Here is a 113,307-nt window from a genome sequence, read left to right on the forward strand (position 1 = left end):
ACGCCCGACGCCTCGATCACGTCGTCGCCGCCGAGGCCATTGATGGTGATGGTGTCGTTGAAGTCGAAGTTCTCGATCACGATCTGGCTTGCGAGACCGTCAATCACCAGCGCGCCATTGCTGTTGAGCGAAAGCGAGATGACGTCGTCCCCGCCCGTGCCGTTGATCACGATCTTGTCGGCCGCGCCGTCGCCGCCAGGGGTGCCGGGAACGCCGCCCAGATCGATCTTGACCTCCGTCACGTCGGTGCCGCTCATGTCGCCGACATTGATCGTGTCGGCGCCGCCGCGGGCATTGAACGCGATCGTCTCGACGCCGTGCGTGTCCATCGTGATCGAGGCGACGTCCCGCGTCAGCTCGGCACGCCCTCCATTCGCGAAGATGTTGATGGTTTCGGCGATGTTGGCGCCGTTGAACAGCAGCGTGTCGGTGCCGCCCTGGCCCTCGATCGTGTCGTTGTCGTCGCCTGGATTCCAGACGAAGGTGTCGTTGCCCGCACCCATCAGCGCGACGTCGTTTCCGTCGCCGCCATTGATCAAGTCGTCGCCCTGACTGCCACGGATGGTGTCGTTGCCAAGTCCGCCGTTGATCGTGAGTTGCAGCACGCCGGCCGCAAGCCCGCTCGCATCGATCACGTCGTCGCCGCCGAGGCCATTGAGTGTCAGTTGATCGGTTGCGTCCATGGAGGCCAGGTTGGTGGCCGCGTGGAGGCCGAAGACCGTCACGCCGCCGGCATTGCCTGCGACGCCGAATGTGTCGGCACCCTGGGTCGCATCGACCGTGACGGTGTCGATGGCGCCGTCCGGCGTTCCGGCCGAACCGCCGAGGTCGATGTTCACCCGCGTCACATCCGTCCCGGTCAGGTCGCCCACCACGACATGGTCGGCGCCGCCCAGCGCGTGGATATCGACGTGCTCGACCCCGTGCAGGTCCATCGTGATGTTGCCGACGTCGCGCGTGAGCAGGGCGTGATCGCCGTTCGCCGTTATGATGAGGTTCTCGGCGACGTTGGCACCGGAGAACTGCAGCGTGTCGACACCGGCGCCGCCTTCGATGGTGTCGCTGCCATCGCCCGGATTCCACTGGAACACGTCGCGGCCGGCGCCGAGCTGCACGAGGTCGTCGCCGCGGCCGCCGACGACGGAATCATTGCCGTCGCCGCCGATCAGCGTGTCGTTGCCGGCGCTGCCAACGATCGTATCGTTGCCGGCGCCGCCGTCGATCGTCAGGTGCACGACCCCCGCGGCAAGCGTCGCCGCCGAGATCGTGTCGTTGCCGCCGAGGCCGTCGATGACGAGCGCGTCGTTTGCGCCTTCCGCGTTGGTAATGGCGAGAGCGGCGGGCAATCCTGTGACCGAAATTGACGTGCCCGAGCCGGACACCTGGATCGTATCGGCTGCGCTCGTGCCGTCGAGCGTCACCGTATCGGCCGCGCCGTCCCCGGTCCCGGTCGATCCGAGATCGACATTGACCTGTTTGACATCGGTTCCCGCGAGATTGTTGACAACGATGTTGTCGCTGCCGCCGCGCGCATTGATCGTGATGGTCTCGATGCCGTTCAGGTCCATCGTGATGTTGCCGACATCGCGGGTCAGCAGCGTGCGTCCGTCATTTCCAGCGGAAACAACGATGTTCTCGCCGATGTTCGAACCATTGAACAGCAGGGTGTCGGCTCCGGCCTGTCCTTCGACCTTGTCGCTGCCGTCGCCCGGGTCCCACTGGAAGGTATCGTCGCCGGCGCCGAGCATGGCGGTGTCGTTGCCCTGGTTGCCGTCGATGAAATCGTTGCCGTCGCCGCCCAGCAGGTAGTCGGCACCGTTGCCGCCGAGGATCGTGTCATTGCCGGCGCCGCCGTCGATCGTCAGATTGATGAGCGCGGCGAGATTGCCGCTGGCGGTGATGACATCGTCGCCGCCATTGGCATGGACTACGAGGTTTTCTGTGGTGCCGATGTCCAGCGAGAACGGCGCGGGGTCGACGCGGTCGAAGCGCACGCGCGTGCCGTTGGCCGTGATGGCGAAGGTCTCGCTGCCGTTGCCGCCGTTCACCTCGGCGGTGTCGATGCCTTCGCCGCCTTCCATCAGGTCGCTGTCGTCGCCGGGATTCCAGATCATGCGGTCGTTGCCGGCCTCACCGAACATCTGGTCGTTGCCGTCGCCGCCGATCAGCACATCATTGCCGGCGCCGCCGAACAACAGATCGTTGCCGCCTTTGCCGAGCAGCGTGTCGTTGCCGGACTGCCCGAACAGCATGTCGCCGCCGGACCCGCCGGTCAGCGTATCGTTGCCGGCGCCACCGAACAGATTCGCCGCAGGCATCGCGCCGTTGCTCTCGTCGATCGTGATGGTGTCGTTGCCGTCTTGGCCGAAGGCCTGTATCAACTTGGTGTTGGCGACCGTCGCGGGTCCGCCTTTGATCGCGACCGCGCCGCCGTTGACAACGATCGTTCCGGCCGCATTGCGGCCCAACGCGATTGTGTTGTTCTGGCCGTTGCCAAAGGTGGTGAGAATTCCGGCGGAAAAGTTTGCTGTGACAGCCATGTGCGCTTCTCGCTCGCGTCATCGTCGGAACGGACCGTATGGCAGGATCATGACGCGTTTCGCGATGCCACCGGGGTGAACGGACGACGGCTGTAGGCCGAGATGCAAGTTCCAGCTTGGTGGAATCCTTCAGGAGGGCTTTTGTTTGTCTTGAGAACAGCTTGATTTTCCGGAGAGCCGCCGCATTACCGGCTGATGGATCTTCGCGGCCGGTAGGATGCGTCCGCCCAGCGTCAAGAACATGGTTCACAAACCGTAACCTGCCCGCCCTGCGCTGGACCAGGCGCGGTGAGCACCAAAGAAGAATTTAACGCTTGGGCCTTAAGTTGCGCTCGCCATGAGTGAGCAGGTCGTGCACAGCGAGGTTCAACCGTTTTCGGCGCGTGCGGCGCTCCCCTGGCTGGTGAGCCTTGGCGTCTATGCCACGGTGCTGATCCTCGGACAGCGGCTGCTCAATGATCCCGACAGCTATTCTCACATCGAGGTCGGGCGCTGGATCATGGCGCATGGCGCCCTGCCGGCGAGCGACCCTTTCTCCTTTTCGATGCACGGCGCGCCCTGGATCACCTTCGAATGGCTCTCGGAGATGGTCTACGCCGGAGTCTACGCGCTGTCCGGCTGGCCGGGCGTCGTCGTCGTCGCCGCCGCGGCGATAGCGCTCGCCTTTGGCCTGCTGACGTTCTTCCTGCTGCGCGAGCTCTCGCCAACCCTGACGCTGCTCATGGTGATCGCGGCCGTCATCCTGTCGGCGCCGCATATGCTGGCGCGGCCACACGTCCTCGTGCTGCCGGTGATGGTGACTTGGGCGGCTGCCCTGGTGCGCTGTATGGATCGTGGGGGGCCTCCGCCCTACTGGGCCCTGCCGCTGCTGGTCCTGTGGGCCAATCTGCACGGCAGCGTGGTGCTGGCGCTTGGGCTGATCGGCCCGGCGGTGCTCGAGGCGCTGCTGCGCGAGGGGCGAAGCGGATGGTCGCACGTGCTGTTGCGATGGCTGCCATTCGCGGCGCTCGCGCTCGCTGCGTCCTGCCTGACGCCCTACGGGCCGGAACCGCTGCTGATGCCGCTGACGACACTCGGCCTCGGCCCCGCGCTCGCCTGGATCTCGGAATGGCGGCCGCAGGATTTCAGCCGCATCGGCGGCTTCGAACTGCTGCTGCTGGCCGGCATCTTTGCGCTCTCGCGCGGCGTGACGCTGCCGCTCGTGCGGGCCCTGGTGGTGATCGGCCTGCTCCATTTCGCTTTGGCCCAGATACGCAATGCGGATCTGCTGGCCATGCTGGCGCCGCTTTACCTCGCGGCTCCGCTGGGTCGGAAGTTCGGCGGACCGACCGGCGACGATGCGGCCGGCTCGTCGCGCGGTTTGACTCTGGCCGCGTTCGCCGGGTTGATCGCGGTGAGCGCGGCGGCCCTGGCGCGTGACATCCGGCCGGCTCCGATCATCACCCCTCAGGCTGCCATCGCTCAGGCCGACCTCGCCAGGGCGGGGCCCGTGCTCAACGATTATTCCTTCGGCGGCTATTTGATCTTCGCCGGCATTCCCACCTTTATCGATGGTCGCGGCGAACTGTACGGGGGACCGTTCATCGACCGCTACAACCGCGCCGTAGCGCTGGTCGACCTCGGAGATTTTCTCAAGTTGCTCGATGAATACAAGATCGGCGCCACGCTGCTCGCACCGCGGACGCCGGCGGTCGCGATGCTCGACCGGCTGCCCCAGTGGCAGCGCGTCTACAGCGACGATGTGGCGGTCGTGCACAAGCGGCGAGATGCGCCGCAGAGATAAGTCAAGCGGTTCCGAAGGCCGCGTATTGGCCTCCGAGCGACACGCCACTCAGGGCACCTTCCAGGCGCCGCGCCGGTTTGGTGTCCCAGGGGAGCAGCAGGAAATGGCGCGAGCCGATCTCGCGTAGACCGTCCGCAGCCATCAACTTTCGGGTCGTGCCGGCGCTGAGCAAGACAGCGTCCCGGTCGAACTCGCAGCGCGCAACGGCAAGGCGTGTCAGCGGGTTGTACGGATTGTGCTCGATCACGCAGACGAGCCCGCCGGGGCGCGTCACTCGCCGCATCTCGGCGATGAACTGCGCCCATTCGGCCGGTACGACATGGTGCATCACGCAGACGGCCGTGACCAGATCGAAGCTGGTGTCGTCGAAAGGAAAGCTGCGGCCGTCGAATTCACGGTAGTCGACCCCGCGGTTGTCGGCGCGAGCCTGCGCCAGGCTGGCCGAAGACACGTCGATACCGCTCAAGCGGCCGACCATGCCGTGCAGCAGGGGATGAAGGCTGCCGACGCCGCAGCCGACGTCCAGCATTTCGGGCCGCTCTGCGTCGAGCCGCTCCGCGATCAGATCGCGCAGGAGATCGGCCTTGGCGCGCATGAAGAAATGATGCGGCAAGCCCGAAAAGTCGATCGATGATTGGACCACGTCACGGTAGTTGTCGTGATAGCCGTCGAAGAGCTCGGTCATGCGCCGGGTCACTCGTTGACGGCGTGGATCGCGGGTGCCGCGGCCGGCGCCTCGCTGCGATCGAAGCCGGCGCGCGTCTGCACCACGTAGAGCGGGCGGCGTTTCACCTCGGCATGGATGCGGCCGACATAAAGCCCCACGATGCCCGTCATCAGCATGTTGATTCCGCACAGCAGGGACACGACGACGATCGTCGAGGACCAGCCGGTCACGAGATGACTATCCTTGCTGAGCCACAACAGGATCACCCAGCCGCCGTAGAGGAGTGCGAGTCCGGAGACCGTCAATCCGCACCAGATGGCAAGCCGCAAGGGCAGATCCGAAAAGCCAAGCGCGGCGTTCATCGCGAGCCGCACCATCTTGAACAGCGGGTATTTGGTTTCGCCCGCCGCGCGCTCGAGACGATGGAAGGTGACCTCGGCCTGCCGGAAGCCGAGCCAGGCGATCATGCCGCGGACGAAGCGGTCCTGCTCCGGCATCTGCCGAAGTGCGTCGAGCACCTTGCGGTCGATCAGGCGGAAGTCGCCGACATCGGCGGGGATGCCGACAGAGGACATCCTGCCGAGAAGCCGGTAGAAGAGATGTGCGGTCGCACGCTTGAATCGGCTTTCGCCGTCGCGCGACAGGCGGCGGGCGTGGACGATGTCGTTGCCTTCCTTCCATTTTGCGATCAATTGCTCGATCACTTCGGGAGGATCCTGCAAATCGGCATCCATGACGATGATCGCTTCACCTTGCGCGGCGTCCATGCCGGCGGTGATGGCGACCTGATGACCGAAATTTCGCGACAAGCCGATATAGCGGAAGCGCGGGTCGCGCGTGGCGAGCGCCCGTAGCACGATAGAGCTGGAATCGCTGCTGCCGTCGTCGACAAAGATCGCTTCTGCGGGCCCGTCGAGCCGGGACAAGACCAGGTCGAGCCGGCGCAGCAGGATCGGCAGCACGGCTTCCTCGTTGAACACGGGGATGACGAGGCTGTAGCGGATCGATTTGAAACTGGCCGCCATGCGAGAGGGTCCAACTCGGTTGCAGGGGCGGAAGCCTAATCCGTGGGTGGTTAAGGTGGCCTTGCCGCAACTGTTAAGGATCTAGGGCTCCCGGGCGATGCGGACGCCCGCGGGCGGCTGGGGGGCCGGCGGGAGCCGGTGGTGATGTCCCGTTAACCACACCGTGCAGCGGCGGCGTCGCGCTACGACCTGCGGCGGATCTTGTAGAGGACAAATCGTTCCGAAGCGTCCAGCTCGTCCAGCAGATCCGGCAGCGGGTTGGGGGCGTGCGGTCCAAGCAAATAGAGATAGTCGAAATCCTGGTACCAGGTCCGGACGAACGGCGGAGCGTCCGCCGGCGGCCGGCCTGTCGCAATTGCCGCTAGCAGGCCTGACGGCACCGGCCCTCCGTAGGGAATGGCAAGACGGCGCACGGCCTCGCGTGCCCGCACCGGCTGCTTGCCCGCTTCCGTGAATAAATTGGGCACGAAGGCGTTGGCATAGTGCACGGCCAGCGTCGGCGCATAGAACATTGGATAGGACGTGAGGTCGGCGAAGGGCGGGTCTCCAACGTCGCCCGTGCTGCCGACGAGGACGCGTGAGCCGCGATCGATCTTGTGGAACGACGCGACGATAGCAGCATAGTCGGCGCGGTAAGGTAGCCACACCGCGAGGACCACGGCGAGATTGATCAGGGTAATTCCGCTGATCACAGCGAGCGCAGCCATTCCCCAGGCACGGCTGGGCAGCGACAGCGAGCAGAAGGCCGGCAGGATCAGGGCCGCGGCGGGAATCACGCGGAGGTCCACAAACGAGGTTCCGAACAGCTTCGAGGGAATGACCAGGTACAAGACCGCAAAGCCGATCGCGAGCCAGATTCCGGCCGGCTCGAGCTTGAGAACGCCGCGTCTTGCGGCGAAAAGCAGCGAGATCATCAGCGCCAGTCCGGTCATTGCCGATACCGTCAAGCTGTAGCCGCTCATGATGCGTAGCGGCCAGATCGGCTTGAATCCGAGGAACCAGCTCGTGCCTTCGCTTCCGATCGAGCCTGCAGTCATATGCATGATCCCGAACAGGACGAGCGCCGGTATGGCCAGCGCACCAAGCCGCGCGGCCGCGGCCCGGTACGATATTCCCTGGTGGCGGATGCGCCAGAGCTCGAAAAGGCCCAGCGTCGCGCCGTAGATGCCGAGGGAGAAGAAATGCGCCGCATACAGCGCAGCGACGAAGATCGCGTTGACGGCGAAGCGCGCTGGCCATGGGCCTTCTGCCAGCATCAGATAGACGGCGATGCCGCAGAGGGCGAGGCCCAGTCCGAACTCGAAATTGATGAAGCCCCAGCTGAACGGCAGACAGTAGAGGAAAGCGAGCGCCGCAAAGCCGGCGAGATGAACACGTCCCTTGCGGGCCCATTCGAGCAGAAGCGCGCCCCCTACGATCAACAATTGGCTGAGGAGCAGGAACAGCCGTGTGGCGCTCTCGACGCTCATCAGCCGCGCCATCCGCGGGACCAGCAGGTCCATTCCAAGGTTGGGATAGAACGCCCAGGCCACCTCGTAATGCGGATTGGCGTTGGGAGTGCCGCTCTGGCTCAAAATGTACATGCGGGCGAGGTGATTGGGATAATCGACCATCGCGGGAATAGGGGTCAGCAGCACCGGAAGAAACGAGACGGCGGCGAGCATTGCAAGAACGGTGATCGTTACCGATCGGTCCGAGCCAAGACGAGCCCGGATCGTCAAGGTCGGCCTGTCGGAAGAAGCCATGTGATCGGGCCGCCGGAGTTCGAGCCTACGTTCTGCAAAGGTGCAATTGCACGACACAACGCCATAACGCGAACATCGTAAAGATCAAACGTCACGCGGCAGTAGGGTGCCGTTGCCGTCGGCACAGCACTAATGAAAAGGAAATTCCGCCGTGTTCGTGTTGTTGCGTTAACGCAGGCTCAATTTTGCCTCGCTAGCGTGGCGACAGGGCCGTGGTGACCAGGCCGGCGATCGGATGCCCCCATGCCAGACAGGCTGAGTCTGCCAGATATCCACCTTGTCCAATTGGAGCGTGCCGATCGTGTCGTCTGGATCGCGATCGGGGCCTCGGCCGGCGCTGTGTTGATCGCGTCGACGCTTGGGCCGTTTCAGATGGAATGGCTTTCATTCTGGAAACCCGCCCTCGTTGCCGGCCTGCTCGTATTGATGAGCTGGTTCTATGCGACCATCAGAAGGGACGCGGCTCTCGCCGACGCGCTGGTCAGCGCCGCCCAGGTCGTCGCATTTGCGGCGGTGGGAGCTCCGCTGTCATACGTCGCGGCAAGCGCGGCATTTCCGCTATGGGACAGCGAGTTCGCCGTACTGGACCAGCGGCTTGGCTTTGACTGGATGGCGTGGCTTGCGGCGATGAATGCTGCGCCGCTTCTGCATAGGATCCTGGCGGGTGCGTATGCGAGCTTTGCCGTGCAAACGACGGCCGTCGTCCTCGTATTGGCCGCGGCGGGCCATGCCCTGCGATTGCGCATCTTCATGCTGAGCTTCGTTCTGACGACGCTTCTGACCATCGGCGTTTCCGCTTTTATGCCGGCGCAGGGTGTTTGGGGGCATCTGCATCTGACGGCAGTCGATTCTCCCGCCATCGTGCCGATGACGCGAGATCTGCCGCTTCCCGTATTCTTTGGGTTGCGGGACGGGACCTTCCGCCATCTGGTCGCGGAAGGCGCCGAAGGGATCATCAGCTTTCCGAGCTTGCACGCCGCGCTTGGACTTCTCTTCCTGTTGGCGCTTTGGCCGGTCAGATATGTGGGTTGGATCGCCGTGCTGCTCAATGTTGCGATGATTGCGGCCACGCCGGTGGACGGAAGCCATTACTTTTCCGATGTGGCCGCGGGTCTGGCGATCGCACTCCTGAGCTGGGTCACGATGCAACGTGCCCTCACCGCGAGCGGACGAATGGAAACGGCTCGCGCGTTGTATTCGCGCGCGTTTTAGCCCCTTTCCGACAAGGGCGACATTCCGCGTCGCTCTACTCATTCTCCTGCAGCGCGCGCCGCAGCCTGCGGATGATGACGCCGCGGGCGCGGTCGTCGGCGGCGGCTGCGACCTTGTCGCTGATGTCGAGCATCAGCTCCGACATTTCGTTGTGCCAGTCGAGATGCGTGACGGCCTCGGGCGCCAGCCGGCGGCGATGGTCGACGTCGAGCACGCGCGGCTCGGGCGCCTCGAGCTCGTAGATGTCGTCGAGCACCGGCTGATAGATCTTTGCGGCCGGGACAATGCGTTCGCCCAGCCGTTCGGCAAGCCCGGCGATTGCATCCTGCTCGCCGTGGGTGAGGAACAGGCCACGGGCGATCGGGCGGCGCGCCGCGATCCAGCCGGCGATGCCGGCGGCGTCGGCATGTCCGGAATATTCGTCGATCATCCGGATGCGCGCAGCGACCCTGATCTCGTCGCCCTGGATCCGCACGGCCTGGGCGCCGTCCTGGAGGAAGCGGCCGAGCGTGCCGTGCGCCTGGAAGCCGGAGAGGAGCACAGTCGCGCGCTCGTTCCACAGCCAGCGCTTGAGGTGATGGCGGATGCGGCCCGCGTCGCACATTCCGCTGGCGGCGATGATGATGTGAAAGCCGGTCAGGCGCATGATCGCCTTGCTCTCGGCAACCGTCTCGGTGAATTTGAGATGCGGCGAGTTGAGCAGGCGGTCGACGTCGACGCCGGGATCGAGGCTCGCGGCATGCTCGCGGAAGACTTCGGTGGCATGGATCGCCAGCGGGGAATCCAGAAAGATCGGCGCTGCCGGAACTTCGCCGCGCTCCATCAGGTGGACGATGTCGACGATCAGCTCCTGGGTCCGCTCGACCGCGAAGGCGGGGATGAGCAGGGCGCCCTTGGCCGCGGCGGCATCGCGGATCTCGCTTGCGAGATGCTGCCGGCGCTGCTCGGGCGTCGTGACGGGGCGCACGCGGTCGCCATAGGTGGATTCGCAGATAACGTAGTCGAGGTCCACCGGCGCCTCGGGATCGGGCTGGAGCAGTTTAGCTTCCGGCCCGACGTCGCCCGAGAGCAGGACACGCAACGGGCGTTCCCGGCCATCCTGGCCGAATTCCAGCTCGATCGAGGCGGAGCCGAGCAGGTGGCCGGCGTTCCAGTAGCGCGCGCGAACGCCGGGGATCACGTCGGTCCAGCGCTCATAGTCGACCGGGCGGAACGATTGCAGCGACGCGGTTGCGTCGGCCTGCGTGTAGATCGGTACGACCTCCTTCCGCCGGCGCGCCGCGTTGCGCCGGTTGAGCTGTGTGACTTCGGACTCCTGGATGCTGCCGGCGTCCGGCAGCATCCAGGAGCAGAGGTCGATGGTGCCGCGCGTCGCCAGGATCGGTCCGTCAAAACCCTCGCGCACGAGTTTCGGCAGCAGCCCGCTGTGGTCGATATGGGCGTGCGTGAGCAGCACCGCCTGGATGTCGGCGGGGCGGAAGGGAAAGGCGCCGTAATTGAGTGCCTTGAGCGTCTTCTGTCCCTGGAACAGGCCGCAGTCGACCAGGAAGCGCCCGGTCGCGGTCTGGAACAGGTAGCTCGAGCCGGTCACGGTGCGGGCGGCGCCGCAGAATCGAACAATCACGCTCATGTCGTTGTCTCCGGCGGAAGTATCGTGTTGAGCTCGCGCTTGAGAGCCGCGGCCAGAATTTCGTCGAGCGCGATCGCGTTGGTCGGATGTGGCACGCTGTCGCTCGAGCGAATGGAGCGGATGCCTGCGTCGGCGAATGCGGCGCTCATCGCGGGTGGAAACAGCGCGTGCGTCACGATCGAATCGACGGCGCTTGCGCCCATCGCTCGCAGTGTTTTCGCCGCGATCATCAGCGTCGTCCCGGAGGAGACGATGTCGTCGACCATCAACGCCGGCCGTCCCGCGAGCAGGGCGGCGTCGGCAAAATCGATCTCAACGGAGCGATCGCCGCGCCGGAGCTTTCGCGCGACCGTGTGCTGCAAGTCCAGCCGTCCCGCGAGGTCTCTCACCCAGGGCTCGGATTCGGCGTCGGGGCCGATCACGACGGTCGTGGGATCGATGCCGGCCGCGACAAGCGCGTTCGCAATCGCGGGCATCGCGGACAGGTTCTCGGCCTCGATGCCGGGAAACACGGCGGCGATGTCGGGGGTGCGGTGCAGGTGCGCATCCACGGTGACGACGCGGTCGACGATCGTCGCAAGCAGAGTGCCCATGGCGCGCTGGCTGATGGCCTCGCCCGCATGAAACGCAATGTCCTGCCGCATGTAGCACAGATAGGGCGCGACCAGGACCAGCCGCTTTGCGCCGCCGCGACGCAGCGCCTCTGCGGCGAACAGCAGGGCGATCAGCTTGTCGTTGGGTTGATCGAGCGCGGCATAGAGGATGGTGGTGTCGGCTGCGGGCGCGACCGTGACGCGCAGCTCGCCGTCCGGGAAGCGGTGCAGGGTCATCTCGTCGCAGGCAAGCCCAAGCCGCGCCGCGAGACGCTTCGCCGCCTCGGTGCCGAACGGCAGGGTCTGGAACGCGATCATGCTCACGACGCCGTCTTGCCCGGGAGCGCGTCGTGACCATCGACGGCGTAGCCGTTCCCTGCTGCTGCGGCGGAGGCTGCGAGATCATGCTCCGGCTGATCGAAGGCGTAGACGCGGTAGAGCGGCTCGCCCTGCTCGACGTGGTCGCCGATCTTCTTGAACAGGCGGATGCCGGCGCCCTTGTCGAGCGGCGCGCCGGCGGTGCGGGCGAGCCGGTTCAACCGCAGACAGTCGATCGCGGACACCGTGCCGTCATGCGCCGCCTTGACGTCGAAGCTGAGCGATCCCAGGTCGGTGCTGCATGTCGACGGGCCCTGGGCGTCGATGATCTTCTGCATCTGCTTCAGCGCCGCGCCGCTGTCGAGCAATTCGCGCGCCCGTGCGTAGCCGGCGCCGCCGCGCAGCTTCGGATCGTATTCCAAGAGATGGGCGGCGAGCCGCAGTGATTTCTCGCGCAGGTCGCGCGGGGCATCCTTATCGTTACCGAGCACCGCCATCACGTCGTTGGCCTCGAGCACCGGCCCGATGCCGTTGCCGATCGGCTGGCGGCCGTCGGTCGTGATCACTTCGACCGTGCGGCCGAACCGGTCGCCGACGAATTCGAACAGCTTTCGCAGCCGCATCGCCTCAACGGCGCCGGTGACCTTCGCGGTCGGCCCGACCGGAATGTCGATCAGCAGATGCGTCGAGCCCGCCGCGATCTTCTTGGACATGATGGAGGCGACCATCTGCTCGCGGGTATCGAGGCTCAGCGGTCGCTCGACCGAGATCAGGACGTCGTCGGCCGGCGACAGGTTCACGTGGCCGCCCCAGATCAGGCAGCCGTTACAGGACGAGACGATCGCCTTCATCTCCTCGACACCGACATTCACCCGCGCCAGAACCTCCATCGTGTCGGCGGTGCCGGCGGGCGAGGTGATGGCGCGCGAGGAGGTCTTGGGGATCGGCAGGCCGTGCGCGGCGACGATCGGCACCACCACCATCGAGGTGCGATTGCCGGGAATGCCGCCGATGCAGTGCTTGTCGACGACCACAGGGTCCGGCCACACCAGTTGGGTGCCGGCCTGGGCCATCGCCCCGGTGAGGGCCAGGAGCTCGTCGCTGGTGATGAAGCTCGCCGAACCGATCAGGAAGGCGGCGATCTCCATGTCGGAGTAGCGATAATGCGCGAGGTCGTTGATGATCGCGCCGATCTCCGCCTGGCTCAAGGTTCGCCCGCGGATCTTCGCACGCACCGCTTCAAGGCTCTCCGGTGGCGTGGCGGGCGTCACCGCGACCAGCGTGCCGACCGGTTCGGCGAAACGGCGGAATGCGGGCTCGGAGAGGCCGATCTCGTCCTGGGCGGCCAAAGTGTCGTCGTCAGTGATCAGCAGCGTCGCCAGCAGCACCTTGCCGTTGAGACGGAGCTCGACGCGGCTGAAGCCGCGAAAGATCTCTGCGCGCAGCGCCTTCGATTGCCTGGAGATGACGACGACGTTCTCGCGGCCGGTATCGAGGCGAACGCGGCGGATCTTCAGTTGGGAGTGGGGGAGGTCTGGGTGCATGGACGGGCCGGCAGAGAGGAAGCTCAGCCTCCATGCTTAGCCGTCGCCGCCCTGGTGCTGTTGACCCAGATCATGGTCTGTCACGCCGGCAGGCCTTGCGTGCCGGCACGGTCTCGCCGATATCAGAAGGTGACTTCGGGCCGGGGCATGCGGCCTACTTCGTGGCCGCGTCGATCGAGTTGAACTTGTTGTTCAGGAGCGCGCTGCCCGTGTTGTTCACGACCGTGACGATCACGAGCGCGATGCCGGCGGCAATCAGGCAATACTCGATAGCGGTGGCTGCACTTTCATCGGCAAGAAAGGACTTGAGCAATGCCATCGTCAACTCCCGTTCATCCGTCCAACGTAGGCTGGCGCCGTTTTCGGAATGGTAAATTGATTCACTAAATTTCGCAGGGCGCGCGTCAAAGTGCTGGCGGGGCGGTCCCGACCTCAGGCCTTATATGCTGGCATTCATTGACTTAAGGTTTCGTCACCCAACTCGGGTGGATTTGACGGCGTCGTTGCTTTCAGGACTTGATCGCGCGTCCGGGGGTGGCCTTGCCAGGGCGTCTCAGCGCCGCTGCGAGGCGTCCGACCAGATAGCTCATGACGCGCGGCTGTGACCGCGCCGCGCTGTCTGCAAGGCGCTTGTCCTCGCTCGTGTCGTTCACGAGGCCGATGTAGTTCTTTCTGGCGTCCTGCTGCTGCACCGCGTGCAAACCCTGGTTCAATCGACCGCGCGACCTTGTGGTGCGCAATGGGAATCGAGGGTTAATTTTGTCTTCCGTAGGATTACTTGGTGCCTCGCGGGCGGGCGCCGAAGGCGATTGCGCCGCTTAACCGATTGTTGAGGCTATGTCTCGGCCACGCGAGGGAGGGCGAATGCTGCAAGGCGCCGCCGCGTCAGGTGGGGCTTACTTGCGACTGACGTCCGCGTTCAGCGCCCGCAACATCGCGATGCGGGCGAACATCGTCCAGCCGCCGCCCGTCTCGGCCGCGTGGATCAGGGTCTCGATCGCGGTCTGCCAGTGGCTCGCGTGCTGCGCGTCCTCGGGCAGCTGCATGATGTGATCGGCCGCCTGTTGCAGCGTCCGCAGCTTGCGCCCGTTGCGCAGCGAGATCGGATCGTCGAACGCCGCCGACCAGGGCATGTCAGGCCGGCCGACGGGCGAGGGGAGACATCACGGCGCGATCGTAAGCTGCGTGCCGCTAACCGGCCTTCTTCGCCCGCGCCGGCGCGCGCACCGGCTTGTCGGCCTTCTTCGAGGCTTCCTTGGGGGCCGTTTTCGCCGCAGCTTCCTTGCCGCCCTTGCCGGCGATCGGCAGCAGCATCTCGCGCTGGCCTTCGACGCGCTTCTTCGGCTTCTTGCCCTTGACGGTCTCCTTGACGACCTTCGCGATCGGAGCTGCGTCCTTCTCGCTCGCGAGGCTCTTCTTCAGAGCGTCCATCAGGTTGATGACGTTGCCGCCCGTCTTCGGCGCCGCCTTGGCCGCGATCGGGGCGCCCGAGCGCTTCTTGTTGATGAGATCAATCAGCGCGGCCTCGTAGTGGTCCTCGAACAGCTCGGGCTCGAACGCTCCGGACTTCTTCTCGACGATGTGTTTTGCAAGGTCGAGCATGTCCTTCGTCAGCTTCACGTCCTGGATGTCGTCGAAATATTCCTTCTCGCTGCGGACCTCGTAGGGGTAGCGCAGCAGCGTGCCCATCAGGCCGCTCTCGAGCGGCTCCAGTGCGATGATGTGCTCGCGGTTGGTCAGCACCACGCGGCCGATCGCGACCTTGTCCATGCTGCGGATGGTCTCGCGGATCACCGCAAAGGCGTCGTGGCCGACCTTGCCGTCCGGCACGAGATAATAGGGGCGGATCAGATAGCGGTTGTCGATGTCGGCCTTCGGCACGAATTCGTCGATCTCGATCGTGTGCGTCGAGTCGAGCGCGATCTCGTCGAGCTCGTCCTTGGTGACCTCGATATAGGTGTCGGTGTCGACCTTGTAGCCCTTGACGATGTCCTCGGAGGTCACCTCGTCACCGGTCTCGGCGTCGACCTTGAGGTACTTGATCCGGTGGCCGGTCTTGCGGTTGATCTGGTTGAAGGAGACCTTCTCGGTATCCGAAGTGGCCGGATAGAGCGCGACCGGGCAGGTCACGAGCGACAAACGCAAAAAACCCTTCCAATTGGCGCGGGGGGCCATGGGCTACTCCAAACGCAACGGGGACAGACTTATGAGGATACCATCGGGGAACACCGAATCAAACACGGCGCGGTGCGGAATCTTGCAACTGCGTTAACCAGCCGCCCCGCGTCCGGTTGCTGCCCGAGCCCGCGGCAAAAGCCGGAACATCGTATCGGATCGGGCGTTGCCTCAGGACACAGGGCCGTGAGGCGGTCGCGGTCATCAGAGGCGACACGCAGAGATTGAGGGCATCATGGCAACCACGCGAGACCAGCATCAGATCGTCGAAACTGCAACCGAGGCGCGCCAGGGCGAACCCGGGCCGTCGGTGGCCGCGCTGCTCGCCATCTCGACCGGGCTCGCGATCCTGATCCTCGCCGTCATCTGGTTCGTATTCTTCCGGACCTGACGGCCGGATCCGAACGTCCCGGGCCTTCCGACTCGCCGCGTAACGCGGCACATTGCGCCCGCCATGCCGCCGGCTCGCCCGGCAGCCTGGCGGGCGCAGTCGCGTCGGCGCGTGACAGGGCGTATATGACCAAAAAGTAACGCGGGCGGTTCCCCGCGTTCATATTCAGTTCACGCCGGAATTGCTCATCTGAGGCTGTTGTTCATGCGGCCTATCTTTGGAGAGAAGCGTGCGCCTGCTCGTTGTTGAGGACGACCCCGATCTCAATCGCCAGCTCACCAAGGCGCTGACGGACGCCGGCTATGTCGTCGACCGCGCCTTCGACGGGGAGGAGGGGCACTATCTCGGCGACAACGAGCCGTACGATGCCGTCGTGCTCGACATCGGCCTGCCGAAGAAGGACGGCATCTCGGTGCTGGAGGCCTGGCGCCGCAACGGCCGCACCATGCCGGTCCTGATCCTCACCGCGCGCGACCGCTGGAGCGACAAGGTCCAGGGCTTCGATGCCGGCGCCGACGACTATGTCGCAAAGCCGTTCCATCTCGAGGAGGTGCTGGCGCGCATCCGCGCGCTGCTGCGCCGCTCCACCGGACATGCCCAGAGCGAACTCAGCTGCGGCCCGGTCACGCTCGACACCAGGACCGGCCGGGTCAGCGTCTCCGGCAATCCCGTCAAGATGACCTCGCACGAATATCGGCTTCTGGCCTATCTGATGCACCATTCCGGACGCGTGGTCTCCCGCACCGAGCTGGTCGAGCATCTCTACGACCAGGACTTCGACCGCGACTCCAACACCATCGAGGTCTTCGTCGGCCGTATTCGCAAGAAGCTCGACGTCGACATCATCCAGACCGTCCGCGGCCTCGGCTATCTCCTGACCCCGCCGCCCGCTCCGGGCGCCTGAGGCGTAGCGGGCTTGACGGGAGGCCGAACTGGGGGCCTTGGTCCGGTTATGACGTCCGACGCCCTGCCATCCTGCGCCTCCCGGGATCGTTCCGATGCCCGCTAGCTCGCTTGCGAACCGCCTGTTCCTGTCGGCGACGGCGTGGCTCGTGGTGATCCTGGCCATCACGGGCGTGGTGCTGTCGTCGGTCTACAAGAACGCGACCGAGCGCGCCTTCGACCGCCGGCTCAATCTTTATCTCCGCACGCTGATCGCGGAGGTAGCGACCCCGGACGAGCCCCCGGACCGCCAGTTCCAGTCGCTCGGCGAGCCGCTGTTCGAGCTGCCGCTGTCCGGCTGGTATTGGCAGATCACGCGCACCGACACCGAAAAGCCGGAGGTGCGCTCCTCGCGCTCGCTCTGGGACAAGAAGCTGCCGAAGCTGGAGGAGCACGGTGCCGAACTCACCGCCGCCGGCATCCGGCTCGGCTATGTCGATGGTCCCGAGGGGCAGAACCTGCGGATGGTGGAACGGCCGGTCGATCTCGGCGCCGACGGCAAATATCTGGTCAGCGTCGCCGGCGACGACAGCGAGATTTTCGACGAGACGCGCAGCTTCGACTATTACCTCGGCGGCACCTTCACCGCGCTCGGCATCGTGCTGCTCCTGACCACGGTGTTCCAGGTCCGCTTCGGCCTCGCGCCGCTCAAGCGCATCTCGGAGTCGATCGCCGACATTCGCTCCGGGCGGGCAGAGCGGCTCGAGGGCGAATTCCCGGTCGAGATCGCGCCGCTCGCGCGCGAGACAAACGCGCTGATCGATGCCAATCGCGAGATCGTCGAGCGCGCGCGCACCCATGTCGGCAATCTCGCCCATGCGATCAAGACGCCGCTTTCGGTCATCGTCAACGAAGCCGGCGTCCACGCTGCCGATCCGTTCGCGGCCAAGGTGATGGAGCAGGCGGACGTGATGCGCGACCAGGTCGCCCATCACCTGGAGCGGGCGCGCATCGCCGCGCGCGTCTCGGTCGTCGCGACCGTGACGGAGGTGGCACCCGCCATCGAGGCGCTGCGGCGGACGATGGAGAAGATCCACCGCGACCGCGGCATCATGGTCGAGGCCAAGGCCGATCCGTCGGCAAAATTCCGGGGCGAGCGCCAGGATCTGGAGGAGATGGTCGGCAATCTCGTCGACAATGCCTGCAAATGGGCGGCCTCCCGGGTCTTCATCGAGGTGCTGGTGGAAGTGCCGCATAAGGCCGGCACCGGTCCGCGCCTGAGGATCATTGTCGACGACGACGGCCGCGGCCTGTCGGAGGCGGAGCGCACCCAGGTCTCCCGGCGAGGCCAGCGGCTCGACGAGTCCAAGCCCGGCTCGGGGCTCGGGCTTTCCATCGTGGTCGACCTTGCCGCGCTCTATGGCGGCAGCCTCTCCCTCGGCGCCGCGCCGATCGGCGGCTTGCGGGCCGAGTTGGTCCTCCCCGGAATATAATCCTTTGTTTCAACAGGATTTTTTGGTTCCGGGACGGCCGATCCGCAAGCAAACGGGAGGATTCGGGCCAACGTCCTCAACGGCTTCTTAAGGCGCAGCCTTCTATGATCGCGCTCGGACGCATCCCATGTCCGCCACTTTACCGTGCATTACCTGGGCGCATGAGCCAGACATCGATCGAGCGGCTGAGGGAATATCTCGCGCAGCTCCCGCCGCAGTCGCAGGCGCTGCTGATGCGGGAGTTCGAGCGCGCGCTCGAGCGCGGCCAGGACACGGCTGTGGCGACCCTCGTGCTCGAGCAGCTGCGCAGGATCGTCCGCAAGACGGAGGCCGACGAAACTCCACCCCCGCGGACGGACGACCTGTCGCGGCTCCTGTTCCAGGTGCTGGAACCGTTCCTCGTCGAGGCGGGCGCCCCGATCCGGGTCGGACAGATCCGCCGCTCCTCTCTGCATCCGATCTGGCAATGGCTCGGCCGTGACGGTGCTCCAGACAAGGTGAACGAATTCGAGACGGCGCTGGCGCGCATGCCGGCCGCTGACAGCGCGGGGCAGGTCGAAGCGCTCGCCCAGAAGCTCCAGGCGGTGGCTGCGGACGCCATCTTCCAATTGACGGGGCCGGGCGGCGGCGACAAGTCGCGCGCGCTGGCCCGCGTCGGGCCGCCCAACGTGATCGAGGACCTCTATTCGGTCGGAGCGGTACTCCAGGTCCGAGAGGCCATCGCCACCCTGAACGAGAAGCTGCCGCGCTTCCTGCGCGCCTTCGGCGATTCCCAGATCGCCTCGGTGACGTCAGCGCTCAACATCCCCGTCCTCCAGACGCCGCAGATGCTGCCCTTCGCGCTGTCGATCGTCGTGCAGCGCATGACCGCGCCGTGGCAGATCATCCGCCTCGCCATCAAGATTGCCGCATCCGACGACGAGATCCGCGTGGCGGCAACGCCCTATGGCGTCGCCGTCACGATCGCCCTGCACGATTTGTCCTGCGTCGCCGCGATCCTGCGCATGGACATCAAGCGCGGCCAGTTCGACAACGTCGCCGACAATCTCAAGGCGCTGCACGACGGTGTGCGCGGCCTGCGCACCGAGCTCGACCTGCGCAACGATTCCGCCTGGGGTAAGCAACTGACCTCGATCCGGGCCGATATCTCCAATGCGCTGCAATCCGAGATCGACAGCGTTCCCGGCCGCGTTCGCCGGATCCTGCGCCAGCGCCCCGAGAAGGACATTCCGCCGGGCGCGCGGATCGACAGCACCGAGGTGGAGGAAACCGCGGCGCTGATCGATTTCGTCGCGACCTGCCGCAACTACGCCAGCGAGCTCGCGATCAACGAGGTGACGCTGCGCACCTATTCCGACCTGCAGCAATACGTCGAGCGCTCGACCGAGCAGCTGGTGCAGTCGCTGCGCGCCGCCGATCTCAAGGTCCGCACCTATCGGCAACAGCAGGTGCAGGCTGCGATTCGCTTCTGCCAGGTGCTGTTCGGCGATGACTACGCCTCGCTGATGAGCCGCGCCGCGGAGAACGCACTCACGGGCGAGCGCAAATCGTCGCGCGCAAGCTGATTCAAGCGCATATTTTTGTGATCACAATTTGTGGTTGACGCTGTCGGTGACGGGCCCTACGGTCCCGGTGCAAGTCCGGGGAATTTCTATTTGTGGGCGCATGAAACCCGTTATCAGCTCCATCGAAATCGAGAACCGCGTCATTGTTGCCAAATATCAAAGACTGATGGTCGGCGCGAAGGTGGTGCTGGTCGAGAAGGCAAGCGGTCGGCAACTGCCTGAGACGGTCACGAGGGTTGCATCTCCGGTTCCGGTCGGAGCGTTGCGCATCAGATTGCCTGACGCCATCGAGCCGGGAACATACTTCCTGAAGGCCCTCAACGGTCACGGCGAGGACGCGGCTCGAAGTGTGGACTTCGAGATCGGCTAAGCCGTTGGATTTTCGCCGTTTCGGGGCTGTGGCCGGTCGCGCCGAATTGACAATTGTCAATTGCCGCATCGTCCGGCCGTGGTGTAAAGCCACCTATGGGCGCGGGTGGCGCGCTGCCGGAAGCTTGCCAGATGACGTTATGGTTCGTGTTCGCGCTGATGACGGTCGCGGCGATTTTCGCCGTGCTCTGGCCGCTCGGCCGCAGCGGGCGCGCGCAAAATCAGGGCAGCGAGGTCGTCGTCTACAAGGACCAGTTGACCGAGATCGAGCGAGACCTTGCCTCGGGACTGATCGCTGCGCCTGAAGCCGAGGCTGCGCGTGTCGAGATCAGCCGCAGGCTGCTCGCTGCCGCCGGCAGCGAGCCTGTGTCGGAGCCCAAATCGAGCCTCAAATGGCGCCGCGCGGCAGCGGTGCTGGCGCTTGTCGGTCTGCCGCTCGTTGCGATCGGCGTCTACGTGCCGCTCGGCTCACCCCGGCTTCAGGACTTTCCGCTGGCGCAGCGGGAGCGCGGGTCCGGCTCCGGCATGGCGGGATCTCTGGAGAACCTCGTCGTGCAGGTCGAGCAACATCTGGAAAAGAATCCGACCGACGGACGCGGCTGGAACGTGCTCGCGCCGGTGCTGGAGCGGCTCGGCCGCTTCGACGATGCGGTGCGGGCCTATCGCAACTCGATTACCTACAATGGTGAGAGCCCGGAGCGCAGATCCGATCTCGGCGAAGCAATCTCGGCCGCTGCGGGCGGCGTGGTGACCGCCGAGGCCAAGACCGAGTTCGAACGGGCGCATGCCCTGAACGCGGACGATCCCAAGGCGAACTACTTCCTCGGTCTCGCCGCCGAGCAGGACGGCCGCAAGGACGATGCCGCCACCATCTGGCGCGCGCTGCTGGCCAAGGCTCCGGCGGACGCGCCGTGGCGGCCCCTGGTGCAGTCCTCGCTGGCGCGGGTCGGCGGCGGCACGATGCCGGCACTGTCCGATGAGACGATCGCCGCATCGAAGGACATGAGCGAGGGCGATCGCGGCGCCATGGTCCGCGGCATGGTCGAGCGACTGGCGACGCGCTTGAAGCAGAACAGCGACGACGTCGAGGGTTGGCTGCGCCTCGTGCGTGCCTATCTCGTGATGGGCGATCGCGACAAGGCGGTCGGCGCGTCGAGCGATGCCCGTCAAGCGGTCGCCAAGGATACCGAACGGCTCCGCCAGCTCAATGAAGGCCTCAAAACTCTCGGGCTCGACGGATGACGATGTCAGGACGAGACGAGAGAACGGATACGCCATGACCCGCAAGCAGCGACGCATGACCATCATCGGCGGCTCACTCGCCGTGCTCGCGCTCGCCGCCGCGCTGGTGCTCAACGCGCTGCGCGACTCCATCGTGTTCTTCTCGACCCCGACCATGGTCGCCGAAAAGCACGTTCAGGCCGGCAAGCGGTTTCGCCTCGGCGGCCTGGTGCAGCCGGGCTCGCTCCAGCGTGGCGACAATCTCGCGGTAAGCTTCGAGGTCGCCGACGGCAACGCCAAGCTGCCGGTCGCCTACAAGGGCATCCTGCCCGACCTGTTCCGCGAAGGGCAGGGCGTTGTCGCCGAAGGCGCGCTCGATGCTAACGGCGTGTTCAAGGCCGACACGGTGCTTGCCAAGCACGACGAGACCTACATGCCCAAGGACGTCGCAGATGCCCTGAAGAAGCAGGGGCACTGGAAGGACGATTACGGCGGCAAGGCTTCTGATGGCGTCAAGCCTGCGGCCACGACAGCGCAGGGCAACCCGCAAGGAGCGGTGCGGTGATCGCGGAATCCGGGCATTACGCGCTGGTGCTGGCGCTCGGGCTGGCACTGATCCAATCCATCGTGCCGTTGATCGGCGCGCGGCTGCGCGACGATGCGCTGATGAGCATGGCGCGCTCCACCGCGCTGGCGCAGCTGCTGTTCGTCGGCGCCTCGTTCGTGGCGCTGGTGATGCTGCATGTGAATTCGGATTTCTCCGTCGCCAACGTCTACGAGAATTCGCATTCGATGAAGCCGCTGCTCTACAAGATCACCGGCGTTTGGGGAAACCATGAAGGCTCGATGCTGCTGTGGGTGTCGATCCTGGCGCTGTTCGGCGGATTGGTCGCGGCGTTCGGCAACAATCTTCCGCTGTCGCTGCGCGCGCATGTGCTCGCGGTGCAGGCCTGGATCGCCAGTGCCTTCTATCTCTTCATCCTGGTGACCTCGAACCCGTTCCTGCGTATCGCCAACCCGCCGATCGAGGGACGCGATCTCAATCCCGTGCTGCAGGACATCGGTCTCGCCGTGCATCCGCCGATGCTCTATCTCGGCTATGTCGGATTCTCGATCTCGTTCTCCTTTGCCATCGCGGCGCTGATGGAGGGGCGGATCGACGCCGCCTGGGCGCGATGGGTGCGGCCGTGGACGCTGGTTGCCTGGATATTCCTGACGCTCGGCATCGCGATGGGCTCCTACTGGGCCTATTACGAGCTCGGCTGGGGCGGCTGGTGGTTCTGGGATCCGGTCGAGAACGCCTCGCTGATGCCGTGGCTTGCCGGGACGGCGCTGCTCCATTCGGCGCTGGTGATGGAGAAGCGCAACGCGCTGAAGGTCTGGACCATCCTGCTGTCGATCCTGACCTTCTCGCTGTCGCTGCTCGGCACCTTCCTGGTGCGCTCCGGCGTCATCACCTCCGTGCATGCCTTTGCCACCGATCCGACCCGCGGCGTGTTCATTCTGCTGATCCTCTGCCTGTTCATCGGCGGCAGCCTGTCGCTGTTCGCAGGCCGCGCGACATCGTTGAAGCAGGGCGGCCTGTTCGCGCCGATCTCGCGTGAGGGCGCGCTGGTGCTGAACAATCTGCTGCTGACCGTCGCTTGCGCGGTCGTGCTGTTCGGCACGCTCTATCCGCTGGCGATGGAGATGCTCGCCGACTTCAAGATGTCGGTCGGCGCGCCGTTCTACAACCTCACCTTCGCACCGCTGTTTGCCCTGTTGCTGGTCGCCGTGCCGTTCGGGCCGATGCTGGCGTGGAAGCGCGGCGATCTGCTCGGCGTCACCCAGCGACTGCTCGCGGCCGGCGTTGCCGGGCTCGTTGTAGTCGCGATCGTCTGGGCCTGGACGCGTGGCGGCAGCGCGCTCGCACCGCTCGCGATCGGACTTGGCGTCTTCGTCATCGCCGGCGCCGTCACCGATCTGGTCGAGCGGACGGGCCTGGTTCGTCTGCCGCTCGCAACAGCGCTGCAGCGGGCGCGCGGCCTGCCACGCTCGGCCTGGGGCGCGGCATTGGCGCATGCCGGCCTCGGCGTCGCGCTGATCGGGATCGTCTGCGAGACCACCTGGAACAGCGAATATATCGCGACGATGAAGCAGAGCGACATCGCCCATGTCGCTGGCTACGACGTGAAGCTCGACGGGTTGTTTCAGCGTCAGGGCCCGAACTACCGCGAGATGATCGCCGAGTTCAACGTCAGCCGCGACGGTGAGACACTGAGCGTCATGACGCCGTCCAAGCGCAGCTTCACCACCCGCGGCTCCTCCACCACGGAGGCCGCGCTGCTGACCCGCGGGGCGAGCCAGCTCTACATCTCGCTGGGCGATGCCAATGCCGAGGGCGCGATTGCCGTGCGGGTCTATCACAAGCCGCTGGTGCTGCTGATCTGGTGGGGTCCGGTGCTGATGGCCTTCGGCGGCGTGCTGTCGCTGTCCGATCGCCGCCTGCGGGTCGGCGCGCCAAAACCGGCGCGGGCCAAGCAGCGCCTGCAGCCGGCGGAGTGATCCGATGCGCCGGATGATGGCCGCGTTCGTCGCGCTTGCGCTGCTGGCTTCGCCCGCGGTGCATGCCGTGCAGCCCGACGAGATCATGTCGGATCCGGCGAAGGAGACGCGCGCGCGCGACCTGTCGCGCGAGCTGCGTTGCATGGTCTGCCAGAACCAGTCGATCGACGATTCCGATGCGCCGCTGGCGCGCGACCTGCGGCTCCTGGTGCGCGAGCGCATCGCGGCCGGCGACAGCAACTCGCAGGTGCTCGACTTCCTGGTCGCGCGCTATGGCGAGTTCGTGCTGCTCAAGCCGCGCTTCGAGCGGCAGACCTTGCTGCTGTGGCTGCTCGGCCCCCTGCTGCTGACCGGCGGTGGCCTGGCGCTGTGGCTGCAAATCCGGCGTCGCTCGCGGAGCGGTGCAGACCTACCTGCGCCGCCGCTCACGCCCGATGAAGAGGCGAGACTCGCGGCATTGATGTCGGACGAGGCCAAATCGTCCTAGCGACGTGAAATCCTCCCGGCTACGTATTGATACGTAATCTGCCGGCCGCCGCCGGGTGTTTCATGCTATGTTGACCTTTGTCTGGAAGCTTGTCCCGAGATTTGATTCCAGACTCTGAGTTCCCCAATGTTCGCGAACAGCAATCTGACGATCCGCTTCCTGGTCGGCGCCGTCGTCGCTGCATTATTGTTCCTGCTGGGCATCGGCGGCGGCACCGGATTCGTCGCGGTGCTCTATCTCAACAACGAGATCACCAGCCTGTCGTCGGACTTTGCTGCGCTGAGCGGGCCCGCACGCGATCACGCGATGCAGATCTACCAGCAGGCACAGGCCGCATTCTCCTACTTCCTAATCGCCTGCGGTGTGATTGCGGTCGTCGCCTGCGCGATCTGCCTCACGACCTGGTTTGCAGTGCGCAACGGCATCCTCAGTCCGTTGGCGGCGATCGTGCATGCCATGCGCGAGGTCGCCGACCAGAAGTTCGAAACCCCCGTGCCGGGGCTCGGCGGCACCAACGAAATCGGCCTGCTCGCCGGCGCGCTGGAGGTCTTCAAGACCAACGGGCTCGAACGGCGCCGCCTCACCGAGCAGCAATTGCGTGAAGCGCAGCACCAGGCCGAGCGGTCGAAATTCCTGGACGCCCGGATCAAGCGCTTCAACGATCTCGTTGCCAGCGTCGTCGATAGCGTGGCCTCGTCGGCCGTGCATCTGAAGAGCAATGCCGAGACGCTGTCGCGGACGGCCAACGACACCAGCACCAAGGCCAATGCGGTGGCGAGCGGAGCGAGCCAGGCCAGCGCCAGCGTGCAGACGGTCGCGGGCTCCGCCGAGGAGATGACGAATTCGATCGGCACGATCAGCCGACGCGTCACCGATGCGACCCAGCGCGCCGAGGGCGCGGCGGCGCAAGCCGAGAAGAGCCGCGACACCATCCACACGCTGTCGGACGCCGCCGACAAGATCGGCGAGGTCGTGCAGCTCGTGCAGGCGATCGCATCGCAGACCAACCTTTTGGCGCTCAACGCCACCATCGAGGCGGCGCGGGCGGGGGAGGCCGGCAAGGGGTTTGCCGTCGTCGCCTCCGAGGTGAAGAGCCTCGCGCACCAGACCAGCAAGGCGACGGAGGAGATCACCTCCCATGTCGCCAGCATCCAGGGCATCACCGCGGAGACGCGCGGGGCGATCGACGGCATCTCGAAGACGCTGTCGGAGATCTCGTCGATCATGTCCGGCATCGAGGTCGACACTGCCCAGCAGCGCAACGCCACCCAGGATATCTCGCGCAGCGTCCAGGACGCCGCGCGCGGCACGCTCGACGTGTCCAACCACATCGCCCAGATCACCTCGACCTCCGCCGAGACCGGTCGCATGGCGGCCGAGGCCCGGGATTCCGCTGTCGATCTGTCGCAGCAGGCCGAGACCCTGAAGCGTGAAGTCGACGAGTTCATCGCCAGCGTCAGGGCAAGCTGAGGTCGCCTAAAACCTTGCCGGGGAGGCGGTCACCGGAACTCGAATAAGTTCCTGTAAGACCACAACTTTCGATCTGCGCTAAACTGCCGCATCAACGCCGCCCCTTCATTACGAAAGTTTAACCCCGCCGCCAGCGCACGGTAAGGCGCGAGCCCCCATCTTCAGGTCCGTAAGGTGCTGCCATCCCGCACCAAATGGATTTCAAGGCCCTGGAGAGCTCTGCATGACCGAACGTCCCGACCTTTCGAACCTTCCGTCCTACCGGCAGCCGCGCCGGTCGGTCTTCTCCGCGCGCAAGATCGCGCTGATGGCCTCGGTCGTCGCCGGCTTCGGCGCAGCCGTCTACGGCTTCAGCCCGTCGGTGTCGCCGGCCGACCTGTTCTCGAGCCCGGCGCATGCGCAGGTCAACAACGAGGTCCGGAAGGTTGAACGCCCGGTCGGCTTCGCCGACATCGTCGAGCGCGTGAAGCCGTCGGTGATCTCTGTGAAGGTCAACATCAAGGAAAAGACCGCGAGCAACGATGACGGCGACGATTCCTCCTCGCCGTTCCAGCCGGGCTCGCCGATGGAGCGCTTCTTCCGGCGCTTCGGCGGTCCGGATGGCATCCCGGGCATGAAGGGCGGCCGTGGCCGCGTCGTGCAGGGCCAGGGTTCCGGCTTCTTCATCTCGGCTGACGGCTTTGCCGTGACCAACAACCACGTGGTCGACGGCGCCGACAAGGTCGAGGTCACCACCGACGACGGCAAGACCTATACCGCCAAGGTGATCGGCACCGACCAGCGCACCGACCTTGCCCTGATCAAGGTCGAGGGCGGCTCGAACTTCCCGTTCGCAAAGCTTGCCGACGGCAAGCCGCGGATCGGCGACTGGGTGCTCGCAGTCGGCAATCCCTTCGGTCTCGGCGGCACCGTGACCGCGGGCATCGTCTCGGCCAGCGGCCGCGACATCGGCAACGGTCCCTATGACGATTTCATCCAGATCGACGCGCCCGTGAACAAGGGCAATTCCGGCGGTCCGGCCTTCAACACCGACGGCGAGGTGATGGGCGTCAACACCGCGATCTACTCGCCCTCCGGCGGCAGTGTCGGCATCGCGTTCTCGATCCCGGCCAACACCGTGAAGACGGTTGTTGCCCAGCTCAAGGACAAGGGTTCGGTCAGCCGCGGCTGGATCGGCGTGCAGATTCAGCCGGTGACGTCGGATATCGCCGACAGCCTCGGCATGAAGAAGGCCGAAGGGGCGCTGGTGGCGGAGCCGCAGGCGAACGGTCCGGCGGCGAAGGCCGGCATCGAGTCCGGCGACGTGATCACCTCGGTCAACGGCGAATCCGTCAAGGACGCCCGCGAGCTCGCCCGCACCATCGGCGGCATGGCGCCCGGTGCGATCGTGAAGCTCAACGTGCTGCACAAGGGCCAGGACAAGGTCGTGAACCTCACCCTCGGCCAGCTGCCGAACACGGTCGAGGCCAAGGCCGATACCGATAACGACAGCGGCAAGGGCGCGACCAAGGGCACCGACGTGCCCAAGCTCGGCATGACCGTTGCGCCCGCGAACTCCGTGGCCGGCGCCGGTAAGGAAGGCGTCGTGGTTACCGAAGTCGATCCGAAGAGCGCCGCGGCCGAACGCGGGTTCAAGGAAGGCGACGTGATTCTCGAAGTCGGCGGCAAGAGCGTGAGCACCGCCGGCGATGTCCGCGAGGCCATCAACACGGCGCGGACCGACAACAAGAACAGCGTCCTGATGCGCGTGAAGAGCGGCGGCCAGTCGCGCTTCGTCGCGATTCCCCTCGCCAAGGGGTAAGCGTCAGGAGGCTACGCAATGAAGGGTGTCGCCGGCATCAGTCGCCCCAGCCGCCGGCGCCCTTCGGGGGAGCAGCGTAACATTCGCTTCCCCAATCTACCTTCCGGTGGAATTACGCCCCCCTCCGTCGGAAGGCCTAGGGCGGTGAGGTCCCCCCAGCTTCACCGCCCGCCTTTTTCTCGACCCGAGACTCTCCCACTCGGCTTGCATGCGATTGCCGCTCGCGCCATGTTTAGAGAAGGTGACCTCCTTGACCGCCGCCGAACGCACGATGCGCCTCCTCATCATTGAAGACGACCGCGAATCCGCCGACTACCTCGTGAAGGCGTTTCGCGAAGTCGGACACATTGCCGACCACGCCCCCGACGGCGAGGAAGGCCTCGCCATGGCCGAGAACGGGGACTACGACGTGCTGGTGGTCGACCGCATGCTGCCCAAGCGCGACGGCTTGTCGTTGATCGGCGCGCTGCGCGACAAGGGCAACACCGCGCCGGTGCTGATTCTCTCCGCGCTCGGGCAGGTCGACGACCGCATCAAGGGCCTGCGCGCCGGCGGCGACGACTATCTGCCCAAGCCCTATTCCTTCGCCGAGCTCCTGGCGCGGGTCGAGGTGCTGTCGCGCCGCCGCGGCGGCCCGGCGGAGGACACGCTCTATCGTGTCGGCGATCTCGAGCTCGACCGGCTCTCCCATCGCGTCGCCCGCGGCAAGGACGAATTGACGCTTCAGCCGCGCGAATTCCGCCTGCTCGAATACCTCATGAAGCACGCCGGCCAGGTGGTGACGCGCACCATGCTGTTGGAGAACGTCTGGGACTATCATTTCGATCCGCAGACCAACGTGATCGACGTGCACATTTCGCGGCTGCGCTCCAAGATCGACAAGGGTTTTGAGCGGCCGCTGCTGCACACGATCCGCGGCGCCGGGTATATGATCCGTGACGGCATTCGGTAAACTGATCCGCACCACGGCATTCCGGCTGACGCTGGTCTACCTGTTTCTGTTCGCGATTTTCGCAGCCTCGCTGCTCGCCTATTTCGCCTGGAATACGCGGCGGCTCATCACCGAGGAAATCACGCAGACGGTGAATGCCGAGACCTCGGAGATCAACGAGATCTACGGCCGCCGCGGCCTCGTCGGCCTCGTGCGCGCGATCGAGTATCGGGCGCTGCGGCCGGGTGCCAATCTTTACCTCGTGACGACGCCGACGGGGCAGGCGGTGGCCGGCAATGTCGGCTCGCTGGCGCCGGGCGTGATGGCAACGCGCGGCTGGACCGAGACGGCCTATCGGCGGATCGAGGACGCCGACGAGCGCGATCACCGCGCGCTCGTGCGCGTCACCGAGCTCGAAAACGGCTTCCGGCTGCTGATCGGCCGCGACCTCGCCGAGCGGCGTCGTCTGTTCGGCATCGTCGCCAAGGCCGCGCAATGGTCAGTCCTGATCGTGGTCGTGCTCGGGCTCGGCGGCGGCGTCTTCGTCGCGCGCAGAGTGCTCAGGCGCATCGACGCGATGAGCGGCACGGCGCACCGCATCATGACCGGCGATCTCAGCGAGCGCCTGCCGGTGGGGCGCAGCGGCGACGAGCTCGACCGCCTCGCCGAAAACCTCAATGCCATGCTGGAGCGCATCGAGGCGCTGATGGCGGGGCTGAAGGAGGTCTCCGACAATATCGCCCACGATCTCAAGACGCCGCTGACACGCTTGCGCAACCGCGCCGAGGAGGCGTTGGCGAAATCGGGCTGCGAGGCCGACTACCGCGCCGCGCTGGAGCGGACCATCGAGGAATCCGACGGGCTGATCCGCACCTTCAACGCGCTGCTGATGATCGCGCGCGCCGAGTCCGGCCAGGCGCGCGGCAACATGGACGATTTCGACGCCGCCGATGTCGCGGGCGGCATCCACGAGCTCTACGAGCCGCTCGCCGAAGACGACGGCATGACCCTGAAGGTCAAGGCCGATCCGACGCCGGTTCACGGCAACCGTGAGCTGATCAGCCAGGCGCTCGCCAATCTGGTCGAGAATGCCATCAAATACGGCAAGCCGGTCACGCAGGCCGGCGGAACCGTGGTCAGCATGGACTCTGGGCAGATCATGATCGAGGCGAAGCGCGAGGGCGACCAGGTGCTGCTGAGCGTCACCGATCGCGGCCCCGGTATTCCGGAAGCCGACCGCAAACATGCTGTCGAACGATTCGTCCGGCTTGAAGCTAGCCGCACGCTGCCGGGCTCCGGCCTCGGCCTCAGCCTTGCCTCCGCAGTTGCGACGCTCCATGGCGGAGAATTGCGGCTGGGCGATGCCCATCCCGGCCTCGTCGCCACGCTGGTGCTGCCGGCGCGCGCGGGCGCGGGCGACAGGGTTGCTCCTCCAATACCGGATGTGCCACAGAAGGTGGCATGAACCACTCCGCGCCGGGAAACGCGGACAAGCATGGTGAGAGCCTGGCCGCACGCTTCGCGGAGGCTCCCCATATTGCCGCTTCCACAACCGACGAACGACGTTTTGAAAGCTGGCTGGCCGAGCTCGAGCCGGCACAATCGGCTCGTCTCGAAGCGCTGCTGGTTCAGCCCTTCGGCCGGAATATCCTCGCCGGCATCGCGGAATTCTCGCCCTATCTGTTCGATCTGGTGCGCGCCGATCCGCTGCGCCTGATCCGGCTGCTCGAATGCGATCCGGATACTCATCTCGCCGCACTGATCGCGGAGGCGAGGGGCGCGGTGCTCGCGGCACCTGACGAGGCCGAGGTGATGCGGCTGCTTCGCCGCATGAAGGCGGAGGCGGCGCTCCTGACCGCGTTGTGCGACATCGGCGGGGTCTGGCCGGTGATGCGGGTGACGGCGGCGCTGACCGATGTCGCGGTCTCCTCCGTGCAGGCGGCGCTCCAGTACCTGCTGCGGCAGGAAGCCGCACGAGGAAAGCTTTTCCCGCCTAATCCCGAGGCACCGGAAGAGGGCTGTGGCCTGATCGTGCTCGCGATGGGCAAGATGGGGGCGGGCGAGCTGAACTATTCCAGCGACATCGACCTCATCGTGTTCTTCGACCCTGACGCCACGACGCTGGCGCCGGATATCGAGCCGCAGCCGTTTTTCGTCCGCGTGACGCAAGGCATGGCACGCATTCTCCAGCAGCGCACCTATGACGGCTATGTCTTCCGCGTCGATCTGCGCCTGCGCCCCGATCCGTCCTCGACGCAGGTGGCGATCTCACGGGACGCCGCGCTGCATTACTACGAGCGGGAAGGGCGCACCTGGGAACGCGCCGCGATGATCAAGGCGCGCGCCTGTGCCGGCGATGCCAGGGCAGGCGAGGCGCTGCTCGCCGAGATCGCCCCCTTCGTCTGGCGCAAGCATCTCGACTTCGCCGCGCTTGCCGACGTCCACGACATGAAGCGGCAGATGCAGACCTATCGCGGCCAGAGTGAGGTCGCGGTCGAAGGGCACAACGTCAAGGTCGGCCGCGGCGGCATCCGCGAGATCGAGTTTTTCGCGCAGACCCAGCAGTTGATCGCCGGCGGCCGCCATCCGGAATTGCGGGTGCGGCCGACGCTCGCCGCGCTCGATGTGCTCGCCAGCAGCAACTGGATCACCCTTGCGGCGCGTGACGAACTCGCCAGGGCGTACGAATTCCTGCGCCGGGTCGAGCATCGCCTCCAGATGGTCGCCGACGAGCAGACCCATGCGCTGCCCGACGACAGGGAAGCGGTCGAGCGCTTTGCCCGGTTCTTCGGCTATCCGGATCGCGAGGCCTTTGCGCGCGACCTGCTGCGGCAGCTCGAGATCGTGCAGGGGCACTACGAGAAGCTGTTCGAGGGCGATGACCCGACCGGCACGGCAAAGCTGCCGGCGCTCGACTACAGTGCAGGTCCCGACGATCCGCGCCTGTTCCAGCACCTGACGACGCTCGGCTTCAAGAAGCCTGCCGCCGTGGCGCAGACCGTGCGCGACTGGATCACGGGCGACTATCGCGTGTTCCGCAACGAGGCGACGCGAAGCGCCTTCATCGAATTCGTGCCGGCCCTGATCGACGGCCTCGCCCTCGCCGAGGAGCCGGACCGCGCCGTCGTGGCGTTCGATCAATTCCTTGGGGCGCTCCAGCGTGGCGGCCGGCTGATCACGCTGCTTGGCCAGAACCGCGATCTCGTCGCGCTCGTGGCGCTGGTGCTGGGCGCGGCGCCGCGGCTCGGCGAGATGCTGGCGCGGCAGCCGCAGCTCATGGATGGGTTGATCGATCCGCGCTTCTTCGGCGCGATGCCGGACAGGCGGGAATTGTCCGGGCGGCTCGCCGCCACCGTGCAGGATGCGGCCTCATATGAGGAATTCCTCGATCGCCTGCGCCTGTTCGGGCAGGAGAGCCTGTTCCTGATCGGCACGCGCATCCTCTCCGGAACGGTCTCGGCGCAGCAGGCGAGCACGGCCTTTGCCGACGTCGCCGAAGGCGTCGTCCACACAGTGCATGACCTCGTTGCCGATCGCTTTGCCGCCCAGCACGGCCGGATCAAGGGGCAGGAGACGGCGATCATCGCGATGGGCCGGCTCGGCAGCCGCGAAATGACCGCGTCGTCCGATCTCGACCTGATCCTGCTGTACGATTTCGACAGCGAGAATCCGGACTCGGACGGGCCGAAATCGCTTCAGGGCGCGCATTATTTCGCGCGCTTCACCCAGCGCCTGATCAGCGCCTTCACGACGCGCACCAATTACGGCGTGCTCTATGAGATCGACATGCGGCTGCGCCCGTCGGGGCGGGCCGGCCCGGTGGCCTCGAGCCTTGCCTCCTTCGCGGATTATCAGGCCAACGAGGCCTGGACCTGGGAGCACATGGCACTGACGCGTGCCCGCGTGGTGTCGGCATCGGCTGAATTCGGCGAGCGGATCGCGGGCGTCATCCGCGATGTCCTGACCCGCCGCCGCGATCCTGCCACCATCGCCAACGACGTCGCCGACATGCGGCGCGCGATCGCGCAGGAGAAGGGCGAGACCGACTATTGGGATCTCAAATATGCCGCCGGCGGCATGATCGACATCGATTTCATCGCGCAATATCTCCAGCTCGTGCATGCCCATCACAAGCCGGATATTCTCGACGTCAGCACGCTTCAGGTGCTGGACAATGCGGCGAGGCTCGGCGTGCTGCCGCAGTCGGAGGCCGAGATCCTGCGTGCCGCAGCGCGGCTCTATCACGACCTGACGCAGATCCTGCGGCTCTGCGTCAGCGACCGCTTCAAGCCGGAAACCGCCGGCACCGATCTCCAACGCGTGATGGCGCGTGCCGGCGACGCGCCGGATTTCTCGTCGCTGGAGGCGCGTGTGAAGGAGACGCAGAGCGAGGTGCGGCGCGTGTTCAGGGCGTTGCTGGAAGGGACGTCGCCGGCTTCAGCGAGGTGAGGGCCTCGCGGACATTGGGCTCCAGGCCCGTGCCGCCGGCGTCGAGATGGGCGAAGATCGCGCGCTTCATCCGGGGATCCCAGAACTTCTTGATATGCTCGGCGATTCCCGGCACGGCCTTGTCGTGGCCCTGGCTCTGGAAGAACCTGCCGATCTGGTTGGCCATGTAGATCAGGCGGTCAGGCGACATCGGCAACCTCCGTAGCATGGCAGGCGACGATGCGGCCGCCATGCGTAAACACTTCGAACCCGTCTTGCCGGGCAATGGCGATCAGCGTGATGCCGGCGGCTTCCGCGGTGCGGACCGCGAGCGCGGTCGGCGCGGAGACCGCGACCATCAGCGGGGCGCCGATCGCGGCGGTTTTCTGCACCATCTCGACCGAGACGCGGCTCGTCAGCAGCACCATGCCGCCGCGCGCATCCGTCCGGCTGCGCGCCAGCGCACCGGCAAGCTTGTCAAGCGCGTTGTGGCGGCCGACATCCTCGCGCAGCGCGACGATGTTGCCGGCAGGAGACCAGAACGCGGCGGCGTGAACGGCGCGGGTCTGCATGTTGATCGATTGCAGCGGCGCGATGGCCTGCATCGCCGTCATGATCTGCTCGGGCGTGAAGGTCTGCCCCGGCGGCACGACGGCCGCAGGCCGCACGGCTTCGGCAATGGACTCGATGCCGCAGATGCCGCAGCCGGTCGGGCCGGCGATATGACGCCGCCGTTCGCTGATGCGCGCGGCTTGGTCCGGCGCAAGCCACATGCGCAGCTCGATGCCGTCGTCGAGGCGGACTATTTCGAGCGACCGGATGTCGTCGACCGATCTGACGATGCCTTCGCTGAGGCTGAAGCCGACTGCGAAGTCCTCGAGGTTTTGCGGCGTCCCCATCATGACGGCATAGGTGCCGCCATTGTAGGTCAGCGCCAGCGGCGTCTCCTCGGGGATCAGCCGCGTGCCCTCGGACGCAACGCTGTGGCGCCAGATCTCGCGGTCGATGGCCTGGACCGGCACGTGCATGCGCTTACTCCGCAGCCTCGGCGGGCGCGATGCGGCGGGAGTGCCGCGCCTGCGCGTCATAGGACTTCTGCCAGTCGGACGGGCCGTTCGACGGCGAGATCTGCACCGCCGTGACCTTGTATTCGGGACAGTTGGTCGCCCAGTCCGAATAGTCCGTCGTGATGACGTTGGCCTGTGTGTCCGGGTGGTGGAAGGTGGTGTAGACGACGCCCGGCGCGACGCGATCGGTGATCTCCGCGCGCAGCGTGGTCTCGCCGGCGCGGCTCGTCAACCGCACCCAGTCGCCGTCGCGCACCCCGCGCTGCTCGGCGTCGTGTGGGTGGATCTCCAGCCGGTCCTCGGCATGCCAGACCACGTTCTCGGTCCGCCTTGTCTGCGCGCCGACATTGTACTGGCTGAGGATGCGCCCCGTGGTGAGCAGCAGCGGGAAACGTGGGCCGGTCCGCTCGTCGGTCGCGACATATTCGGTGACGATGAACTTGCCCTTGCCGCGGACGAAGCCGTCGATATGCATCACCGGCGTGCCCTCGGGCGCCTTCTCGTTGCACGGCCACTGCACCGAGCCGAGCTCGTCGAGCTTGGCATAGGAGACGCCGGTGAAGGTCGGCGTCAGCGCCGCGATCTCGTCCATGATCTCGGACGGGTGGCTGTAGTTCATCTCGAAGCCCATGGCCTTGGCAAGGCCGATGGTGACTTCCCAGTCGGCCATGCCGTTCTTCGGCGTCATCACCTTGCGCACGCGCTGGATGCGGCGTTCAGCGTTGGTAAAGGTGCCGTCCTTCTCGAGGAAGCTCGAGCCGGGCAGGAAGACGTGGGCGTAGTTCGCGGTCTCGTTCAGGAACAGGTCGTGGACGATCACGCATTCCATCGCCGACAGCGCCGCCACCACATGCGAGGTGTTGGGGTCGGACTGGAGGATGTCCTCGCCCTGCACATAGATGCCCATGAAAGTGCCCTCGATCGCGGCATCGAACATGTTGGGAATACGCAGGCCCGGCTCCGGATTGAGCTTGACGTTCCAGAGCGCCTCGAACTGGTCGCGCACGGCATCGCCCGAGATGTGGCGGTAGCCGGGCAGCTCGTGCGGGAACGAGCCCATGTCGCAGGAACCCTGCACGTTGTTCTGGCCGCGCAACGGGTTCACGCCGACGCCGGGACGGCCGATATTGCCGGTCGCCATCGCGAGGTTGGCGATCGCGATCACCGTGGTCGAACCCTGGCTGTGCTCGGTGACGCCGAGACCGTAATAGATCGCGCCGTTGCCGCCGGTGGCGTAGATGCGGGCCGCTTCGCGCAGCGCCTTGGGGTCCACGCCGGTGAGGATCGCCGTTGCTTCCGGGCTGTTGTTCGGCTGGGCGACGAAGGCGGCCCATTCCTCGAACTCGGTCCAGTCGCAGCGCTCGCGCACGAAGGCTTCGTTGACGAGGCCCTCGGTGACGATGACATGCGCCAGCGCGGTGACGACCGCGACGTTGGTGCCGGGCATCAGCGGCAGATGCAGCGCCTTCACATGCGGCGATTCCACCATCTCGGTGCGGCGCGGATCGATCACGATCAGCTTGGCACCCTGGCGCAGGCGCTTCTTCAGGCGCGAGGCGAAGACGGGGTGTGCGGAGGCCGGATTGGCGCCGATGACGACGGCGACGTCGGTGTTCTCCACGGAGTCGAAGTCCTGGGTGCCGGCCGACGTGCCGAAGGTCTGCGACAGGCCATAGCCGGTCGGCGAGTGGCAGACGCGGGCGCAGGTATCGACATTGTTGTTGCCGAAACCGGCCCGGATCAGCTTCTGCACCAGATAGGTCTCTTCGTTGGTGCAGCGGGACGAGGTGATGCCGCCGATGGCGTCGCGGCCGTACTTGTTCTGGATGCCGCGCATCCTGGTGGCGGCGAAGGAGAACGCCTCATCCCAGGACACTTCGCGCCAGGGATCCTCGATCCGTTCGCGGATCATCGGCTTGAGGATGCGTTCCTTGTGGCTGGTGTAGCCCCAGGCGAAGCGTCCCTTGACGCAGGAATGGCCGCGATTGGCCTTGCCGTCCTTGTACGGCACCATGCGCACGACTTCCTCGCCGCGCATCTCCGCCTTGAAGGCGCAGCCGACGCCGCAATAGGCGCAGGTTGTGACGACCGAATGCTCGGGCTGGCCGATCTCGATGACGGATTTTTCGGTCAACGTCGCGGTCGGGCAGGCCTGCACGCAGGCGCCGCAGGAGACGCATTCGGAGCCGAGGAAGCTCTCGCTCATGCCGGGCGAGACGCGGCTGTCGAAGCCGCGGCCCGAGATCGTCAGCGCGAAGGTGCCTTGCACCTCCTCGCAGGCGCGGACGCAGCGCGAGCAGACGATGCACTTGGAGGGATCGTAGGTGAAGTAGGGGTTGGACTCGTCCTTCGGCATCCAGGCGGCGTTGACCTCACCGTTGGATTTCGCGAAGACATGGTTCTCGCCCTCGTAGCCGTAGCGCACGTCGCGCAGGCCCACGGCGCCGGCCATGTCCTGCAACTCGCAATCGCCGTTGGCGCCGCAGGTGAGGCAGTCGAGCGGGTGATCGGAGATATAGAGCTCCATCACGCCCTTGCGCAGCTTCTTCAGCCGGTCGGTCTGGGTGTGCACGACGAGGCCCGGCATCACAGGCGTGGTGCAGGAGGCCGGCGTGCCGGCGCGGCCTTCGATCTCGACGAGGCAGAGGCGGCAGGAGCCGAATGCATCGACCATGTCGGTCGCGCAGAGTTTCGGGATCTGGTGGCCGGCTTCCATCGCCGCGCGCATGATCGAGGTGCCCTCGGGCACCGAGATCTCCTTGCCGTCGATGGTCAGCGTCACCATCGTTCCCGATTTGGCGCGCGGCGTGCCGAAGTCGATTTCTTCGATCAGAGACATTGTCGTTCTCCTATTCCGCGGCCTGAAGCGTGATCGGCGCCGGGACGAAGTCCTCCCGGAAGTGCTTCAATGCGCTGAGCACAGGATAGGGCGTGAAGCCGCCGAGCGCGCAGAGCGAGCCGAATTTCATGGTGTTGCAGAGGTCTTCGACGAGCGCGAGGTTTTCGCCGACGCGCTCGCCGTTGATGATCTTCTCGATGGTCTCGACGCCGCGGGTCGAGCCGATCCGGCAGGGCGTGCACTTGCCGCAGGATTCGACGGCGCAGAATTCCATCGCGAAGCGCGCCTGCCTGCGCATGTCGACGCTGTCGTCGAACACGACGATGCCGCCATGGCCGATCAGCCCGTCGCGCGCAGCAAAGGCCTCGTAGTCGAACGGCGTGTCGAACAGCGCGCGGGGGAAGTAAGCGCCAAGGGGCCCGCCGACCTGCACCGCGCGGACCGGGCGGCCCGTGACCGTGCCGCCGCCGATGTCGTCGACAAGCTCGCCCAGCGTCACGCCGAACGCGGTCTCGTACAGGCCGCCATGGCGGATATTGCCGGCGAGCTGGATCGGCATCGTGCCGCGCGAGCGGCCCATGCCGAAATCGGCATAGGCCTTGGCGCCTTCGGCGAGGATGAAGGGGATCGCCGCGAACGACAGCACGTTGTTGATCACGGTCGGCTTGCCGAACAGGCCGTGATGGGCCGGCAGGGGCGGCTTGGCGCGCACGATGCCGCGGCGGCCTTCGAGGCTCTCCAGCAGCGATGTTTCCTCGCCGCAGACATAGGCGCCGGCGCCGACGCGGACTTCGAGGTCGAAGCTGTAGGTCGAGCCGCCGATCTTGTCGCCGAGATAACCGCCGCGCTTCGCAGCCTGGATGGCGGCCTTCATCGCCTCGACCGCGTGCGGATATTCGCTGCGAATGTAGATGTAGCCCTTGGTCGCGCCGACGGTGATGCCGGCGGTGGTCATGCCCTCGATCACCAGGAAGGGATCGCCTTCCATGATCATGCGGTCGGCGAAGGTACCGCTGTCGCCTTCGTCGGCGTTGCAGACGATGAACTTGCGGTCGGCCTTGGCCTGGGCAACCGTCTTCCATTTGATGCCGGTCGGAAAGCCCGCGCCGCCGCGGCCGCGCAGGCCCGATGCGGTGACCTCGGTGAGGATGGCCTCCGAGCCGAGCGACAGCGCGCGCTCCAGGCCCTTGTAGCCACCGTGGGCGCGGTAGTCCTCGAGCGAGCGCGGATCGATCACGCCGCAGCGGGCGAAGGTGAGGCGGGTCTGGCGCTTCAGCCAGGGAATCTCGTCGGTCGCCCCTAACCGCAGCAGATGCGGCGTATTGCTGGCGAGCGCGTCGAGCAGGGAGGGTACATCGGTCTCGGTGACCGGGCCGAACGCGATCCGGCCCTGCGGCGTCGCGACCTCGACCAGCGGCTCCAGCCAGTACATGCCCCGCGAGCCGGTCCTGATGATTTCGATGGCGACGCCGCGCTTGGCCGCAGCCTGTTCCAGCGCCAGCGCAACCTCGTCGGCGCCGACGGCCAACGCACCCGCGTCGCGTGAGACGAAGAGACGCATGCTCATCGCTGTGCCTCCGCAACCAGCGCATCGAGACGCTTCTCGTCGAGCCGGCCGACGAGGCGACCGTCGAGCATCGCGGACGGTGCGGTCGCGCAGAGCCCGAGGCAGTAGATCGGCTCCAGCGTGACGCGATCATCGGCCGTCGTGTTGCCAAGCGACACGCCGAGCCGGGCCTCCGCACGCGCGGCCAGCGCATCGCCGCCCGCAGCCTGGCAGGCCTCGGCGCGGCAAAGCTTCAGCACGTGGCGGCCGGCCGGCTTGTGGCGGAAGTCATGGTAGAAGGTGAACACGCCATGCACTTCGGCGCGCGACAGATTGAGCGCTTGTGCCACCATGGGAATGGCGGCCTCCGGCACGTAGCCGAACGCCTCCTGGAGCGCATGCAGGATGACCAGCGTCGCGCCCTCCTGCCTTGCATGTTCGGCGATGATCTCGGCGCCGCGCGTCTCGTCCCAAGGCTCGTAACAAGGCTCGTAAGTCGCTGTCATTCTTTGTTCTCAACCTGAGCGTTCCTGCCTCGCAAACTATTTGGAATCATTCGAAGATCAATAAAGCTGTCTCATGCTGCGATTGCGAATTCAGATCGATTGGCGGATGCAATCGATCGATACGGAAGTGGAATTAATCGCATTTCGCTTGCCGGTTTTTCCGTGTTGGCAAGGACCTGCCGTGCTAGCTTGCATGCCACGACAGAATTCGAGGGGACGTCCGGTTGATCGACAAGCTTGAACTGCTGCTGGCGCTGGCGAAGGAACGGCATTTCGGACGCGCGGCGGAAGCCTGCGGGGTCACCCAGCCGACGATGTCGACCGGGCTCAAGCAGCTCGAGGAGATCCTCGGCGTGATGCTGGTCCAGCGCGGGTCCCGCTTCCAGGGCTTTACGCCCGAGGGCGAGCGGGCGCTGGACTGGGCGCGGCGGATCGTGGGTGATGCCCGCGCGATGCGCCAGGAGATCAACTCGCTGAAGGACAAGCTCTCCGGTGAGATCCGCATCGCGGCGATCCCGACCGTGCTCGGCATGGTTGCCGCGCTGACGACGCCGTTCCGCGCCAGGCATCCCGAGGTGCGCTTCCGCATCCAGTCCACAACGTCATCGGAGGTGCTCGGGCTGCTCGAAAATCTCGAGGTGGACGCGGGGCTGACCTATATCGAGAACGAGCCGATCGGCAAGGTGCGCACCATTCCGCTCTACAACGAGAGCTATCGCCTCCTCACCGCGCCTGATGCGATGTTCGGTGATCGCGAGACGGTGACCTGGACCGAGGTCGGGCAGGTGCCGCTGTGCCTGCTCACGCCCGACATGCAGAACCGCCGCATCATCGACCGCGCGCTGCGCTCGGTCGGCGCGGAGGCGACGCCGACGCTGACCTCGAACTCGCTGCTCGTGCTGTTCACGCACGTGAAGACGGGACGCTGGGCGAGCGTGATGCCGGCCAAGCTCGCCGAGACGCTTGGCCTGTCCGATACCGTGCGTTCGATCCCGATCGTCGACCCCGAGGTCAATTACAGCATCGGCATGGTGATCCCGCAGCGCGATCCGATGACGCCGCTGATCGCGGCGCTGGTCAATGTCGCGCGCGAGGTCGCGCCGACGCTGCAATTGTAGCTTCAGGCCGCGGCGGATATCCCTGACGCCGCCTTGACGGCGTCGCGCGGCAGCGTCACGCGGACGACGGTGCCGACATCGATCTTCGAGCGTAGCCGCATCGAGCCGCCGTGGAGCTGCGCCAGCGAGCGTGCGATGGCGAGGCCCAGCCCCGAGCCGTGATAGGTCTTCGTGAGCTGGCTCTCGACCTGCTCGAACGGGCGTCCGAGCCGCGCCAGGGAGTGCGGGGCGATCCCGATGCCGGTGTCGGCGATCATCAGCACGATCCTGTCGTCGAGCTGCCGGCTGCGCACCACGATGCGTCCGCCGTCGGGCGTGAACTTCACCGCGTTCGAGAGCAGGTTGACGATGATCTGCTTGGTGGCGCGGCGGTCGGCGACGACGGAGATCGATTTCTCGATATCGGCATCGAGCGTCAGGTGCTTGTCCTGCGCGCGGCCGGAGACGACGCGCAGGGATTCCGCGAGCGTCCGCGCGAGGTCGAGCTCCTCCATGTCGAGCTTCATGCGGCCGGCCTCGATCTTGGACATGTCGAGGATGTCGTTGATGACTTCGAGAAGGTAGTGGCCGCTGGTCAGGATGTCCTGGCAATATTCCTGGTACTTCTCGCTGCCGAGCTCGCCGAACAGGCCCGAGCCCATGATCTCGGAGAAGCCGATGATGGCGTTGAGCGGCGTGCGCAGCTCGTGGCTCATATTGGCGAGGAATTTCGACTTGGTCTGGTTGGCTTCCTCGGCGCGGGTCTTCTCGCGCTGATACTTCTCGGCGAGGTCGGCGAGCTCGTTGGTCTGGCGTTCGAGCGCGGCCTGCGAGCGCTTGAGGTCGATGACGGTGGCGCGCAGGCGCAGATCGTTGTCGACCAGCTTCTGCTCGTGCTCCTTGATGCGGGTGATGTCGGTGCCGACCGAGACGTAGCCGCCGTCCTTGGTGCGGCGCTCGCTGATGTGCAGCCAGCTACCGTCGTCGAGCTGCGCCTCGAAGGTGCGCGCGCCCGGGCCTTGGGCAGCTGTCTCGTTGTGGCGGGTGCGCACCTCCGGCATGCGGCCGACCTCGAGCACGGTTTCGTAGGAGGTGCCGGGAATGACGGCGCTGTCGGGCAGCTTGTGCAGGCGCTGGAAGTGCGAGTTGCAGAGCACGAGGCGGTCGCTCGCGTCCCACAGCACGAAGGCCTCCGGAATGGTCTCGATGGCGTCGCGCAGGCGCAGATCGGCTTCCACCGTGCGCTCGGCGAGGCTCTTCTGCTCGGTGATGTCGACGGCGATTCCGATCAGGTGAACGCTGGAGTCGGTCGCACCGCTCGTCTTTTCGCAGCGGACGCGGAGCCAGATCCAGTGGCCGTCGACATGCTGCATGCGGAAGGTCTGGTCGATGTGGTCGATCTTCTCGGAGATGAGCTGGTCGGCGATCTCGAACAGGTCGATGTCGTCGGACTTCACCAGCGCGTTGACCTCGCCGAAGGTGAGGAGCTCGTTGCGGCCGTCGAGGCCCAGCATCGAGAACATCGACTGCGACCAGAAGATCCGGCCGCGCGACAGGTCCCAGTCCCAGAGACCGCAGCGGCCGCGGTTGAGCGCGGTGTCGATGCGGCCGCGCACCGCGTCGTTGATGAGATCGCCCTCGCGGGCGCGGGTCGACTGCCAGTGGAAGGCGAAACCGAGGATCAGGACGACGAAGCCGGTGGTGGCCGACAGCGTCACCGAGAGCGCGGCGTCCGAACCCCAGATCGGCTCGTTGCGCTCCTGGATCACGGTGACGAAGCCGGGCAGCGACTTGATCTGCCGCGAGATCGCCATCGCGGCGTTGCCGTTCGGCAGCGTCATGTCGGAGATGTTGCCGTCGCGCGGCGGCGCCGCGAGCAACTGCGCCGTGGTGATGGAATCGAGCAGGCGGTCGTTGCCCGAGCGATCGCTGTCGACGGGAATGCGGGCGAGGATGCGGCGGTCGACGCCGGCCGAGGTGACGATGACATGGCGGCCCGTGGCCGTGCCCCAGGACGGGATCAGGTCGGGCAGCAGCGTCGGCATGTTCTCGATGTTCTTCAGCCGTTCCTGCCGCGAGGTGGTGAGGCGGTCGATGCGCTCGGCGAGCAAATCGGCGAGTGCCGAGATGTCATGGCGGATCACCAGCCGCTTCTGGCGCGTCTGGTCGACGACCTGCACGAACGCGCCGAGGCAGATCGTGATCAGGAACGCGATGATGAGCGTCGGCACGGCGCGACGCAGCGCCGGCTCCGCGATCAGCAGCCGGTGATAGGCAGGTTTCGCGATCGATTGCGCCAATCCTTTGATCGAATCGGATTGGACGCACGCGTTCGCGGCGTCTGCACGCGACATGCCTTCGGCCCCCTGGAAAACTTGCTTGCAACTTGAGTTCGGAAGCAGCCCCACATCGCTTCCGAATCACACCGATTTGAATCCAGTTTTGCCGGGCTGTCGAGAGTCAACGAATCGTTAACGCGAATTTATTCTTATCCAATGAGCAGTTTGCGCGTCGCGTGCCCGCAAACTCACGTGCGTGACGAGTCCGAAACGAGAACGTGTGACTCCTCGCACATTCTGCGTCACGTGCGCGGCGGCTCGGCGTGGCTGATCACGCGCTTCACGCTCGGGAACGCGCGGCGCAACGCGCGCTCGATCGCGTCGACATGCTCGTGCACCTTGATCACGCTCATCGACGGCGTGGCGCGGCAGTGGAAGTTGACGATCTCGCCGGCGTCGGTGTTGCGGACGCGCACATTGTGGATGTCGTGGATCTCGCTGCCGGCGGCATATTCGGTGAGTGCGGCGGCGATGGTCTGCACCCGTTCCGGCGCGGCATCGACACCGAACGGCAGTTCCGGTTCCAGAGGCTCGATATGGACGTCGACCTCGACGTCGGCGCCGAACTCCTCCTGGATGTTCCGCTCCAGCGTGTTGGCGACGTCGTGGGCGGCGTCGAGCCGCATGCCGGCGTCGACCTCGAGGTCGATGCTGACGATCAGCTTGGCGCCGAGGTCGTGCACCGTGACGTGGTGGACGGCGAGGCTCGAATTGCGGGCGATCACCATGATGCGGTCGCGTACGGTCTCGTTGTCGCGGGCGACGGGGACCGGGGTGAAGGTGAGGTCGGCATCGCCGAATGCCTTGTCGACGGCGGCCTGCACCTTGCGCTTGATCTCCTCGACGCGGTCGATCGGATAGGTCCGCGGCACCTTTGCGATGGTGTCGATGAAGGTGGTCGCGCCGACCATGCGCACCCGCAGCCGCTCGACGCCGATCACGCCGGGGACGCTGCGGATCGCGGCCGTGGCCTTCTCCTGTGCGCCCTCCGGCGCGCGGTCGACCAGCGTCTGCACGGTCGAGCCGGCCATGCGCAGGCCGAGCGCCGCGATCATCACCGCGACCGCCGCGGCCGCCGCCGCGTCGCCCCACCAGAAGCCGAGAGCGGCGAGGATCAGGCCCACGATCACGGCGAAGGAGCCCATGACGTCGGAGGCGAAGTGCAGCGCGTCGGCGGCGAGCGCCTGGCTGCGCGTCTCCCGCGCGGCGCGGTGCAGGGCGCGGGCGCGCCACAGGTTGACGACGATGTCGATCACCAGCACCACGAACGGTATGGCCGAAATGGTCGGCGGCGGGGTTCCCTCGCGCAGCCGGCTGTAGGCCTCGACCAGGATGCCGCCGGCGAGCACGTAGAGCAGGGCGGTGACGCCGAGCGCGGAGATGCTCTCCAGCTTGCCGTGGCCGTAATGGTGCTCGTCGTCGGCCGGCTTGTCGGACACCCGCACCACCGCCCAGGTGATGATGGTTGCGACCAGGTCGACCGAGGAGTGCAGGGCTTCCGAGATCAGCGCGAGCGAGCCGATCGCCACGCCGACCACGAACTTCGCCGCCGCCATGCCGCCGCTGGCGAAGATCGAGATGGCCGCGACCGAGGTCTTGTTGTGCTGGGAGGTCATGGCGGGGGATTTAGCAGCCCGGCGCGGGACATCAAGCGATGATCCACAGGCGTAGTCGCTAGTGAGTTGCAGGAGCGGTCACGATGTCATTCCGGGTCGCCCGAAGGGCGAACCCGGAATCTCGAGATTCCGGGTTCGGCTCTTCGAGCCGCCCCGGAATGACGGCCACCCTCACACCGTCACGACAATCTTCCCCAGATGCTTGTTCGCTTCCATGTGCTCGAACGCCTTGTCGATGTCGGCGAATGCAAACACCCTGTCGATCGGCAGTTGCAGCTTCCGCGACTCCACCGCACCCCAGATGTCCTTGCGGACCTCCTCGAAGATCTCGCGGACTTCCTCGATGGTGCGGGTGCGGAAGGTGACGCCGACATAGTCGATGCGGCGCGCGGCGTGCAGGTCGAAGTTGAAATCGGCATGGGTGCCGCCGAGCCGGCCGACGTTGACGATACGGCCCTTGATCCTGGTGGCGGCGAGGTTCTGGTTGGCGACCTTGCCGGAGACCTGGTCGACGATGAGATCGACGCCTTCGCCGTTCGTTGCCTTCAGCACCTCCTCGACCCATTTGGGATCGGAGGAGTCGACGGCGAGGTCAGCGCCGTACTCCGTCAGCCGGCCGCGCCGATAGGCGTCGGTCGACGAGCCGATCACCAGCTTGGCGCCCTTGAGCTTGGCGATCTGCATCGCCATCAGGCCGACGCCGGAGCTGGCGCCCTGGATCAGCACGCTCTGGCCCGCCTGCACGCCGCCGACGGTGACGACCGCGTTGTGCATGGTCGCGAGCGCGACGGGCAGGGTGGCGGCCTCCTCGAAATTCATGTTCGAGGGCGCGCGGAACAGCCGGCCGTGATCGGCCAGCGTGTACTCGGCAAACGCCGCGCCGCCCGAGCCCATGATACGGTCGCCGACCTTCACGCCCTTGGCATCCGGTCCGAGCTCGGCGACCTCGCCGGCCCATTCCATGCCGAGCACGGTTCCGACCCCGCCCGCTGCGCCATGGGCGTGGCCCTTGCGCATGCCGGTGTCGGCACGGTTCAAGCCACAGGCACGGACGCGGACGAGCACCTGTGTGCCCTTAGGTTTTGGTTGAGCGACGTCGGAAATCCTAGCGCCCTCAGGGCCGTAGACGTAAGCCTTCATGCATTACCTCGGAGCTCAATTGAGTTTGTAGGTGAAGAGCGGTGCCGTTCTTCGCCTCTCCCCGCTTGCGGGGAGAGGCCGACGCGCGGAACGCGCGGCGGGTGAGGGGAGTCTCCGCGAGTCCAATTGTCACCGTCAGCGCGGAGACTCTCCCTCACCCCAACCCTCTCCCCGCAAGCGGGGCGAGGGAGCATACCTTCGGCGTGGCGGGCGTCGTGTTCAAATCACTTCAGCGAATTATTCCGCCGCTTCGCGTTGCGGCTGAACGATCATTTCCTCCAGCCGGCTTCTGATGATGGCTTGCGCTTCGGACACGATGCGGGAGACGAGCTCGGCGCAGCTCGGGATGTCGTGGATCAAGCCCTGGACCTGGCCGGCCGACCAGATGCCTTCGTCGGAGTTGCCGGTGGCATAGACCATCTTGCCGCGGGCGCCGGCGACGAGCTCGCGGATGTCCTCGAACTTGGCGCCTTCCTTCTCCATGGCGACGACCTTGGTCGAGACCGCGTTCCTGGCGACGCGGGAGGTGTTGCGCATGGTGCGGAAGATCAGCTCGGTCTCACGCTCGTCATTGGCGACGATCTTCTCCTTGATGGACTGGTGGATCGGGCTCTCCTTGGTGGCCATGAAGCGGGTGCCCATGTTGATGCCCTCGGCGCCGAGCGCCAGCGCCGCGACGAGGCCGCGCGCGTCGGCGAAGCCGCCGGAGGCGATCATCGGGATCTTGACCTTGTTGGCGGCGGCCGGGATCAGGATCAGGCCGGGCGTGTCGTCCTCGCCGGGATGGCCGGCGCATTCGAACCCGTCGATCGAGATGGCGTCGACGCCCATGCGCTCGGCCGAGAGCGCGTGGCGGACGCTGGTGCATTTGTGCACGACCTTGACGCCGTGCTTCCTGAACTCGTCGACATGCTCCTGCGGCTTGTTGCCGGCGGTCTCGACCACCGTGATGCCGCTCTCGATGATGGCGGCGCGGTATTCGGCGTAGGGCGGCGGCTTGATCGCGGGCAGGATGGTGAGGTTGACGCCGAACGGCTTGTCGGTGAGGTCGCGGCAGCGCGCGATCTCCTTGGTCAGATCCTCAGGCGTCGGCTGGGTCAGCGCCGTGATGAAGCCGAGCGCGCCGGCATTCGCAACGGCGGCGACCAGCTCGGCGCGCCCGACCCATTGCATGCCGCCCTGGACGATCGGGTGCTCGACGCCGACAAGCCTGGTGAACCGTGTCTGCAACATGATGCGTTTCCCCCGCCTGCGTGGCAGGCCCTGTTATCGATTGATGGCGGCAGGATGCCGCCGAGGTCGGCAAAAGTCTATTGCGCCGGCGTGCGGTGAGGGCGGGGCGATCATGCGGGAGGTGGGGAGATTCCGTGGGACGGATAATTGGGGGCTGCAGTATTCGTCCCGTCATGACGGTCATAAAATCAAGCTCGCGGCCGCAACTCGCTCCCATACCGCAAGGCACACCTTCGCCTTCTCGCGGCATGGTCCGCCCGAGCTCTGCTTCATCGCATTGCCCTCATCGGAACAAGGGCGCAGGGAAGGCCGGGCGCGGCTGGCACCCGCAAGTCCGTGCGCTACAAAAGATGCACACGGGGTGGACCACAGGTCTCGCCGGACGCCCGGCCTTCCCTGCGCGATGGGTTACGGCTTACTTCGTGCTCTCCCCGGGGAGCGATGCACTATTGCCCCCGTCGCCTTGCGGATGGCTGATGCACGCGGTCCGGTCGGGCCGCGCATATCACCACAAGACTTGACGCACAGACCCCGGGCGTCAGGACCACACGACTTCGCCGTCCGCGCACGTCCTCGCTGGGACTTCGAGAGCTGGCGTGTGCTCGCACCCGAAGCCATGCGAAGACGCTGTCGGCGCCGTGTCGTTCGTGCGAGCGCTCCTTGCTCACGGTTTCCCGCCCTGCAATGCTGCCCGCGCCCGACGCCGTCGCGTCCATCGCTGCCCGGCCCGCGGTTCGTGACGATCGCGATCCGCCCCTTGTCTCGGGCCAGGGTGTTTCGTGTGTACGACAAATCCGAATTTCGGTAAAGTGGAATATATCTGCGGCGGCGGATTGACAGGCGAGGCGGGAGATTTGTGCGGGGTGTCTTGCCCGACGGGCGAGGTGCCGCTCCACCCTACGCTGTCATGCCCCGGCTTGACCGGGGCATCCAGTACGCCGCGGCGTCTCCGTGTTACCGCGCCGCCTCTGGAATACTGGATTGCCCGCCTTCTGTTCAGCCCGGGCACATAGCTTACACCTGTTCGGGGAGATGGTTGACACTTTTGGGGTTACGTAGATCGATCGTTTCGATCTGGTGAGCGGCAAAGAATATTCCAAACTTTCCCTCAGCACTGAGCTGACGAATGGCGAGTTTCTCACCACGGAAGGCTTGCGGGACTTTCCAGAGCCGTCCCTTGAAGCTGACATAGGCCTTCGTGGTGGAGACGGAACGGACGATCTCGCCCTCGTCGTACTCCACCGTTGGAAGGCGATCCGGCATGAGGCGCTGGCTTGGTCGATAACGGCTTGCGGGCACATCGAAGCCCAATGCCTCGTGCGGCCGATCTAGATTGTAGACGGCTCGCCATTGGTCGAATGCCCGCTGGACATCGGCAAGGTCCCGGTAGCGCTTGAAGGCGAGAACCTCGGCCTTCAGGCTGCGATGGAACCGTTCGTTCTTGCCTCGGCTCTGGGGATGATAGGGCCGGCTGTGGATCGTGCGGACGCCGAGCTTGAGAAGCCACACCGTCAGCGTGGTCCAGGGGTCTTCAAGGGTGAAGCCCCAGGGGCCGCCATTGTCGACGAACATCGCATCCGGCAGTCCGTAGCGATGGAACGTCGCCTCAAGATGTCCTCGTACCGTCGAGCCTCGTTCGTTGTCACAGGCTGCCAGGCATAAGGAAAAGCGCGAGTGATCGTCTAGCGTCGTCAGTGGATGACAAGACACGCCGTTCTCCAGCGCACTGTGCCCCTTGAAGTCCATTTGCCAAAGCTGGTTGGGCGCATCCTTCTCAAAGCGAGTATAGGGCTGTCCAGGCGTGCCCGCGGGCTCCTTCACACGATCGTAACGGCGTAAAATTTCGTGCACGGTCGATATCGCGGGAGTGGCTTGCCGATTGCGCTTCAGGCGATGCGCGAGCTTGCGCGCACCCCAGGCCGGGTGCGCATCTCGCAGCTCGACAATCTGCTGCTCGGTCGCAGCAGCTGTACGCTCCGGACTGTGATGAGGTCGTCGCGACCGGTCTGCCAACGTCGCATCGCCCGCTTCGTACCGCTGGATCCACTTGTAGCCGGTCTGGGCGCTGATGCCGAACTGCCGGCACAGCTTCCGCCGGTTCACTCCCTCCTGCTTGGCAAGCATCACAAACTCTCGCCGTTGATCCATGACAGACACCTCGCGCCACGGCATCGCTCGCCCCCTTGTTTGACGAATCGAGCCGATTTTGACGTGTCAACCATGTCCCCGAACACCCGTCAGTCATGTCTCCGGGCTAAACACTTCGCGGGCAATGACAGCGAGGGGGTGATAACGGGACCCGAATGTTCGCGAGATGTCGTAGCCCGCAAGGGCTTTGAGGCTTCGGCTACTCCGCCGACAGCCGCACCATCTGCCGGCCGCCGTTCATTTCCTTGAGGCTGTTGACGAAGTTCTCCGGGCGCTGCCAGCGGTAGGGGACCTTCAAGCCCATGAACTCGGCGATGTCGCCGATGAAGCCTGTGCAGTTGGTGGTCTCGGCGTTCCAGACCGGCGAGCTCGACTGCAATTTCTTGATGTAGGCGAACACGCGCTTGGCGTCGGCTTCGTTCAGATAGACGCGATAGCTCGCGGTCAGATATTCCGGATCGAGATCGCCGTAGCTAGCGCCGGTCTCTGACGGCACCCAGGTGAGGTGACCGAGCACGTAAGCAAGGGTGTCGCCGGCGGGCGTCAGGCCCGCGACCTCGACGACGCGCTCGCTGGTCTTGCCGTACCAGACGAAGGCGTGGCCCCAGCTCGCCGCCGTCCGGGCGCGGAAGTCGACGTAGTAGGGGCCTTTCTCCGCACGCGCGACGGGCCGCCGCGACTGCGGCGCCGGTCGCGATGCGGTGTCGGTCGTCGCAAGCGCATTGGCGTCGGCCATGCGCTTGTTCGCTTCGTGGGCCGAGGCCGAGGGCGTCGTGCACGCGATCATCGCCGCGAGCGCGAACCCCGCAAGGATGCAGGATCCCGATCGATCAGGTTTGTTCGTCACGCTGTGCCCCCTCGACTGTCGGCCGCTTACGCAGATGCTGCGCGTATGTCGCCGTGCGTCAGTAGCGCGCCGCGACCGGGCCGGGCGCCTTGCCGATCGGGGCCTTGCCAACCGGGCTCTTGCCAATCGGCATCTTGCCGATCGGCGCCTGCTCCGCCGGATAGACAGGCACGGGCTGCCGGCGCGGCAAATCGGCAGCGTTCGCAGCCGTCACCAGAGCAAGCGTCGCACCCAGAACAAATACAATCTTCTTCACAGTCATACCCCTGAAGGTTTGGTCCAAACACGGCAGTGCCGTGCCCCCAGACACGCCTCACAGAAGGGCGGCCGAATGCGTCCAAGTTGCGGCGCGCGCGGGACATGTTGGCGGCATATGTCGGGCGCGCGGAGATGTGATGTGTCTGGATGTTTCGGCAGCGTCCACGGCCGCGAGCGTTTCCTCACCCGATCCGGTTCAGGCTGTTCCTGATCGTCGAGAAGATGCCGCCGATGTCCTTGCGCAAGGCATCGAGCGCATTGAAATTGTCGAAAATGCGGGCGAGGCGGTCTTCGACGTCGCGCTTGCTTTTCGCCAGCGCGTCAACGCGCGAGGCGAGGGGCACGCCGCCGTTCGCCTCGATCTCGCCGACGGTTTTGGCGAGGAGGTCGCGGGTGGTTCCGACTTCCGCGATCAGCGCCTCGATGCCGAACACCGGAGCCTTCAGCGGCACGAGGTCGGCCTGCGATTTCGACAAGTCCGTCTTGAAGGCGTTCAACGTCGCCAGCGTCTCCTGCAACGCGCCGAGGCGTTGGCGCGACTGGAGGACGAAATCGTTCAGCGCGTTCTGGCGGTCGGCGAGGGTCTTGCCGTCGGGATCGGTCTCGATCTCCGCAAGCGAGCGTTCGAGCTGGGCCTGGCGCTGGCCGAGCTCCTCGAAGTCGAGGCGGATGGCCTTGAGGATGTTGAAGCTGTCGTCGATGCGGGCGAGGCGCTGCTCGATCTCGATCCTGTTCTTCGACAGCGTCTCGACGCGGGTGCCGAGCGGCGCTTCGCCGCCGGTCTCGAGCTCGTCGATGCTCTTGGCGAGGCGGTCGTGGCTGAGGCCGAGCTCGCTGATCAGCGCGTTGATACCGGCGTCCGTCGATCGCAGCGGCATGAGCTCGGCGTGGGATTTCGCCAGATCTTCCTTGTACTGGTTCAGGGTCGCGAACGTGTCCTGGACCGTGTTCACCCGCGCGAGCAGCGCCGAGATGTCGTGCGCGATGTCCTTGAGCCGGTCGGCGAGGTTGTTCTTGCGGTCGTCGGTCTCGATGTCGTGGAGCGACCGTTCGAGCTGGTTCTGGCGGTCGCGGATCTCGGTGAAAATCGGCTCGACCGCGCGGCGCTGCTCGGCGACCTTGCCGACCATCTCGCGCAGGCCTTGCTGGCGGCGGCGGATCTCGGCGAGCTGGTCGTGCATGTCGGTGGATTCGTTGCGGCCCTGCTGGAGCAGGGCGCGCTGCTCGGTCTCGCCCAGCTTGTCGTGAAGGGTGGAGACGGCCTCCCTCGGGTCGCTCTCGATCAGGTGCTGGACGGTGGCGTCGAGGTGGTTTTGCAGGGCGTGGGCGACGACGACGTCTTCGCGGGTCTTCTTCAGGCGGTCGCGCAGCTTGCCCAGTCGCCGATCCTGGCGCGAGAGCCGAAAGGCGGTTGCGCAGATCAGCGCCAGCGACACGGCCAGCAGCGCGCCGGTCGCGATGCGCTGCGGCATGGGAAGGCCCGCAAACAAGGCGGGCAGATGGGTGACGTCGTAACCGAACGCCTGCTGGGCGAAGATCGCGATGGCAGCGAGCAGGACGAACCAGGCAACCAGGAAAAACAGCCACATCGTGACTTCCTCACGCCGGCACACATTTTCGCCATGATTGCTATTGGAGAGCGGAACCGAGATCAAGGGGCGCGCGGGGGAGCGGTATGTATCCGGCCGCGCGATCCACGACTGATTGCATCAGCTGAACGGTGGAGAGCGGCATGAGGTGCCGAGTTTTCCCGAGGGGGCTGCGGCCCTTCGCTGTCATTTCGGGGCGCGACGAAGTCGCGAGCCCGGAATCCATCGGGCCGGCAGAGACTGCGGATAAATGGATTCCGGGCTCGGCGCCTTGCGCCGCCCCGGAATGACGACGGGAGCTAGTCATCTGGAACGCAAGTTCGTCACATTAGTTGATAGCTCGAATCTCTACAGAGGAGAGAGCTCGTGGCGAATGCAGGTGAGCGAGGCCGGCCGATCGCGCCGCTGGTTCTTAGCCCGCAGGAGCGGGCGTACTTGGAGAGGCAGGTTCGTCGTCATCGCGTTGCCCGATCGCTATCTGAGCGCTGCCGCGCGATCCTGCGGTGTGCGGATGGCTTGCCAAGCAAGTCGGTAGCTGCCGAACTCGGCCTCCACGAACACACGGTTGGCAAGTGGCGCCGCCGATTTTTGAAGGACCGCTGTGATGGCCTGCTTGACGAAGCCCGCCCTGGCCGTCCTCGAACCATCAACGACGATCAGGTTGCTGAGGTAATCGAGCGGACATTGCGTACGACGCCGCGCGACGCGACGCACTGGTCGATCCGCTCGATGGCCGCCGAAACTGGCTTTTCTCACACCACGATCCGCCGAATGTGGACGGCGTTCGGCTTGCAGCCGCACCGCAGCCAGACATTCAAGCTGTCGAGCGATCCCCTATTCGTCGATAAGGTGCGCGATATTGTCGGGCTTTACCTGTCCCCACCGAACCGAGCCCTTGTCCTCAGCATCGACGAGAAGAGCCAGATCCAGGCCCTGGATCGCGAGCAGCCGGTCCTGCCGATGATGCCGGGCGTGCCGGAACGTCGCACCCACAGCTATGTGCGGCATGGTACGACCACGCTGTTTGCCGCGCTCGATGTCGCTTCCGGCTTTGTCATTGGCAAATGCTACAAGCGCCATCGGGCGGTCGAGTTCTTGAAGTTCCTCAAAGAGATCGACGCTCAAATCCCTGAGGGGCTCGCTGTCCATATCATCATGGACAACTACGCCACCCACAAGACACCCAAGATCAAAGCGTGGCTCGCTCGCCGGCCGCACTATCATGTCCACTTCACGCCGACTTCCGCGTCATGGATCAATCAGATCGAGCGCTGGTTCGCTGAGCTCACCAGAAAGCAAATCCAGCGAGGTGTTCACACCTCCGTCAGGCAACTCGAGGCCGACATCCGTACCTTCATCGAACTGCACAACAATAACCCGAAGCCCTTCAAATGGACCAAGTCCGCAGACCAGATCTTGGCTTCCGTCAAACGCTTCTGCCACAAAGCCCAGCAGACTTTATGTGGCGAACTTTAGATTCACGTGACTAGAGCCGAAACTCGTTGGTGAGCTCGCCGATCCCGTCGATCGCGACGGTGACCGTATTCTCCGGCTCCTTCATCACGCCGACGCCGACCGAGGTGCCGACCGCGATGAGGTCGCCGGGCAGCAGGGTCATGTCGTGGGAGATCCTGCTCACCAGCTCCTGCGCGCTGAAGATCATGTCCGAGATCGGGTAGTTCTGCCGCTCCGCGCCGTTGAGGATGGTGCGGACCACGAGCTTGGCCGGATCGAGGCCGGTCGCGATGACGGGGCCGAACGGGCCGTAATCGTCGATGCCCTTGGCGCGCGCCCATTGCGGGAAGGTGGGATCGCTGGTCAGGATGTCGTTGGCGGTGATGTCGTTGACGCAGGTGTAGCCGAAGATGAGGCTGTCGGCCTCGCCAGGCGAGACGCGGGCGCAGGTCTTGCCGATGACGATGCCGAGCTCGCCCTCATAGGTGGTCTTGCCGTCGTAATAAGAGGGGCGGCGGATCACCGCGCCGGGGGCCGCGATGCTGGTCGTGGCCTTCAGCAGGTAGAGCGGCTCCGGCGGCTCGGGCTGGTTCAGCTTGGCCGCGAGCGCGTGAAAGTTGTTCCAGAGCGCGACGATCTTGCTGGGCGCGCAGGGTGCGAGCAGCTCGACCTCCGACAGCGCCAGCGTCCTGCCGGTAGCTGCATGGCGGCCGAACATCTCGCCCTCGTGCACGCTGATGCCGGATGAGGTCAGCGTGCCGAAACCGGTCGCTCCATTATTCCGGAAGCGCAGCCATTTCCTGATCCCGCCGGTCATCACGCCACCGCCAGCGCGCGGGGATCGGTGGGCGCGGAGACACCGTCATAGAGACCGGCGATGCGGGCGCGCTGGGTCACCATCGCCAGCACCGAGTCCAGTGCGGGCGTGGAAATGCCGGTGAGACGGCCCATCTCCTGCACCACGGTGACGAGCGGGTCGATCTCCATGGGACGGCCGCGCTCGAGATCCTGCAGCATCGAGGTCTTGTGCGCGCCGACCTTGCGGGCGCCCTCGATACGGCGCTCGACATCGACGCGAAATTTGACGCCGAACGTCTCGGCGATGCCTTGCGTCTCCACCATGATCGCGCGCGACAGCGCGCGTGTGGCCGGATCGGTGCAGATCACGTCGAGCGTCGCGTGCGTGAGCGCGCTGATCGGGTTGAAGCAGACATTGCCCCAGAGTTTCAGCCAGATCTCGTCGCGGATGCGGTCGAGCACCGGCGCCTTCAGCCCGGCTGCGACGAAGAGATCGGCGAGACGCTGCACGTCGCCAGTGATCTCGCCGGAGGGCTCGCCGAGCGGGAAATTGTTGCCGTAGACGTGGCGGATCACGCCGGGCGCCTCGATCTCGGTGGCGGGATAGACGATGCAGCCGATGGCGCGCTCGGCGCCGATCTCGCGCCATTGCCGCCCGCCGGGGTCGATGCTCTCCAGCGTCGAATTCTCGTATTTGCCGCCGTGCTTGTAGAAGTACCAATAGGGGATGCCGTTGACCGCGGTGACGATGCGGGTGTGCGGGCCCAAGAGCGGCTGCATCTTCTCGATCACGCCGGTGATCGAATGCGCCTTGAGCGTGATGATGATGTAGTCCTGCACGCCGAGCTCGGCGGGATCGTCGGTGCAGCGCGGATGCACGGTGTGCGTCTCGTCGCCCGCGAGAAGCGTCAGGCCGCGCTCGCGCATCGCGGCGAGATGCGCGCCGCGTGCGACCAGGCTGACGTCGGCGCCGGCGCGCGCCAGCTGAACCCCGAGATATCCGCCGATTGCGCCGGCGCCGTAGATGCAGATCTTCATGAAATCCTCGCGGGTGACCGGATTTTGGGACGAAGGATCCGGTCCGGCGCGGAGGGATCCGAGCCGGGGCCGGTAGTCGCAGGGGAAGGGTCGTGGCGCTTTAAGCTGCTGCTTGCGGCGTGCCGTTGATCGCCTCGTCAACGGCAGCGGCGATGTCGCGCATGCTGATGACGGAGATGAGGCTGTAATCGTCGATCACGGGCAGGTGGCGGATGTGATGACGGTTCATCAGATGCCGCACGTGCTCGATCGTATCGCTCGAGGTGCAGGAGACGAGCTGCTGCACCGACACGAGCTGCGAGACCTTGACGTTGATGGCATTGGCGCCGTGCTCGGCGACGGCGCGCACCACGTCGCGCTCGGTGAACATGCCGACCGCGGTGTTGCCCTCGGAGCGGACCACGTCCTTCACCACGAGGGCGCTGATGTTGTTGGCGCGCATCAGCTTGGCGGCGATACCCACCGTTTCGTTCATTCGCACCGTGACAACGCGCGGCGTCTTCTTGCGCAGAATGTCTCCGACCAGCATTGCAACCTCCCTAGGTGAATGACGAGGTAAGTGTGGTATACATAATGCCAATCGTCAAGCGCTGGATTTGGCGGATCCGAAAAATCTTGCGACAGCATTATTGACGTTTGCGGTGCCTCCGGCCTCGGCCAAAAACCTTGGCCAAAAAGAAAGGGGCGCATTCTGCGCCCCTTTTTCAACCGTGCAAAGTGTGTGGCTTGTCACGCCGTCTCGGTCTTGGCGTCGCCCGTTGCAGGGCTTGCGCTCTCGGCTTCCTTGCCGAGGATGAAGGAGCGGCGCAGCGGCTTGATCACGAACAGCGCCGTCAGCGCCGCCGTCGCGTTCAAGGCGACCGCGACCACGAACACGGCCTTCCAGCCGTACGTTGCCGAGATCACGCTTGCGAGCGGAACGAGCAGGGAGGCGGTGCCCTTCGCGGTGTAGAGCATGCCGTTGTTGGTGGTCGCGAACTTCGAGCCGAAAGTGTCGCCGCAGGTCGCGGGGAACAGCGAGTAGATCTCGCCGAACACGCCGAAGTAAATGGCGGTCGCGAGCACGAACACGATCGGAACGTGGCCGTAGGCTGACAGCGTCAGCAGCATCACCGCGGCGGTGCCGAAGGCGATGAACATGGTGTGCTCGCGGCCGATCGTGTCGGAGACCCAGCCGAAGAACGGACGTCCGAACCCGTCGAAGATGCGGTCGAGCGAGATCGCGAAGGTCAGCGCCGCCATCTGGAAGCCGGCGAGCGTCACCGGCGTGTCGGCGATCTTGAAGTCGTGTGCGATCGGGCCGATCTGCGCCGCGGTCATCAGGCCGCCGGAAGCGACCATGACGAAGACGAGGTACATCACCCAGAAAATAGGGGTGCGCAGCACTTGCGGCGGGGTGAAGTCGATCTTGGTCTGCGGCAGGTTGAGCTGCTTCTTCTTCGGCGGGATCGAGATCCGCGGCGGCTGGATGAAGAAGGCGAGCACGAAGACGATCAGGCCCTGGCCGATGCCGAAGGTGAAGAACGCGCTCTGATAGCCGCTTGCGGCGATCATGGTCGCGATCGGCACGATGGTGAGCGCGGCGCCCGCGCCGAAGCCGGCGGCCGTCGCGCCGGCGGCGAGGCCGCGGCGGTCGGGAAACCATTTCAGCGCGTTGCCGACGCAGGTGCCGTAGACGGCGCCCGCGCCCATGCCGCCGACGATCGCGGCCGCATAGAGCAGGGTGAGCGAGTCGGCGTAGGAGTTGAGCACCCAGGACAGCGCGATCATCACGCCGCCGAACATGATGACGATGCGGGGGCCGTACTTGTCGACGAACCAAGCCTCGACCGGCACCAGCCAGGTTTCGGTGACGACGAAGATGGTGAAAGCGAGCTGGATCGCGGCGCGTCCCCAATGGTGGGCCGCATCGATCGGATCGACGAACAGCGTCCAGCCATATTGCAGGTTGGCGATCATCGCCATGCAGACGATGCCCATGGCAAGCTGGAACCAACGGAAACCTGTGCGAAGAGGCGCGGCCGTGACGGCGCCGTCCGTGCTGGAAATCATCAAGAACCTCCCAACGCGCTTGTCTGGTCGACACCGGTTGCCAAGATGACCTGATGTCGCAAATATTGTGGCTTATCGTCGCAAGCGCGGCGGCGAGCTTGGTATACCATATCCCAGAATGCAAGCCCAATCTTGGCTCGCCCGTTACAAAATCGGCAGTTCCGTTCGGACACGGGTTCCGAATCCTCAAAACGAAAACGCCCGGCCATGAGGCCGGGCGTCCCGTCGGAATGAAGTGTGGTGAAGCGCGTCAGACCGTGGACTTCGCTACCACGACCTTGCGCCAGGGCTTGAGCACCGCGATCGCCAGCGCCGAAGCCATGATGTTGGCGCCGGCTGCGATGATGAACACGCTGTCCCAGGTCCCCGACGACTGCTGCATGTAATTGGCGATCGGAACCAGCAGCGCGGCCGTGCCCTTTGCGGTGTAGAGCAGGCCCGCATTGGTGGTCGCGAACTTGGCGCCGAACGTGTCGGTGCAGGTCGAGGGGAACAGCGAGTAGATCTCACCCCAGGCGAAGAACACGAAGCCCGAGAGCAGCACGAACCAGATGGGATCGTGGCCCCAGAGGTAGAGCATCCAGATGCCAACACCTTCCATGCCGAAGGCAATGAACATCGTGTTCTCGCGGCCGATCATGTCGGAGATCCAGCCGAAGAACGGACGCGTCAGGCCGTTGAGCACGCGGTCGATCGTGGCTGCGAAGGTCACCGCGGTCATCGTCACCGCCATCAGCGTCACCGGAACGCTGTCGACCTTCCAGTCAACCGCGATGGGCTTCAGGTTGGCCGTCACCATCAGGCCGCCGGCGCCGACGATCACGAACATGAAGTACATCAGCCAGAAGATCGGCTGACGCAGCACCTCGGTCGGCTGGTAGTTGCGACGCGTCTGCACCAGCGCGGCGTTCGCCACCACGACCGGCACCTGGCCAGGCTTCGGCGCCAGCAGGAAGAAGGCGAGGATGCAGATGATGAGGCCTTGCCCGAGGCCGAAATACAGGAAGGTGGTCTGGAAGCCGCTGTCCTTGATCATGGCCTGGATCGGCGCGACGGTCAGCGCGGAGCCCGCACCGAAGCCGGCCGCCGTGATGCCCGCGGCAAGACCGCGCTTGTCCGGGAACCACTTCAGCGCGTTGCCGACGCAGGTGCCATAGACGCCGCCGGCGCCGATGCCCGCGATGATCATGCCGAGATAGTAGCCGTTGAGCGTGGTGGCCTGTGCGTTGATCGCCCAGCCCATGGCGCAGAGCACGCCGCCGACCAGCACGACGATGCGCGGACCGTATTTGTCGACGAACCAGCCTTCGACCGGCACCAGCCAGGTCTCGAACAGCACGAAGAGAGTAAAGGCCCATTGGATCGACGCGCGATCCCAGCCGAACTTTTTCTGGATGTCGGGGACGAAGAACGTCCAGCCATATTGATAGTTGGCGATCATCACCATCGCCGCTACACCGATCGCCAATTGCGCCCAGCGATACGTGTCGCTAACGCGCGCGGTTGTAGGGGCCGTTGCCTGCACCATGTCCGTCATAAAGCCTCCCGTGGCGCCTCTAATTTTTCTGCGAGCGCTGGAGAGGCATTCTTGTATTCATTATGCCAAGGTTCAAGCGCTGGTCCGGTCACCGTGCGCAAATGCCGCAGGACCCTTCTCCGGCCGCGGCAGTGACTCAGGACAGCACAAGTAGAAATGGCCCCGTCCTGCGGGGCCATTCATCAAAAGTAGCATGTCGGCACCTGTGAAACCGGCGTGCGGCTCCCGCGGCGCAGGAAGCGCGCGCTTACAGGCCGAAACGCGGCAGGTCGCCGTTGTGATTCGAGATCTCGGCGCTGGCCATCAGGAAGCGGTCGACCGCGGCCATGAAACGCGCGAACAGGGTGGAGGAGGGGGCGAGGGCGACGGAAGCGGTCTTGGACATCGGAATTCCTTTCTTGAGACGGTCAGTAGCGCTGTCTCATTTCGAAAGGGAATTTATGTATACCAGATGCCAATGTCCATGCATGCCATTGCATAGCAGCATGCATCATCCCGCATTGCAGCATAATGCTCCGTTAAAGGGGCCGTACCGGGCCTAAAATTGCTGGAAGGGCGGTCGAAACGAGCTGCCGGCTCCGAAATGCCCAGTTTGCCGCCGCAACTGGCACAAACGGTCGTCCCACGGGCACGAATTCCGGCTGGGGCAAGCCGCGGGCCGGGTCTTGGCACGGCAAGTCAAAGCCGCTAGTGGTCTGCCCCCTTCCAATCATCTGTCAGAGTGGTTCATGTCGAGCGCCTCGCCCGCCGTCTCGATCGGCATCGATTTTGGGACCAGCAATACGGTCGTCGCCCTCGCGGCGGACGCCCGCCGGGTCGAGGCCATCCGCTTCGATCACGGCGGACAGCGCCACAGCGTCTATGTGTCGGCCCTGTGCTTCTGGGAGGACCGGCCGGGAGCCGGCGCCCAGGCCGAGGGCGGCCCGTGGGCGATCGAGCAGTTTCTCGAAGGACGCCACGTCTACCGCTTCCTCCAGTCGTTCAAGACCTTCGCCGCGAGCAGCAGCTTCAACACCACCCAGGTGTTCCGGCAGCGCTACAAGTTCGAGGATATTCTGGCGGCGTTCCTGCGCACGCTGGCGCGCCATGGCGGCGACCGGTTCGGCTTCGAGACGTCAACGATCACGGTCGGCCGTCCCGTGCGCTTCGCCGGCGGCAATCCCGACGAGGCGCTGGCGATGCAGCGCTACCGGGCCGCGTTCGAGCGCCTGGGCGCCGGCCACGCGCGCTATGTCTACGAGCCCGTGGGCGCCGCGTTCTCCTTCGCCCGCCGCCTGGAGCGCGATGCCACCGTATTGGTCGCGGATTTCGGCGGCGGTACCAGCGACTTCTCCGTGATGCGCTTCTCGCGCAAAGGCGGCGCCTTGCGCGCCGAGCCGCTCGGTCATGCCGGCATCGGCATTGCGGGCGACACGTTCGATTACCGCATCGTCGATCACGTCGTCTCGCCGCGGCTGGGCAAAGGCTCCAGCTTCCGCTCGTTCGACAAGGTGCTCCCGGTCCCCAGCGGTCACTACACCAACCTCGCGCGCTGGCATCAGCTCGCGATGATGAAGAGCAACGGCGATCTGCGCGAGCTCCGCGAGCTTGCGCGCAGCGCGCTGAAGCCGGAGCTGCTCGAGGATTTCATCACCATCGTCGATCTCGACCTCGGCTTTTCGCTGTACCGCGCGGTGTCGAACGCCAAGGTCGCGCTGTCGGCGCAGGATCAGGTGGACTTCCGCTTCAAGGGCGGCGGGGTCGACATTGGCTCGACCATCACCCGGAAGAACTTTGAATCCTGGATTGCCGACGATATCGCCAGGCTGGGGGCGACCGTCGACAAGGTGCTGGGCGAAGCCCGCATCACCGCGCGCGAGGTGGAGAAGGTGTTTCTGACCGGCGGCACATCGTTCGTCCCCGCCGTCCGAAAGCTGTTCGCCGACCGGTTCGGCAACGAGCGGCTGATGTCGGGCGACCAGTTCGAGTCGATCGCCTACGGCCTCGCGCTGATCGGCCACAGTCCAGATCCCGATCGCTGGACCGCAGACGGTGGGCTGGCGCCGAAGGCGGGCGGGTAGGGCACCCTCTCGGCCTTCATGGTTCGAGTCGCGCCGTGAGGCGGCGCTCCTCACCATGAGGGACCAAGACTTCGCCGCGAAGCACGACCTCATCCTGAGGAGCCCGCCAAAGCGGGCGTCTCGAAGGATCGGCCGCAAGGAAGCTCCCCACCCAGTCATTGCTATTGCTTGATGTCGGGCTCGACGAGCTTCGCGAGATTCCGTAGCGATTCCTGCCAGCCGAGATAGCAGGCTTCGGGTGGGATGAGGTCCGGAATGCCGGCCTGCGTGATGTCCACCTCGGTGCCGACCGAGACTTTCTTCAGCAGCACGGTCACCTGAATTTCGCCGGGCAGATTGGGGTCGTCGAACTTGTCAGTGTAGCGCAGACGTTCGCCGGGGACGAGCTCGAGATATTCGCCGCCGAAGGCGTGGCTGTTGCCCGTCGTGAAGTTCCGAAACGACATCTTGAACGTGCCCCCGACCTTCGGCTCGAAATGATGCACGGTGCAGGTGAAGCCGTTCGGCGGAAGCCATTTTGCCAGCGCATCGGCCTCGAGGAAGGCGCGATAGACTTTCTCGGGGCTGGTCGTGAGAACGCGGTGCAGGCGGACAGTGCTGGGCATGTTCATTCATCCTCTTGCATTGGCGGGCGCGACATCAACGTCTGTTGCCCGTTCATGATACGAGGACGAGCAAGACGTCGTCGACCCGACAGGACATCCCGATTTTTTTGAGGGGGGCTGGCCGTATGTTCCACACTGCGGCGATATCCTGCGGCGTTGCCGCAATTCTGCCCACGCATCTCCACTGACGTTCCGGCGGGATTCGACCGGGCGGCTTTTCATAGCGGCGAATTGACCAGCTCTATCCCGCGAAACCCCGATATCGCTGCGTTACGTCGGCGCCCTCAGGCCCGGAGAGCTGAGCCACGCGTCGATCTGGATGGCCGTCTCGTCCTGCCGCACCCTTCGCAGCAGCATCTCGCGGCGCCGGCCGGGAGGGAGTAAGCGGGCCTCGTCGCGCAGACGGCCGACCTCATTGACGAGCCGCTGTTTCAGAGTTTGACTTTGTTTGAAGCGACGCCGTTCCATGACAATGCTCCCCTTGTTCGGATGGGGGCGGGAGCGCAACTGGCGTTCTCATCACCGGTAGAAGCCACGGGCCGGGCGGTGATGAGGAAGCATACCCACAAATCCGTGGCGTGTATGTCTACTAAGACACGTTGTTCGCCCGGAAGTGTCGCGAGCTTCAACCGTTCCGCCGGAGCCGGCGCGCAATTAAATCCGGTCCAAGCCTTGTAACTGACCGTGATGGGGTATAGCCTGTCGCCATTCGTTCAGCCGCTGTGCCTTGTTGAATGCGCCCGCGGGCTCCTTTTTCCAGAGACATCGACGAATTGAATCGATTCTGCGTGAGCGTCACGCGGGTTACGCGCATGCGCGCTTTGGAGAAGAACAATGCCGACAGGTACAGTGAAGTGGTTTAACGGCCAGAAGGGCTTTGGATTCATTCAGCCCGACGACGGCGGCAACGACGTGTTCGTTCACGTCAGCGCGGTCGAGCGGGCTGGTCTTTCGGGTCTCGCCGAGGGCCAGAAGGTCAACTTCGAGGCCAAGACCGACAAGATGCGGGGCAAGGTCAGCGCTGAGAATCTCTCGCTGGCCTAAGCTCTCCAGTGCCGTTTCACGGATATACTGAAACGGCCATGCGACCCGCTCGATCCCTGGATTGAGCGGGTTTTGTCCGTTGCCAAACAGGGTGGAAGATGAGCGCCAGGAAATCGGCAGAACCTTCGCCCGCAGGCATCGCGCGTTCCAACCGCCAACGCCTGGCGGCTGAAGAGGGCGCGCGCGCGATGGCGGAAGCCGAACGGCAGTCCGCCGAACTCCGCAAGAACATGGCGCGGCTACGCGAGTTGCGGGAGGCCAAGGAAGCGGCCGACGCGGATATTCGCGCGTCGTTGCCGGCGCCTGTGCCGAAGAAGCGCGCGCGGAAATCGCCGCGCTAGAGCGTTTTCGAGCGAAGTGGATACCGGTTCGCGGCAGGAAAACGCGTCAAAACAAGAATCTAGAGCCCCGTTCCGATTCCATCGGAACGGGAAAGGCTCTAGTCGGGCTCGATAGCGCCGACGATCATTTCCGAGAGGGCCGGTCACATGCCAAAGAGTGCGGATCGTGCCTAGGATCAAGCCGGATGGCGGCGGCACAATCACCTTTTTCCTCGCGCTTGGCGCGGGTCGTCAGATGTGCCGGCTTGCCACCACGTTTCAGACGCAGAAACAGGCCTTCAGCTATCTTCAGAAGTACCGGACCGAGTTCGAGCGTATCGCGCGGATACGGCTGGCGTCCGGCGAACTTGAAGACGGGATCGTCGTGCTCTCGATGCTATAGGCCAAGCGCGCGCCGAACGTGACGCGCCCCTTCAGCCGCTCCCTATTCGGAGCGGTCACTCGGCTTGGTCTCGCGGGCCAATCGCTCCGCCTTCAGACGCTCACGGTTCTCGTTGAGGGCGTGCTGGTCCTTCGCATAGTCGCTCATCGGCTTGTGCGTGTTGGCGGGCTTGAACGCCTTGTTGGCTTCACGCTTGGCGCGATCAGAGGATTGATGTCTCAACATATCGACCTCGTTTGATCAACGGGCGTGGTCCCGGCAAGTGCTGGACGCGACGCCTCCCGCTCGCAAGCTGAGATGGGTCGACTTGTCACCCTCGGACGAGGAGGACAATTCTTCAGCGTTGGGCAGGTATTCTGCGAGGCGCTTGGTCACTCGCTGTGGAGGCGGCTCGCTCGCATTTTCGGGAGCGCGCCGGCAAAAGAATAACGGCCGGCGGCCGCATTTGTTCCCCCGGACCCATCCTCAATTCGGTGTCGGCTGGTTCATCGCAGCAAGCGTACCGATTGCGGGATGCAGTCCGTCTTGCCGCCAACAAAAAGGCCGCCGAAACCGGCGGCCTTTCGTGTCTCTGGTCGAACCGCTTACTCGGCGGCCTGCTTCTGCGGCGGGGCGAGCGCGCCGGACTTGTGGATGTCGGCGACCTGGTGGTCCGAGAAGCCGAGCACGGAGCGCAGGATCTCGTCGGTGTGCTCGCCGAGCAGCGGGGAGCGCTGCACGTCGCTGGGGCTATCCGACAGCTTGATCGGGTTGCCGACCGAGATGTACTTGCCGCGGGTGGGGTGGTCGACCTCGACCACGGTGCCGGTCGCGCGCAGCGACTGGTCCTCGGCGATCTCCTTCATCGACAGGATCGGGCCGCAGGGGATGTCGTCCTTGTTGAGGATCTCCATCGCCTCGAACTTGGTCTTGGTCATCGTCCACTGCTCGATGCGGGCGAAGATCTCGTTCAGCCGCGGCAGGCGGGCCGCCGGCTTGGCGTAGTTCGGGTCGGTCTTCCAGGTCGGCTCGCCGATCACGTCGCAGATCTTCTCCCAGACCGGCGCCTGGGTGATGAAGTAGATGTAGGCGTTGGGATCGGTCTCCCAGCCCTTGCACTTCAGGATGCGGCCGGGCTGGCCGCCGCCGGAGTCGTTGCCGGCGCGCGGCACGGCATCGCCGAACGGAATGCCTTCGCCGAACTGGCTGTATTCCCTAAGCGGGCCGTGGGCGAGGCGCTGCTGGTCGCGCAGCTTGACGCGGGCGAGGTTGAGCACGCCGTCCTGCATCGCGGCGGTGACGCGCTGGCCCTTGCCCGAATGCGTGCGCTGATAGAGCGCGGTGACGATGCCGAGCGCCAGATGCAGGCCGGTGCCGGAATCGCCGATCTGCGCGCCGGTCACGAGCGGCAGGCCGTCGCGGAAGCCGGTGGTGGAGGCGGCGCCGCCGGTGCACTGCGCGACGTTCTCATAGACCTTGCAGTCCTCGTACGGTCCGGGACCGAAGCCCTTGATCGAGGCGACGATCATCTTCGGATTGATCTGCTGGATCTTCTCCCAGGGGAAGCCCATGCGGTCGAGCACGCCGGGGCCGAAGTTTTCGACCAGCACGTCGCACTTCTTGATCAGCTCGGTGAGGACTTCCTTGCCCTTGGGGTTCTTGGTGTCGAGCGTGATCGAACGCTTGTTGTGGTTCAGCATGGTGAAATACAGGCTGTCCACGTTCGGGATGTCCTGCAACTGGCCGCGGGTGATGTCACCCACGCCCGGGCGTTCAACCTTGATCACGTCGGCGCCGAACCAGGCGAGCAGCTGCGTGCAGGTCGGTCCGGACTGGACGTGGGTGAAGTCGAGAATGCGAACGCCCGTGAGCGCTTTGGTCATCGTATTGCTCCGTATACTCTGTCTGCCCCTGCACCCGCAGGGAGTAATGGGTTGAAGGGGAGGACTTACTTCTTCTTCTGCAGGACGCTCTGCGGATTGAGGTTGCCGATGCGGCCGCTCTCCGAGCCTGCGGCCGGATCGATCACCGCGTTGATGAGCGTCGGCTTGCGTGAAGCCATCGCCTCGTTGACGGCGCGCTTGAGCTCGTCGGGCGAGGTGGCATTCACGCCGACGCCGCCGAAGGCTTCCATCATCTTGTCGTAGCGCGCGCCCTTGACGAACACGGTCGTCGCGGGATCCGCGTTGACGCTGTTGACGTCGGTGCCGCGATAGATGCCGTCATTGTTGAAGATGACGACGCAGATCGGAAGGTTGTAGCGGCAGATGGTCTCGACCTCCATGCCGGAGAAGCCGAATGCGCTGTCGCCTTCCACCGCGAGCACGGGGTGGCCGGTCTCCAGCGCGGCCGCAATCGCCTGGCCCATGCCGATGCCCATCACGCCCCAGGTGCCGACGTCGAGACGCTTGCGCGGCTTGTACATGTCGATGACGCCGCGGGCGAGGTCGAGCGTGTTGGCGCCCTCGTTGACCAGGATCGCCTCGGGGTGATCCTTGATGACGTTCTTCAGCACGCCGAGCGCGCCGTGATAGTCCATCGGCGACTTGTTGTTCATGAGCTTCGGCGCCATCTTGGCGACGTTCTCTTCGCGCTTGGATGAAATCGCCTTGGTCCAGTCGGCGGGCGGGGCGGTCCAGCCCGAAGCCATCGCCTGATTGAAGGCGGAGACGACCGAGCCGATGTCGCCGACGACGGGCGCGACGATCTCGACGTTGGAGTCCATTTCCCGCGGCTCGATGTCGACCTGGATGAACTTCTTGGGCGCTTCGCCCCAGCTCTTGCCCTTGCCGTGCGAGAGCAGCCAGTTCAGCCGCGCGCCGATCAGCATGACGACGTCGGATTCCTTCAGCACCGTCGAGCGAGCCGCGCCGGCGCACTGCGGATGCGTGTCGGGAAGGAGGCCCTTGGCCATGCTCATCGGCAGGAACGGTACGCCGCTCTTCTCGACGAAGCTCTTGATCTCCTCATCGGCCTGCGCGTAGGCCGCGCCCTTGCCGAGGATGATGAGCGGACGCTTTGCGCTCTTGAGCACGTCGAGCGCGCGCTTGACCGACGCGGGCGAGGGGATCTGCGCGGGTGCTGCGTCGATCACCTTGACCAGCGACTTCTGGCCGGCCTCGGCGTTCATCACCTGGCCGAACAGCTTTGCCGGCAGGTCGAGATAGACGCCGCCCGGACGGCCCGAGACCGCGGCGCGGATGGCGCGGGCAAAGCCGATGCCGATGTCCTGGGCGTGCAGCACGCGATAGGCCGCCTTGCACAGCGGCTTCGCAATCGCGAGCTGGTCCATTTCCTCGTAGTCGCCCTGCTGGAGGTCGACGATCTCGCGCTCCGAGGAGCCCGAGACCAGGATCATCGGGTAGCAGTTGGTGGTCGCGTGCGCGAGCGCGGTGAGACCGTTGAGGAAGCCGGGCGCGGAGACCGTGAGGCAGACGCCGGGCTTCTTGGTGAGGTAGCCGGCAATGCCCGCGGCATAGCCGGCGTTCTGCTCGTGGCGGAAGGAGATCACGCGAATGCCTGCGGCCTGCGCCATGCGGCCCAAGTCCGTGATCGGGATGCCCGGCACATTATAGATGGTGTTGATGCCGTTCAGCTTGAGCGCGTCGATGACGAGATGGAAGCCATCCGTCAATTCCTGCTCGGTGCCCGGTGCCTCGGACTTGGTCGCGGTGTTCAGCATGGGCCTTGTCTCCCTGGTCTCAATACTGGGGCGAATGTTTCGCCCTTCTGGTGAACGTTGCTAGGTAAAGAGTTCCTGACCGTGCGCTTCGACGTAAGCGGCAAGGCCAAGGGTGTGGTCGCGGGCGCGCTTCTCGGCGAGCTCGGTGTCGCGCGCTTCCAGTGCTTCGATCATGCCGAGATGCTCGGGCAGCGAGGTCGCGGTGCGGTCCTTGCGTCCGATGGTCAGCTGCCGGTAGCCGCGCACGTGCAGCAGCAGGTCGTTGGTGAGATCGACCAGCACGGGGGATTCCGACAGCGAGATCAGCGCCTGGTGGAAGGCGATGTTGGCGCGCGAATATTCCTCGACGTGATCCTCGGGCAGGCGGTCCTTGCCGAAGTCCTTGAAGAAGTCGCGCAGCGCCGTGATGTCCTTCTTGCGCGCGGTGGTGGTGATGAGGCGGGCCGCCATGCTCTCCAGCGCCGCCCAGGCGCGGATCATGTCGACGATCTCGCTCTTGGTCCGGCGCACCACCATGATGCCGCGGCGCGGAACCGTCTTCACGAATCCGTCCTGCTCGAGCATCGCGATCGCTTCGCGGATCGGTGTGCGGCTGACACCCAGGCGCTCGGACAGCGCGCGCTCGTCGAGCATCACCGGCTCGGGCGTCGAGTAGATGTCCATCTTGAGGATGGCTTCCTTCAAGGCGTCATACGCCTTGTTCTTGAAGCTGCTCTCCGGGGCAATACGAACGATTGCGATATCTGCCTCGGCCATGTTCGGCAACGCCTTGGTTGGTTTCCGCAGTGACACGACGAATCTCCTCCAGTGGGAGTCGTCTTTTACAGGATTATTAACGGGAAAGTTTTTGGCATACCACATGCCAGAATGTCAAGCTGCCTATTTTTTGCGGCGTTCCAGGGGGCGCCGCAGCTTGACAAATTGGCTTCTGGCATACCAAATGCCATCGCCAGCCATTTTTGATCCAAGCGGGCGGAGTATGCCACTCCGTTCCGCCGCATGGAACAGAGCGCGGCGAATGGCAAGCATCACGGGCAGCCGCAATACGCGCGCTTTGCAAAGAACGAACCAGGTCAAGGGAGAAGCCACATGTCCAATTCCAAAGATGCCGTCCGCAAGGTGCTCGACCAGGTCAAGGCGGACAACCGCACGAGCCTGACGGCGCCGGAAGGCAAGCTGGTCTGCGACGCCTACGGCATTCCGGTGCCGAAGGAGGGCGTGGCAAGGTCGGCGGGCGAGGCCGGCAAGATGGCTGCCTCGATGGGCTTCCCGGTCGTGATGAAGATCGTCTCGCCGGACATTCTCCACAAGACCGAAGCCGGCGGCGTCATCGTCGGCCTCAAGACGGCGGAGGATGCCGAGAAGGCCTACGAGACCATTCTCGGCAACGCCAAGAAGTACAAGGCCGATGCCAAGATCGAGGGCGTCCAGGTGCAGCAGATGCTAGCCGGCGGCACCGAGGTCATCGTCGGCTCGATCACCGACGGCTCGTTCGGCAAGCTGGTAGCCTTCGGCCTCGGCGGCGTGCTGGTCGAAGTGCTGAAGGACATCACCTTCCGCCTCGCGCCCGCGACCAAGGAAGACGCGCTCTCGATGCTCGACGGCATCCAGGCCCATGAGATCCTGAAGGGCGTGCGCGGCGGCGAGCCCGTGAACCGCACGGCGCTTGCCGACGTCATCGTCAAGGTCTCGCAGCTCGTCACCGATTTCCCGGAAATCGTCGAGCTCGACCTCAATCCGGTGTTCGCGACGGCGAAGAGCGCGATTGCGGCCGACGTGCGCATCGTCGTCGACTTCGCCTATGTGCCCAAGCCGAAGCCGCGCCCGACCGAAGAGATCGTAGCTGCCATGAGCCGCATCATGCAGCCGAAGGCGGTCGCCGTGGTCGGCGCCTCCGCCGAGGACGGCAAGATCGGCAACTCCGTGATGAAAAACCTCATCAACGGCGGCTACAAGGGCGACATCTATCCGATCCATCCCAAGGCCACCGAGATCCTCGGCTACAAGGCCTACAAGAGCGTCAAGGACGTGCCGGGTGTGATCGACACGGCGGTGTTCGCGATTCCCGCGAAGTTCGTGGCTGCTGCGCTGACCGAATGCGGCGAGAAGAAAATTCCGGGTGCGGTGCTGATCCCCTCGGGCTTCGCCGAGGCCGGCGCGCCGGAGTTGCAGGCCGAGATCGTCGAGGTCGGCAAGAAGTACGACATCCGCCTGATGGGGCCGAACATCTACGGCTTCTACTATACGCCCGCCAATCTCTGCGCGACCTTCTGCACCGCCTACGACGTCAAGGGCCACGCGGCGCTGTCGTCGCAGTCGGGCGGCATCGGCATGGCCATCATCGGCTTCTCGCGTTCGGCCAAGATGGGCGTTTCGGCGATCGTCGGCCTCGGCAACAAGTCCGACATCGACGAGGACGATCTGCTCGCCTTCTTCGAGCAGGATCCCAACACCAACCTGATCGCGCAGCACTGCGAGGACCTCAAGGACGGCCGCGCCTTCGCGGAAGCCGCCAAGCGCGTCTCCAAGAAGAAGCCGGTCGTCGTGCTCAAGGCCGGCCGCACCTCGGCCGGCGCCAAGGCGGCGTCCTCGCACACCGGCGCGCTCGCCGGTAACGACAAGATCTACGAGGACGTCCTGGCGCAGTCCGGCGTGATCCGCGCCCGCAGCTTGCGCCAGCTGCTCGAATTCGCCCGCGGCGTGCCGGTGCTGCCGACGCCGAAGGGCGAGAACGTGCTGATCATCACCGGTGCGGGCGGCTCGGGCGTGCTGCTGTCGGACTCCTGCGTCGACAACGGCCTGTCGCTGATGTCGATGCCGCCGGATCTGGATGCGGCCTTCCGCAAGTTCATCCCGCCGTTTGGAGCCGCCGGAAATCCTGTGGATATCACCGGTGGCGAGCCGCCGATCACCTACGTCAACACGGTGAAGCTCGGCCTGTCGGACGAGCGCATCCATTCGCTGATCCTCGGCTACTGGCACACCATCGTCACCCCGCCGATGGTGTTCGCCCGCAACATGGTCGAGGTGAAGAAGGAGATGGAGGCCAAGGGCTTCGTGAAGCCGATTGTGGCCTCGCTCGCCGGCGACGTCGAGGTCGAGGAAGCCGCCGAATATCTCTACCAGAACGGCATCCCGGCCTACGCCTATTCGACCGAACTGCCGGTCGAGGTCCTGGGTGCCAAGTACAAGTGGGCGCGCGGGGCAGGGCTGCTCTGAGCGTTATCTCTGACGTCATCCCGGGGCGACGCGAAGCGTCGAACTATGGTGCGCACTTGCGCACCTGAGGATCTCGAGATTCCGGGTCTGGTACGCCAGGCCCGCGCTGCGCGCAGTCCCGGCGCACCATCCCGGAATGACGGATGCACAAGCGGCAGGTCGCGATGAGCAAGAACGTGATCCGGCGCAAATCGCTCGAGCCCAGGTCGCCTTCGGAGGCCGACCATGACGCACGCGACGGCGGCGTGCAGTCCGTCGACCGCGCGCTGTCGATCCTCGAGACGCTGGCCGAAGACGACGAGGGCTATCGCCTCAGCGATCTCGCCGTGCGCACCGGCCTGTCGGCCTCCACCGTCCACCGCCTGCTGGCAACGCTCGAAAGCCGCCGCTTCGTGCAGTTCGACCGCGCCGAATCCAAATGGCATGTCGGGGTGCGCGGCTTCACGGTGGGCGCGAGCTTTGCCCGGCGGCGTAATTTCTCCACGCAGGCGATTCCCTATTTGCGCAAGCTGCGCGATCTCACCCGCGAGACCGCCAATCTCGCCGTCGTCGACGACGAGTTCATCATCGTGCTGACCCGCATGGAGAGCCGCGAGATCATGCGCTCGCTGACCCAGGTCGGCGGCCGCGTCGCCATGGTGACGTCGGGCGTCGGCAAGGCGGTGCTCGCAACCTATTCCGACGAGGACGTCGGCGCCGTCATCCGCCATCACGGCATGCCACGCCTGACCGAGAAATCGATCGTGCGGCCGAGCGACCTGTTCAAGGAGCTCGCGACGATCCGCAAGCAGGGCTTTGCGATCGATGACGAAGAGGCCTGCATGGGCCTGCGCTGTATTGCCGCAGTCGTCTACAACGACTGCGCCGAGCCGCTGGCGGCGATCTCCGTCTCCGGCATGACCAGCCGTCTGACCGACGACAGGCTGCCGGAAATCGGGCGAATTGTGCGCGATGTCGCCGGTGAGCTGACGGTCGCGCTCGGCGGGGTGATGCCGAACTCCCGCTGAAGGAACACCGGCGCCGTCGCTGGACAGCATCGGCCGTTTTGGCTGATATGCGACCAAACGACACAATGCGGCAGCTGATCAGCAACGTCCGCACGAGCCTGGAGAATGCCCTCATGTTTCGATTTCCCGCGCGCCTTGTCGGCGCAGCCGTTGCGCTGACCCTGGCGGCAGCCACGCCGAGCCTTGCCCAGCAGCTCGAGCTCAAGCTGATGGCGCCGGCGGCACCGGGCGGGGGCTGGGACCAGACCGCGCGCTCGATGCAGCAGGCGCTTGTCGCCGCGGGCGTCGCGCGCAGCGTGCAGGTCACCAACGTTCCCGGCGCCGGCGGCAGCGTCGGCATCGCGCAGTTCGTCAACGGCGCCAAGGGCGACGGCAACCAGCTGATGGTCAACGGCTTCGTCATGGTCGGCGCGCTCGCCATGAACAAGTCGCCGGTGACGCTCGAGCAGGTGACGCCGATCGCGCGCCTCACCGAGGAAATCCAGGTGATCGTGGTGCCCGCGAATTCGCCGATCAAGACGGCGCAGGATCTCGCCGCTGCGGTGAAGGCCGATATCGCCAAGGTGACCTTCGCCGGCGGCTCGGCCGGCGGCGTCGACCATGTCATGGCGGCACTGTTCGCCGGCGCCGATGCGAAGAAGATCAACTACATCCCGTTCTCCGGCGGCGGCGAGTCTCTGGCGGCGATCCTCGGCGGCAAGGTCACCGCGGGCATTTCGGGGATGAGCGAATATGAAGGGCAGATCAAATCCGGCAAGCTGCGCGCAATCGGCGTGACCTCGGAGAAGCGCATCGCGGGCAGCGACATCCCGACCTTCAAGGAGCAGGGCATCGACCTCGTGATCGCCAACTGGCGCTCGGTGGTCGCGCCTCCCGGCATCACCGCGGAGCAGCGCAAGACCTTGAGCGATGCGGTCGAGAAGATGGTGAAGTCGGACGCCTGGAAGGACATCCTCAAGCAAAAGGGCTGGGAGGACGCCTATCTCGGCGGCGACGCTTTCGCCGACTTCCTGAAGAAGGAAACGGTGCGCGTCACCGACGTGCTGAGGTCGGTCGGCCTGGTCAAGTCATGACCTCAGGCGATCCCGCCCAGCCGCCGCGGCGCGTCGATCGCGCCGGCATCGTCATCGCTGCACTGCTCGCAGGTCTTGCCGCGGTGCTGGTCTGGGACGCGCGCGGCCTGCAATCCACCACGATGTACGGGATGGGGCCGGAGGCGATGCCGGTGGTGATCGCCACCGGCCTCGCGCTGCTCGCGATCGGCAATCTCGTCGACGCGCTGCGCGGCAACCTGCCGGCGCGCGAGAGCGCCGATCCCGTGCCTGTGGTCTTGATCCTCGCCGGCCTTGCGCTGCTGATCGCCATCATCGGCTTCGGCGGTGGCTTCATCCTGGCGACGTCGGCGCTGTTCGTCACGACGTCGGCGGCGTTCGGACGCCGTGCCGTCCTTGTCGATTCCGTCATCGCGCTCGTGATGTCGACCCTCATCTATCTCGCGTTCGACCGGCTGTTGACGCTGAGCCTTCCCGCCGGCCCCCTGGAGCGACTGCTGTGATGGACACCTTCGCCGCGCTGGCGCACGGCATGGCGGTCGCCGTCCAGCCGATGAATCTGCTCTATGCGCTGATCGGCGTATTCCTGGGCACCGCCGTCGGCGTGCTGCCCGGCATCGGCCCGGCATTGACGGTCGCGCTGCTCTTGCCGGTGACGTACAAGCTCGATCCCGGCGGCTCGCTGATCATGTTTGCCGGCATCTATTATGGCGGCATGTATGGCGGCTCGACCACCGCGATCCTGATCAACACGCCCGGCGAGAGCGCCTCGATGGCGACCGCGCTCGAGGGCAACAAGATGGCCAAGGCCGGCCGCGGCGGGCCGGCGCTCGCGACCTCCGCGATCGGCTCCTTTGTCGCCGGCACCATCGCCACCATCGGGCTCGCCTTTCTCGCGCCGTGGCTGGTCGATTTCGCCGTGCGCTTCGGCCCCGAGGACTATTTCGCGCTGATGTGCGTCGCCTTCGTCACGGTGTCGGCGACCTTCGGCGATTCCCCGATCCGCGGCCTCACCAGCCTGTTCATCGGCCTGACGCTGGGCCTCGTCGGCATCGACAAGCTGACCGGTCAGGCCCGGCTCGCGTTCGGCGTCCCCGAGCTGCTCGACGGCGTCGAGGTGACGACGCTTGCGGTCGGTTTGTTCGCGGTGGGCGAGGCGCTCTACGTCGCATCGCGTCGTCACCACACCGAGGAGAAGCTCGAGCCGGTGCGCGGCTCGCTGTGGATGACGAAGGAAGACTGGAAGCGGTCGTGGAAGCCGTGGCTGCGCGGCACCATGTTCGGCTTCCCGATCGGTGCGCTGCCGGCGGGCGGCGCGGAGATCCCGACCTTCCTGTCCTATTCGACCGAGAAACGGCTGACGAAGCACCCGGAAGAATTCGGCAAGGGCGCGATCGAAGGCGTCGCAGGACCGGAGGCCGCCAACAACGCCTCGGCCGCCGGAACGCTGGTGCCACTCCTGACGCTGGGTTTGCCGACCTCGGCGACGGCCGCGATGATGCTGGCGGGCTTCCAGCAATACGGCCTCAATCCGGGGCCGCTGCTGTTCGCCGAGCGGCCGGACCTCGTGTGGGGCCTGATCGCGAGCCTCTTCATCGCCAATTGCATGCTGCTGGTGCTCAACCTGCCGCTGGTCGGGCTGTGGGTGCGGCTGCTCGCGATCCCGCAGCCGTGGCTCTATGCCGGCATCCTCGTGTTCGCGACCATGGGCACCATCGCGGCCAAGCCGTCGGTGGTCGAATTGTCGATGCTGGCGGGCTTCGGCGTGCTGGGCTTCCTGATGCGCCGGTTCGACTTTCCGATCGCGCCCGTCGTCGTCGGCCTGATCCTCGGCCCGATCGCCGAGAGCCAGTTGCGCAGAGCGCTTGCGATCAGCCTCGGCGATCCCATGACGCTGCTCCAGAGTCCGATCTCGGCGACGCTGCTCGTCATCGCGCTGGTTGCGCTGCTGGCCCCGTTCGTGCTGAAGGGGATGGGGCGCTTCAAGGCGAATGAGGACTAGCCGTCCCGGCGCGCGCGTCCTTGAATGCTGCGCCCAGCTCGTTGAGGAAACGCCATGCCGTCGGAACTCCGCTCGCCCCGTCTCGCCGTCCTGATCGATGCCGACAACGCCTCCGCAAAGATCGCGGATGGCCTGTTCGAGGAGATTGCCAAGATCGGCGAGGCCAGCGTTCGCCGCATCTATGGCGACTTCTCCAGCTCGCGGTCCAAGGGGTGGGCTGATATTCTGTCGAAGCACGCCATCATCCCGCAGCAGCAATTCGCCTATACGACGGGAAAGAACGCGTCCGACATCACCCTGGTCATCGACGCCATGGACCTGCTCCACAGCGGCCGGTTCGACGGCTTCTGCCTGGTGTCATCCGACAGCGACTTTACCCGTCTGGCCGCCCGCATCCGGGAACAGGGCGTCGACGTCTTCGGGTTCGGCGAGCAGAAGACGCCGGAAAGCTTCAGGCAGGCCTGCCGAAGGTTCGTCTACACCGAGAACCTGCTTGCCGCCCCGACGACCAACCAGGACGCCGCCGCAAGATCGACGTCGCTTCAGCCGCTTGATGCAGCGACCCCCATCATCAAGAAGGTCATCACCCAGATGGAGAGCGAGGACGGCTGGGTCGCGCTCGGGGAAGTCGGGCGGCAGCTCGCCAATCTGGCGTCCGATTTCGATCCGAGGACGTTCGGGTTCCGCAAGCTGAGCGACCTCGTGCGCAAGACGAACTCGTTCGAGATCGACGAGTCAAAGGGCCGCTCGATGCGGATTCGAGTCAAGCCCGCTGCCGCAGCGCCGCCGAGAAGGCGGAACCCGCGCAGGCCTGCAAGGGCGGCGACGGGCGGCTCGGCGCCTAAGGCGTAAGCAGGGCCTGCCGTTATATTTGCGCTTGCCCGCTATGGCGCGGGGCGTAACCATCGGTGGGCCGTAACGCCACGCGAGGGTCCCGATGACCAGACTTACCCGCTTCGCCGTCGCACCGCTGCATTCGATGACCCGGCGGCTGGCCGATGTCGCCTCCGCGCGCGTCGCGCCGGATCTCGTGGTCACCGGGGGCCGGGTGCTTTCGACCTATTCGGAGCGCATCCACGCGAACCGCGAGGTCTGGATCACCGGCGGCCGTGTCGCCGCGGTCAAGCCGGCTGGAACGGCCAAGAAGGCGTGGAGCGGCGTTGCCCTCTACGACGCGGCCGGCGGCATCATCGCGCCGGGGCTGGTCGATCCGCATATCCACATCGAATCCTCGATGGTGACGGCCTGTGCCTATGCCGAGGCAGCACTCCTCAACGGCACCACCACGATCTTCTGCGACAGCCACGAGATCGGCAACGTCATGGACGTCGCCGGCGTCGAGGCGATGCTGGAGGACGCGCGCGAGGCGCCGCTGTCGATCTTTTTGACGGTGCCGTCGACCGTCCCGGCCACGTCGGCGGAGCTTGAGACCGCGGGTGGCGACCTCACGCCGGACAAGATCGCCGGCCTGTTCGACCGTTGGCCCGAGGCGGTGGCGCTCGGCGAGAAGATGGATTTCGTGCCCGTCACGATGGGCGACGAGCGCAGCCACGCCATCCTCGCCGCCGCCTTGAAGCGCGGCCGGCCGGTGTCCGGTCACGTCTATGGCCGCGAGTTCGTCGCGGCCTATGCGGCGAGCGGCGTCACCGACACCCATGAGGCGATCGACCGCGACATCGCCGACGATCTGCTCGACGCCGGCGTCTGGGTGTTCCTGCGCGGTGGCCCGCCGACCACGCCCTGGCACTCGCTGCCGCAGGCGATCCGGACGATCACCGAGCTCGGGGCCTCGCACAAGCGCACCGCCGTGTGCACCGACGACCGCGACGCCGACGATCTCCTGCTGTTCGGCCTCGACTGGGTGGTGCGCGAGGCGGTGAAGGCGGGCATGTCGCCCGAACAGGCCTGGTCGATGGGCTCGCTGCACGGCGCCACCCGCTTCGGCATGGAGGGCGATATCGGCGGGCTCGGTGGCGGCCGCCGCGCCGATCTCGTGCTGATGGACGATCAGCTCAAGCCGCAATGCACCTGGTATGGCGGCGAGCTTGTGGTCGAGCACGGCAAGATCACGCCTCGGCTCGATCAGGCGCTGTCGCAGCGCTATCAATATCCGAAGGCGGCCTATGCGACCGTGAAGCTCCCGGAGAAGGTCAAGCTGACGCCGGAGCTGCCGGCGAAAGCCTGCACCGTCAACGCCATCAAGACCGCGCTGCCGGGCATCACCTTGATCCACGAGAAAGTCGCAATCGAGCCGGCCAAGGACTGGCCGACGCTGTTCGCACGCTACGGCCTGTGCTTCGTCACCGTCGTCGAGCGCCACGGCAAATCGGCCGGCAATGTCGCCTATGGCCTGCTGAAGGATTTTGGCCTGAAGCGTGGTGCGGTCGCCTCCAGCGTCGGGCACGACAGCCACAACATCATCGTTGCCGGAACCAACGAACCCGACATGCAGGTCGCGATCGCGGCGATCAAGGAGCACCAGGGCGCTGTCTGCGTCGTCGCCGACGGCAAGGTGAGAGCGCTGGTGCCGCTGCCGATCGCGGGGCTGTTGTCCGACAAGCGTGTCACGGAGGTGGCCGAGGAGGTCAAGGTGCTGAAGAAGGAATGGGCGGAAGCCGGTTGCACCATCCCCTACATGGGCTTCAATCTGATTCCGCTATCGGTCATTCCGGAAATTCGCATCACCGACAAGGGCCTCGTGCTGGTGCCGCAGATGGAGCTGGCGCCGCTGTTCGAGTGAAGCGCTTTCACGGATATCTCGATCTAACTGATTGACACGCCCACGATTTTTCCACGGCTGCCGCATCGTGGAAAATAAAATCGATCTCGTTGAGATCGCACCTTGCGCGCCCGATGATCTCGCTCGCTGACGCAACTTGAGCGAGGTCCGATATGGCGAAGATGCGAGCTATCGATGCGGCCGTGCGAATTCTGGAGAAGGAAGGCATCTCGACTGCCTTCGGCGTTCCAGGAGCCGCGATCAATCCGCTTTACTCGGCGTTGAAGAAGCGCGGCTCGATCCGCCATATCCTGGCGCGTCATGTCGAGGGCGCCTCGCACATGGCCGAGGGCTATACGCGGGCGAAGGCCGGCAATATCGGGGTCTGCATCGGTACGTCGGGGCCGGCCGGCACCGACATGATCACCGGGCTCTATTCGGCGATCGCCGATTCGATTCCGATCCTCTGCATCACCGGGCAGGCGCCGCGGGCGCGGCTCTACAAGGAGGATTTTCAGGCGGTCGATATCGAGTCGATCGCAAAGCCCGTGACCAAATGGGCGGTCACCGTGCGCGAGCCGGCGCTGGTGCCGCGGGTGTTCAGCCAGGCGTTTCACGTCATGCGCTCAGGGCGGCCGGGGCCGGTGCTGATCGACATGCCGCTCGACGTGCAGCTCGCCGAGATCGAGTTCGACGACGAGACCTATGAGCCGCTGCCGGTTTACAAGCCGGCCGCGACCCGCAAGCAGGTCGAGAAGGCGCTGGAGATGCTCAACGCGGCCGAGCGGCCGCTGATCGTGGCGGGCGGCGGCATCATCAACGCGGACGCCTCGGACCTCCTGGTCGAATTCGCCGAGATCGCCAATGTGCCGGTCGTGCCGACGCTGATGGGGTGGGGCGCGATCCCCGACGATCACGTGCTGATGGCCGGCATGGTCGGCCTTCAGACCAGTCACCGCTACGGCAACGCCACGATGCTCGAATCGGATTTCGTGCTCGGCATCGGCAACCGCTGGGCCAACCGCCACACCGGCTCGGTCGAGACCTACACCAAGGGCCGCACCTTCGTGCATGTCGACATCGAGCCGACGCAGATCGGGCGGGTGTTCAATCCCGATCTCGGCATCGTCTCGGACGCCAAGGCCGCGCTCGAACTCTTCGTCGCCGTCGCCAGGGAGTGGCGGAGGTCAGGCAGGCTCCGCGAGCGCCAGGCGTGGCCCGCGGCCTGCCGCGATCGCAAGCGCTCGATGCTGCGCAAGAGCCATTTCGACAATGTCCCGATCAAGCCGCAGCGCGTCTATGAGGAGATGAACAAGGCATTCGGCCGCGACACCACCTATGTCACCGTGATCGGCCTGTCGCAGATCGCGGGTGCGCAGTTCCTCGGCGTCTACAAGCCGCGCAACTGGATCAATGCGGGGCAGGCGGGGCCGCTGGGCTGGACGCTGCCCGCGGCGCTCGGCGTGCGCGCGGCCTGCCCGGATCGCGACATCGTCGCGCTGTCAGGCGATTACGATTTCCAGTTCCTGATCGAGGAGCTCGCGGTCGGGGCGCAGTTCAACCTGCCCTACATCCACGTCGTCGTGAACAATTCCTATCTCGGCCTGATCCGCCAGGCCCAGCGCGGCTTCGACATGGACTACCACGTCCAGCTCTCGTTCGAGAACATCAACGCGCCCGAGCTCGGCGGCTATGGTGTCGACCATGTCGCAGTCGCCGAAGGCCTCGGCTGCAAGGCGATCCGCGTCACCGATCCCAAGGACTCGCAGGCCGCGTTTGCGACGGCGCGCGAGCTGATGGCGAAGCACCGCGTGCCCGTGGTGGTCGAGTTCATTCTCGAACGCGTCACCAACATCGCGATGGGGACGGAGATCGACAACATCGTCGAGTTCGAGGAGGTGCTGGACCTGGCTCTCGACGAGGTCGGGACCAAGCGGCCCGGCGTGCTTCAGCCGGCGGAATAGGGGACAGCATCATGCCGAAGTTTGCCGCCAACCTCACCATGCTCTTCAACGAGATGCCGTTCCTCGACCGCTTCGCCGCGGCGAAAGCGGCGGGCTTTGCCGGGGTCGAATATCTCTTCCCCTATGATTTCGACAAGGCGCAGCTCCGAGAGCAGCTCGAGGCCCACGGGCTGACGCAGGTGCTGCACAATCTACCGGCCGGCAATTGGGCCGGGGGCGAGCGCGGCATCGCGATCCTGCCAGACCGCACCGCCGAATTCCGCGACGGCGTGTTCCGCGCCATCGATTATGCCAAGGCGCTCGATTGCGACCAGCTCAACTGCCTCGTCGGCATCGCGCCTGTTGATGCCGATCCGCGCGAGCTCAACGAGACGCTGGTCGGCAATCTACGCTTTGCCGCCTCGACGCTGGCGCGGGAGAACATCAGGCTGCTGGTCGAGCCGATCAATACGCTCGACATTCCCGGCTTCCACCTCAACGGCACCGAGCAGGCGGTGCAGCTCATCTCCGAGGTGCGGTCGAACAATTTGTTCATCCAGTACGACATCTACCACATGCAGATCATGGAGGGCGATCTCGCCCGCACCATGCAGGAATATCTCCCCCAGATCGCCCACGTCCAGCTTGCCGACAATCCCGGCCGTCACGAGCCGGGCACCGGCGAGATCAACTACCCCTTCCTGTTCCGCCACCTCGACGCGATCGGCTATCGCGGCTGGATCGGCTGCGAATACAAGCCGCGCACCACGACGCTGGAAGGCCTGTCCTGGCACGCGGCGCAGACCTTCGAGACGTAGTCATAGCCACGGTCACGGTGCGCTCCCTCTCCCGCTTGCGGGAGAGGGCTGGGGTGGGGGGCCTCCGCAATGGGGCTCGTGAGATGCGTCGATAATCCCAATGCGGACAGAACCCTCACCCGGCGCTTCGCGCGCACCTCTCCCGCAAGCGGGAGAGGTGCACCGAGCCCGCGGATCGACTTAGCCTGAACAAAGAGGAATGATTTGACATGATCGACATCGGCTTTATCGGACTTGGCACCATGGGACGGCCGATGGCCGGCCATCTTCTGGCCGCGGGCCATCGCGTGCTCCTGCACGACGTTGCGCCGGTGTCGCCCGAGCTGATCGCGGCGGGCGGCATCGCCTGCAAGTCGGGCAGGGAGGTCGCGGAGGAGGCGGATGCCGTCATCATCATGGTGCCGGATACGCCGCATGTTGAGGCTGTGCTGTTCGGCAAGGACGGCGTCGCGAGCGGCATCTCCAAGGGTAAGATCGTCGTCGACATGAGCTCGATCTCGCCGCTGGCGACGAAGGAGTTTGCCAAGAAGATCGAGGCGCTGGGTGCGGACTATCTCGATGCGCCAGTATCGGGCGGGGAGGTCGGGGCGAAAGCTGCGAGCCTCACCATCATGGTCGGCGGGCCGGAGCGGGCCTTTGGCACCATGAAGCCGATCTTCGACAGGATGGGCAAGAACATCACGCATGTCGGCGCCAATGGCGACGGACAGACCACGAAGGTCGCCAATCAGATCATCGTCGCGCTGACGATCGAGGCGGTGAGCGAAGCGCTGCTGTTCGCATCGAAGGCCGGGGCGAACCCCGCGCTGGTGCGCAAGGCGCTGATGGGCGGCTTTGCCTCGTCGCGGATTCTCGAAGTGCATGGCGAGCGCATGGTAAAGCGCAATTTCGATCCCGGCTTCCGCATCGAGCTGCACCAGAAGGATCTCAATCTCGCGCTCGAAGGCGCTCGCTCGCTCGGACTGTCGCTGCCGAGCACAGCGGTGGCGCAGCAATTGTTCTCATCCTGCACCGCGCATGGCGGCAAGGGCTGGGATCATTCGGCGATGGTGCGCGCGCTGGAACTGATGGCGGGGCACGAGATCGCCGCGGCGTAAGCGTTACGCGGGAACACTCTCCAGATTTGACCTGTCTTTCGTCCCGCGGGAACCGGAACAATGGTCCGCTCCCGCGGGTTGGGAGTGCATGACAATCACTGGAGAGATAAGCGCATGAAAACCCGTCTTGCGATTTCGTTGGCTGCCGCGTCCCTGCTGGCGTCGAGTGCGGCCTTTGCTCAGTCGACGACCGAAGAGGGCGCAAGGAACGGCGCGCGTGCGGGCGGCGATATCGGTGGTCCGGTCGGAGCGATGGTCGGCGGCACCGTCGGTGCGGCCGTCGGCGCCGGCCTCGAAATCCCGAATGCGATCCTGGGCGGAATCCCGCGCGATGACTCTGTCGTGATCCACGAGCGCGTCGTGGTCGGCGAGCCGCTGCCCCCGACCGTGGTGCTGCGTCCCGTGCCGAACTACACCGAATATCGCTATGCGGTCGTGAACGACCGCCGCGTCATCGTCGAGCCGCGGACGCGCCGCGTCGTCAAGATCATCGACTGACCGGCATCGGCGTTGAGTGAAAACGGGCCCTGCGGAGCGTCACTCCGCGGGGCCTTCGCTTGTGACGGATACGCTGGGGCGTAGGCGTGTCATGACCCAATCGGCTGCGGCTGCGAGCGCAAAGCCGGCGCAGGCGGTGGCGGCATCGACCAGAAAATCCTCCAGCCGTGCATGGCGTCCCGGCGTCCAGAACTGCATCAGCTCGAGCAGGCCGATCAGGATGACCGAGACGGCCGCCGCTGCCAGGCGTCGCTTCCGATAGGCGAGGCCGAAGGCCAGCCCGACCAGGATGAAGGCGAGCGCATGCTCGCCGTCCTGGCCGAGGTCGGAATGGGGGCGCAGGCCGGGCGGACCGAGGGTTGCAAAGGCAACGGCCGCAGCGAGCAGCCAGGCAAAGGCACGAACCAAAATGGACATCCGCACCGCTTAGCACGGTTTTGCAGGGCCTGCGCGGGCTACGGATCAGATCGCCGTGTAGTTAATGACGAAACGTTAAAGTGGCTCGCGCACGCCGAGGCCCTGCATGAAACGCTCCCGGATCTGCACGGGATCGCGCCGGGTGGTGCCGACGCCCGGCTTGTCGTCGATGCGGACCGCGATCAGGCTCGGCTCGGGGGCCGACATGGCCTCCTCGACCAGGCGCTCGAAATCCTCCTCGTCGGCGGCCCAGGCGCTGTTGGCGAGCCCCGAGCCGGCGGCGATGGCGACGATATCGGCGACGTCAGCGGCCGGCGTCGGCTGCGCGCCGGTGATCTGGTAGATGCCGTTGTCCATCACGATCATGATCAGGTTCTTCGGCTTCAACGCCGCAATCGTCGAGAGTGCGCCGAGCTGCATCAGCAGCGAGCCGTCGCCTTCGAGCGCGAAGACGCGGCGCTCCGGCTGCGCCAGCGCAACGCCGAGCGCGATCGGGAAGGCGAGCCCCATGCTGCCGAGCATGTAGAAATTCTGCGGGCGGTGGCCGGCGGCCCAGAGGTCGAAATTGGTATTGCCGATGCCGCCGATCACGGCCTCCTCGTGCTTGAGCTTTGCGATCAGGCGCGAAGTCACGTCGAAGCGGTTCATCACCTTGGTGTTGCGCGTGTTCATGTTTGAACTCATTTGGCCGGCCTCACTTGTCGAAGACCTTGCCGCCGGTGAGCAGCGGGTTGAGGATCAGGGCCACCGGCGCTTGCGTGGTGATCGCTTGCTTGATCGAGCGGTCGGCGATGAATTCAAGCTCGTCGAGCCGGGTGATGGTGTGATGCTCCAGCGCCAGCGAATCCAGCACCGGGCGCATGGTGCGGCAGACCAGCGACTGGCCGTAGTTGAACTCGCCGAGCGTGCCGCGCTCGGACACGAACATGATCAGCGGGATCTGGTAGGGCACCGCGAGCGAGGCGAGCACGTTGGCGAGCGTCGCAAAGCCCGAGGTCTGCATCAGCACCGCGCCGCGCCGTCCGCCCATCCAGGCGCCCGAGACGATGCCGACGGCTTCCTCCTCGCGGGCGGTGGCGAAGGTGGTGAAGAAGGGATCGGCATGCAGGTTCTTGATCAGCGGCGTGAGCACGCGGTCGGGCACGTAAGGGATCAGGCTGATCTCGTTCCGCTTCAAGGTCTGCAGGACGATGCCGTGCCAGCTCCCGTCGCCGGACCCCTGCGTCGAGGTCTGCTGTTCCGCAATCGCCATTGCGCTCTCCCTTGGCGTATTCCTTGGGCCGCGCATGCTTCTTGGTCTTTGCCATTGCCCTGGCCGTCGCGGCGATCCGCCGAACTTGACGCAGGCCGCGGGATTGTCAACATGTCCGGGCCGGCACCGTGATCTGCGCCAGGCGGCCTGCCGTGGCCGGCACCGCCATGTCATAAGCGGCGACAATGAGAAATTGGGAGGAAGGCATGGACGGGCGCGCGCCGCGCTGACCTTGTGGGCCTCCTCGAGAGAGCCGGAAGGGTCCTGATGTCCGTCAACAACAAGCGCGTCTTCTACGTCAAATATCTGGCCAATCCGATCTATATCGACATCCTCAAGGCGCGGCCCGACGTCCGGCTCGACCGCATCGAGAACGAGAGCCCCGAAGACTTCTATGCGCCGATCCTCTCGGCCGCCCATGTCTACCAGATCGGCGCGGCCCGCGACGAGCTCGCCCCGCACTTCCATGTCGATGCCGCCTTCCTGAAACGGACGCCGAATTTGCTGCTCGTCTCCAGCAACGGCGCGGGCTTCGATCCCGTTGACGTCGAAGCCTGTACCGATGCGGGCGTGCTGGTCGTCAACCAGTCCGGCGGCAACGCCCATTCGGTCGCCGAGCATGCGCTGGCGATGATGCTGACGCTGTCCAAGCGCATCATCCAGTCCGACCGTCGCCTGCGCCGCGAGCGCGACGTCAATCGCAACGACCTCGTCGGCAACGAGGTCGAGCACAAGACCGTCGGCATCATCGGCCTCGGCAATGTCGGCCGCCGCATCGCCGCGCTGTGCAAGGGATTGCTCGGCATGAAGGTGCTGGCCTATGACCCGTATCTAACCGCCGAAGTGATGGCCGAGCGCGGCGGCGAGAAGGTCGAGCTCGACGAGCTGCTGCGCCGCGCCGACTTCGTCTCGATCTCCTGCCCGCTCAACAAGGGCAGCCGCAACATGATCAGCGTGCGTGAATTCGCGCTGATGCAGCCGCATGCCTATTTCATCACCACCGCGCGCGGCTTCATCCACGACGAGGACGCGCTGCTCCAGGCGCTGCGCGACAAGCGCATTGCGGGGGCCGGTCTCGACGTCTGGTCCAAGGAGCCGCCGCCGCCCGAGCATCCGCTGCTCCAGTTCGACAACGTGCTGGCGAGCCCGCATACCGCGGGCGTGACGACCGAGGCGCGCCAGAACATGGGCCGCATCGCCGCCGAGCAGGTGCTGGACACGCTCGACGGCAAGCGCCCGCCGCGCATCATCAATCCCGAGGTCTGGCCGCGCTACGCCGAGCGCTTCAAGCAGGCGTTCGGCGTGATGCCCGGGTAGGGACGCGCACGACGTTTGATTGCGCTCCAGTCATTGGTTACCGCGATGAAAATACAAAGTGGCGCATCTTATCGATTGCGTGAGGGAACGCGTATGACTTGTCCTGTAGATGAAAGGCCATGAGCATATTTTCGATTGCGACGTCCGGACTTTCTGCGGCGAGCCTGCGCGTGAACGTGGCCGCGAGCAACATCGCCAATATCAGCACGACCGGCCCGCTGCCAGCATCAGTTGGATCGAGCACATCGGCCGGTGCGGGCAGTTCGGGCATTGCTCCGACCTTTCCCGCGGCTTATGTGCCGCTGCGCGTCGATCAGGTCTCCCAATCGAGCGGCTCGACGCCCGGCGGTACGGTCGCGACCGTGTCGGCGGTTTCGCCGAGCTATATCGCACAGTCGGATCCGAGCGCTCCCTTCGCAAACGAGGACGGCCTGGTCGCAGCGCCGAATGTCGATCTCGCCAACGAATTCGTTGAACTGGCGACCGCGAAGTACAGCTTCATTGCCAATGCGAAGGTCATTCAAGCCTACGCCGAGACGACAGAGTCGCTGCTCGATATCAAGACGTAATGGTTGACGTCGGCCCGTGCGCCCGGTGTCGCGCGCGCCTTCCGCGAGGCTTTGGGCAAGGCGGGGCGGCTGACGGATCGAACCGGCGCCTGGACCGGTGGCGGGAACCGTTGCCGGCCTTGATCCCGGTCAAAATCTGCCTCCCCGAAACCGGGTAAATGGGATTAGAGTGCTGCCGAGGCAGCAGGAGGTCCCATGTCCACTTATGTCGTCAGGTTCATGAAGGACGTGCTCGGGGAGTACGGCCGGCAGATCGAGGTCTGCCAGGGCACGCTCGAGATCGACGCCGCCGACGAGGACGAGGCCAGGGAACGGGCGAAGGCGCGGTTTTGCAAGGACCAGGCGTTGTGTGACTGGTCGCTGCATGCCGATCGGATCCACGTCAGACCGGCCGACTTCCCCTCGTAAGGCTTACCGGCCGGGTGCCGTTGCCGGCGGCGGCGCGGTTGCGCCCGCGCCGAGCGAGCGTTGCACCATGACGGTGTCGGACCAGCGGCCGTGCCGGTAGGCGACGCCGCAGAGTAGGCCGGCGCGCGCGAAACCGAACTTTTCGTGCAGCGCCAGCGAGGGCGCGTTGTCGGCGTCGATATAGCCGATCATCTGGCGGAAGCCGGCCGCCGCACAAACATCGACCAGCTCCTGGAGCAATAGCCGTCCGACGCAGCGGCCGAGATGCGCGTGGTGGACGTAGATCGAGTGCTTGGCGGTGTAGCGATAGGCCGGGCGCTTGCGGAACAGCACCGCATAGGCGTAGCCGACCACCTCGCCGCGATAGGTCGCAACCAGATGCGGCAGGCGGGTCTGCTTCAGGTTCTTGCGCCGGTCGCGCAGATCGTCCGGCTCCGGTGCGCCGGTTCCCTCGACATCGCGCGGCACGCCGTTGCGGACATGATGGCGGTAGATCGCCAGCATCGCCTCGACATCGCTCTCGCGCGAGGGGCGGACCTGGACCGGCTCGTCATCCGCGCGGATTGCGGCTGTTTCGTTCATCGGCACCTACTCGGCAACGACGTAAGTATAGAGCCCGATACGGCCCTGGGCATCGATCTCCTTGTAGACGCCCTGGATTTCGACGTCGAAGCCCGGGAACGTGTTGAAGCAGGTCTCGAACATCTTGAGATAGTCGACCATGGGCTTGGCGCGTTCCGTCAGCCGCTCGCCGGGCACGATGGTGGCGATGCCGGGCGGGTAGACCACGAAGGGCGTGGTGGCGATGCGGCCCGCGATCGCCTCGATCGGCAGATAGTCGACGTCGTTGCGGAACAAATAGCGGGCGGCATCGCGGGGCGACATCGCGATCTCGGGCATGTGCTCGGGCATGAACTGCCGCGCCTGGAGCGCGCTGACATCGGCGGCGCGGAAGAAACGGTGCATGTCGCCGCAGAGATCGCGCAGCCGCACGCCGGCATAGCGCGCCTGCCGCCGCTGGTAGAATTCCGGGATTGCGTCCGCCAGCAACGCATTGTCGTCGTGCAGCCTCTTGAAGGCGACGAGGCCGGAGATCAGCGTGCCGGCCTTGCTCGCCTCGACGCCGGGAGTGAGCAGGAAGAGCAGGGAGTTGAGGTCGTTCTTCTCGGGTACGATGCGGTTCTCGCGCAGATATTGCGCGACGACGGGGGCGGGGATGCCGTGCTCGGCATAGGCGCCGGTGGTGCGATCGAAGCCGGGCGTGAGCAGCGTCAGCTTGTTCGGATCGGTCATGGCAAAGCCTTCCGCGAGATCGGGAAAGGCGTGCCAGTTGGTATCCGGAGAGAGTTGCCACAGCGCGGGATTGGTGGCGAGTTCGTCGGTGGACAGCGTCTCCCAGGCGACATTGTGGGCGGCGCCGGGACGGCTGACGTCGGGAATGGCGACGCGATCCGGGACGAAGGGCTCGAAGAACCAGCGCCGATCGGGGTTCTGCTCCTTCTCCTCGAACTCACGCCGCATCGCGCGGATCTTCTTGCGCAGCTCGATGCCGAGCCGGATCGTGTCGTCCCACAGCACTTCGCCGGAGAGCCCCTTCATCATCTGCGCGCCGACGTCGAGGGATGCGAACAGCGGATAGAACGGTGACGTGGAAGCGTGCTGCATGAAGCTTTCGTTGAAGCGGCGATGCTCGACGCGCCGCTTCTGGCCGCGGATGTGACGGTCCTTGATGTGGATTTGCGAGGCCTGCGAGAAGCTCGCGAGCTGCTTGTGGGTCGACTGCGTCGCGATGATGCCGGGCGCTTCCGGGGGAAGGTTCGCGAGGCCCATGGCGAAGCGGCCGGCATAGAGGGGGTGGAATTTCATGAAGCCGGCCCAGGCCTCGTCGAACAGGATGTATTCGCAGAGATGGCCGATGCGCTTCAGGATCATCTCGGCGCTGTGGATCGAGCCGTCATAGGTGCACTGCTCGACCACGGCGACGCGGAACGGCCGTTCCTTGCGCCAGGCGTCGCGATCCCTGACCAGCGGATGGCTGCGGATCGCCTCGCGCAGGGCCTTCTCATCGAGCATGTCCCAGCGCATCGGGCCGATCAGGCCCCAGGCGTTGCGGATGGTCGGGACGTAGACCGGGATGCCGCCATTGATCATCAGCGCGCCGTGATGGGCGGCCTTGTGGTTGTTGCGGTCGAACAGCACGAGGTCGCCGTCGGTGACGAGCGCGCCGAGCGCGACCTTGTTCGAGGTCGAGGTGCCGTTGAGCACGAAATAGGTCTTCTCCGCGCCGAAGATCGCTGCTGCTTCCTTCTGCGCCTTCAGCGCCGGGCCCTCATGGGTAAGGAGGTCGCCGAGGTCGAGCACGGAATTGTCGAGGTCGTCGCGGAACACGGATTCGCCGAGATGCTCGACGAACACCCGGCCGATCGGGCTGCGATTGTAGAACACGCCGCCATTGTGGCCCGGACAGGTCCAGAGCTGGTTGCCTTCCTCGGCATAGTCGACCAGCGCGCCGAAGAACGGCGTCTTCAGTGTCTCGGCATATTGCTTGAGCCGGCTGATCAGGTTCTTGGCGATGAAGGTCGGCGTCTCCTCGGAAAGGAAGACATAGCCGTCGATGAAGTCGAGCACCTCGACCGGCAAATCCTCGAACCGCTTGCGCCGGATCAGGAGGATGATCGGGAAGTCGAGGCCGCGGCGCCGCATCAAATTGATCAGCGCCGAGGTCTTGCCCTCCAGGCCCTTCTTGCCCCAATCCACCACCATGCAGCCGATCGCGGCGTCGGTCTGCACCGCGATCTCCGCGTCCTCCAGCTTGCGGGCCCGGACGACCTCGAAGCCGGAGCGCTGGATCTCCTCGATGATCTGGTTGAAGCGGACGCCTTCGAGGTCGTCGGCGTCGAACACGGGTGCGGCGAACAGGAAGTTGAAGCGCTTGAAATAGTCCATTGTCTGTCCCGAATGTACTGGAGACACAGCTCTCGGCACATTCGATGACAGTTGGATGACATGAGCTGCGGCTGGCGTTTCGCCTCTCCCCGCTTGCGGGGAGAGGCGGATTGCGCAGCAATCCGGGCGAGGGGGAGCTTCCGCGAGTCCGACTATCGCCGCCTTTGTGGGTGCAGCCCCTCACCCCAAGCCCTCTCCCGTAAGAACGGGGAGAGGGAGAAGTCCGCTACCGCTTGGCCTCGCTGAACACCACCGTCGGCACCGCGCGGTTGACGACTTCACGCAGCGCAAAGCTCGATTGCACCCGCGCGACGCGCGGCAGGCGTGACAGCTCGGTGCGGTGGATGCGCTCGAAATCCTGGATGTCGCGCGCGAGCACGATCAGGATGTAGTCGTCGGTGCCCGACATCAGGAAGCAACGCACGACGGAGGGGCATTTCACCACCTCCGCCTCGAACGCTTTCAGCGCCTCGTCGCTCTGGCTCTCCAGCGCAATGCGCACCAGCACCGTCGTGGTGAGGCCGAACTGCGCCAGGTCGAGCGCGGCCTGATAGGCCTGGATGTAGCCGTCGTCCTCCAGCGCCTTTTGCCGCCGCGCCAGCGCCGTGCTGGATAGTCCGACCTTGTTGGCAAGCTCGGTGTGGCTGGCCCGCGCGTTGGTCGTGAGTTCCGCGAGGATGGCGAGGTCTTTCCGGTCGAGGGCCAATGTTTCGTTTCCAGCGTGAAAGGGCACTTCGGCGCCGGAAACCGGCGCGGAGATCGCGAAACTAGCTGATATTTGCACGAAACCAAACTGGACCCGTCGCTACCATGGCGAGGTGAATCAAGACGTTGGAAGGAGCCCAGGATGCGTGTCGGTGTGCCCAAGGAGATCAAGGTGCAGGAATATCGCGTCGGGCTCACCCCGGGCGCGGTCCGTGAATATGTCGCGGCCGGGCATCAGGTGACGGTCGAGACAGGCGCTGGCAGCGGCATCGGTGCTTCGGACGAGGTCTATCGGCGGGCAGGGGCGGAGATCGCCGGGAGCGCCCGCGACGTCTTCGCCAGTTCCGACATGATCGTGAAGGTGAAGGAGCCGCAGAAGAGCGAATGGACCCAGCTTCGCGAAAGCCAGATCCTGTTTACTTACCTCCATCTTGCACCGGACCCCGAACAGGCCAAGGGCTTGCTCGCCTCCGGCTGTACGGCGATCGCCTATGAAACCGTCACCGACGCGGCCGGTCACCTCCCCCTGCTTGCGCCGATGAGCGAAGTCGCCGGCCGCCTCGCCATCGAGGCCGCTGGCGCCGCGCTCAAGCGGTCGGCCGGCGGTCGCGGGCTCTTGCTGGGCGGCGTGCCCGGCGTGCAGCCGGCGCGGGTCGTCGTGCTCGGCGGCGGCGTGGTGGGAACACAGGCCGCGCGCATGGCCGCGGGCCTTGGCGCGGAGGTCACGGTGATCGATCGCTCGATTCCCCGGCTGCGCGAGCTGGATGATGTCTTTCTCGGACGGGTGCGCACCCGGTTTTCAACCATCGAGGCGGTCGAGGAGGAGGTCTTTGCCGCCGACGTCGTGATCGGTGCGGTGCTGGTGCCGGGCGCGAGCGCGCCCAAACTCGTCACGCGCGCGATGCTCAAATCGATGCGGCCGGGCGCCGTGCTGGTCGACGTCGCCATCGACCAGGGCGGTTGCTTCGAGACGTCGCATGCGACCACGCACACGGACCCGACCTACGAGGTCGACGGCGTCGTGCACTACTGCGTCGCCAACATGCCGGGTGCGGTGCCTGTCACGTCGAGCCAGGCCCTGAACAATGCGACGCTGCCGTTCGGCCTGATGCTCGCGAACAAGGGTTTTGCGGCGGTGCTGGAGAACCCGCATTTGCGCAACGGCCTGAATGTCCACCGTGGCCGCATCACCAACAAGGCGGTGGCCGAAAGCCTCGGGCTGGAATTCGCTCCGGTGGAGAGCGGGCTCGCGGCGTAGAGTTTATTTTAGTCCGGCTTGCGGTGGCGGCTGCCGAGCGCGGCTTCGATCGTCTCGGGCTTCTCGATGCGTTCGATCAGCATGTCGATGCGGTCGCCGCCCCAGAACAGCTCGCCGTTGAACACCATGGTGGGCACGCCAAATACGCCGAGCGCTTCGGCCTCATCGATGATGCGGTCGTGCTCGGCGCGGGCAGAGCCCTGGACGTAGAGTTCGAATTCGCTCGCCGAGCCGCCGCGCGATGTGATGACATCGCTGATCGCGGCGAGATCGTCGATCTCCAGCTCATGGCTCCAGAATTTGCGGAACACCGTGTCGTGGTACGGACGGAAGAAGCCGTGCCGTTGGGCGAACAGCATCCCGACGCTGGAATAGAAGGCGTCGTAGATCCGCCGCGGCCCCTTCATGACGAGCCCTTGCGCATTGGCATAACGTCGCGCGTCCATATAGGCGTAGCGCACCTTGCGCCAGAAATGCGGCGTGCGCTCCTCGACCGTCCCCATGAACTCGGCGATGCGCAGTGTGTAAGGCAGCCATTCCAGCTCGACGCCATGCGTCTCCTCAAGCTCGAACAGGCGCTTGTTGGCCACGAACGCGTAGGGGCTCTTGTAGTCGGTGTAGACGCGGACAATCGGCTTGGGCATTGGCGACTTCCTTTCGAACGCGCGGCGTTGCCTGCGATACGGGAGGCTCATGCCGCATATTCCGTCATTGCGAGCGCAGCGAAGCAATCCAGACTGTCCCCGCGGAAAGATTCTGGATTGCTTCGCTGCGCTCGCAATGACGACGTGGCGAGAGTGCAGCGCCAACGCTACAGCTGGTCCGTGGCGGCAACAATTACCCCTTTGTCAGCCTGTACTGCCCAAGATCCGGATCATGCGTCATGCGCCAGTAATCCACGAAGCGCCAAGGCATGGCGGAAAACACGCGGCCGCTTGAGTTGCGATAGTAAGTCGTCATGCCCGGATGGGTCCAGATCATGCCCTCGTGCTCGGCGTCGACCTTGCGGACGTAATCGTCGAGCACGTCCGGACGGACGTCGATCGCTGCGACATCGCGCGCGATCATGTCGGCGAGGCACGCCGAGATGTAGCGGCTCTGGCACTCCGACTGGAAGATGACGCTGCCGCCATGCGCGGGACCTGAGTTCGGGCCGAGCATGCAGAAGAAGTTGGGGAAATCAGGCACGGTAAGGCCGAGGAACGCGGTCGGATTGTCGTTGCCCCAGGCCTCGCGCAAATTCTTGCCGTTGCGGCCGCTGATGTTCAGGCGCGCCGCCATCTCCGTGACCTTGAAGCCGGTCGCGACCACGATGATATCCGCGGGGCGGTGCTTGCCGTCCGCGGTGACGATGCCGCCCTGGTCGAAACGGTCGATCGCGTCGGTGACGAGCTCCACGTTCGGTCGCGTCAACGTCTTGAACCAGTTGTTGTCGAGCAGGATGCGCTTGCCGTAAGGCGGATAGGTCGGCACGCATTTTTCGATCAGGTCGGGGCGGTCCTTCAGCTCGGTGAGGATGAAGTCGGTCAGCTCCTGCCGGTGGCGGTCGTTGCCCTTGTTGACGGCGCGCTCCGGATGCGGCCAGGCCGGGTCCTTGCGCAGGAACGGCAGCAGGCCGTCGCCATAGCGCCAGAACATGTTGAAGCGATACCACTGCACATAGAACGGCAGATGCGCCAGCAGCCAGCGCGCACCCTCGCTGATCGGGTCGGAATAGCCCTTCACCGGCCGCGCCCATTGCGCGCTGCGCTGATAGACGGTGACCGAGGCAACACGGCCGGCAATTGCCGGCACCAGCTGCATCGCGGTCGCGCCGGTGCCGATCACGGCGACGTGCTTGCCGTCCAGATCGATATCGCCGGACCATAACGCCGAATGCAGGATCGTGCCCTTGAAGCTTTCTTCGCCTTTGAAGCGCGCGCGGGAGGGATCGTTGAGCTGGCCGATCGCGCTGACCAGCGCGGTGGATTCGAAGGTCTCTTCTCCGTCCTTGGTCCTGAGCGTGGAAATCCAGCGACTCTTGCCTTCGTCCCAGCGCGACGAGGTCAGCTCGGTGTTGACGCGCAGATGCTTGCGGATGCCGTATTCATCGGCGACCTTCAGGAGATAGCCGAGCAGCTCCTCGCGCTGGCAGAAGTACCGCGTCCATGCGTTGCGCGAGCCGAACGAATACGAATAGGAATGGTTCGGTGTATCGACGCCGCAGCCGGGATAGCGGTTGATCCACCAGGTGCCGCCGAGCTCGTCGTTCTTCTCGACGATGGTGTAGGGGATGTCGAGATGACCGAGCGCCACGCCGAGCGCGATGGCGCAGACGCCGGCGCCGACGATCAGAACGTGCTGCTCCGCGAGCTTGTCGTCGGAAGGACGCGTCGTCCATCGTGTCTCGCGCGGCACAAAGCCCATCTGCTCGCGCATCAGGGGCGCATATTCCGGCGCGACGTTCTCGCCGAGGCAGGCGCGCATCATCTTCAAGAGCAGCTCTTCGCCGGGGTCGGTGATGACCGGCTGCGGCGAGCCATTGGCGAAGAGGTTGACCACCGCGGCGCGGATTTCGTCCTGGACCTCCTTCGGCACGCCGGCTTCGGGATCGGGAATGAGGCGGATGTCGCGCTTGGGCAAGTACGGCGGCTCGAGCCAGCGCGCCTCGCCGGTCATGTGCACCAGCACCATCAGGAGGCAGCGGATGTCGCTTTCCGCGATCGCCGAGGCGATGTCGAGCGGGTGGTGGGGAGATGCGATGTTCATGGCGTTTCCTGATCTCCCGGTGAACTGAACAGGCCGCGCGTCATCAGCTTGCGATAGGCGGAGATGACGTGGTCGGGCACGGCGGTGACGCCGCCTTCCGAATAGGAGTAGCGGCGGCTGAGATAACCGCGCGCGCCCATCAGCATGTGGACGATCGCCTCGAATTCCTCGTCGCTGTAATCCTCGATCGCGCCCGCAAGGCGGGCGCGGCGCAGGATGCGGACATAGGCGACCGAGATGTTGTCGAGATGCTTTTGGTAGCCGATCGGGGCAAAAAATTCGGCCTCGTTGAGGATGCGCAGGAATTCCGGCACCTCGCGGATGAAGTCGAAGAAGGCGGAGAAGCGCTCGATCTCCTGCCGCGCCGCGTGCGCATTGCCGGTGCGGGCGCGGATGAACTCGACCATGTCGAGGCCGATCTTGGGCAGCAGCTGGTCGAGCAGCTCCTGGCGGTTCTCGAAATGGTTGTAGAAGGTGCCTTGCGCGACGCCGGCCTGCTCGGTGATGCGGGCGACGGAGGCTTCGGCATAACCATGCTTGCCGACGACCTTGGTCGCGGCGTCAAAGATCTTCTGCTTGGTCCAGGCGTTGCGCTCGACGCGGTTGAGCTTTGTGACCTTGGCATTCGCTTGCGTCATTCAGACGTCTCCAGCTCGGCGCGCAGCACGCGCTTGAGGATCTTTCCGCTCGGGTTGCGCGGCAGGCTGTCGCGGACGACGAGCTGCTTCGGCACCTTGAAGCTCGCCAGCCGCGCGCGGCAATGTTCGGTAAGGGCAGGGAGCTCGAGGCTCGCACCTTCCGCCAGCACGACGATGGCGACCGGCCGCTCGCCCCAGCGCGCATCGCGCAGGCCGATCACCGCGACCTCGCGCACCTCTGATAGCTCGTAGATGACGCGTTCGACCTCGGAGGAGGCGATGTTCTCGCCGCCGGAGATGATCATGTCCTTCTTGCGATCGGTCAGATACAGAAAGCCCTCGTCGTCGAGATAGCCGACGTCGCCGCTGCGGAACCAGTCGCCGAAGAAAGCCGCAGCCGTCTTCTCCGGGTCCTTCCAGTAGCCGCGGGTGATCTTCGGCCCGCGCAGGCAGATCTCGCCGTTGACGTTCGGCGGCAGCGTCCTGCCGTCCTCGTCGCGGATCTCGATCTCGACATGGGCGATGGCGCGCCCGGTCGAGCCGATCTTCTCGATCTCGCGGCCGGCCTCCATGAAGGTGTCGCCGCCCACGGTCTCGGTGAGGCCATAGGCGTCGATGTAGCGCGCATTGCGGAAATATTCCGAGAAGGCGCGGATGCGCAGCTCCGGCGTCTTCTCGCCGCCGCCGATCGCCCATGTCAGGCTGGAGACGTTGTAGCGATCGCGGGTGGGGCAGGTGAGCATCGCCGTGGTCATGACCGGCGCGAACCATGCGGCGTTGAGCTTGTCCTCCGCAATCGCTGCAAGCGCGGCCTCAGGCTCGAAATAGCGCTCGATGCGGATGAAGCCGCCATGCCAGAGCACGGCAATGCCAGGCAGGTCGAGTGCCCCGGCGTGATAGAGCGGACCGACGACGAGGAGGCGCGTCTCGGCGCTGAGACCCAGCGCGATGGTCTGGTCGGCGGACTTCCAGTAGAAATTATCGTAAGACAGCATCACGCCCTTGGGGCGGTCGGTCGTGCCCGAGGTGTACATGAGCCGCATCAGGTCGGACGGCGCCCGGACGTGCATTGGCGCAGCCGCAGCGCCGCCCGCGAGACGCGTAACGCTCTGCTGGGCGGCTTCGTCCAGCACGACGATCTTCGCGCCCGCCGCGTTCGCGGCCAATTCCTCATCGACCATCAGAAGGCGCGCGCCGGCATTGCCGGCGATGTAGCCGACCTCGTCACGGGAGAGGCGGAAGTTGATCGGCAGAAAAACCGCGCCGAGATGGCTGGTGGCGAACACCAGCTCCAGGAACGCCGCGCTGTTCTTCATCAGCACGGCCACGACATCGCCGGCGCCAATGCCCTGCGCGGCCAGCCAGCCGGCCGCTTTCCGGATGCGCGCGTCGAAGACGGCGTAGGAGATCTCCTCGCCGCGGTATTTCAGCGCGGGCCGCTCCGGCGTGCGCCGGGCATGAAAGGCGATGAAGCTCGACAGGTTGATCATTGTGCGGGTTTTGGGCCGGTTGCGGCCTCATGTCCTCCCTTGATGAATTCTGACTCGTAATTCATCTTTGGCTTGACGTCACCCCCCTACCTCTGAAATCCTTGGGAACACGGAGACGAGACGATCTCCGACAGGGATTTGGAAACGCCGACCCGACAGAGGGAGGGAAAAATGACGAGAACCCGCACGCCGGGCATCAGCCGCCGTTCAACGCTGGCGCTGATGGGCGCCGGTGCGATGAGTGTTGCAGCGCCCTGGGTGGCGCGCGCCCAGGCCAAGACCATCAAGGTCGGCATGCCGACGATTCTGTCGGGCCGCGTGGCGCAGCTCGGCACGTCCTCGCGCAACGCGGTGATGCTCGAGGTCGACAAGGTCAATGCCGCCGGCGGCCTTGCCGGGCGTCCCATCGAGATGGTGATCCGCGATTCCAAGGGCCAGCCGCAGGAAGCCGCGCGCGTCGCGCGCGAGCTCGTCAACACCGATGGCTGCGAATGGCTGATCGACGGCGAGGCCTCGTCCGGATCGTTCGCGGTGCACGAGGTGGCGCGCGATCTCGGCGTGCTCTGCGTCCACACCTGCTCGGAGGCATCCTCGCTCACCGCCGATCCGAAGCAGCACATCCCGAACGCGTTCCGCTGCGTGCGCCAGGGCATCCACGATTCCATCGTCGGCGGCAGTTATGCAGCGGCGATCTCCAAAGCCAAGGGCCTGAAGAAGTGGGCGACCTGTTCGCCGGACTATGCCTATGGCCGCGACACCACCGGCGAGTTCACGCTATACCTGAAGCGCTTCGCGCCGGACGTCGAGGTCATCAGCGAGTCCTGGCCAAAGCTGTTCCAGCCCGACTACACCGAAGTGGTGACCAAGATCCTCCAGGCCAAGCCGCAGGCGCTGTACTCCTGCCTGTGGGGCGGCGATCTCACCTCCTACATCGACCAGGCCAACATCTACGCGATGTTCAGCCAGATGGAGGTGTTCGCGGTCAACATGGCCGACTACACCGCGCTCACGGTGGTGAAGAACCTGCCCAAGGGCATCCACTCCGGCAACCGCTACATCAAGACCTTCCCGACCACGCCGGAGAATGCCGCCTGGGGCGATGCCTACAAGTCCAAGTACAACGAGTACCCGACCAACTGGTCGTGGCAGAACGCGACCGCGGTGATGTTCCTGGCCGAAGCCGCCAAGAAGGCGAACTCCACCGACGGCAAGAAGATCGCCGAGGTGCTGGCCGGCCTCACCATCAAGTGCCCGTTCGGCGCCGACGGCACCGTGACCATGCGCGGCGATGATCACACCCTCGTCGGCTACGCCATCGGCTGGGGCACCACGATCCCGCAGGAGCCTTATGTGCCCGAGGTCAAGGCCGGCGACTGGAAGACGATCTTCGAGCTCGAGGCCGAGTGGAAGAAGAGCAAGGGCTACACCTGACCGCGCGCGAGGCGGAGGCGGCCAACCGTCTCCGCCTGTTTCGTTTGATTCTCCGCGCCAGGTCCGGCGCGCTGCAATGAAAGTGCTCCCGTGGATCTCGACGCGCTTGCCGGCTGCCTCTCCAGCTCCGCCTGCCTGGTGACGCAAACCACCAGCGGCCTCATCATCGGCATGTTGCTGTTTCTGGTCGCGGTCGGGCTGACGCTGATCTTCGGTGTGCTCAAGGTCGTCAATTTCAGCCACGGCGCCTTCTATATGTTCGGCGCCTATTTTGCGATGACGGCCTATCATCTCACCGACAGCTTTGCGCTGGCGATGCTGGCGGGTGCGGGCGGCACCGCCATCCTCGGCCTGATCTTCGAGCGCGTCTTCATGAGCCGCGTCTATGGCGCCGACGTCTTGATGCAGCTCCTCGTCTGCTACGCCTTCGTGCTGATCTTCGATGATGTCGTGCGCATCATCTGGGGCCCCGAGTTCAAGTCGATGGGCATGCCTGCGGCGTTCCAGGTGATGCCGCTGTTCATCGCCGGCGGCGTGGTGCCGCCTTATTACCTGCTGCTGATCGGCGTCGCGCTTGTCGCAGCCATCGTGCTCGGCATCGGGCTGTCGCGCAGCCGCATTGGCAAGGTGATCCGCGCCGCCGCGCACAATCCCGGCATGGTGTCGGCGCTCGGTATCAACACTGGCCTGATCTATGGCGGCGTGTTCGCGCTCGGCGGCATGCTGGCGGGGCTCGCCGGTGCGCTCGCTGCTCCCGTGCGGTCGCTGACCCCCGGTATGGGATTCTCGGTGCTGATCGAATCCTTCATCGTCACCGTGATCGGCGGTATGGGCTCGATCCTGGGCGCCCTGATCGGCGCGCTGCTGATCGGCCTGATCCGCTCGTTCGGCTCGCTCGGCTTTCCCCTGTTCACGGAAGGCCTGATGTACCTGTTCATGGTGATCGTGCTGGTCTCCAAGCCCACCGGCCTGTTCGGCAAGGAGGCGGCATGACCGAGCTGGAGGCCGGACGCGCGCAGACGCTGGCGCCGGCGCGCAGCGTTGCCGTGCTTCGACGCTATCGCGACGTCCTGATTGCGCTGGTCGCCTTCGCCGTGCTGGCGAGCCTGCCGCTTTTCACCGGCAGCAAGGCGCTGCTCGACTTCGTCATCCGCTGCTCGGCTTACGGCCTGTTCGCGACCTCGCTCAACCTCCTGGTCGGCTACACCGGGCTGACCTCGTTCGGCCACGGCATGTTCTTCGGCCTTGGCGCCTACAGTTTCGGCCTGATCATGCAGAAGCTTGGCCTGCCCATTCCGGTCGCCTTCGTCGCGACGTTGGCGATCACGGCGCTCATCGCCGCCGTGATCGGCGCGATCTGCGTGCGGCTGAAGGAGATCTACTTTGCCTTCGTCACGCTGGCGTTCCAGATGCTGATCCACTCGACCATCCTGTCCTGGGCGTCCTTCACCGGTGGTGACCAGGGCCTGCGCGGCGGCATCCCGCGTCCCGCGTTCTTCGGCATCGATCTGTCGAACCACGTCCATCTCTATGTCACGAGCTGCGCGCTCCTCGTCCTTGGCCTGCTCGCGATGCGCCAGATCGCGCAATCGCCGTTCGGCTACACGCTGCGCATGATCCGCGACAACGCCGTGCGCGCGAGCTTCCTCGGCATCGACGTCTGGCGCGCAAAGCTCACCGTGTTCGTGCTGGCGGCGCTGTTCGCGGCGATGGGCGGCATGGTGATGGCGCTGTTCGTCTCCGGCGCCTATCCGGAATTCGCCTATTGGACCATTTCGGGCGAAGCCATCTTCATCAACATGCTCGGCGGCGTCTCGACCTTCCTCGGGCCGATGGTCGGCACCGTGCTGCTGCTGTTGCTCAACGACACCGTGACGCGGTTTACCGAGTACCATGGCATCGTGCTCGGCGTGGTCATCCTGTTCTTCGCGCTGGGCCTGCGCAAAGGCCTGCTCGATTTCGTCGCCGAATGGTTCGCACACCGGCGCGACGCCGGCGAGGGACGCTAGCGATGTCAGGTGTATCCATCGGGCAGTCATTCCGGGGCGCACGAAGTGCGAACCCGGAATCTCGAGATTCCGGGTCTGGTCCTGACGGACCATCCCGGAATGACGATGGCAGTCAACGGCGCGAGACAGGCGAGGGGCGCTAGCGATGCTCGAGATCCGCAACCTCGCAAAGTCCTTTGGCGGCGTGAAGGCGACCAACGACGTCACGCTCGACTTCCCCGATGGCTCGCTCACCGCCGTGATCGGCCCGAACGGCGCCGGCAAGAGCACCTTCTTCAACCTGATCACCGGCGCCTTGAGGCCGGATTCCGGCGAGGTCCTGCTCGACGGCGTCGATCTCGCCGGGCGTTCGCCGCCGGAGATCGTGCGCCACGGCATCGGCCGCGCTTTCCAGGTCGCCAGCATCTTCAAATCGCTGACGGTGCAGGAAACCATGCTTGCCGCGGTCAGCGCCGACCAGCGCACCTCCGCAGTGCTGCACAAGCGCTTTCCCTTGCCCGAGACGCGCGATCGCGCCGAGCATGTGATGGAGCTGTTAGGCCTGTCCGGCAAGCGCAACCGCACCGCGGCGACGCTGTCGCATGGCGATCAGAAGCTGCTCGACATCGCGCTGGCGCTCGTGCTCGAACCAAAGGTGCTGCTGCTGGACGAGCCGACCGCCGGCATGGGCCCGGAGGAGCGCTGGCGCATGATCGACAAGGTGCGCGAGCTCTGGGAGACACAAAAGATCACCGTCGTCTTCATCGAGCACGACATGGACATCGTGTTCAAGATCGCGCCGAAGATCGTCGTGCTTTGCTATGGCCGCATCCTCGCTACCGGCACGCCCGACGAGATCCGCAACAACAGCGCGGTGATCGAGGCCTATCTCGGCACCGAACATGCGGGAGCGGCCGCATGAGCGCAGCCATCATCGAGGTCGCCGATCTCGACGTCTATTACGGCACCAGCCAGATTCTGTTCGGCGTCGGTCTCTCGGTGCGGCAGGGTGAGACCATGGCGCTGCTCGGCCGCAATGGCGCCGGCAAGTCGACGACCATGAAGGCGATCATGGGTCTGGCGCCGCCGCGGCGGGGCAGGGTCAGCCTGCGCGGCGCGGTGATATCAGGCCGGAAGCCGCACCATATCGCCCGCGCCGGGCTCGGCTTCGTGCCGGAGGACCGCCAGATCTTCCCGGAGCACACGGTCGAGGACAATCTCGTCATCGGTCGCAAGAAGGGGCCGGAAGGCCAGGACGAGTGGCCGATCAAGCGCATCTATGAAGTCTTCCCGCTGCTGGAGCCGCTGCGCCATCGCATCGCCGGACGCCTGTCGGGCGGTGAGCAGCAGATGCTGGCGATCGCGCGCACGCTGATGGGCAATCCGGCGCTGCTGCTGCTCGATGAGCCCAGCGAAGGGCTCGCGCCGATCATCGTGCAGCGGATCGGCGAGCTTTTGCGCCAGCTCCGCCAGCTCGGCTCGACCGTGCTGATCGCCGAGCAGAACATGCATTTCTGCCTTGGCCTGGCGAGCCATGCCACGGTGATCGACAAGGGCCAGATCGTCTATGCCGCCGGAATCGACGAGCTGAAGGCCAACGAGGCGATCCGGCGGCGTTATCTGGCCCTGTAGCCTGGGCGCCGGTGTCCAAATAGGCCGGAAGAAGAAAACTATTGTCCCGGGGGTGTCCGACGGAAGGAGTTTCCCCGTCGAGGCGCAAAAACGCCAATCGCTTCCATTGCCGTTTGGGGCCGAAACGACGACATTCCGTTCAGAATTTGATGGATTGGCGCAAGCTATGGAACGCACTCGATTTGAACCCTTCGGCGAGCAGCTGGTGTCCGCGACGGACACCCAGCCCAAGTCGCGCGCCTCGAAGCTCCTGTTGCGGGCCGGTACCACGCTGTTCTGGTCGCTGGTCGCGGGCATCGTGCTGGCGCGCGCGGCCTTCTTTGAGCCGGGCATCTATGACGGCTTCAGCCGCGTCGCCTCGCTGGCCAAAAACCTGATCTTCTGAGCCGGTTTATTCCGGGTCGAGGACAGAACTTCCCTCGGCCCTGATATGTCGAAAACTTATTTCCCAATTGGATCGTGCTGCGTATAAATCTTTCTCCTCTGGGAGAGATTTGTGTCGCAGAATCAAGCATCCAGCCCGGCCGATGCCAAGCCGGCCACCGCCATAAGCCGCATTGCGGCGCTGATTCCGGGCATCCTCCTCTGCATTGCTGTCGCCGGCGTCTCCGCCCTGCTGGAGCGGGCGGAACTGGGCGTGTTCGAGCATCCCTATGTCGAGGCGCTGGTGATGGCGATCCTGCTCGGCATGGCCTTGCGCAGCTTCTGGAAGCCCGCGCCGCGCTGGCAGGCCGGCATCGCCTTCAGCGCAAAACAGCTGCTTGAAGTCGCAGTCATGCTGCTCGGAGCCTCGATCAGCTTCGCGGCCATCGCGGCCTCAGGCATCGCGCTGCTCGCCTCGATCGCCGCGGTCGTCGTCATCGCGCTCTGCGTCTCCTTCGGCCTCAGCCGGCTGCTCGGCCTGTCGACCCGGCTGTCGATCCTGATCGCCTGCGGCAACTCGATCTGCGGCAATTCGGCGATCGCGGCCGTGGCGCCGATTATCGGCGCCAACAACGACGAAATCGCGTCCTCGATCTCCTTCACGGCCATCCTCGGCGTCATGATGGTGCTCGGCCTGCCGCTGCTGATCCCGCTGCTGCAACTCTCCGCCACGCAATACGGGATTCTCGCGGGCCTCACCGTCTACGCGGTGCCGCAGGTGCTCGCGGCGACGGTGCCGGCCGGCCTCGTCTCGACGCAGATCGGCACGCTGGTGAAATTGATGCGTGTGCTGATGCTCGGACCGGTCGTCGTCGGCCTGTCCCTGGTCGCCTCGCGTTGGCAGAGCGACGCCAAGAAGACCAATGTCGGCTTCTTCCGCCTGGTCCCGTGGTTCATCCTCGGCTTCCTCGCGCTGGCGACGCTGCGCTCGCTGGAGATCGTCCCTAGCACGGTGGTCGGACCGGTGACCAAGATCACCAGCTTTTTGACGGTGGTGTCGATGGCGGCGCTGGGCCTCGGCGTCGACGTCCGCGTGCTCGCTAATGTCGGCGGACGGGTGACGGCTGCGGTGACGCTGTCGCTGATGCTGCTGCTCGGCATCAGCATCGCGCTGGTGCATTGGTTTAAGTGATCTTGCCGCGATGGCGGTGCTGACCCTCTCCCCTTGTGGGAGAGGGTGGCTCGCCGCGAAAGCGGCGAGACGGGTGAGGGGTTGTCTCCACGAGTACTTCTCTCACGGTGTCATTCGCGGATAGAACCCCTCATCCGGCGCTTCGCGCCACCTTCTCCCACAAGGGGAGAAGGGAAGTAAGAGCGCTAGCTGCGCCTAAATCACATCTGCCAGCGAATGCCCGTGCAGCTCGATGTTCAGCCCCTGCATGCCCATGTCGGTGATCTCGCCGCCCATCGCCTTCAGGCTTTCCTCGCGGATCAGCGACATCAGCCCGCGGCGCAGGCCCAAGAACTCCGACGACATCATCATCGCTTGCTGCCGCGGCCGCTCCAGCGGGATCGGAATCTCCGCCTTGATCGAGCCGGGGCGGGCGGTCATGCAGTAGACGCGGTCGGACAGGAAGATCGCCTCGTCGATGTCGTGGGTGACGAACAGCACCGAGATCTTCAGCCGCTGCCACATATTGGTGAGGATCTGCTGCATGATGACGCGGGTCTGCGCGTCGAGCGCGCCGAACGGCTCGTCCAGCAGCAGCACCTTCGGTCCCGTCGCGAGCGCGCGGACGATGCCGACGCGCTGCTTCATGCCGCCGGAGAGTTTTTCCGGATAATGCTTCTCGAAGGCCTCTAGCCCGGCAAGTCCCAGCAGCGTGCGCGCGGCGCGCTCACGCTGCGAGCGCGCCATGCCGCGCATCTTCAGGCCGAACTCGACGTTCTCCCGCACCGTCTTCCAGGGAAACAGCGAATATTGCTGGAACACCATGCCGCGCTCAGCGCTGGGGCCGTTGACGCGCTCGCCGTCGACGGTGACGATGCCTGTGGTGGGCTTGAGGAATCCCGCGACCGCGTTGAGCAGCGTGGACTTTCCGCAGCCGGTGGGACCGACGATCGAGACGAACTCGCCGGGCTTCACATCGATCTGCGTATCGGTGACGGCCTGAACCGGTCCCTCGATACTGTCATAGCTGAGCGAGAAGTTCCGGACTTCGATATGGCCCTTCGACGGGTTCGCGAGCATCTCGGTCATGTCGACCTCCACGGCATCACCAATTGTCCCGCGCCCCTGATCAGCAGGCTCGATCCGAGGCCGAGCACGCCGATCGCGATCATGCCGAGCGCGATGTCGGCATACTGGACCAGCGAATAGGCCTCCCAGGTGAAGTAGCCGATGCCGTATTGGCCCGAGATCATCTCGGCGGCGATCAGCGACACCCAGGCGACGCCCATGCCGACGGTGAGGCCGGTGAAGATGTGCGGCAGCGAGGCCGGGAAATACACCTCGCGGAAGATCGAGCGTTCGCGCGCGCCGAGACACTGCGCGGCGCGCACCAGCACCGGATCGACCAGCGACATGCCGTGCAGCGTGTTGACCAGGATCGGAAAGAACGAGCCGAGGAAGGTGATGAAGACGATGCTCTGCTCGTTGGTCGGCCACAGCATGATCGCCATCGGCACCCAGGCGATCGCCGGGATCGGCCGCAGCACCTCGGCGACCGGGAAGATGATCTCGTGGACCAGCTTGAAACGGCCCATGATCAGGCCGAGCGGCACGCCGACGATGGCCGCGAGCGAGAAGCCGATGAAGATGCGCCGGCAGCTCAGCACGATGTGCATCAGGAACTTGGGATCGTGGATCGCCTTGGTGAAGCTGGCATAGACCGCGAGCGGCGAGGGCACGTTGGTGAAGCGCACGAAGAACACGACGCGGTAGGTCGTGAGCAGGTGCCAGACCAGCAGGAACGCGATCAGCGAGGCGATGCCGATCGCGGTGGCGCGCAGACGGCCCTGGTTGAGGCGATACCAGCGCAGCGCGAGCGTGCCGAAGGAGGGCGGTGTCTTGGGCGGAGCGGTGGGCGCCGGGCCCGCCTCCGCGACTGCTGTTGCCGGCATGCTGTCCTCGGGATGTCTGAGGAGGGCGGGACTGCTCACGTCTTGCCTCCGCCGACCGCCGCCTTCACCGCATCGTCGAAGCCGAGCACCTTGCCGCCGATCTTGGCCGCATGGGCTTCGGCATCCTTCTTCAGCAGGAACGGCGCGACGTCGCCATTGCCGACCGCGAAGAAGGCCTGGTCGGCGAACAGCTTGATGCCGCGGGTGGTGTCGAAGACGTAGGCCACGTTGATCTTCTTGCCCTTGGCCTTGAAGTCGGCATAGGCGCCTAACGTGCAGGCCGCGGACGCGAACGGTAGGATGCCGGCTTCATCCACCCAGACCTCGCCGGCCTTGCGCGGATCGGTGATCGGCTTCTTGCAGAAGCTGTCTTCGCCCGTGATTTCGTAGTTCTTGGTGCTCGCAAGCTGCGCGTCATAGTCGAGCTTCATCTCGGCATAGGCCTTGCGGATGTAGCTGTCGTCGACCCATTTCTTCGGATCGAACTCCTTCATGCGGCCGAGGTTCTGCAGCACCTTGACATCGGTCGTGGCGGCATCGATCAGCGCCGGCTTGATCGTCGGGTCTGTGGTCATGTTGCCGCTGGGGCCGAGGAAGATATAGACGACCTCCTTGTTGATGCCGGTCCACTCCTGGATCTTTTCGGCGGCAAGCTTGGGATCGTCGCGTAGCCACTGGTTGGCGGCGATCAGCGCCTTGAAGTAGGCGACGACGACCTCGGGATATTTTTCCGCGAAGTCGGTACGGACCACGATGCCGTGGAAAGTCGGCAGATTGGTCTCGACGCCGTCGAAGATCTTTCGCGCGAAGCCGCGGAACGGCAGCAGCTCGGCGAAGGGGACGAAGTCGGCATGCGCGTCGATCTTCTTCTCCTGGAGATTGGTCGAGCCGACCTCCGGGCTCTGGCTGACGAGCTGGAAGAAGTCGGATGTGTAGCCGCGGTCCTGCATCGCCTTGAGCACCATGCCGTGCGCGGCGGAGCCGAACGGCACGCTGACCAGCTTGCCCTTGAGATCGGCGAGATCGTAGTAGGGCGAGTCCTTGTGGACGACGAGGCCGTTGCCGGAGCCGGACAGGCTGTAGGCGGCGATGCCGATCAGGCGGCTCTTGCTCTCCGGATTGCTCTCGAAGGTGAAGCCGTTCACGATCAGCGGATAGTCGCCCATCATGCCGATCTGCAGCTTGTTCGCCATCATCGCGTTGGTGACGGGCGGGCCGGAGGTGAAGTTCTGCCACTCCGGCTCGAACTTGATGTTGGCGTATTTGCCGTCCTTCGGCAGATATTTTTCGAGGAGATGAAGCTGGCGGATCACGACGCCGGCGGTCACCGTGTTGGTCGTGGTGTCCTGCGTTCCGATGCCGAGCGTGACGGTTTCCGCCGAAGCCGGCTGCGCGAGGATCAGCGCCAGCGACGTCACCGACATCGCGATCGAGAGCGTGGGAAGATGGCGGACCATTCTCATCCTCATTCGGTTGGATGTGCTGTGGTTGCCATGATTGGGTGAGGGCCTGGACAGGGCAAATCCGGAATGAGCGCCGCAGTCGATTAGTTGCCGGGAAAAGCTAATTGCATACTCCTTGGGCAGTCCTGCACTATAAAGCCGCTTGCCTGTGCAGCGGCCGTGGTCGCGGGCTCCCTTAATCGGACGCGTGGCCGCGCATCTCCTCCAGCACGTCGGTGCGGCACACCACGATCTGCGAGCGTTTGGTCAGGACGATTCCCTTCTCCTGCATGCGCTTCAGGCTGATCGTGACCCATTGCCGGGTGGCGCCGACCATGTGGGCGATGTCGGCATGGGTGAAGGCGGCCGCGATCACCCGGCCGTCCGCATCCTCGACGCCGTAGAGCTCGACGAGATGCAGCAAGAGATGCGCAAGGCGCTGGGTGATCGAGCGCGTTCCCAGCATCTGCGCCAGCGCGGAATAGCATTTGCCCTTGAAGGTGAGGCCTTCGATCAGGCCGATCGCAAGGTTCGGGATCTCTGCGGCAAGGGACCGCAGTTCCTTTCCGGGAAGGTGCACCACGCTGCAATTGCTGGATGCGACGCCGGACCATTGATGCACGGTGCCTTCGAACACCTCCGGCCCGCCGACGAAATTGCCGACATGCCAATAGGCCAGCGTGATCTCGCGTCCGAGCGGGGAGGTGTAGAACACGCGGATGCGGCCGCTCTCGATCAGCCAGATGCCGTCATGCTTGCCGCCCTGGCTGAACAGCGTCTGGCCGCGGTTGAGCACCTTGCGGCGACCCTGCTTCAGCACCAGCTCCCGCTCGCGCGGCGTCAGCTTGTCCATCAGCGCCGGCGGTCCGCCGATCCATTGCTGGTTCTCGGTGAGCAGCAGCGAGGAGCTTCCGGCAGGCCGGACTGCCGGGGGAACAGCCCCGCGAACCACATTGGCCGCCTGCAACATCACCTGCCTCCGGAACGTTCAAGTCGTTCTAATGAGGAGCAATGTCCGTGCCAGATTCACTCCGCTGTCATCGCCCGGCTTGACCGGGCGATCCAGTATTCCAGAGGCGTCAATGGGTTATCGAGAGGCCGCGGCGTACTGGATTCCCCGCCTTCGCGGGGAATGACAGCGGAATTTGTGGCTTGGCTAGCGTGCCTCACCAACATCGTCGTCCTGGACAAGCGAGCGAAGCGGAGCGCTGATCCAGGACCCATTACCACACGTGTGCGTTGTTGCGCGGCCATGTTGCCACAGCCCGCTTTTGCAACTTGCTCTTGGGGTAATGGGTCCTGGCTTTCGCCAGGACGACATCGATGGGTTAGCGCCCCGCCAGGCTCAGCAGATACGGCTTGGGGTAAATCCCCCGGTTGTGCCCATCCGAAAACGAGATGTTCAGCCCATAGCCGAGATCGCCGATCTCGGTGATGGCGATGCCCGGAAAGCGGTCAGGGAAGCGGCCGTCGAAGCGGGCGCGGGTGCAATGGGCGCACTTGCAGGAGAGGCGAAGCTGTTCGGCGGGCAGGCTCAACGCATCGTCCTGCGTGGTGCGGACGAGGAGCGCGGCGAGATCGGCGCTGGCTTCGTAGTCGGCCACGGTCGGTGCCACCAAAGTCATGGTCATGACGAACCTCCGACTCCTCTCTACGTCGTTGTGACGCCACTGCGATAGCAACTAATTGCCAGCGCGCGTGCGCTCGCCTGCCCTTCGCTGCCTTCTCTTCAGTCACCGCCTGCGAAATGTGAAACTAATCGACCGGAAATTTCACTTACGAATTGCCGGACTCTCCTCGCTCCGAAACCTTGGGCGTCGTCGACGGCCAAGGAGAGACCATGAGCGCATTTCAGAGGGAAACGGTTTTGTCGGTCAGGCACTGGACCGAGTCCCTGTTCAGCTTCACCGCGACACGCGATCCGGGCTTCCGCTTCCAGAACGGCCAATTCGCCATGATCGGCCTCGAGGTCGAGGGCAAGCCGCTGATGCGGGCTTACAGCATGGCGAGCGCCAACCACGAGGAGGCGCTCGAGTTCTTCTCGATCAAGGTGCAGGACGGCCCGCTGACCTCGCGCCTCCAGAAGATCAGGGAAGGCGACATCATCCTGGTCGGCCGCAAGGCGACCGGCACGCTGATCACCGGCAACCTCATTCCGGGAAAACGCCTGCTGCTGCTCTCGACCGGCACGGGACTCGCGCCGTTCGCCAGCCTGATCAAGGATCCCGATGTCTACGAGAATTACGAGACCATCGTGCTCGCCCACGGCTGCCGCCAAGTCTCCGAGCTCGCCTATGGCGAGCACCTCGTCGAAGGCCTGCGCAGCCACGAATTCTTCGGTCCCCTGATCCGCGACAAGCTGGTCTACTACCCGACCGTGACCCGCGAGCCATTCAGGAACCGCGGCCGCATCACCGATCTGATCGCCTCGAACCAGCTGTTCGACGACATCGGGCTGCCGGGCCTCGATATCGAGACCGACCGCATCATGCTGTGCGGCAGCCCGGCGATGCTGGAGGAACTCCCTGCGATGTTTTCGGCGCGCGGCTTTGTCGAGGGCAATCACAGCCAGCCCGGCCATTTCGTGATCGAAAAGGCCTTTGTCGAGCGCTGAGGCGCAAATCGCGGCCCGGCGACAACTAATTGCTATCGCCGGAACGTCGCCTGAACAAATCTGATGCAAAGGCGCCGGCTATCGGCGAACCAGGAGCAAGCGATGGCACTAGATCAGATCGTCGACGGACTTTCGGAGGTTTCCTGCGATGTGCTGGTCATCGGCGGCGGCACGGCCGGCCCGATGGCGGCGCTCAAGGCGAAGCTGAAGAATCCGAAGGCCAATGTCGTCCTGCTCGAGAAGGCGAACGTCAAGCGCTCCGGCGCGATCTCCATGGGCATGGACGGGCTCAACAACGCGGTCATCCCCGGTTACGCGACGCCCGAGCAGTACACCAAGGAAATCACCATCGCCAATGACGGCATCGTCGACCAGAAGGCGGTCTATAAATACGCGCAGAACTGCTACAAGATCATAGAAGAGCTCGACAGTTTCGGCATCCGCTTCCTGAAGAACGAGAACGGCGACTACGCCGTCAAGAAGGTGCATCACATCGGCACCTATGTGCTGCCGATGCCGAACGGCGAGACCGTGAAGAAGGCGCTGTACCGTCAGCTCCGCCGTGCCCGCATCCTGATCTCCAACCGCTACATGGCGACGCGGTTGCTCAAATCGTCTGATGGCCGCATCGCCGGCGCGATCTCCGTCAACACGCGAACGGCCGAGATGCTGGTGATCAAGGCCAAGGCGGTGATCCTGTGCATGGGCGCCGCCGGCCGCCTTGGCCTTCCGACCTCCGGCTACATGTTCGGCACCTATGAGAACGCCGCCAATTCCGGCGACGGCTACTCCATGGCCTATCACGCCGGCGCGGCGCTCGCGAACCTCGAATGCTACCAGATCAATCCGCTGATCAAGGACTATAACGGCCCGGCCTGCGCCTATGTCGCCGGTCCCTTCGGCGCCTTCACCGCCAACAACGAAGGCTCGCGTTTCATCGAATGCGACTACTGGTCCGGCCAGATGATGCTGGAGTTCTACAACGAGCTCTTGTCCGGCAAGGGGCCGGTGTTCCTCCAGCTCAAGCATCTTCACCCCGACACCATCTCGGAGATCGAATCCACGCTGCACAAGGTCGAGCGTCCCACGCGCGGCCTGTTCCAGCAGGGACGCGGCGTCGACTACCGCAGCGAATCGATCGAGATGCACATCTCCGAGATCGGCTTCTGCTCCGGCCACAGCGCCTCCGGCGTGTTCGTCGACGACAATGCCCGCACCACCGTGCCCGGCCTCTATGCCGCCGGCGACATGGCGAGCGTGCCGCACAACTACATGCTCGGCGCCTTCACCAACGGCTCGGTCGCCGGCATCGACGCGATGGAGTTCGCCGACAGCCACGACTTTGCGGAGTTCGACGCCGCCGATGTCGCGCTGGAGCGCGACCGCGTGATGGCGCCGACCAAGCGCGAGGACGGCATTCCGCCGAACCAGGTCGAATACAAGACCCGGCGCCTGGTCAACGACTATCTCCAGCCGCCGAAAGTCACGCGCAAATACGAGCTCGGCATGCGCCGCCTTGCCGAGGCGCGGCAGGACATGCAGGAACACATGATCGCGCGCAACGCGCACGAGCTGCTGCGCGCGCTCGAAGTGCAGTCGATCATGGACTGCGCCGACATGGCGGTGCACGCCTCGCTGTATCGCGAGGAGAGCCGCTGGGGTCTCTATCACTGGCGCACCGATTTCCCGGAGAAGGACAACGAGAACTGGTTCTGCCACACGCTGCTCTCCAAGCAGGACGGCAAGATGACCAGCGAGAAACGTGCCGTGGAGCCGTACGTCGTGCCGATCGCCGACGACGAGAAGGACCTCTACGACAAGCAGCGCATCCGCGCCTCCGCCTGATCCACCAGACCATAGCAACAGGAGACATAAAATGCCTCTCGCGTCCTATCAGACATCGGTTCCGGTGGTCGTCGACGACGCCAAATGCATCGCGGACAAGGGCTGCACCGTCTGCGTCGACGTCTGCCCGCTCGACGTGCTCCGCATCAGCGAGATGACCAACAAGGCCTACATGGCCTATGACGAGTGCTGGTACTGCATGCCCTGCGAAGCGGATTGCCCGACCGGCGCCGTCACCGTCAACATTCCCTATCTGTTGAGGTGATCATGTCGAGCCCGTTCGAATCCTATGACGACCTCGAAGACGCCGACGAGCGGCTTCAGGCCGCCGATCCCGCCGAGCGCCGCGTCGCCATCATCGCGCTCGGTCATTCCGGCGATCCCGCGGCCGTTGCGCATCTCGCCAACATGGTGGCCGACCCTGATGCCGGCGTGCGCCAGCAGGTCGCCATGGCGCTCGGCGAGTTCGACGGGCCGGAAGCCGCGAGCGCGTTGGTGAAATTGCTTGTCGACCCTGAAAGGATCGTGGCATCGGCTGCGGCCGACAGCATGGCCGAGTTCAAGGATCCGGCCTGTGCCGGAATCATCCTGCCGCTGGTCAAGCACGCCCACGCCTTCGTCCGCATGGGCGCGCTGCGCGCGCTGAAGGAATTGCGCTGCAAGGACACGCTGAAGCCGGCGCTGGAAGCGCTCCAGGACACGGACGCCGCCGTGCGCGTGCAGGCGATCGGCGTGATCGGCTTCCTCAAGCTGGAAGAATCCATCCCGGCGCTGACCGCGCTGATCAACGACCCTGATGCGCATGTGCGCCGCGCCGCCGTGAGTGCCCTGGCGTTCTCACAGATGAAGCCGGCCGCCGAGACGATCACACGCGCGCTGAAGGACAGCGATTGGATGGTGCGCGAGATGGCGGCCGAAACGCTAGGCCTCAACGTCAACGGCTCGCTCGCCGCAGACCAGCTCGTGGCTTCGCTTGGCGACGAATTCTGGCAGGTGCGGCTGAAGGCGATCCGCAGCCTCGGCAGGATGAAGATCGAGCGCGCGGTGCGCCCGATCGGCAATTGCATCAACCATGACCAGGCCAATTTGCGGAAGGAGGCGGCCGCCGCGCTCGGCGAGATCGCCCATCCCGACGGCGAGGCGTTCCTCGCCGTCATCGCCGACGATGCCGACCCTGATGTCCGCAAGAACGCACGCTGGGCACTCCAGCAGATCGCGGCCCGCAAAGCGCGCGCAGGCGCATAGAGGCGCGCGCAGGGGCATAGCGGCTCTTCGCTGCCGGTCTGGACTTCCCCTGCCAGACGTTTATTGGTCTTCGCCAATGGGATCGGCCTGCCGTTCGAACGCGGCCGGTCCGAAAAACAGCGAGGACGCCGGCCATGACGACACTGTCCGTTAAAGACCTTCTCCCCGAAGATGGAACGAAGGGGACGCTGGTCGGCCGCGTCTGGCTGCCGCAGGCGAACGGTCCGGCCGTGGTCGCCGTGCGCGGCGACGGTGTCTTCGACGTCACCGCCAAATTTCCGACCGTCAGCGCGCTTTGCGAAGAGGACAATCCGGCCAAGGCGCTCGCCGCGACCGGGGGTGAGCGCATCGGCGATCTCGACGCCATCGTGGCCAATACGGCCCCCGATGGACGTGACCCCAGGAAGCCGTGGCTGCTCGCGCCGGTCGATCTCCAGACCCTGAAGGCGGCCGGCGTCACCTTCGCGATCTCGATGCTGGAGCGCGTCATCGAGGAGCGCGCCAAGGGCAATCCGGCCTCGGCCGAAGCGATCCGGAAAGAGGTGACGCGGCTGATCGGCGACGATCTGTCAAAGCTCAAGCCGGGCTCCGACCAGGCGATGCACCTGAAGCAGGTGCTGATCGATCAGAACGCCTGGAGCCAGTACCTCGAGGTCGGCATCGGTCCCGATGCCGAGGTCTTCACCAAGGCACCGACCCTGTCCTCGGTCGGCACCGGCATGGACGCCGGCCTGCATCCGAAGTCCACCTGGAACAACCCCGAGCCGGAGCTCGTGCTGTTCGTCTCGAGCCGCGGCAAGATCGTCGGCGGTTCGCTCGGCAACGACGTCAATTTGCGCGACTTCGAAGGACGCTCGGCGCTCTTGCTCTCGAAAGCCAAGGACAACAACGCCTCCTGCGCGATCGGCCCGCTGCTGCGCCTGTTCGACGACACCTTCACGCTCGACGACGCGCGCAAGCTCGACATCAGCCTGAACGTGAAGGGGACCGACGGTTTCGTGCTCGACGGCCATTCCTCGATCAGCAAGATCAGCCGCGATCCGACCGACCTTGTCGAACAGACCATCGGCAAGGTCCATCAATACCCTGACGGCTTCGTGCTGTTCCTCGGCACCATGTTCGCGCCGGTCAAGGACCGCGATGCGCCGGGGCAGGGCTTCACCCACAAGCGCGACGACATCGTCACCATCGCCGCGCCCCAGCTCGGCAAGCTGGTCAACCGCATGCGCACCAGCGACGAGTGCGAGCCGTGGACCTTCGGCTTCAGTGCGCTGATGAAGAACCTCGCGCAGCGGAAGCTGATCTAGCTTCTTTTTCGCCTCTCCCTGCTTGCGGGGAGAGGCCGGAATTTGCGCGAAGCGCGAATTCCGGGTGAGGGGGAGTCTCCGCGAGTCGATTTGGTCGACCTACGCCGAGCTCCACACATCGTCATTGCGAGCGCCCTCACCCCAACCCTCTCCCCGCAAGCGGGGCGAGGGAGCGCACCTTCATCTCCTCGTTGCATCGCTGGAACAAAATCGCGCTGGGTGTGTCATAGAGCCACCCAGTCCGCCAACGCGCGGTTTCCTCCAAATAGTCAAATAATATGACTAGTCGGAACCGATCTTCCGTGAAATAGTGCCTCCCGCCGCCCGCAAAGGGCGGTCTGCAGGTGCCATGCTACCAATCGGCGCCTAAGATAAACACAAGATCACTTCTTGGGAGACACGCCTGATGATCCTCAAAGCCCTCTTTGCAGCCAGCGCCACGGCCGCGTTGCTGCTCGCGCTGCCGGCGAATGCCGCCGAGCTCACCATCGGCTTCTCGCAGATCGGATCGGAATCCGGCTGGCGCGCGGCCGAGACCTCGGTCTCCAAGCAGGAGGCCGCCAAGCGCAAGGTCAATCTCAAGATCGCCGACGCCCAGCAGAAGCAGGAGAACCAGATCAAGGCGATCCGCTCCTTCATCGCGCAGAACGTCGATGCGATATTCCTCGCGCCCGTCGTCTCGACCGGCTGGGACTCGGTGCTGAAGGAAGCCAAGGAGGCCAAGATCCCGGTCGTGCTGCTCGACCGCGACATCGATCCCTCCGGCAAGGAACTCTATCTCACCGCCGTCACGTCGGACAGCGTGCACGAAGGCGAAGTCGCCGGCGACTGGCTGGCCAAGACCATCGGCGGCAAGGCCTGCAACATCGTCGAATTGCAGGGCACAGTCGGCGCCAGCGTCGCTGCCAACCGCAAGAAGGGTTTTGACACCGCCATCGCCAAGCACGCGAACCTGAAGGTGGTGCGCAGCCAGACCGGCGACTTCACCCGCGCCAAGGGCAAGGAGGTGATGGAGAGCTTCATCAAGGCCGAAGGCGGCGGCAAGTCGATCTGCGCGGTCTACGCGCACAATGACGACATGATGGTCGGCGCGATCCAGGCGATGAAGGAAGCCGGCCTCAAGCCCGGCAAGGAGATCCTCACCGTCTCGATCGACGCGGTTCCCGATATCTTCAAGGCCATGGCCGCCGGCGAAGCCAATGCCACGGTCGAGCTGACGCCGAACATGGCGGGCCCCGCACTCGATGCCATCGCGGCCTTCAAGGACAAGGGCACCGTTCCGCCCAAGTGGATCCAGACCGAGTCCAAGCTCTATACCGCGGCCGATGATCCGCAGAAGATCTACGACAGCAAGAAGGGCCTCGGTTACTGAGGCGAGCGCCGTGCCGGACCGCCCATTTGTGGTCCGGCACCCCCTTCGGCACCGCTGCGCGAACGAATAGGCTGGGTGTCCGCAGCATCAGCGGACGCCGGTGGGAGTGACGTCGTTATGGAGAACAGCCCCGATCCTGCTCCGCCCCTTCTGGAGGTGCGCGGGATCAGCAAGAGCTTCGGCGCTGTGCGTGCGTTGCAGGAGGTCGACTTCACGCTTCGCGCCGGCGAGATCCATGCGCTGCTCGGCGAGAACGGCGCCGGCAAGTCCACGCTGATCAAGGTCGTCACGGGCGTATTTCCGCGCGACGCCGGCATCGTCAGGCTCGGCGGCGAGGAGGTCGCGCCGCGCTCGGCCAAGGCCGCGCTTCAGGCCGGCATCGCTACGGTCTACCAGGAGGTCAATCTGCTGCCGAATCTCTCGGTGGCGCAGAACCTGTTTCTCGACCGCCAGCCGATGCGCTTCGGCATCGTGCGCGACGGCGAGATGCGCCGCCGCGCCAAAGCGCTGCTCGCGGAGTTCGGCCTCGACATCGACGTATCAGCACCGCTCGGCAGCTATTCCGTCGCCGTGCAGCATGTCACCGCGATCGCACGCGCCGTGGATCTGTCCGCGCGCGTGCTGATCCTGGACGAGCCGACCGCGAGTCTCGACCGTCACGAGGTCGAGATCCTCTTCGGCATCATGCGCCAACTGGCGAAACGCGGCATCGGCATCGTCTTCGTCAGTCATTTTCTCGATCAGGTCTACGAGATCTCCGACCGCATCACCGTCTTGCGCAACGGCCGCCTGGTCGGTGAGCGCGAGACCGCCTCGCTGCCGCGGATCGA

General features: G+C 65.2%; 102 protein-coding genes (2 of these 102 cut by a window edge). 51 read left to right on the top strand and 51 right to left on the bottom strand.

The features are described 5' to 3' along the window. A protein-coding gene (locus ACE10W_RS12380; RefSeq protein ID WP_304551803.1) for a calcium-binding protein crosses the window boundary here: on the bottom strand, positions 1 to 2,540 show its 5' portion. The gene continues 214 nt to the left of window position 1, outside the view; the window shows 2,540 of its 2,754 coding nt (coding positions 1-2,540); the start codon lies at positions 2,538 to 2,540; its stop codon lies beyond the left edge, outside the window. Positions 2,541 to 2,877: 337 nt separating this feature from the next. On the opposite strand from ACE10W_RS12380, the gene ACE10W_RS12385 reads away from it, so the two are divergent. After that, the gene (locus tag ACE10W_RS12385; protein WP_161535748.1) at positions 2,878 to 4,323 is read left to right on the top strand and encodes a hypothetical protein; all 1,446 of its coding nucleotides are present in this window, start codon (positions 2,878 to 2,880) and stop codon (positions 4,321 to 4,323) included. 1 nt (position 4,324) lies between these two features. On the opposite strand, the gene ACE10W_RS12390 is transcribed toward ACE10W_RS12385, so the two are convergent. The 3 genes from ACE10W_RS12390 to ACE10W_RS12400 all read right to left on the bottom strand — a co-directional run bounded on the left by ACE10W_RS12390 (position 4,325) and on the right by ACE10W_RS12400 (position 7,760). Beyond that, positions 4,325 to 5,008, bottom strand: a complete 684-nt coding sequence (locus tag ACE10W_RS12390) for a class I SAM-dependent methyltransferase (protein WP_304551807.1) — start codon at positions 5,006 to 5,008, stop codon at positions 4,325 to 4,327. An 8-nt stretch (positions 5,009 to 5,016) separates the two neighbouring features. After that, positions 5,017 to 6,015 carry a glycosyltransferase family 2 protein gene (locus ACE10W_RS12395; protein WP_028172246.1) on the bottom strand — a complete coding sequence of 333 codons (999 nt, stop codon included), beginning with the start codon at positions 6,013 to 6,015 and terminating at the stop codon, positions 5,017 to 5,019. A gap of 182 nt (positions 6,016 to 6,197) precedes the next feature. Further along, positions 6,198 to 7,760 (bottom strand): hypothetical protein, encoded by a 1,563-nt coding sequence (locus ACE10W_RS12400; protein WP_370204062.1) that lies wholly within the window; start codon positions 7,758 to 7,760, stop codon positions 6,198 to 6,200. A gap of 243 nt (positions 7,761 to 8,003) precedes the next feature. On the opposite strand from ACE10W_RS12400, the gene ACE10W_RS12405 reads away from it, so the two are divergent. Beyond that, a complete protein-coding gene (locus ACE10W_RS12405) occupies positions 8,004 to 8,972 on the top strand; it encodes a phosphatase PAP2 family protein (protein WP_304551810.1) in 969 nt (322 codons plus the stop codon). A gap of 34 nt (positions 8,973 to 9,006) precedes the next feature. Here ACE10W_RS12405 and ACE10W_RS12410 read toward each other — a convergent pair whose 3' ends face one another. The 7 genes from ACE10W_RS12410 to ACE10W_RS12440 all read right to left on the bottom strand — a co-directional run bounded on the left by ACE10W_RS12410 (position 9,007) and on the right by ACE10W_RS12440 (position 15,232). Further along, positions 9,007 to 10,602, bottom strand: coding sequence for an MBL fold metallo-hydrolase (locus tag ACE10W_RS12410; RefSeq protein WP_304551811.1), 1,596 nt, complete (start codon positions 10,600 to 10,602; stop codon positions 9,007 to 9,009). Beyond that, entirely contained in the window at positions 10,599 to 11,519 is a 921-nt protein-coding gene (locus tag ACE10W_RS12415) for a ribose-phosphate pyrophosphokinase (RefSeq protein WP_304551812.1), read from the bottom strand. Before ACE10W_RS12415 ends, ACE10W_RS12410 begins: the two co-directional genes overlap by 4 nt. Then, the gene (locus tag ACE10W_RS12420) at positions 11,516 to 13,057 is read right to left on the bottom strand and encodes a thymidine phosphorylase family protein (protein WP_304551813.1); all 1,542 of its coding nucleotides are present in this window, start codon (positions 13,055 to 13,057) and stop codon (positions 11,516 to 11,518) included. The genes ACE10W_RS12415 and ACE10W_RS12420 overlap by 4 nt, the downstream gene beginning before the upstream one ends. A 154-nt stretch (positions 13,058 to 13,211) precedes the next feature. Then, positions 13,212 to 13,376 carry a Flp family type IVb pilin gene (locus tag ACE10W_RS12425; RefSeq protein ID WP_011085902.1) on the bottom strand — a complete coding sequence of 55 codons (165 nt, stop codon included), beginning with the start codon at positions 13,374 to 13,376 and terminating at the stop codon, positions 13,212 to 13,214. Positions 13,377 to 13,566: 190 nt separating this feature from the next. Beyond that, on the bottom strand, positions 13,567 to 13,770 hold the full coding sequence (locus ACE10W_RS12430; protein ID WP_333925903.1) for a hypothetical protein: 204 nt from the start codon (positions 13,768 to 13,770) through the stop codon (positions 13,567 to 13,569). A gap of 183 nt (positions 13,771 to 13,953) precedes the next feature. Next, entirely contained in the window at positions 13,954 to 14,190 is a 237-nt protein-coding gene (locus tag ACE10W_RS12435) for a hypothetical protein (RefSeq protein ID WP_028172241.1), read from the bottom strand. A gap of 58 nt (positions 14,191 to 14,248) precedes the next feature. Then, positions 14,249 to 15,232, bottom strand: a complete 984-nt coding sequence (locus ACE10W_RS12440) for a Ku protein (protein WP_011085904.1) — start codon at positions 15,230 to 15,232, stop codon at positions 14,249 to 14,251. Between the two features lie 235 nt (positions 15,233 to 15,467). On the opposite strand from ACE10W_RS12440, the gene ACE10W_RS12445 reads away from it, so the two are divergent. The 14 genes from ACE10W_RS12445 to ACE10W_RS12510 all read left to right on the top strand — a co-directional run bounded on the left by ACE10W_RS12445 (position 15,468) and on the right by ACE10W_RS12510 (position 32,835). After that, a complete protein-coding gene (locus ACE10W_RS12445; RefSeq protein WP_165448146.1) occupies positions 15,468 to 15,623 on the top strand; it encodes a hypothetical protein in 156 nt (51 codons plus the stop codon). A gap of 229 nt (positions 15,624 to 15,852) precedes the next feature. Beyond that, positions 15,853 to 16,527, top strand: a complete 675-nt coding sequence (locus ACE10W_RS12450) for a response regulator transcription factor (protein WP_011085905.1) — start codon at positions 15,853 to 15,855, stop codon at positions 16,525 to 16,527. A gap of 94 nt (positions 16,528 to 16,621) precedes the next feature. Further along, positions 16,622 to 17,998 carry a sensor histidine kinase gene (locus ACE10W_RS12455; RefSeq protein ID WP_304551832.1) on the top strand — a complete coding sequence of 459 codons (1,377 nt, stop codon included), beginning with the start codon at positions 16,622 to 16,624 and terminating at the stop codon, positions 17,996 to 17,998. Positions 17,999 to 18,159: 161 nt separating this feature from the next. Further along, positions 18,160 to 19,563: a hypothetical protein gene (locus ACE10W_RS12460; RefSeq protein WP_304551834.1), complete on the top strand. Its 1,404-nt coding sequence runs from the start codon at positions 18,160 to 18,162 to the stop codon at positions 19,561 to 19,563. 100 nt (positions 19,564 to 19,663) lie between these two features. Then, entirely contained in the window at positions 19,664 to 19,933 is a 270-nt protein-coding gene (locus ACE10W_RS12465) for a hypothetical protein (protein WP_028172238.1), read from the top strand. A gap of 131 nt (positions 19,934 to 20,064) precedes the next feature. Then, positions 20,065 to 21,174 (top strand): c-type cytochrome biogenesis protein CcmI, encoded by a 1,110-nt coding sequence (ccmI, locus tag ACE10W_RS12470; RefSeq protein ID WP_304551836.1) that lies wholly within the window; start codon positions 20,065 to 20,067, stop codon positions 21,172 to 21,174. Positions 21,175 to 21,208: 34 nt separating this feature from the next. Beyond that, entirely contained in the window at positions 21,209 to 21,718 is a 510-nt protein-coding gene (gene ccmE / locus ACE10W_RS12475; RefSeq protein ID WP_011085910.1) for a cytochrome c maturation protein CcmE, read from the top strand. Beyond that, on the top strand, positions 21,715 to 23,697 hold the full coding sequence (locus ACE10W_RS12480; protein WP_304551837.1) for a heme lyase CcmF/NrfE family subunit: 1,983 nt from the start codon (positions 21,715 to 21,717) through the stop codon (positions 23,695 to 23,697). Before ccmE ends, ACE10W_RS12480 begins: the two co-directional genes overlap by 4 nt. A gap of 4 nt (positions 23,698 to 23,701) precedes the next feature. Then, on the top strand, positions 23,702 to 24,184 hold the full coding sequence (locus ACE10W_RS12485) for a cytochrome c-type biogenesis protein (protein WP_011085912.1): 483 nt from the start codon (positions 23,702 to 23,704) through the stop codon (positions 24,182 to 24,184). Positions 24,185 to 24,310: 126 nt separating this feature from the next. Then, positions 24,311 to 25,654, top strand: a complete 1,344-nt coding sequence (locus ACE10W_RS12490; RefSeq protein WP_304551839.1) for a methyl-accepting chemotaxis protein — start codon at positions 24,311 to 24,313, stop codon at positions 25,652 to 25,654. A 223-nt stretch (positions 25,655 to 25,877) separates the two neighbouring features. After that, positions 25,878 to 27,455 carry a Do family serine endopeptidase gene (locus tag ACE10W_RS12495; RefSeq protein WP_011085914.1) on the top strand — a complete coding sequence of 526 codons (1,578 nt, stop codon included), beginning with the start codon at positions 25,878 to 25,880 and terminating at the stop codon, positions 27,453 to 27,455. 271 nt (positions 27,456 to 27,726) lie between these two features. Next, on the top strand, positions 27,727 to 28,407 hold the full coding sequence (locus tag ACE10W_RS12500) for a response regulator transcription factor (protein ID WP_038965709.1): 681 nt from the start codon (positions 27,727 to 27,729) through the stop codon (positions 28,405 to 28,407). Continuing rightward, positions 28,391 to 29,851 (top strand): ATP-binding protein, encoded by a 1,461-nt coding sequence (locus ACE10W_RS12505; RefSeq protein ID WP_011085916.1) that lies wholly within the window; start codon positions 28,391 to 28,393, stop codon positions 29,849 to 29,851. The genes ACE10W_RS12500 and ACE10W_RS12505 overlap by 17 nt, the downstream gene beginning before the upstream one ends. Continuing rightward, a complete protein-coding gene (locus ACE10W_RS12510) occupies positions 29,848 to 32,835 on the top strand; it encodes a bifunctional [glutamine synthetase] adenylyltransferase/[glutamine synthetase]-adenylyl-L-tyrosine phosphorylase (protein WP_304551842.1) in 2,988 nt (995 codons plus the stop codon). The genes ACE10W_RS12505 and ACE10W_RS12510 overlap by 4 nt, the downstream gene beginning before the upstream one ends. On the opposite strand, the gene ACE10W_RS12515 is transcribed toward ACE10W_RS12510, so the two are convergent. Genes ACE10W_RS12515 through ACE10W_RS12535 form a run of 5 tightly spaced genes read right to left on the bottom strand, consistent with a single transcriptional unit; the run spans position 32,792 to position 38,772 of the window. Then, the gene (locus ACE10W_RS12515; RefSeq protein ID WP_060911217.1) at positions 32,792 to 33,025 is read right to left on the bottom strand and encodes a formate dehydrogenase subunit delta; all 234 of its coding nucleotides are present in this window, start codon (positions 33,023 to 33,025) and stop codon (positions 32,792 to 32,794) included. The two genes, ACE10W_RS12510 and ACE10W_RS12515, sit on opposite strands and share 44 nt — an antisense overlap. Next, a complete protein-coding gene (fdhD, locus tag ACE10W_RS12520) occupies positions 33,015 to 33,842 on the bottom strand; it encodes a formate dehydrogenase accessory sulfurtransferase FdhD (RefSeq protein ID WP_060911218.1) in 828 nt (275 codons plus the stop codon). Before fdhD ends, ACE10W_RS12515 begins: the two co-directional genes overlap by 11 nt. Before the next feature lie 4 nt (positions 33,843 to 33,846). After that, the gene (gene fdhF, locus ACE10W_RS12525) at positions 33,847 to 36,720 is read right to left on the bottom strand and encodes a formate dehydrogenase subunit alpha (protein ID WP_304551846.1); all 2,874 of its coding nucleotides are present in this window, start codon (positions 36,718 to 36,720) and stop codon (positions 33,847 to 33,849) included. A gap of 10 nt (positions 36,721 to 36,730) precedes the next feature. Continuing rightward, positions 36,731 to 38,287, bottom strand: coding sequence for an NADH-quinone oxidoreductase subunit NuoF (locus ACE10W_RS12530; protein WP_304551848.1), 1,557 nt, complete (start codon positions 38,285 to 38,287; stop codon positions 36,731 to 36,733). Then, a complete protein-coding gene (locus tag ACE10W_RS12535; protein ID WP_028172230.1) occupies positions 38,284 to 38,772 on the bottom strand; it encodes a formate dehydrogenase subunit gamma in 489 nt (162 codons plus the stop codon). The genes ACE10W_RS12530 and ACE10W_RS12535 overlap by 4 nt, the downstream gene beginning before the upstream one ends. 224 nt (positions 38,773 to 38,996) lie before the next feature. Here ACE10W_RS12535 and ACE10W_RS12540 point away from each other — a divergent pair, with 224 nt between their 5' ends. Beyond that, a complete protein-coding gene (locus ACE10W_RS12540) occupies positions 38,997 to 39,890 on the top strand; it encodes a LysR family transcriptional regulator (protein ID WP_011085923.1) in 894 nt (297 codons plus the stop codon). Between the two features lie 2 nt (positions 39,891 to 39,892). On the opposite strand, the gene ACE10W_RS12545 is transcribed toward ACE10W_RS12540, so the two are convergent. The 8 genes from ACE10W_RS12545 to ACE10W_RS12580 form a co-directional block, all read right to left on the bottom strand. After that, entirely contained in the window at positions 39,893 to 42,223 is a 2,331-nt protein-coding gene (locus ACE10W_RS12545; RefSeq protein ID WP_304551853.1) for a PAS domain-containing sensor histidine kinase, read from the bottom strand. 227 nt (positions 42,224 to 42,450) lie between these two features. Continuing rightward, positions 42,451 to 43,824 carry a cation-efflux pump gene (locus tag ACE10W_RS12550; RefSeq protein WP_271555886.1) on the bottom strand — a complete coding sequence of 458 codons (1,374 nt, stop codon included), beginning with the start codon at positions 43,822 to 43,824 and terminating at the stop codon, positions 42,451 to 42,453. A 171-nt stretch (positions 43,825 to 43,995) separates the two neighbouring features. Continuing rightward, positions 43,996 to 44,964: a zinc-binding dehydrogenase gene (locus tag ACE10W_RS12555; RefSeq protein WP_304551856.1), complete on the bottom strand. Its 969-nt coding sequence runs from the start codon at positions 44,962 to 44,964 to the stop codon at positions 43,996 to 43,998. Positions 44,965 to 45,201: 237 nt separating this feature from the next. Further along, a complete protein-coding gene (locus ACE10W_RS12560) occupies positions 45,202 to 46,197 on the bottom strand; it encodes a nitronate monooxygenase family protein (RefSeq protein WP_304551857.1) in 996 nt (331 codons plus the stop codon). Positions 46,198 to 47,211: 1,014 nt separating this feature from the next. After that, positions 47,212 to 48,369, bottom strand: a complete 1,158-nt coding sequence (locus ACE10W_RS12565; RefSeq protein WP_110116441.1) for an IS481 family transposase — start codon at positions 48,367 to 48,369, stop codon at positions 47,212 to 47,214. A gap of 175 nt (positions 48,370 to 48,544) precedes the next feature. Beyond that, positions 48,545 to 49,192, bottom strand: a complete 648-nt coding sequence (locus tag ACE10W_RS12570) for a hypothetical protein (RefSeq protein ID WP_304551859.1) — start codon at positions 49,190 to 49,192, stop codon at positions 48,545 to 48,547. 58 nt (positions 49,193 to 49,250) lie between these two features. Beyond that, on the bottom strand, positions 49,251 to 49,454 hold the full coding sequence (locus tag ACE10W_RS12575) for a hypothetical protein (RefSeq protein WP_018647766.1): 204 nt from the start codon (positions 49,452 to 49,454) through the stop codon (positions 49,251 to 49,253). A 178-nt stretch (positions 49,455 to 49,632) separates the two neighbouring features. Continuing rightward, the gene (locus tag ACE10W_RS12580) at positions 49,633 to 51,039 is read right to left on the bottom strand and encodes a hypothetical protein (protein WP_304551871.1); all 1,407 of its coding nucleotides are present in this window, start codon (positions 51,037 to 51,039) and stop codon (positions 49,633 to 49,635) included. 366 nt (positions 51,040 to 51,405) lie between these two features. Here ACE10W_RS12580 and ACE10W_RS12585 point away from each other — a divergent pair, with 366 nt between their 5' ends. Further along, positions 51,406 to 52,515, top strand: coding sequence for an IS630 family transposase (locus ACE10W_RS12585; protein ID WP_304548173.1), 1,110 nt, complete (start codon positions 51,406 to 51,408; stop codon positions 52,513 to 52,515). Positions 52,516 to 52,525: 10 nt separating this feature from the next. Here ACE10W_RS12585 and ACE10W_RS12590 read toward each other — a convergent pair whose 3' ends face one another. The 6 genes from ACE10W_RS12590 to ACE10W_RS12615 all read right to left on the bottom strand — a co-directional run bounded on the left by ACE10W_RS12590 (position 52,526) and on the right by ACE10W_RS12615 (position 58,304). Continuing rightward, a complete protein-coding gene (locus ACE10W_RS12590) occupies positions 52,526 to 53,311 on the bottom strand; it encodes a fumarylacetoacetate hydrolase family protein (protein ID WP_304551873.1) in 786 nt (261 codons plus the stop codon). Continuing rightward, positions 53,311 to 54,330 (bottom strand): 2-dehydropantoate 2-reductase, encoded by a 1,020-nt coding sequence (locus ACE10W_RS12595; RefSeq protein WP_011085931.1) that lies wholly within the window; start codon positions 54,328 to 54,330, stop codon positions 53,311 to 53,313. Before ACE10W_RS12595 ends, ACE10W_RS12590 begins: the two co-directional genes overlap by 1 nt. A 100-nt stretch (positions 54,331 to 54,430) precedes the next feature. Continuing rightward, positions 54,431 to 54,859 carry a CBS domain-containing protein gene (locus tag ACE10W_RS12600; RefSeq protein WP_028172222.1) on the bottom strand — a complete coding sequence of 143 codons (429 nt, stop codon included), beginning with the start codon at positions 54,857 to 54,859 and terminating at the stop codon, positions 54,431 to 54,433. Between the two features lie 200 nt (positions 54,860 to 55,059). After that, positions 55,060 to 56,382, bottom strand: a complete 1,323-nt coding sequence (gene oxlT / locus ACE10W_RS12605; protein WP_028172221.1) for an oxalate/formate MFS antiporter — start codon at positions 56,380 to 56,382, stop codon at positions 55,060 to 55,062. A gap of 250 nt (positions 56,383 to 56,632) precedes the next feature. After that, positions 56,633 to 57,919: an oxalate/formate MFS antiporter gene (gene oxlT / locus ACE10W_RS12610; RefSeq protein WP_011085934.1), complete on the bottom strand. Its 1,287-nt coding sequence runs from the start codon at positions 57,917 to 57,919 to the stop codon at positions 56,633 to 56,635. Positions 57,920 to 58,166: 247 nt separating this feature from the next. Continuing rightward, entirely contained in the window at positions 58,167 to 58,304 is a 138-nt protein-coding gene (locus ACE10W_RS12615) for a hypothetical protein (protein ID WP_165448147.1), read from the bottom strand. A gap of 343 nt (positions 58,305 to 58,647) precedes the next feature. Here ACE10W_RS12615 and ACE10W_RS12620 point away from each other — a divergent pair, with 343 nt between their 5' ends. Beyond that, positions 58,648 to 59,979, top strand: coding sequence for an Hsp70 family protein (locus ACE10W_RS12620; protein WP_304551874.1), 1,332 nt, complete (start codon positions 58,648 to 58,650; stop codon positions 59,977 to 59,979). 161 nt (positions 59,980 to 60,140) lie between these two features. Here the strand turns inward: ACE10W_RS12620 and ACE10W_RS12625 are convergent, their stop codons facing one another. Both ACE10W_RS12625 and ACE10W_RS12630 read right to left on the bottom strand, forming a co-directional pair. Then, positions 60,141 to 60,584, bottom strand: coding sequence for an SRPBCC family protein (locus tag ACE10W_RS12625; RefSeq protein WP_038965703.1), 444 nt, complete (start codon positions 60,582 to 60,584; stop codon positions 60,141 to 60,143). Positions 60,585 to 60,854: 270 nt separating this feature from the next. Then, positions 60,855 to 61,052 (bottom strand): hypothetical protein, encoded by a 198-nt coding sequence (locus ACE10W_RS12630; RefSeq protein WP_028172218.1) that lies wholly within the window; start codon positions 61,050 to 61,052, stop codon positions 60,855 to 60,857. Positions 61,053 to 61,418: 366 nt separating this feature from the next. Here ACE10W_RS12630 and ACE10W_RS12635 point away from each other — a divergent pair, with 366 nt between their 5' ends. From ACE10W_RS12635 to ACE10W_RS12645, 3 genes are all read left to right on the top strand, one after another. After that, entirely contained in the window at positions 61,419 to 61,628 is a 210-nt protein-coding gene (locus ACE10W_RS12635) for a cold-shock protein (RefSeq protein WP_011085938.1), read from the top strand. A 98-nt stretch (positions 61,629 to 61,726) separates the two neighbouring features. Further along, positions 61,727 to 61,969: a hypothetical protein gene (locus ACE10W_RS12640; RefSeq protein ID WP_028172217.1), complete on the top strand. Its 243-nt coding sequence runs from the start codon at positions 61,727 to 61,729 to the stop codon at positions 61,967 to 61,969. A gap of 157 nt (positions 61,970 to 62,126) precedes the next feature. Continuing rightward, the gene (locus ACE10W_RS12645; protein ID WP_011085939.1) at positions 62,127 to 62,351 is read left to right on the top strand and encodes a hypothetical protein; all 225 of its coding nucleotides are present in this window, start codon (positions 62,127 to 62,129) and stop codon (positions 62,349 to 62,351) included. A gap of 42 nt (positions 62,352 to 62,393) precedes the next feature. On the opposite strand, the gene ACE10W_RS12650 is transcribed toward ACE10W_RS12645, so the two are convergent. From ACE10W_RS12650 to ACE10W_RS12665, 4 genes are all read right to left on the bottom strand, one after another. After that, on the bottom strand, positions 62,394 to 62,576 hold the full coding sequence (locus ACE10W_RS12650) for a hypothetical protein (protein WP_028172216.1): 183 nt from the start codon (positions 62,574 to 62,576) through the stop codon (positions 62,394 to 62,396). A 359-nt stretch (positions 62,577 to 62,935) separates the two neighbouring features. Beyond that, positions 62,936 to 64,213, bottom strand: coding sequence for a formyl-CoA transferase (frc, locus tag ACE10W_RS12655; RefSeq protein WP_011085940.1), 1,278 nt, complete (start codon positions 64,211 to 64,213; stop codon positions 62,936 to 62,938). A 65-nt stretch (positions 64,214 to 64,278) separates the two neighbouring features. Next, complete coding sequence (gene oxc / locus ACE10W_RS12660) at positions 64,279 to 66,012, bottom strand: oxalyl-CoA decarboxylase (RefSeq protein ID WP_028172215.1); 1,734 nt, start codon at positions 66,010 to 66,012, stop codon at positions 64,279 to 64,281. Between the two features lie 60 nt (positions 66,013 to 66,072). Then, entirely contained in the window at positions 66,073 to 66,768 is a 696-nt protein-coding gene (locus ACE10W_RS12665; protein ID WP_161537124.1) for a GntR family transcriptional regulator, read from the bottom strand. A 333-nt stretch (positions 66,769 to 67,101) separates the two neighbouring features. Here ACE10W_RS12665 and ACE10W_RS12670 point away from each other — a divergent pair, with 333 nt between their 5' ends. The 11 genes from ACE10W_RS12670 to ACE10W_RS12720 all read left to right on the top strand — a co-directional run bounded on the left by ACE10W_RS12670 (position 67,102) and on the right by ACE10W_RS12720 (position 80,367). Further along, positions 67,102 to 69,231 carry an acetate--CoA ligase family protein gene (locus ACE10W_RS12670; RefSeq protein ID WP_038966065.1) on the top strand — a complete coding sequence of 710 codons (2,130 nt, stop codon included), beginning with the start codon at positions 67,102 to 67,104 and terminating at the stop codon, positions 69,229 to 69,231. A gap of 164 nt (positions 69,232 to 69,395) precedes the next feature. Further along, positions 69,396 to 70,238 (top strand): IclR family transcriptional regulator, encoded by an 843-nt coding sequence (locus ACE10W_RS12675; RefSeq protein WP_028172212.1) that lies wholly within the window; start codon positions 69,396 to 69,398, stop codon positions 70,236 to 70,238. Between the two features lie 113 nt (positions 70,239 to 70,351). Further along, positions 70,352 to 71,311 (top strand): tripartite tricarboxylate transporter substrate binding protein, encoded by a 960-nt coding sequence (locus ACE10W_RS12680; protein WP_304551879.1) that lies wholly within the window; start codon positions 70,352 to 70,354, stop codon positions 71,309 to 71,311. Further along, positions 71,308 to 71,793 carry a tripartite tricarboxylate transporter TctB family protein gene (locus ACE10W_RS12685; protein ID WP_304551880.1) on the top strand — a complete coding sequence of 162 codons (486 nt, stop codon included), beginning with the start codon at positions 71,308 to 71,310 and terminating at the stop codon, positions 71,791 to 71,793. The genes ACE10W_RS12680 and ACE10W_RS12685 overlap by 4 nt, the downstream gene beginning before the upstream one ends. Continuing rightward, positions 71,793 to 73,292, top strand: coding sequence for a tripartite tricarboxylate transporter permease (locus tag ACE10W_RS12690; RefSeq protein ID WP_161535723.1), 1,500 nt, complete (start codon positions 71,793 to 71,795; stop codon positions 73,290 to 73,292). Before ACE10W_RS12685 ends, ACE10W_RS12690 begins: the two co-directional genes overlap by 1 nt. Positions 73,293 to 73,346: 54 nt before the next feature. After that, a complete protein-coding gene (locus tag ACE10W_RS12695; protein WP_011085948.1) occupies positions 73,347 to 74,144 on the top strand; it encodes an NYN domain-containing protein in 798 nt (265 codons plus the stop codon). Between the two features lie 85 nt (positions 74,145 to 74,229). Beyond that, a complete protein-coding gene (locus tag ACE10W_RS12700; RefSeq protein WP_304551882.1) occupies positions 74,230 to 76,032 on the top strand; it encodes an adenine deaminase C-terminal domain-containing protein in 1,803 nt (600 codons plus the stop codon). A 152-nt stretch (positions 76,033 to 76,184) separates the two neighbouring features. Next, positions 76,185 to 77,975: a glyoxylate carboligase gene (gene gcl / locus ACE10W_RS12705; protein WP_011085950.1), complete on the top strand. Its 1,791-nt coding sequence runs from the start codon at positions 76,185 to 76,187 to the stop codon at positions 77,973 to 77,975. An 11-nt stretch (positions 77,976 to 77,986) separates the two neighbouring features. Continuing rightward, positions 77,987 to 78,772, top strand: coding sequence for a hydroxypyruvate isomerase (hyi, locus tag ACE10W_RS12710; protein ID WP_304551884.1), 786 nt, complete (start codon positions 77,987 to 77,989; stop codon positions 78,770 to 78,772). Positions 78,773 to 78,981: 209 nt separating this feature from the next. Then, a complete protein-coding gene (locus ACE10W_RS12715) occupies positions 78,982 to 79,869 on the top strand; it encodes a 2-hydroxy-3-oxopropionate reductase (RefSeq protein WP_011085952.1) in 888 nt (295 codons plus the stop codon). 114 nt (positions 79,870 to 79,983) lie between these two features. After that, on the top strand, positions 79,984 to 80,367 hold the full coding sequence (locus ACE10W_RS12720) for a DUF1236 domain-containing protein (protein ID WP_028172203.1): 384 nt from the start codon (positions 79,984 to 79,986) through the stop codon (positions 80,365 to 80,367). A 39-nt stretch (positions 80,368 to 80,406) separates the two neighbouring features. On the opposite strand, the gene ACE10W_RS12725 is transcribed toward ACE10W_RS12720, so the two are convergent. From ACE10W_RS12725 to ACE10W_RS12735, 3 genes are all read right to left on the bottom strand, one after another. Continuing rightward, the gene (locus ACE10W_RS12725) at positions 80,407 to 80,784 is read right to left on the bottom strand and encodes a VanZ family protein (RefSeq protein ID WP_028172202.1); all 378 of its coding nucleotides are present in this window, start codon (positions 80,782 to 80,784) and stop codon (positions 80,407 to 80,409) included. A 75-nt stretch (positions 80,785 to 80,859) separates the two neighbouring features. Next, positions 80,860 to 81,468: a thiamine pyrophosphate-dependent enzyme gene (locus ACE10W_RS12730; RefSeq protein WP_304551888.1), complete on the bottom strand. Its 609-nt coding sequence runs from the start codon at positions 81,466 to 81,468 to the stop codon at positions 80,860 to 80,862. A gap of 10 nt (positions 81,469 to 81,478) precedes the next feature. Then, positions 81,479 to 82,036 (bottom strand): thiamine pyrophosphate-binding protein, encoded by a 558-nt coding sequence (locus tag ACE10W_RS12735; RefSeq protein WP_028172200.1) that lies wholly within the window; start codon positions 82,034 to 82,036, stop codon positions 81,479 to 81,481. A 267-nt stretch (positions 82,037 to 82,303) separates the two neighbouring features. Here ACE10W_RS12735 and ACE10W_RS12740 point away from each other — a divergent pair, with 267 nt between their 5' ends. The 3 genes from ACE10W_RS12740 (at position 82,304) to ACE10W_RS12750 (ending at position 84,330) form a co-directional block, all read left to right on the top strand. Continuing rightward, a complete protein-coding gene (locus ACE10W_RS12740) occupies positions 82,304 to 83,353 on the top strand; it encodes a hydroxyacid dehydrogenase (protein WP_161535714.1) in 1,050 nt (349 codons plus the stop codon). A gap of 119 nt (positions 83,354 to 83,472) precedes the next feature. Beyond that, positions 83,473 to 83,922, top strand: coding sequence for a flagellar basal body rod protein FlgC (locus ACE10W_RS12745; RefSeq protein ID WP_304551891.1), 450 nt, complete (start codon positions 83,473 to 83,475; stop codon positions 83,920 to 83,922). Positions 83,923 to 84,117: 195 nt separating this feature from the next. After that, a complete protein-coding gene (locus ACE10W_RS12750) occupies positions 84,118 to 84,330 on the top strand; it encodes a hypothetical protein (RefSeq protein WP_028172197.1) in 213 nt (70 codons plus the stop codon). A gap of 3 nt (positions 84,331 to 84,333) precedes the next feature. Here ACE10W_RS12750 and ACE10W_RS12755 read toward each other — a convergent pair whose 3' ends face one another. The 3 genes from ACE10W_RS12755 to ACE10W_RS12765 all read right to left on the bottom strand — a co-directional run bounded on the left by ACE10W_RS12755 (position 84,334) and on the right by ACE10W_RS12765 (position 87,982). Continuing rightward, on the bottom strand, positions 84,334 to 84,912 hold the full coding sequence (locus tag ACE10W_RS12755; RefSeq protein ID WP_304551893.1) for a GNAT family N-acetyltransferase: 579 nt from the start codon (positions 84,910 to 84,912) through the stop codon (positions 84,334 to 84,336). A gap of 6 nt (positions 84,913 to 84,918) precedes the next feature. After that, on the bottom strand, positions 84,919 to 87,276 hold the full coding sequence (locus tag ACE10W_RS12760; RefSeq protein ID WP_304551895.1) for an Orn/Lys/Arg decarboxylase N-terminal domain-containing protein: 2,358 nt from the start codon (positions 87,274 to 87,276) through the stop codon (positions 84,919 to 84,921). 226 nt (positions 87,277 to 87,502) lie between these two features. Beyond that, entirely contained in the window at positions 87,503 to 87,982 is a 480-nt protein-coding gene (locus ACE10W_RS12765; RefSeq protein WP_028172194.1) for an Lrp/AsnC family transcriptional regulator, read from the bottom strand. 141 nt (positions 87,983 to 88,123) lie between these two features. Here ACE10W_RS12765 and ald point away from each other — a divergent pair, with 141 nt between their 5' ends. Further along, positions 88,124 to 89,239, top strand: a complete 1,116-nt coding sequence (gene ald / locus ACE10W_RS12770) for an alanine dehydrogenase (protein ID WP_304551898.1) — start codon at positions 88,124 to 88,126, stop codon at positions 89,237 to 89,239. 8 nt (positions 89,240 to 89,247) lie between these two features. Here the strand turns inward: ald and ACE10W_RS12775 are convergent, their stop codons facing one another. From ACE10W_RS12775 to ACE10W_RS12790, 4 genes are all read right to left on the bottom strand, one after another. Continuing rightward, a complete protein-coding gene (locus ACE10W_RS12775) occupies positions 89,248 to 89,883 on the bottom strand; it encodes a 2-hydroxychromene-2-carboxylate isomerase (protein WP_304551900.1) in 636 nt (211 codons plus the stop codon). 193 nt (positions 89,884 to 90,076) lie between these two features. After that, positions 90,077 to 91,987 (bottom strand): NAD(P)/FAD-dependent oxidoreductase, encoded by a 1,911-nt coding sequence (locus ACE10W_RS12780; protein WP_304551902.1) that lies wholly within the window; start codon positions 91,985 to 91,987, stop codon positions 90,077 to 90,079. Next, positions 91,984 to 92,625: a TetR/AcrR family transcriptional regulator gene (locus ACE10W_RS12785; RefSeq protein ID WP_304551903.1), complete on the bottom strand. Its 642-nt coding sequence runs from the start codon at positions 92,623 to 92,625 to the stop codon at positions 91,984 to 91,986. The genes ACE10W_RS12780 and ACE10W_RS12785 overlap by 4 nt, the downstream gene beginning before the upstream one ends. Next, positions 92,622 to 94,115, bottom strand: a complete 1,494-nt coding sequence (locus ACE10W_RS12790; protein WP_304551905.1) for an AMP-binding protein — start codon at positions 94,113 to 94,115, stop codon at positions 92,622 to 92,624. Before ACE10W_RS12790 ends, ACE10W_RS12785 begins: the two co-directional genes overlap by 4 nt. A 171-nt stretch (positions 94,116 to 94,286) precedes the next feature. Between ACE10W_RS12790 and ACE10W_RS12795 the strand changes: the two genes are divergently transcribed. The 7 genes from ACE10W_RS12795 (at position 94,287) to ACE10W_RS12825 (ending at position 100,721) form a co-directional block, all read left to right on the top strand. Further along, positions 94,287 to 95,546, top strand: a complete 1,260-nt coding sequence (locus ACE10W_RS12795) for an ABC transporter substrate-binding protein (RefSeq protein ID WP_028172189.1) — start codon at positions 94,287 to 94,289, stop codon at positions 95,544 to 95,546. Positions 95,547 to 95,636: 90 nt separating this feature from the next. Beyond that, positions 95,637 to 96,539, top strand: a complete 903-nt coding sequence (locus ACE10W_RS12800; protein WP_011085968.1) for a branched-chain amino acid ABC transporter permease — start codon at positions 95,637 to 95,639, stop codon at positions 96,537 to 96,539. After that, positions 96,536 to 97,555 carry a branched-chain amino acid ABC transporter permease gene (locus tag ACE10W_RS12805; protein WP_304551910.1) on the top strand — a complete coding sequence of 340 codons (1,020 nt, stop codon included), beginning with the start codon at positions 96,536 to 96,538 and terminating at the stop codon, positions 97,553 to 97,555. Before ACE10W_RS12800 ends, ACE10W_RS12805 begins: the two co-directional genes overlap by 4 nt. A 145-nt stretch (positions 97,556 to 97,700) precedes the next feature. Then, the gene (locus ACE10W_RS12810) at positions 97,701 to 98,456 is read left to right on the top strand and encodes an ABC transporter ATP-binding protein (RefSeq protein ID WP_011085970.1); all 756 of its coding nucleotides are present in this window, start codon (positions 97,701 to 97,703) and stop codon (positions 98,454 to 98,456) included. Further along, entirely contained in the window at positions 98,453 to 99,166 is a 714-nt protein-coding gene (locus ACE10W_RS12815; RefSeq protein ID WP_011085971.1) for an ABC transporter ATP-binding protein, read from the top strand. The genes ACE10W_RS12810 and ACE10W_RS12815 overlap by 4 nt, the downstream gene beginning before the upstream one ends. A 166-nt stretch (positions 99,167 to 99,332) precedes the next feature. Continuing rightward, positions 99,333 to 99,551: a hypothetical protein gene (locus tag ACE10W_RS12820; RefSeq protein ID WP_028172186.1), complete on the top strand. Its 219-nt coding sequence runs from the start codon at positions 99,333 to 99,335 to the stop codon at positions 99,549 to 99,551. 111 nt (positions 99,552 to 99,662) lie between these two features. Then, positions 99,663 to 100,721, top strand: coding sequence for a YeiH family protein (locus tag ACE10W_RS12825; protein WP_011085973.1), 1,059 nt, complete (start codon positions 99,663 to 99,665; stop codon positions 100,719 to 100,721). Positions 100,722 to 100,916: 195 nt separating this feature from the next. On the opposite strand, the gene ACE10W_RS12830 is transcribed toward ACE10W_RS12825, so the two are convergent. From ACE10W_RS12830 to ACE10W_RS12850, 5 genes are all read right to left on the bottom strand, one after another. Beyond that, entirely contained in the window at positions 100,917 to 101,789 is an 873-nt protein-coding gene (locus ACE10W_RS12830) for an ABC transporter ATP-binding protein (protein ID WP_304551913.1), read from the bottom strand. After that, on the bottom strand, positions 101,786 to 102,691 hold the full coding sequence (locus ACE10W_RS12835) for an ABC transporter permease (protein ID WP_011085975.1): 906 nt from the start codon (positions 102,689 to 102,691) through the stop codon (positions 101,786 to 101,788). The genes ACE10W_RS12830 and ACE10W_RS12835 overlap by 4 nt, the downstream gene beginning before the upstream one ends. Beyond that, complete coding sequence (locus tag ACE10W_RS12840) at positions 102,688 to 104,109, bottom strand: ABC transporter substrate-binding protein (RefSeq protein ID WP_304551916.1); 1,422 nt, start codon at positions 104,107 to 104,109, stop codon at positions 102,688 to 102,690. The genes ACE10W_RS12835 and ACE10W_RS12840 overlap by 4 nt, the downstream gene beginning before the upstream one ends. Before the next feature lie 181 nt (positions 104,110 to 104,290). Next, a complete protein-coding gene (locus tag ACE10W_RS12845; RefSeq protein ID WP_375762599.1) occupies positions 104,291 to 105,064 on the bottom strand; it encodes a Crp/Fnr family transcriptional regulator in 774 nt (257 codons plus the stop codon). Positions 105,065 to 105,422: 358 nt separating this feature from the next. Continuing rightward, positions 105,423 to 105,719 carry a gamma-butyrobetaine hydroxylase-like domain-containing protein gene (locus tag ACE10W_RS12850; RefSeq protein ID WP_028172181.1) on the bottom strand — a complete coding sequence of 99 codons (297 nt, stop codon included), beginning with the start codon at positions 105,717 to 105,719 and terminating at the stop codon, positions 105,423 to 105,425. A gap of 215 nt (positions 105,720 to 105,934) precedes the next feature. On the opposite strand from ACE10W_RS12850, the gene ACE10W_RS12855 reads away from it, so the two are divergent. From ACE10W_RS12855 to ACE10W_RS12885, 7 genes are all read left to right on the top strand, one after another. Then, positions 105,935 to 106,708, top strand: a complete 774-nt coding sequence (locus tag ACE10W_RS12855) for a ferredoxin--NADP reductase (protein ID WP_028172180.1) — start codon at positions 105,935 to 105,937, stop codon at positions 106,706 to 106,708. A 102-nt stretch (positions 106,709 to 106,810) separates the two neighbouring features. Next, positions 106,811 to 108,553: a fumarate reductase/succinate dehydrogenase flavoprotein subunit gene (locus tag ACE10W_RS12860; RefSeq protein WP_304551920.1), complete on the top strand. Its 1,743-nt coding sequence runs from the start codon at positions 106,811 to 106,813 to the stop codon at positions 108,551 to 108,553. 31 nt (positions 108,554 to 108,584) lie between these two features. Then, the gene (locus ACE10W_RS12865) at positions 108,585 to 108,818 is read left to right on the top strand and encodes a ferredoxin family protein (protein ID WP_011085981.1); all 234 of its coding nucleotides are present in this window, start codon (positions 108,585 to 108,587) and stop codon (positions 108,816 to 108,818) included. 2 nt (positions 108,819 to 108,820) lie between these two features. Further along, entirely contained in the window at positions 108,821 to 109,798 is a 978-nt protein-coding gene (locus tag ACE10W_RS12870; protein WP_161535700.1) for a HEAT repeat domain-containing protein, read from the top strand. A gap of 134 nt (positions 109,799 to 109,932) precedes the next feature. Then, a complete protein-coding gene (locus ACE10W_RS12875) occupies positions 109,933 to 111,105 on the top strand; it encodes a fumarylacetoacetate hydrolase family protein (protein ID WP_304551925.1) in 1,173 nt (390 codons plus the stop codon). Positions 111,106 to 111,511: 406 nt separating this feature from the next. Then, positions 111,512 to 112,477: a galactofuranose ABC transporter, galactofuranose-binding protein YtfQ gene (ytfQ, locus tag ACE10W_RS12880; RefSeq protein WP_304551927.1), complete on the top strand. Its 966-nt coding sequence runs from the start codon at positions 111,512 to 111,514 to the stop codon at positions 112,475 to 112,477. 117 nt (positions 112,478 to 112,594) lie between these two features. Beyond that, positions 112,595 to 113,307, top strand: partial view of a sugar ABC transporter ATP-binding protein gene (locus ACE10W_RS12885; RefSeq protein WP_370204063.1) — the 5' portion only. It continues 832 nt past the right edge of the window; the window shows 713 of its 1,545 coding nt (coding positions 1-713); it begins with the start codon at positions 112,595 to 112,597; its stop codon lies beyond the right edge, outside the window.

It is taken from the genome of Bradyrhizobium sp. B025 (assembly GCF_042257955.1).
In the GTDB taxonomy this organism is placed as follows: Bacteria; Pseudomonadota; Alphaproteobacteria; order Rhizobiales; family Xanthobacteraceae; genus Bradyrhizobium; species Bradyrhizobium diazoefficiens.

What these genes read in the sequence shown, in the direction of transcription:
- ACE10W_RS12760 (WP_304551895.1), bottom strand. Translation starts at nt 87,276, where the DNA reads ATGGACTATTTCAAGCGCTTCAACTTCCTGTTCGCCGCACCCGTGTTC.
- ACE10W_RS12685 (WP_304551880.1), top strand. Translation starts at nt 71,308, where the DNA reads ATGACCTCAGGCGATCCCGCCCAGCCGCCGCGGCGCGTCGATCGCGCC.
- ACE10W_RS12455 (WP_304551832.1), top strand. Translation starts at nt 16,622, where the DNA reads ATGCCCGCTAGCTCGCTTGCGAACCGCCTGTTCCTGTCGGCGACGGCG.
- ACE10W_RS12460 (WP_304551834.1), top strand. Translation starts at nt 18,160, where the DNA reads ATGAGCCAGACATCGATCGAGCGGCTGAGGGAATATCTCGCGCAGCTC.
- ACE10W_RS12435 (WP_028172241.1), bottom strand. Translation starts at nt 14,190, where the DNA reads ATGCCCTGGTCGGCGGCGTTCGACGATCCGATCTCGCTGCGCAACGGG.
- ACE10W_RS12830 (WP_304551913.1), bottom strand. Translation starts at nt 101,789, where the DNA reads ATGACCGAGATGCTCGCGAACCCGTCGAAGGGCCATATCGAAGTCCGG.
- ACE10W_RS12490 (WP_304551839.1), top strand. Translation starts at nt 24,311, where the DNA reads ATGTTCGCGAACAGCAATCTGACGATCCGCTTCCTGGTCGGCGCCGTC.
- ACE10W_RS12860 (WP_304551920.1), top strand. Translation starts at nt 106,811, where the DNA reads ATGGCACTAGATCAGATCGTCGACGGACTTTCGGAGGTTTCCTGCGAT.
- ACE10W_RS12795 (WP_028172189.1), top strand. Translation starts at nt 94,287, where the DNA reads ATGACGAGAACCCGCACGCCGGGCATCAGCCGCCGTTCAACGCTGGCG.
- ACE10W_RS12545 (WP_304551853.1), bottom strand. Translation starts at nt 42,223, where the DNA reads ATGTCGCGTGCAGACGCCGCGAACGCGTGCGTCCAATCCGATTCGATC.
- ACE10W_RS12485 (WP_011085912.1), top strand. Translation starts at nt 23,702, where the DNA reads ATGCGCCGGATGATGGCCGCGTTCGTCGCGCTTGCGCTGCTGGCTTCG.
- oxc (WP_028172215.1), bottom strand. Translation starts at nt 66,012, where the DNA reads ATGCTGAACACCGCGACCAAGTCCGAGGCACCGGGCACCGAGCAGGAA.
- ACE10W_RS12560 (WP_304551857.1), bottom strand. Translation starts at nt 46,197, where the DNA reads ATGTTGCAGACACGGTTCACCAGGCTTGTCGGCGTCGAGCACCCGATC.
- frc (WP_011085940.1), bottom strand. Translation starts at nt 64,213, where the DNA reads ATGACCAAAGCGCTCACGGGCGTTCGCATTCTCGACTTCACCCACGTC.
- ACE10W_RS12715 (WP_011085952.1), top strand. Translation starts at nt 78,982, where the DNA reads ATGATCGACATCGGCTTTATCGGACTTGGCACCATGGGACGGCCGATG.
- ACE10W_RS12810 (WP_011085970.1), top strand. Translation starts at nt 97,701, where the DNA reads ATGCTCGAGATCCGCAACCTCGCAAAGTCCTTTGGCGGCGTGAAGGCG.
- ACE10W_RS12675 (WP_028172212.1), top strand. Translation starts at nt 69,396, where the DNA reads ATGAGCAAGAACGTGATCCGGCGCAAATCGCTCGAGCCCAGGTCGCCT.
- ACE10W_RS12465 (WP_028172238.1), top strand. Translation starts at nt 19,664, where the DNA reads ATGAAACCCGTTATCAGCTCCATCGAAATCGAGAACCGCGTCATTGTT.
- ACE10W_RS12845 (WP_375762599.1), bottom strand. Translation starts at nt 105,064, where the DNA reads ATGTTGCAGGCGGCCAATGTGGTTCGCGGGGCTGTTCCCCCGGCAGTC.
- ACE10W_RS12445 (WP_165448146.1), top strand. Translation starts at nt 15,468, where the DNA reads ATGGCAACCACGCGAGACCAGCATCAGATCGTCGAAACTGCAACCGAG.
- ACE10W_RS12740 (WP_161535714.1), top strand. Translation starts at nt 82,304, where the DNA reads ATGTCCGTCAACAACAAGCGCGTCTTCTACGTCAAATATCTGGCCAAT.
- hyi (WP_304551884.1), top strand. Translation starts at nt 77,987, where the DNA reads ATGCCGAAGTTTGCCGCCAACCTCACCATGCTCTTCAACGAGATGCCG.
- ACE10W_RS12785 (WP_304551903.1), bottom strand. Translation starts at nt 92,625, where the DNA reads ATGACGCAAGCGAATGCCAAGGTCACAAAGCTCAACCGCGTCGAGCGC.
- ACE10W_RS12590 (WP_304551873.1), bottom strand. Translation starts at nt 53,311, where the DNA reads ATGACCGGCGGGATCAGGAAATGGCTGCGCTTCCGGAATAATGGAGCG.
- ACE10W_RS12625 (WP_038965703.1), bottom strand. Translation starts at nt 60,584, where the DNA reads ATGCCCAGCACTGTCCGCCTGCACCGCGTTCTCACGACCAGCCCCGAG.
- ACE10W_RS12700 (WP_304551882.1), top strand. Translation starts at nt 74,230, where the DNA reads ATGACCAGACTTACCCGCTTCGCCGTCGCACCGCTGCATTCGATGACC.
- ACE10W_RS12680 (WP_304551879.1), top strand. Translation starts at nt 70,352, where the DNA reads ATGTTTCGATTTCCCGCGCGCCTTGTCGGCGCAGCCGTTGCGCTGACC.
- ACE10W_RS12495 (WP_011085914.1), top strand. Translation starts at nt 25,878, where the DNA reads ATGACCGAACGTCCCGACCTTTCGAACCTTCCGTCCTACCGGCAGCCG.
- ACE10W_RS12730 (WP_304551888.1), bottom strand. Translation starts at nt 81,468, where the DNA reads ATGAGTTCAAACATGAACACGCGCAACACCAAGGTGATGAACCGCTTC.
- ACE10W_RS12745 (WP_304551891.1), top strand. Translation starts at nt 83,473, where the DNA reads ATGAGCATATTTTCGATTGCGACGTCCGGACTTTCTGCGGCGAGCCTG.
- fdhD (WP_060911218.1), bottom strand. Translation starts at nt 33,842, where the DNA reads ATGCACGTGCCGGTCCAGGCCATCGACCGCGAGATCTGGCGCCACAGC.
- ACE10W_RS12720 (WP_028172203.1), top strand. Translation starts at nt 79,984, where the DNA reads ATGAAAACCCGTCTTGCGATTTCGTTGGCTGCCGCGTCCCTGCTGGCG.
- ACE10W_RS12790 (WP_304551905.1), bottom strand. Translation starts at nt 94,115, where the DNA reads ATGATCAACCTGTCGAGCTTCATCGCCTTTCATGCCCGGCGCACGCCG.
- ACE10W_RS12690 (WP_161535723.1), top strand. Translation starts at nt 71,793, where the DNA reads ATGGACACCTTCGCCGCGCTGGCGCACGGCATGGCGGTCGCCGTCCAG.
- ald (WP_304551898.1), top strand. Translation starts at nt 88,124, where the DNA reads ATGCGTGTCGGTGTGCCCAAGGAGATCAAGGTGCAGGAATATCGCGTC.
- ACE10W_RS12750 (WP_028172197.1), top strand. Translation starts at nt 84,118, where the DNA reads ATGTCCACTTATGTCGTCAGGTTCATGAAGGACGTGCTCGGGGAGTAC.
- ccmI (WP_304551836.1), top strand. Translation starts at nt 20,065, where the DNA reads ATGACGTTATGGTTCGTGTTCGCGCTGATGACGGTCGCGGCGATTTTC.
- ACE10W_RS12395 (WP_028172246.1), bottom strand. Translation starts at nt 6,015, where the DNA reads ATGGCGGCCAGTTTCAAATCGATCCGCTACAGCCTCGTCATCCCCGTG.
- ACE10W_RS12875 (WP_304551925.1), top strand. Translation starts at nt 109,933, where the DNA reads ATGACGACACTGTCCGTTAAAGACCTTCTCCCCGAAGATGGAACGAAG.
- ACE10W_RS12780 (WP_304551902.1), bottom strand. Translation starts at nt 91,987, where the DNA reads ATGAACATCGCATCTCCCCACCACCCGCTCGACATCGCCTCGGCGATC.
- ACE10W_RS12650 (WP_028172216.1), bottom strand. Translation starts at nt 62,576, where the DNA reads ATGTTGAGACATCAATCCTCTGATCGCGCCAAGCGTGAAGCCAACAAG.
- ACE10W_RS12630 (WP_028172218.1), bottom strand. Translation starts at nt 61,052, where the DNA reads ATGGAACGGCGTCGCTTCAAACAAAGTCAAACTCTGAAACAGCGGCTC.
- ACE10W_RS12640 (WP_028172217.1), top strand. Translation starts at nt 61,727, where the DNA reads ATGAGCGCCAGGAAATCGGCAGAACCTTCGCCCGCAGGCATCGCGCGT.
- ACE10W_RS12410 (WP_304551811.1), bottom strand. Translation starts at nt 10,602, where the DNA reads ATGAGCGTGATTGTTCGATTCTGCGGCGCCGCCCGCACCGTGACCGGC.
- ACE10W_RS12670 (WP_038966065.1), top strand. Translation starts at nt 67,102, where the DNA reads ATGTCCAATTCCAAAGATGCCGTCCGCAAGGTGCTCGACCAGGTCAAG.
- ACE10W_RS12575 (WP_018647766.1), bottom strand. Translation starts at nt 49,454, where the DNA reads ATGACTGTGAAGAAGATTGTATTTGTTCTGGGTGCGACGCTTGCTCTG.
- ACE10W_RS12500 (WP_038965709.1), top strand. Translation starts at nt 27,727, where the DNA reads ATGCGCCTCCTCATCATTGAAGACGACCGCGAATCCGCCGACTACCTC.
- ACE10W_RS12400 (WP_370204062.1), bottom strand. Translation starts at nt 7,760, where the DNA reads ATGGCTTCTTCCGACAGGCCGACCTTGACGATCCGGGCTCGTCTTGGC.
- ACE10W_RS12775 (WP_304551900.1), bottom strand. Translation starts at nt 89,883, where the DNA reads ATGCCCAAGCCGATTGTCCGCGTCTACACCGACTACAAGAGCCCCTAC.
- ACE10W_RS12820 (WP_028172186.1), top strand. Translation starts at nt 99,333, where the DNA reads ATGGAACGCACTCGATTTGAACCCTTCGGCGAGCAGCTGGTGTCCGCG.
- ACE10W_RS12600 (WP_028172222.1), bottom strand. Translation starts at nt 54,859, where the DNA reads ATGCTGGTCGGAGACATTCTGCGCAAGAAGACGCCGCGCGTTGTCACG.
- ACE10W_RS12735 (WP_028172200.1), bottom strand. Translation starts at nt 82,036, where the DNA reads ATGGCGATTGCGGAACAGCAGACCTCGACGCAGGGGTCCGGCGACGGG.
- ACE10W_RS12420 (WP_304551813.1), bottom strand. Translation starts at nt 13,057, where the DNA reads ATGCACCCAGACCTCCCCCACTCCCAACTGAAGATCCGCCGCGTTCGC.
- ACE10W_RS12405 (WP_304551810.1), top strand. Translation starts at nt 8,004, where the DNA reads ATGCCAGACAGGCTGAGTCTGCCAGATATCCACCTTGTCCAATTGGAG.
- ACE10W_RS12620 (WP_304551874.1), top strand. Translation starts at nt 58,648, where the DNA reads ATGTCGAGCGCCTCGCCCGCCGTCTCGATCGGCATCGATTTTGGGACC.
- ACE10W_RS12615 (WP_165448147.1), bottom strand. Translation starts at nt 58,304, where the DNA reads ATGTCCAAGACCGCTTCCGTCGCCCTCGCCCCCTCCTCCACCCTGTTC.
- oxlT (WP_028172221.1), bottom strand. Translation starts at nt 56,382, where the DNA reads ATGATTTCCAGCACGGACGGCGCCGTCACGGCCGCGCCTCTTCGCACA.
- fdhF (WP_304551846.1), bottom strand. Translation starts at nt 36,720, where the DNA reads ATGTCTCTGATCGAAGAAATCGACTTCGGCACGCCGCGCGCCAAATCG.
- ACE10W_RS12425 (WP_011085902.1), bottom strand. Translation starts at nt 13,376, where the DNA reads ATGGCATTGCTCAAGTCCTTTCTTGCCGATGAAAGTGCAGCCACCGCT.
- oxlT (WP_011085934.1), bottom strand. Translation starts at nt 57,919, where the DNA reads ATGACGGACATGGTGCAGGCAACGGCCCCTACAACCGCGCGCGTTAGC.
- ACE10W_RS12635 (WP_011085938.1), top strand. Translation starts at nt 61,419, where the DNA reads ATGCCGACAGGTACAGTGAAGTGGTTTAACGGCCAGAAGGGCTTTGGA.
- ACE10W_RS12695 (WP_011085948.1), top strand. Translation starts at nt 73,347, where the DNA reads ATGCCGTCGGAACTCCGCTCGCCCCGTCTCGCCGTCCTGATCGATGCC.
- ytfQ (WP_304551927.1), top strand. Translation starts at nt 111,512, where the DNA reads ATGATCCTCAAAGCCCTCTTTGCAGCCAGCGCCACGGCCGCGTTGCTG.
- ACE10W_RS12855 (WP_028172180.1), top strand. Translation starts at nt 105,935, where the DNA reads ATGAGCGCATTTCAGAGGGAAACGGTTTTGTCGGTCAGGCACTGGACC.
- ACE10W_RS12805 (WP_304551910.1), top strand. Translation starts at nt 96,536, where the DNA reads ATGACCGAGCTGGAGGCCGGACGCGCGCAGACGCTGGCGCCGGCGCGC.
- ACE10W_RS12595 (WP_011085931.1), bottom strand. Translation starts at nt 54,330, where the DNA reads ATGAAGATCTGCATCTACGGCGCCGGCGCAATCGGCGGATATCTCGGG.
- ACE10W_RS12515 (WP_060911217.1), bottom strand. Translation starts at nt 33,025, where the DNA reads ATGTCGCCTGACCGCCTGATCTACATGGCCAACCAGATCGGCAGGTTC.
- ACE10W_RS12840 (WP_304551916.1), bottom strand. Translation starts at nt 104,109, where the DNA reads ATGGTCCGCCATCTTCCCACGCTCTCGATCGCGATGTCGGTGACGTCG.
- ACE10W_RS12550 (WP_271555886.1), bottom strand. Translation starts at nt 43,824, where the DNA reads ATGACCTCCCAGCACAACAAGACCTCGGTCGCGGCCATCTCGATCTTC.
- ACE10W_RS12510 (WP_304551842.1), top strand. Translation starts at nt 29,848, where the DNA reads ATGAACCACTCCGCGCCGGGAAACGCGGACAAGCATGGTGAGAGCCTG.
- ACE10W_RS12390 (WP_304551807.1), bottom strand. Translation starts at nt 5,008, where the DNA reads ATGACCGAGCTCTTCGACGGCTATCACGACAACTACCGTGACGTGGTC.
- ACE10W_RS12755 (WP_304551893.1), bottom strand. Translation starts at nt 84,912, where the DNA reads ATGAACGAAACAGCCGCAATCCGCGCGGATGACGAGCCGGTCCAGGTC.
- gcl (WP_011085950.1), top strand. Translation starts at nt 76,185, where the DNA reads ATGGCGAAGATGCGAGCTATCGATGCGGCCGTGCGAATTCTGGAGAAG.
- ACE10W_RS12865 (WP_011085981.1), top strand. Translation starts at nt 108,585, where the DNA reads ATGCCTCTCGCGTCCTATCAGACATCGGTTCCGGTGGTCGTCGACGAC.
- ACE10W_RS12850 (WP_028172181.1), bottom strand. Translation starts at nt 105,719, where the DNA reads ATGACTTTGGTGGCACCGACCGTGGCCGACTACGAAGCCAGCGCCGAT.
- ACE10W_RS12580 (WP_304551871.1), bottom strand. Translation starts at nt 51,039, where the DNA reads ATGTGGCTGTTTTTCCTGGTTGCCTGGTTCGTCCTGCTCGCTGCCATC.
- ACE10W_RS12565 (WP_110116441.1), bottom strand. Translation starts at nt 48,369, where the DNA reads ATGCCGTGGCGCGAGGTGTCTGTCATGGATCAACGGCGAGAGTTTGTG.
- ACE10W_RS12555 (WP_304551856.1), bottom strand. Translation starts at nt 44,964, where the DNA reads ATGAAGGCTTACGTCTACGGCCCTGAGGGCGCTAGGATTTCCGACGTC.
- ACE10W_RS12530 (WP_304551848.1), bottom strand. Translation starts at nt 38,287, where the DNA reads ATGAGCATGCGTCTCTTCGTCTCACGCGACGCGGGTGCGTTGGCCGTC.
- ACE10W_RS12815 (WP_011085971.1), top strand. Translation starts at nt 98,453, where the DNA reads ATGAGCGCAGCCATCATCGAGGTCGCCGATCTCGACGTCTATTACGGC.
- ACE10W_RS12665 (WP_161537124.1), bottom strand. Translation starts at nt 66,768, where the DNA reads ATGGCCGAGGCAGATATCGCAATCGTTCGTATTGCCCCGGAGAGCAGC.
- ACE10W_RS12725 (WP_028172202.1), bottom strand. Translation starts at nt 80,784, where the DNA reads ATGTCCATTTTGGTTCGTGCCTTTGCCTGGCTGCTCGCTGCGGCCGTT.
- ACE10W_RS12440 (WP_011085904.1), bottom strand. Translation starts at nt 15,232, where the DNA reads ATGGCCCCCCGCGCCAATTGGAAGGGTTTTTTGCGTTTGTCGCTCGTG.
- ACE10W_RS12870 (WP_161535700.1), top strand. Translation starts at nt 108,821, where the DNA reads ATGTCGAGCCCGTTCGAATCCTATGACGACCTCGAAGACGCCGACGAG.
- ACE10W_RS12535 (WP_028172230.1), bottom strand. Translation starts at nt 38,772, where the DNA reads ATGACAGCGACTTACGAGCCTTGTTACGAGCCTTGGGACGAGACGCGC.
- ACE10W_RS12385 (WP_161535748.1), top strand. Translation starts at nt 2,878, where the DNA reads ATGAGTGAGCAGGTCGTGCACAGCGAGGTTCAACCGTTTTCGGCGCGT.
- ccmE (WP_011085910.1), top strand. Translation starts at nt 21,209, where the DNA reads ATGACCCGCAAGCAGCGACGCATGACCATCATCGGCGGCTCACTCGCC.